This window comes from Ruegeria sp. YTSC106 (genome assembly GCF_059609765.1).
This window is the reverse complement of sequence record NZ_JBXWMI010000004.1, coordinates 226436-337853: the sequence shown is the minus strand read 5'-3', so window position 1 is coordinate 337853 and position 111418 is coordinate 226436. Positions and strand designations below refer to the sequence as shown.

110 protein-coding genes, 3 pseudogenes and 1 riboswitch (2 of these 114 cut by a window edge) are annotated in these 111418 nt (G+C 58.1%); of the genes and pseudogenes, 35 read left to right on the top strand and 78 right to left on the bottom strand.

Features of this window, described 5'->3' with window-relative positions:
- From AC2FEB_RS08240 to AC2FEB_RS08230, 3 genes are all read right to left on the bottom strand, one after another.
- Positions 1–340, bottom strand: partial view of an acyl-CoA dehydrogenase C-terminal domain-containing protein gene (locus AC2FEB_RS08240; RefSeq protein ID WP_496883987.1) — the start only. Its footprint begins 1442 nt before the window's first position; the window shows 340 of its 1782 coding nt (coding positions 1–340); its start codon is at positions 338–340; its stop codon lies beyond the left edge, outside the window.
- A gap of 42 nt (positions 341–382) precedes the next feature.
- Complete coding sequence (locus AC2FEB_RS08235) at positions 383–784, bottom strand: MerR family transcriptional regulator (protein WP_117869542.1); 402 nt, start codon at positions 782–784, stop codon at positions 383–385.
- Positions 785–1053: 269 nt separating this feature from the next.
- On the bottom strand, positions 1054–1422 hold the full coding sequence (locus AC2FEB_RS08230; protein ID WP_117869541.1) for a MerR family transcriptional regulator: 369 nt from the start codon (positions 1420–1422) through the stop codon (positions 1054–1056).
- A 115-nt stretch (positions 1423–1537) separates the two neighbouring features.
- Between AC2FEB_RS08230 and AC2FEB_RS08225 the strand changes: the two genes are divergently transcribed.
- From AC2FEB_RS08225 to AC2FEB_RS08215, 3 genes are read left to right on the top strand one after another with little or no spacing between them, the layout of a single operon-like run.
- Positions 1538–1957: a PaaI family thioesterase gene (locus AC2FEB_RS08225; protein WP_117869540.1), complete on the top strand. Its 420-nt coding sequence runs from the start codon at positions 1538–1540 to the stop codon at positions 1955–1957.
- 1 nt (position 1958) lies between these two features.
- On the top strand, positions 1959–2477 hold the full coding sequence (locus AC2FEB_RS08220) for a PaaI family thioesterase (protein WP_496674744.1): 519 nt from the start codon (positions 1959–1961) through the stop codon (positions 2475–2477).
- 2 nt (positions 2478–2479) lie between these two features.
- A complete protein-coding gene (locus AC2FEB_RS08215) occupies positions 2480–3796 on the top strand; it encodes an MATE family efflux transporter (protein WP_496674746.1) in 1317 nt (438 codons plus the stop codon).
- Here AC2FEB_RS08215 and arsC read toward each other — a convergent pair.
- The 4 genes from arsC to AC2FEB_RS08195 are packed head-to-tail and all read right to left on the bottom strand — an operon-like array spanning position 3793 to position 5952.
- Positions 3793–4134 (bottom strand): arsenate reductase (glutaredoxin), encoded by a 342-nt coding sequence (arsC, locus tag AC2FEB_RS08210; protein WP_117872803.1) that lies wholly within the window; start codon positions 4132–4134, stop codon positions 3793–3795. The genes AC2FEB_RS08215 and arsC overlap by 4 nt on opposite strands.
- Positions 4131–5189: a quinone-dependent dihydroorotate dehydrogenase gene (locus tag AC2FEB_RS08205; protein WP_496674748.1), complete on the bottom strand. Its 1059-nt coding sequence runs from the start codon at positions 5187–5189 to the stop codon at positions 4131–4133. The genes arsC and AC2FEB_RS08205 overlap by 4 nt, the downstream gene beginning before the upstream one ends.
- Positions 5186–5617, bottom strand: coding sequence for a DUF1330 domain-containing protein (locus tag AC2FEB_RS08200; protein ID WP_496674750.1), 432 nt, complete (start codon positions 5615–5617; stop codon positions 5186–5188). Before AC2FEB_RS08200 ends, AC2FEB_RS08205 begins: the two co-directional genes overlap by 4 nt.
- The gene (locus AC2FEB_RS08195) at positions 5614–5952 is read right to left on the bottom strand and encodes a DUF952 domain-containing protein (RefSeq protein WP_496674752.1); all 339 of its coding nucleotides are present in this window, start codon (positions 5950–5952) and stop codon (positions 5614–5616) included. The genes AC2FEB_RS08200 and AC2FEB_RS08195 overlap by 4 nt, the downstream gene beginning before the upstream one ends.
- Before the next feature lie 107 nt (positions 5953–6059).
- On the opposite strand from AC2FEB_RS08195, the gene AC2FEB_RS08190 reads away from it, so the two are divergent.
- The 3 genes from AC2FEB_RS08190 to mnmH all read left to right on the top strand — a co-directional run bounded on the left by AC2FEB_RS08190 (position 6060) and on the right by mnmH (position 10088).
- Positions 6060–7637, top strand: coding sequence for a bifunctional metallophosphatase/5'-nucleotidase (locus tag AC2FEB_RS08190; protein ID WP_299901587.1), 1578 nt, complete (start codon positions 6060–6062; stop codon positions 7635–7637).
- 685 nt (positions 7638–8322) lie between these two features.
- The gene (locus AC2FEB_RS08185) at positions 8323–8988 is read left to right on the top strand and encodes an SOS response-associated peptidase (RefSeq protein ID WP_496674754.1); all 666 of its coding nucleotides are present in this window, start codon (positions 8323–8325) and stop codon (positions 8986–8988) included.
- Positions 8989–9035: 47 nt separating this feature from the next.
- Positions 9036–10088 carry a tRNA 2-selenouridine(34) synthase MnmH gene (mnmH, locus tag AC2FEB_RS08180; protein ID WP_496674756.1) on the top strand — a complete coding sequence of 351 codons (1053 nt, stop codon included), beginning with the start codon at positions 9036–9038 and terminating at the stop codon, positions 10086–10088.
- Here mnmH and selD read toward each other — a convergent pair.
- From selD to AC2FEB_RS08145, 7 genes are read right to left on the bottom strand one after another with little or no spacing between them, the layout of a single operon-like run.
- Entirely contained in the window at positions 10079–12238 is a 2160-nt protein-coding gene (gene selD, locus AC2FEB_RS08175; RefSeq protein ID WP_496674757.1) for a selenide, water dikinase SelD, read from the bottom strand. The genes mnmH and selD overlap by 10 nt on opposite strands.
- A gap of 5 nt (positions 12239–12243) precedes the next feature.
- Positions 12244–12630, bottom strand: a complete 387-nt coding sequence (locus AC2FEB_RS08170; RefSeq protein WP_117869530.1) for a Na+/H+ antiporter subunit G — start codon at positions 12628–12630, stop codon at positions 12244–12246.
- A 7-nt stretch (positions 12631–12637) separates the two neighbouring features.
- Positions 12638–12907, bottom strand: coding sequence for a K+/H+ antiporter subunit F (locus AC2FEB_RS08165; protein ID WP_117869529.1), 270 nt, complete (start codon positions 12905–12907; stop codon positions 12638–12640).
- A complete protein-coding gene (locus AC2FEB_RS08160) occupies positions 12904–13401 on the bottom strand; it encodes a Na+/H+ antiporter subunit E (protein WP_117869528.1) in 498 nt (165 codons plus the stop codon). Before AC2FEB_RS08160 ends, AC2FEB_RS08165 begins: the two co-directional genes overlap by 4 nt.
- Entirely contained in the window at positions 13401–14945 is a 1545-nt protein-coding gene (locus AC2FEB_RS08155; protein ID WP_496674760.1) for a monovalent cation/H+ antiporter subunit D, read from the bottom strand. The genes AC2FEB_RS08160 and AC2FEB_RS08155 overlap by 1 nt, the downstream gene beginning before the upstream one ends.
- Positions 14942–15301 carry a Na+/H+ antiporter subunit C gene (locus AC2FEB_RS08150; protein ID WP_117869526.1) on the bottom strand — a complete coding sequence of 120 codons (360 nt, stop codon included), beginning with the start codon at positions 15299–15301 and terminating at the stop codon, positions 14942–14944. The genes AC2FEB_RS08155 and AC2FEB_RS08150 overlap by 4 nt, the downstream gene beginning before the upstream one ends.
- Positions 15301–18171, bottom strand: coding sequence for a monovalent cation/H+ antiporter subunit A (locus tag AC2FEB_RS08145; RefSeq protein WP_496674762.1), 2871 nt, complete (start codon positions 18169–18171; stop codon positions 15301–15303). The genes AC2FEB_RS08150 and AC2FEB_RS08145 overlap by 1 nt, the downstream gene beginning before the upstream one ends.
- A 257-nt stretch (positions 18172–18428) precedes the next feature.
- Between AC2FEB_RS08145 and AC2FEB_RS08140 the strand changes: the two genes are divergently transcribed.
- Positions 18429–18869 carry a rhodanese-like domain-containing protein gene (locus AC2FEB_RS08140; RefSeq protein ID WP_299901668.1) on the top strand — a complete coding sequence of 147 codons (441 nt, stop codon included), beginning with the start codon at positions 18429–18431 and terminating at the stop codon, positions 18867–18869.
- Positions 18866–19690, top strand: coding sequence for a CE1 family esterase (locus tag AC2FEB_RS08135; protein WP_496674764.1), 825 nt, complete (start codon positions 18866–18868; stop codon positions 19688–19690). Before AC2FEB_RS08140 ends, AC2FEB_RS08135 begins: the two co-directional genes overlap by 4 nt.
- Here the strand turns inward: AC2FEB_RS08135 and mdoH are convergent, their stop codons facing one another.
- From mdoH to cbiE, 13 genes are all read right to left on the bottom strand, one after another.
- Positions 19691–21562, bottom strand: a complete 1872-nt coding sequence (gene mdoH / locus AC2FEB_RS08130; RefSeq protein WP_496674766.1) for a glucans biosynthesis glucosyltransferase MdoH — start codon at positions 21560–21562, stop codon at positions 19691–19693.
- On the bottom strand, positions 21559–23058 hold the full coding sequence (locus AC2FEB_RS08125) for an OpgD/OpgG family glucan biosynthesis protein (RefSeq protein WP_496674768.1): 1500 nt from the start codon (positions 23056–23058) through the stop codon (positions 21559–21561). Before AC2FEB_RS08125 ends, mdoH begins: the two co-directional genes overlap by 4 nt.
- The gene (locus AC2FEB_RS08120) at positions 23055–24272 is read right to left on the bottom strand and encodes an OpgC family protein (RefSeq protein WP_496674770.1); all 1218 of its coding nucleotides are present in this window, start codon (positions 24270–24272) and stop codon (positions 23055–23057) included. The genes AC2FEB_RS08125 and AC2FEB_RS08120 overlap by 4 nt, the downstream gene beginning before the upstream one ends.
- Before the next feature lie 28 nt (positions 24273–24300).
- Complete coding sequence (locus AC2FEB_RS08115; RefSeq protein ID WP_496674772.1) at positions 24301–25671, bottom strand: tetratricopeptide repeat protein; 1371 nt, start codon at positions 25669–25671, stop codon at positions 24301–24303.
- 179 nt (positions 25672–25850) lie between these two features.
- The gene (locus AC2FEB_RS08110) at positions 25851–27035 is read right to left on the bottom strand and encodes a CaiB/BaiF CoA transferase family protein (RefSeq protein ID WP_496883986.1); all 1185 of its coding nucleotides are present in this window, start codon (positions 27033–27035) and stop codon (positions 25851–25853) included.
- Entirely contained in the window at positions 27022–28641 is a 1620-nt protein-coding gene (locus AC2FEB_RS08105; protein WP_496883985.1) for a thiamine pyrophosphate-binding protein, read from the bottom strand. Before AC2FEB_RS08105 ends, AC2FEB_RS08110 begins: the two co-directional genes overlap by 14 nt.
- Positions 28642–28719: 78 nt before the next feature.
- On the bottom strand, positions 28720–29178 hold the full coding sequence (locus AC2FEB_RS08100) for a DUF302 domain-containing protein (protein WP_496674778.1): 459 nt from the start codon (positions 29176–29178) through the stop codon (positions 28720–28722).
- A gap of 57 nt (positions 29179–29235) precedes the next feature.
- Positions 29236–30006 (bottom strand): precorrin-6A synthase (deacetylating), encoded by a 771-nt coding sequence (gene cobF / locus AC2FEB_RS08095; protein ID WP_496674780.1) that lies wholly within the window; start codon positions 30004–30006, stop codon positions 29236–29238.
- Positions 29999–30727: a uroporphyrinogen-III C-methyltransferase gene (gene cobA / locus AC2FEB_RS08090; protein ID WP_496674782.1), complete on the bottom strand. Its 729-nt coding sequence runs from the start codon at positions 30725–30727 to the stop codon at positions 29999–30001. Before cobA ends, cobF begins: the two co-directional genes overlap by 8 nt.
- A complete protein-coding gene (locus AC2FEB_RS08085; RefSeq protein WP_496883984.1) occupies positions 30724–32046 on the bottom strand; it encodes a cobyrinic acid a,c-diamide synthase CobB in 1323 nt (440 codons plus the stop codon). The genes cobA and AC2FEB_RS08085 overlap by 4 nt, the downstream gene beginning before the upstream one ends.
- The gene (gene cobM, locus AC2FEB_RS08080) at positions 32033–32827 is read right to left on the bottom strand and encodes a precorrin-4 C(11)-methyltransferase (protein ID WP_496674786.1); all 795 of its coding nucleotides are present in this window, start codon (positions 32825–32827) and stop codon (positions 32033–32035) included. The genes AC2FEB_RS08085 and cobM overlap by 14 nt, the downstream gene beginning before the upstream one ends.
- Entirely contained in the window at positions 32824–33204 is a 381-nt protein-coding gene (locus tag AC2FEB_RS08075) for a cobalamin biosynthesis protein (RefSeq protein ID WP_496674788.1), read from the bottom strand. The genes cobM and AC2FEB_RS08075 overlap by 4 nt, the downstream gene beginning before the upstream one ends.
- Positions 33201–34400, bottom strand: a complete 1200-nt coding sequence (cbiE, locus tag AC2FEB_RS08070) for a precorrin-6y C5,15-methyltransferase (decarboxylating) subunit CbiE (RefSeq protein ID WP_496883983.1) — start codon at positions 34398–34400, stop codon at positions 33201–33203. Before cbiE ends, AC2FEB_RS08075 begins: the two co-directional genes overlap by 4 nt.
- Between cbiE and AC2FEB_RS08065 the strand changes: the two genes are divergently transcribed.
- Complete coding sequence (locus AC2FEB_RS08065; RefSeq protein ID WP_496883982.1) at positions 34399–35130, top strand: cobalt-precorrin-6A reductase; 732 nt, start codon at positions 34399–34401, stop codon at positions 35128–35130. The genes cbiE and AC2FEB_RS08065 overlap by 2 nt on opposite strands.
- Here the strand turns inward: AC2FEB_RS08065 and cobJ are convergent.
- From cobJ to AC2FEB_RS08020, 9 genes are all read right to left on the bottom strand, one after another.
- On the bottom strand, positions 35121–35885 hold the full coding sequence (gene cobJ, locus AC2FEB_RS08060) for a precorrin-3B C(17)-methyltransferase (RefSeq protein ID WP_496674793.1): 765 nt from the start codon (positions 35883–35885) through the stop codon (positions 35121–35123). The genes AC2FEB_RS08065 and cobJ overlap by 10 nt on opposite strands.
- Positions 35882–36610 carry a precorrin-2 C(20)-methyltransferase gene (locus tag AC2FEB_RS08055; RefSeq protein ID WP_496674795.1) on the bottom strand — a complete coding sequence of 243 codons (729 nt, stop codon included), beginning with the start codon at positions 36608–36610 and terminating at the stop codon, positions 35882–35884. Before AC2FEB_RS08055 ends, cobJ begins: the two co-directional genes overlap by 4 nt.
- The gene (locus AC2FEB_RS08050; protein WP_117869510.1) at positions 36607–37236 is read right to left on the bottom strand and encodes a precorrin-8X methylmutase; all 630 of its coding nucleotides are present in this window, start codon (positions 37234–37236) and stop codon (positions 36607–36609) included. The genes AC2FEB_RS08055 and AC2FEB_RS08050 overlap by 4 nt, the downstream gene beginning before the upstream one ends.
- Complete coding sequence (locus tag AC2FEB_RS08045; protein WP_496674797.1) at positions 37236–38357, bottom strand: ferredoxin-like domain-containing protein; 1122 nt, start codon at positions 38355–38357, stop codon at positions 37236–37238. The genes AC2FEB_RS08050 and AC2FEB_RS08045 overlap by 1 nt, the downstream gene beginning before the upstream one ends.
- Positions 38354–41647, bottom strand: a complete 3294-nt coding sequence (cobN, locus tag AC2FEB_RS08040) for a cobaltochelatase subunit CobN (RefSeq protein ID WP_496674799.1) — start codon at positions 41645–41647, stop codon at positions 38354–38356. Before cobN ends, AC2FEB_RS08045 begins: the two co-directional genes overlap by 4 nt.
- 5 nt (positions 41648–41652) lie before the next feature.
- Positions 41653–42708, bottom strand: coding sequence for a cobalamin biosynthesis protein CobW (gene cobW, locus AC2FEB_RS08035; protein ID WP_117869507.1), 1056 nt, complete (start codon positions 42706–42708; stop codon positions 41653–41655).
- A gap of 1 nt (position 42709) precedes the next feature.
- On the bottom strand, positions 42710–43084 hold the full coding sequence (locus AC2FEB_RS08030) for a DUF1636 family protein (RefSeq protein ID WP_170347195.1): 375 nt from the start codon (positions 43082–43084) through the stop codon (positions 42710–42712).
- A gap of 92 nt (positions 43085–43176) precedes the next feature.
- Positions 43177–43383, bottom strand: a riboswitch (cobalamin riboswitch).
- Between the two features lie 226 nt (positions 43384–43609).
- Entirely contained in the window at positions 43610–45466 is a 1857-nt protein-coding gene (locus AC2FEB_RS08025) for an SLC13 family permease (RefSeq protein ID WP_496674882.1), read from the bottom strand.
- Between the two features lie 1341 nt (positions 45467–46807).
- On the bottom strand, positions 46808–47611 hold the full coding sequence (locus AC2FEB_RS08020) for a tyrosine-type recombinase/integrase (protein WP_496674802.1): 804 nt from the start codon (positions 47609–47611) through the stop codon (positions 46808–46810).
- Between the two features lie 278 nt (positions 47612–47889).
- Here AC2FEB_RS08020 and AC2FEB_RS08015 point away from each other — a divergent pair, with 278 nt between their 5' ends.
- The 4 genes and pseudogenes from AC2FEB_RS08015 to AC2FEB_RS08000 all read left to right on the top strand — a co-directional run.
- The gene (locus AC2FEB_RS08015; protein ID WP_496883981.1) at positions 47890–48753 is read left to right on the top strand and encodes a hypothetical protein; all 864 of its coding nucleotides are present in this window, start codon (positions 47890–47892) and stop codon (positions 48751–48753) included.
- Positions 48754–48850: 97 nt separating this feature from the next.
- Entirely contained in the window at positions 48851–49096 is a 246-nt protein-coding gene (locus AC2FEB_RS08010) for a helix-turn-helix domain-containing protein (RefSeq protein WP_036560649.1), read from the top strand.
- Positions 49096–49413 (top strand): annotated as a pseudogene (locus AC2FEB_RS08005) (HipA N-terminal domain-containing protein); the annotation flags it as partial. The gene AC2FEB_RS08010 and the pseudogene AC2FEB_RS08005, both read left to right, overlap by 1 nt.
- A gap of 255 nt (positions 49414–49668) precedes the next feature.
- Positions 49669–49926, top strand: a pseudogene (locus AC2FEB_RS08000) (integrase core domain-containing protein); the annotation flags it as partial.
- A 306-nt stretch (positions 49927–50232) separates the two neighbouring features.
- Here AC2FEB_RS08000 and AC2FEB_RS07995 read toward each other — a convergent pair.
- From AC2FEB_RS07995 to atpD, 11 genes are all read right to left on the bottom strand, one after another.
- On the bottom strand, positions 50233–50580 hold the full coding sequence (locus tag AC2FEB_RS07995; protein ID WP_496723822.1) for a hypothetical protein: 348 nt from the start codon (positions 50578–50580) through the stop codon (positions 50233–50235).
- A 63-nt stretch (positions 50581–50643) separates the two neighbouring features.
- The gene (locus AC2FEB_RS07990) at positions 50644–51165 is read right to left on the bottom strand and encodes a hypothetical protein (RefSeq protein WP_496883980.1); all 522 of its coding nucleotides are present in this window, start codon (positions 51163–51165) and stop codon (positions 50644–50646) included.
- A 64-nt stretch (positions 51166–51229) separates the two neighbouring features.
- Positions 51230–52084 carry a F0F1 ATP synthase subunit gamma gene (locus AC2FEB_RS07985; RefSeq protein ID WP_496883979.1) on the bottom strand — a complete coding sequence of 285 codons (855 nt, stop codon included), beginning with the start codon at positions 52082–52084 and terminating at the stop codon, positions 51230–51232.
- The gene (locus AC2FEB_RS07980; RefSeq protein WP_496883978.1) at positions 52081–53604 is read right to left on the bottom strand and encodes a F0F1 ATP synthase subunit alpha; all 1524 of its coding nucleotides are present in this window, start codon (positions 53602–53604) and stop codon (positions 52081–52083) included. Before AC2FEB_RS07980 ends, AC2FEB_RS07985 begins: the two co-directional genes overlap by 4 nt.
- Positions 53594–54331 (bottom strand): F0F1 ATP synthase subunit delta, encoded by a 738-nt coding sequence (locus tag AC2FEB_RS07975; protein WP_496883977.1) that lies wholly within the window; start codon positions 54329–54331, stop codon positions 53594–53596. Before AC2FEB_RS07975 ends, AC2FEB_RS07980 begins: the two co-directional genes overlap by 11 nt.
- A 4-nt stretch (positions 54332–54335) precedes the next feature.
- A complete protein-coding gene (locus tag AC2FEB_RS07970; protein WP_496883995.1) occupies positions 54336–54581 on the bottom strand; it encodes a F0F1 ATP synthase subunit C in 246 nt (81 codons plus the stop codon).
- Complete coding sequence (locus AC2FEB_RS07965; RefSeq protein ID WP_496883976.1) at positions 54581–55294, bottom strand: F0F1 ATP synthase subunit A; 714 nt, start codon at positions 55292–55294, stop codon at positions 54581–54583. Before AC2FEB_RS07965 ends, AC2FEB_RS07970 begins: the two co-directional genes overlap by 1 nt.
- Positions 55291–55581, bottom strand: coding sequence for an N-ATPase subunit AtpR (locus AC2FEB_RS07960; protein WP_316294571.1), 291 nt, complete (start codon positions 55579–55581; stop codon positions 55291–55293). Before AC2FEB_RS07960 ends, AC2FEB_RS07965 begins: the two co-directional genes overlap by 4 nt.
- Complete coding sequence (locus AC2FEB_RS07955) at positions 55578–55871, bottom strand: AtpZ/AtpI family protein (protein ID WP_496883975.1); 294 nt, start codon at positions 55869–55871, stop codon at positions 55578–55580. Before AC2FEB_RS07955 ends, AC2FEB_RS07960 begins: the two co-directional genes overlap by 4 nt.
- A complete protein-coding gene (locus AC2FEB_RS07950) occupies positions 55868–56278 on the bottom strand; it encodes a F0F1 ATP synthase subunit epsilon (protein WP_496883974.1) in 411 nt (136 codons plus the stop codon). The genes AC2FEB_RS07955 and AC2FEB_RS07950 overlap by 4 nt, the downstream gene beginning before the upstream one ends.
- Positions 56275–57705, bottom strand: coding sequence for a F0F1 ATP synthase subunit beta (gene atpD, locus AC2FEB_RS07945; protein WP_496883994.1), 1431 nt, complete (start codon positions 57703–57705; stop codon positions 56275–56277). Before atpD ends, AC2FEB_RS07950 begins: the two co-directional genes overlap by 4 nt.
- A 317-nt stretch (positions 57706–58022) precedes the next feature.
- Here atpD and AC2FEB_RS07940 point away from each other — a divergent pair, with 317 nt between their 5' ends.
- Entirely contained in the window at positions 58023–59843 is a 1821-nt protein-coding gene (locus tag AC2FEB_RS07940; protein WP_496883973.1) for a PHA/PHB synthase family protein, read from the top strand.
- 208 nt (positions 59844–60051) lie between these two features.
- Here AC2FEB_RS07940 and AC2FEB_RS07935 read toward each other — a convergent pair whose 3' ends face one another.
- The 4 genes and pseudogenes from AC2FEB_RS07935 to AC2FEB_RS07920 all read right to left on the bottom strand — a co-directional run bounded on the left by AC2FEB_RS07935 (position 60052) and on the right by AC2FEB_RS07920 (position 61619).
- Positions 60052–60234 carry a hypothetical protein gene (locus AC2FEB_RS07935; protein WP_496723800.1) on the bottom strand — a complete coding sequence of 61 codons (183 nt, stop codon included), beginning with the start codon at positions 60232–60234 and terminating at the stop codon, positions 60052–60054.
- Between the two features lie 86 nt (positions 60235–60320).
- A pseudogene (locus AC2FEB_RS07930) lies at positions 60321–60917 on the bottom strand (TCP-1/cpn60 chaperonin family protein); the annotation flags it as partial.
- Positions 60918–60961: 44 nt separating this feature from the next.
- Complete coding sequence (locus AC2FEB_RS07925) at positions 60962–61249, bottom strand: co-chaperone GroES (RefSeq protein ID WP_496883972.1); 288 nt, start codon at positions 61247–61249, stop codon at positions 60962–60964.
- 133 nt (positions 61250–61382) lie between these two features.
- Positions 61383–61619, bottom strand: coding sequence for a hypothetical protein (locus AC2FEB_RS07920; protein WP_496883971.1), 237 nt, complete (start codon positions 61617–61619; stop codon positions 61383–61385).
- Positions 61620–61769: 150 nt separating this feature from the next.
- On the opposite strand from AC2FEB_RS07920, the gene AC2FEB_RS07915 reads away from it, so the two are divergent.
- Positions 61770–62504, top strand: coding sequence for a Crp/Fnr family transcriptional regulator (locus AC2FEB_RS07915; RefSeq protein ID WP_496883970.1), 735 nt, complete (start codon positions 61770–61772; stop codon positions 62502–62504).
- A gap of 56 nt (positions 62505–62560) precedes the next feature.
- On the opposite strand, the gene AC2FEB_RS07910 is transcribed toward AC2FEB_RS07915, so the two are convergent.
- The 3 genes from AC2FEB_RS07910 to AC2FEB_RS07900 all read right to left on the bottom strand — a co-directional run bounded on the left by AC2FEB_RS07910 (position 62561) and on the right by AC2FEB_RS07900 (position 63799).
- The gene (locus AC2FEB_RS07910) at positions 62561–62749 is read right to left on the bottom strand and encodes a hypothetical protein (protein ID WP_099275886.1); all 189 of its coding nucleotides are present in this window, start codon (positions 62747–62749) and stop codon (positions 62561–62563) included.
- Between the two features lie 214 nt (positions 62750–62963).
- Positions 62964–63377, bottom strand: coding sequence for a hypothetical protein (locus AC2FEB_RS07905; protein ID WP_235857928.1), 414 nt, complete (start codon positions 63375–63377; stop codon positions 62964–62966).
- Positions 63374–63799, bottom strand: coding sequence for a hypothetical protein (locus AC2FEB_RS07900; RefSeq protein WP_496808651.1), 426 nt, complete (start codon positions 63797–63799; stop codon positions 63374–63376). The genes AC2FEB_RS07905 and AC2FEB_RS07900 overlap by 4 nt, the downstream gene beginning before the upstream one ends.
- Before the next feature lie 280 nt (positions 63800–64079).
- Between AC2FEB_RS07900 and AC2FEB_RS07895 the strand changes: the two genes are divergently transcribed.
- From AC2FEB_RS07895 to AC2FEB_RS07865, 7 genes are all read left to right on the top strand, one after another.
- Positions 64080–64388: a hypothetical protein gene (locus tag AC2FEB_RS07895; protein ID WP_157707887.1), complete on the top strand. Its 309-nt coding sequence runs from the start codon at positions 64080–64082 to the stop codon at positions 64386–64388.
- The gene (locus AC2FEB_RS07890; protein WP_073038017.1) at positions 64385–64729 is read left to right on the top strand and encodes a hypothetical protein; all 345 of its coding nucleotides are present in this window, start codon (positions 64385–64387) and stop codon (positions 64727–64729) included. Before AC2FEB_RS07895 ends, AC2FEB_RS07890 begins: the two co-directional genes overlap by 4 nt.
- 107 nt (positions 64730–64836) lie before the next feature.
- Positions 64837–65904 (top strand): FtsH protease activity modulator HflK, encoded by a 1068-nt coding sequence (gene hflK / locus AC2FEB_RS07885; RefSeq protein WP_496723784.1) that lies wholly within the window; start codon positions 64837–64839, stop codon positions 65902–65904.
- The gene (hflC, locus tag AC2FEB_RS07880; protein WP_496883969.1) at positions 65901–66989 is read left to right on the top strand and encodes a protease modulator HflC; all 1089 of its coding nucleotides are present in this window, start codon (positions 65901–65903) and stop codon (positions 66987–66989) included. Before hflK ends, hflC begins: the two co-directional genes overlap by 4 nt.
- A 270-nt stretch (positions 66990–67259) precedes the next feature.
- The gene (locus tag AC2FEB_RS07875) at positions 67260–67739 is read left to right on the top strand and encodes a hypothetical protein (RefSeq protein WP_496883968.1); all 480 of its coding nucleotides are present in this window, start codon (positions 67260–67262) and stop codon (positions 67737–67739) included.
- 183 nt (positions 67740–67922) lie between these two features.
- Positions 67923–68729, top strand: a complete 807-nt coding sequence (locus tag AC2FEB_RS07870; protein ID WP_496883993.1) for a transglutaminase-like domain-containing protein — start codon at positions 67923–67925, stop codon at positions 68727–68729.
- Between the two features lie 342 nt (positions 68730–69071).
- The gene (locus AC2FEB_RS07865; RefSeq protein ID WP_496883967.1) at positions 69072–69584 is read left to right on the top strand and encodes a hypothetical protein; all 513 of its coding nucleotides are present in this window, start codon (positions 69072–69074) and stop codon (positions 69582–69584) included.
- Here the strand turns inward: AC2FEB_RS07865 and AC2FEB_RS07860 are convergent.
- The 3 genes from AC2FEB_RS07860 to AC2FEB_RS07850 all read right to left on the bottom strand — a co-directional run bounded on the left by AC2FEB_RS07860 (position 69571) and on the right by AC2FEB_RS07850 (position 70447).
- Positions 69571–69675 carry a hypothetical protein gene (locus tag AC2FEB_RS07860; protein ID WP_496883966.1) on the bottom strand — a complete coding sequence of 35 codons (105 nt, stop codon included), beginning with the start codon at positions 69673–69675 and terminating at the stop codon, positions 69571–69573. The two genes, AC2FEB_RS07865 and AC2FEB_RS07860, sit on opposite strands and share 14 nt — an antisense overlap.
- A 24-nt stretch (positions 69676–69699) precedes the next feature.
- Entirely contained in the window at positions 69700–70047 is a 348-nt protein-coding gene (locus tag AC2FEB_RS07855) for a hypothetical protein (protein ID WP_157707882.1), read from the bottom strand.
- A gap of 82 nt (positions 70048–70129) precedes the next feature.
- Entirely contained in the window at positions 70130–70447 is a 318-nt protein-coding gene (locus AC2FEB_RS07850; RefSeq protein WP_496883965.1) for an HPF/RaiA family ribosome-associated protein, read from the bottom strand.
- A 673-nt stretch (positions 70448–71120) separates the two neighbouring features.
- On the opposite strand from AC2FEB_RS07850, the gene AC2FEB_RS07845 reads away from it, so the two are divergent.
- Complete coding sequence (locus tag AC2FEB_RS07845; protein WP_496883964.1) at positions 71121–71984, top strand: hypothetical protein; 864 nt, start codon at positions 71121–71123, stop codon at positions 71982–71984.
- 74 nt (positions 71985–72058) lie between these two features.
- On the opposite strand, the gene AC2FEB_RS07840 is transcribed toward AC2FEB_RS07845, so the two are convergent.
- Complete coding sequence (locus AC2FEB_RS07840) at positions 72059–72994, bottom strand: nucleotidyl transferase AbiEii/AbiGii toxin family protein (protein ID WP_496883963.1); 936 nt, start codon at positions 72992–72994, stop codon at positions 72059–72061.
- Between the two features lie 74 nt (positions 72995–73068).
- On the bottom strand, positions 73069–73665 hold the full coding sequence (locus tag AC2FEB_RS07835; protein ID WP_058243034.1) for a DUF6088 family protein: 597 nt from the start codon (positions 73663–73665) through the stop codon (positions 73069–73071).
- A 247-nt stretch (positions 73666–73912) separates the two neighbouring features.
- On the opposite strand from AC2FEB_RS07835, the gene AC2FEB_RS07830 reads away from it, so the two are divergent.
- Both AC2FEB_RS07830 and AC2FEB_RS07825 read left to right on the top strand, forming a co-directional pair.
- A complete protein-coding gene (locus tag AC2FEB_RS07830; protein WP_496883962.1) occupies positions 73913–74167 on the top strand; it encodes a helix-turn-helix domain-containing protein in 255 nt (84 codons plus the stop codon).
- 297 nt (positions 74168–74464) lie between these two features.
- On the top strand, positions 74465–74662 hold the full coding sequence (locus tag AC2FEB_RS07825) for a hypothetical protein (protein ID WP_340262993.1): 198 nt from the start codon (positions 74465–74467) through the stop codon (positions 74660–74662).
- Between the two features lie 62 nt (positions 74663–74724).
- On the opposite strand, the gene AC2FEB_RS07820 is transcribed toward AC2FEB_RS07825, so the two are convergent.
- The 8 genes from AC2FEB_RS07820 to AC2FEB_RS07785 are packed head-to-tail and all read right to left on the bottom strand — an operon-like array spanning position 74725 to position 89507.
- Positions 74725–75852, bottom strand: a complete 1128-nt coding sequence (locus AC2FEB_RS07820; RefSeq protein ID WP_496883961.1) for a DUF4268 domain-containing protein — start codon at positions 75850–75852, stop codon at positions 74725–74727.
- 39 nt (positions 75853–75891) lie between these two features.
- Complete coding sequence (brxL, locus tag AC2FEB_RS07815) at positions 75892–77967, bottom strand: BREX system Lon protease-like protein BrxL (protein WP_496883960.1); 2076 nt, start codon at positions 77965–77967, stop codon at positions 75892–75894.
- Positions 77968–77976: 9 nt separating this feature from the next.
- Positions 77977–80472 carry a BREX-1 system phosphatase PglZ type A gene (gene pglZ, locus AC2FEB_RS07810; RefSeq protein ID WP_496883959.1) on the bottom strand — a complete coding sequence of 832 codons (2496 nt, stop codon included), beginning with the start codon at positions 80470–80472 and terminating at the stop codon, positions 77977–77979.
- Positions 80469–83897, bottom strand: coding sequence for a BREX-1 system adenine-specific DNA-methyltransferase PglX (gene pglX / locus AC2FEB_RS07805; RefSeq protein WP_496883958.1), 3429 nt, complete (start codon positions 83895–83897; stop codon positions 80469–80471). Before pglX ends, pglZ begins: the two co-directional genes overlap by 4 nt.
- A complete protein-coding gene (gene brxC, locus AC2FEB_RS07800) occupies positions 83897–87415 on the bottom strand; it encodes a BREX system P-loop protein BrxC (RefSeq protein WP_496883957.1) in 3519 nt (1172 codons plus the stop codon). The genes pglX and brxC overlap by 1 nt, the downstream gene beginning before the upstream one ends.
- Before the next feature lie 4 nt (positions 87416–87419).
- The gene (locus AC2FEB_RS07795; protein ID WP_496883956.1) at positions 87420–88022 is read right to left on the bottom strand and encodes a DUF1788 domain-containing protein; all 603 of its coding nucleotides are present in this window, start codon (positions 88020–88022) and stop codon (positions 87420–87422) included.
- 1 nt (position 88023) lies between these two features.
- On the bottom strand, positions 88024–88638 hold the full coding sequence (locus AC2FEB_RS07790) for a DUF1819 family protein (protein WP_496883955.1): 615 nt from the start codon (positions 88636–88638) through the stop codon (positions 88024–88026).
- The gene (locus AC2FEB_RS07785) at positions 88635–89507 is read right to left on the bottom strand and encodes a BrxR family transcriptional regulator (RefSeq protein ID WP_231024104.1); all 873 of its coding nucleotides are present in this window, start codon (positions 89505–89507) and stop codon (positions 88635–88637) included. The genes AC2FEB_RS07790 and AC2FEB_RS07785 overlap by 4 nt, the downstream gene beginning before the upstream one ends.
- A 570-nt stretch (positions 89508–90077) precedes the next feature.
- Between AC2FEB_RS07785 and AC2FEB_RS07780 the strand changes: the two genes are divergently transcribed.
- The 9 genes from AC2FEB_RS07780 (at position 90078) to AC2FEB_RS07740 (ending at position 97024) form a co-directional block, all read left to right on the top strand.
- The gene (locus AC2FEB_RS07780) at positions 90078–90956 is read left to right on the top strand and encodes an ArdC family protein (protein ID WP_496883954.1); all 879 of its coding nucleotides are present in this window, start codon (positions 90078–90080) and stop codon (positions 90954–90956) included.
- Positions 90953–91132 carry a hypothetical protein gene (locus tag AC2FEB_RS07775; RefSeq protein WP_496883953.1) on the top strand — a complete coding sequence of 60 codons (180 nt, stop codon included), beginning with the start codon at positions 90953–90955 and terminating at the stop codon, positions 91130–91132. The genes AC2FEB_RS07780 and AC2FEB_RS07775 overlap by 4 nt, the downstream gene beginning before the upstream one ends.
- 449 nt (positions 91133–91581) lie before the next feature.
- Positions 91582–91890, top strand: a complete 309-nt coding sequence (locus AC2FEB_RS07770) for a hypothetical protein (protein ID WP_260063287.1) — start codon at positions 91582–91584, stop codon at positions 91888–91890.
- Complete coding sequence (locus AC2FEB_RS07765; RefSeq protein ID WP_496883952.1) at positions 91887–92090, top strand: hypothetical protein; 204 nt, start codon at positions 91887–91889, stop codon at positions 92088–92090. The genes AC2FEB_RS07770 and AC2FEB_RS07765 overlap by 4 nt, the downstream gene beginning before the upstream one ends.
- Complete coding sequence (locus AC2FEB_RS07760) at positions 92087–92311, top strand: hypothetical protein (RefSeq protein WP_058243048.1); 225 nt, start codon at positions 92087–92089, stop codon at positions 92309–92311. The genes AC2FEB_RS07765 and AC2FEB_RS07760 overlap by 4 nt, the downstream gene beginning before the upstream one ends.
- Positions 92298–92579: a hypothetical protein gene (locus tag AC2FEB_RS07755; RefSeq protein WP_496883951.1), complete on the top strand. Its 282-nt coding sequence runs from the start codon at positions 92298–92300 to the stop codon at positions 92577–92579. Before AC2FEB_RS07760 ends, AC2FEB_RS07755 begins: the two co-directional genes overlap by 14 nt.
- 174 nt (positions 92580–92753) lie before the next feature.
- Positions 92754–93344, top strand: a complete 591-nt coding sequence (locus AC2FEB_RS07750; RefSeq protein WP_496883950.1) for a hypothetical protein — start codon at positions 92754–92756, stop codon at positions 93342–93344.
- Complete coding sequence (locus AC2FEB_RS07745) at positions 93331–95139, top strand: relaxase/mobilization nuclease domain-containing protein (protein WP_496883949.1); 1809 nt, start codon at positions 93331–93333, stop codon at positions 95137–95139. Before AC2FEB_RS07750 ends, AC2FEB_RS07745 begins: the two co-directional genes overlap by 14 nt.
- The gene (locus AC2FEB_RS07740) at positions 95132–97024 is read left to right on the top strand and encodes a type IV secretory system conjugative DNA transfer family protein (RefSeq protein ID WP_496883948.1); all 1893 of its coding nucleotides are present in this window, start codon (positions 95132–95134) and stop codon (positions 97022–97024) included. Before AC2FEB_RS07745 ends, AC2FEB_RS07740 begins: the two co-directional genes overlap by 8 nt.
- A gap of 46 nt (positions 97025–97070) precedes the next feature.
- Here the strand turns inward: AC2FEB_RS07740 and AC2FEB_RS07735 are convergent, their stop codons facing one another.
- Both AC2FEB_RS07735 and AC2FEB_RS07730 read right to left on the bottom strand, forming a co-directional pair.
- Positions 97071–101249: an NACHT domain-containing protein gene (locus AC2FEB_RS07735; RefSeq protein ID WP_496883947.1), complete on the bottom strand. Its 4179-nt coding sequence runs from the start codon at positions 101247–101249 to the stop codon at positions 97071–97073.
- A 168-nt stretch (positions 101250–101417) separates the two neighbouring features.
- The gene (locus AC2FEB_RS07730) at positions 101418–102389 is read right to left on the bottom strand and encodes an HNH endonuclease signature motif containing protein (protein WP_496883946.1); all 972 of its coding nucleotides are present in this window, start codon (positions 102387–102389) and stop codon (positions 101418–101420) included.
- Positions 102390–102653: 264 nt separating this feature from the next.
- Between AC2FEB_RS07730 and AC2FEB_RS07725 the strand changes: the two genes are divergently transcribed.
- A complete protein-coding gene (locus AC2FEB_RS07725; protein WP_496883945.1) occupies positions 102654–103523 on the top strand; it encodes an OST-HTH/LOTUS domain-containing protein in 870 nt (289 codons plus the stop codon).
- A gap of 101 nt (positions 103524–103624) precedes the next feature.
- On the opposite strand, the gene AC2FEB_RS07720 is transcribed toward AC2FEB_RS07725, so the two are convergent.
- From AC2FEB_RS07720 to AC2FEB_RS07680, 9 genes are all read right to left on the bottom strand, one after another.
- Positions 103625–104623 (bottom strand): TrbL/VirB6 family protein, encoded by a 999-nt coding sequence (locus AC2FEB_RS07720; protein ID WP_234170508.1) that lies wholly within the window; start codon positions 104621–104623, stop codon positions 103625–103627.
- A 19-nt stretch (positions 104624–104642) separates the two neighbouring features.
- Entirely contained in the window at positions 104643–104819 is a 177-nt protein-coding gene (locus tag AC2FEB_RS07715) for a DUF4177 domain-containing protein (protein ID WP_171105361.1), read from the bottom strand.
- Entirely contained in the window at positions 104812–105807 is a 996-nt protein-coding gene (locus tag AC2FEB_RS07710; RefSeq protein WP_260063280.1) for an ATPase, T2SS/T4P/T4SS family, read from the bottom strand. The genes AC2FEB_RS07715 and AC2FEB_RS07710 overlap by 8 nt, the downstream gene beginning before the upstream one ends.
- Positions 105808–105809: 2 nt before the next feature.
- Positions 105810–107123: a TraB/TrbI/VirB10 family type IV secretion system protein gene (locus AC2FEB_RS07705; protein ID WP_234170510.1), complete on the bottom strand. Its 1314-nt coding sequence runs from the start codon at positions 107121–107123 to the stop codon at positions 105810–105812.
- Positions 107116–107808 carry a TrbG/VirB9 family P-type conjugative transfer protein gene (locus tag AC2FEB_RS07700; protein WP_496883944.1) on the bottom strand — a complete coding sequence of 231 codons (693 nt, stop codon included), beginning with the start codon at positions 107806–107808 and terminating at the stop codon, positions 107116–107118. The genes AC2FEB_RS07705 and AC2FEB_RS07700 overlap by 8 nt, the downstream gene beginning before the upstream one ends.
- Before the next feature lie 3 nt (positions 107809–107811).
- Entirely contained in the window at positions 107812–108462 is a 651-nt protein-coding gene (locus AC2FEB_RS07695) for a VirB8 family type IV secretion system protein (RefSeq protein ID WP_496883943.1), read from the bottom strand.
- A 4-nt stretch (positions 108463–108466) separates the two neighbouring features.
- Entirely contained in the window at positions 108467–109246 is a 780-nt protein-coding gene (locus tag AC2FEB_RS07690) for a type IV secretion system protein (RefSeq protein ID WP_496883942.1), read from the bottom strand.
- Positions 109243–110337, bottom strand: coding sequence for a lytic transglycosylase domain-containing protein (locus tag AC2FEB_RS07685; protein ID WP_496883992.1), 1095 nt, complete (start codon positions 110335–110337; stop codon positions 109243–109245). The genes AC2FEB_RS07690 and AC2FEB_RS07685 overlap by 4 nt, the downstream gene beginning before the upstream one ends.
- Before the next feature lie 197 nt (positions 110338–110534).
- Positions 110535–111418, bottom strand: partial view of a VirB4 family type IV secretion/conjugal transfer ATPase gene (locus tag AC2FEB_RS07680; RefSeq protein ID WP_496883941.1) — the end only. Its footprint extends 1483 nt past the window's final position; only the last 884 of its 2367 coding nucleotides appear in the window; its start codon lies beyond the right edge, outside the window; its stop codon occupies positions 110535–110537.

The following is a 111418-nucleotide window of genomic DNA, read 5'->3' as shown; positions in this document are numbered from 1 at the left end:
TCTCGCCCACGGCGGTCCCCAGCACATAGGGCATGTTCTGACCGCCATACTCTTCCGGCATGTCGAGGCCAGTCCAGCCACCTTCCTTCATCTGCTCGAAGGCGTTTTTGAACCCGGTCGGGGTGTACACAATGCCGTTTTCCAACCGGCATCCTTCGGTGTCGCCGACAACGTTCAGCGGATGCAGAACATTGGTGGCAACCTTGCCGGCTTCTTCCAGAACCGCGCCGGTAAACTCGGCTTCCAGTTCGTTGTAGCCGGGGATATCCGACTGCGAGACATTCAGTACGTTGTGCAGGATGAACTGCATGTCTTTGATTGGCGCGTTGTAAACGGGCATGTGAAGCTCCCTTAATTCATATGTCCGGATGACAGGTCGAGGTTACTCGGCTGCCTTCTTTTCCTGTTTCATCGAGGCGATGACTTTCTCGCCCCAGCGCAACTGCTCTTTCAGATCGTCGATGGCTTGTGTCAGCTCTTCGCGGCGCGATTCCATATCCTCCAGACGCTCGCACGCGATTTCATAGGTGCGGGTCATCTGAGTGACCTGCTGGTCGCCGACATGGTACAAATCCAGCAGTTGCCGAATTTCTTCGAGGCTGAATCCAAATCGTTTGCCGCGCAGGATCAGTTTGAGCCGCGCCCGATCACGCTTGGTGAACAGACGTTTCTGGCCTTCACGGATCGGGAACAGAAGTTCCTTGGCCTCATAGAACCGCAAGGTGCGTGGTGTGACATCATAGGTCTCGCACATCTCGCGGATGGTCATCACATCTTCGGTCATTCGTCATACTCTCGTCACTGGCGTCATGAGATATGAGTTGCGCAGTTGGTGTGCGCTTTACAACATGAGAGTGACGTTTACGTAATCCAGACGCTGCGTCATTTCCAAGTTGACGTAACATCCGGTCACGTAAGCAAGGTTTGACGCAATTTTCTTTCCGCAACGTCAAGCGGGTTTTCCCGCCAAAACCGTCGCAATGGCGGAACACTGCGCACATGCTTGCGCGGGTTCGGAGTGATCATTTTGGATATGCGGAATGGGAGCGGCGGCTATCCCAAAGATTTGGCTGTCTGGTCGCGCAGACGCTTGAGTTCGTCCATGGCTTCATCCAGTTGCTGGCGCTGCTGCTGAAGCTCGCTCATCTGGCGGTCCGCCATCTCGACGAAAGTAGCCATTTGAGCTTCATTGCCCTGATCCTCGTAGATCAAAAGCCATTGACGAATTTCTTCCAGAGGAAATCCGAACTTGCGCCCGCGCATGATCAGCTTCATCCGCGCGCATTCTCGCGGGCCGTAAAACCGCGACCGACCTTCACGGTCCGGTTGCAAGAGCTCGATGTATTCGTAATAGCGCAGAGTGCGCGGGGTTACGTCGAACTCGGCGCACATCTCTTTGAATGACAAACGGTTGTTGGACATTCCCGATCTCCTTGTCAGCAACCTAGGCGGTCCCGATCCCAAGCGCAACAGGTGGGCTTGCCCTTTGCGGAAACAGCGGCTCATAAAGGACGGGCAGAGAACAGGACGCAAACATATGGTCGACAAGACAGTTTTAGCCCGCCAGTTTATCGAGGCGATCCCCCACGCGCGGGCATTGAACCTCAAGCTCACGCAGATCGGCGATGGCGAGGCAGAAATCACGTTGCCCTACAATGAGGATCTGATCGGTGATCCGCGCACAGGGGTGATTCACGGCGGGGCGATTTCCACAATTCTGGACACATGCTGCGGTGCTGCTGTGATGAGCCACCCGTCGGCCCCCGGCGGGACAGCCACGATCGATCTGCGAATTGACTACATGCGCGCGGCGACACCGGGTCAAACGGTCACAGCGCACGCCGTCTGCTATCACATCACGCGGAACGTGGCTTTTGTACGAGCGACGGCTATGGACGACGACAAGGACCTGCCGGTGGCCACTGCCTCTGGATCCTTTACGGTTGAGGGGAAATAACATGGCAAGACCTCGTCCCGAACCAATGCAGGTGGTCAAGCAGCGACGCGATGCAGCGTTGCGTGCGCTGGTTGACGGTGTGCCTTACATCCGCTTTCTCAATATCAGCTTCGACCGGCGCGGGGATGAACTGACCGGTGTTCTGAACTTCGATGACAAGTTGATTGGCAACCCGTTCCTGCCTGCGATTCATGGCGGTGTAACCGCGGCATTCCTCGAAGTGACCGCTGTCATTACCCTTAGTTGGGAACATTTGTTCCCGCGCATCGAAAATGGCGAGATCGACGGAGAGGCCATTGTGACCGACCCGAATATCCGCTTTCCCAAGACCATCGACTTTACGGTCGACTATCTGCGCTCGGGCCTTCCACGGGACGCATATGCAAGGGCCTTCATCAGCAGATCCGGGCGGCGTTATGCCTCGGTCCGGGTTGAAGCCTGGCAGGACAATCATGCGAAACTGTTTGCGCAGGCTTCCGGGCATTTCCTGATGCCGCAACCCCCCAGAGATCAGAGCTGACCATGCAGGACGCCTCGGCGCCCATCACACATAGACGGGTGTTGAAGATCGCGGTGCCGATCGTCCTGTCGAATGCCACTGTTCCCATACTTGGTGCGGTGGATACGGGCGTAGTCGGTCAGATGGGCGAGGCGGCCCCAATCGGGGCGGTCGGCATCGGCGCTGTGATTCTGTCCACTGTCTATTGGATCTTCGGTTTCCTGCGGATGGGAACCACCGGGATGGCGGCGCAGGCACGCGGGGCAGGTGACATTGTTGAAACCCGGGCGTTGCTGATGCGCGGCCTGATGCTGGGTGGCGCGGCAGGGCTGTTCTTCATCCTTGCGCAAGTGGCTGTTTTTGCGGGTGCCTTCGCGCTTTCCCCGGCAAGCCCCGAAGTCGAAGCCCTGACCCGATCCTATCTGGAGATTCGCATCTGGGGGGCACCTGCCACCATTGCATTATATGCTGTTACCGGCTGGCTGATTGCCGTCGAGCGTACGCGCGGCGTGTTCGTCCTTCAGGTCTGGATGAATGGGTTGAATATCGTTCTCGACCTGTGGTTCGTTCTTGGACTTGGCTGGGGGGTCGAGGGAGTAGCCATTGCCACCCTGATTGCAGAATGGACAGGATTGGCATTGGGGTTATGGCTTTGCCGGGATGGGTTCGCGGACGGAATCTGGCGCGATTGGGCGCGGGTTTTCGATGCTGCCCGGCTGCGGCGCATGTTGCAGGTCAACGGTGATATCATGCTGCGTTCCGTTCTGTTGACCGGATCGTTCACCACATTCCTTTTTGTTGGCTCGGATCTGGGTGACGTGAATCTGGCCGCCAATCAGGTCTTGCTTCAATTTCTTGAAATCACGGCCTTTGCGCTTGATGGGTTTGCCTTTTCCGCGGAAGCGCTGGTCGGAGGCGCAGTCGGGGCCAGAGACAGGTATCAGGTGCGTCGCGCTTCTGTCATGGCCTCACAATGGGGTGTTGGGGGCGCGCTGTTGCTGGGAGCGTTTTTCTTCTTAGCCGGCCCGGCGCTGATCGACCTGATGTCAACCTCACAGCAGGTACGCGAGGCCGGGCGTGAGTTTCTCTTCTGGGCAGCGATTGCTCCGGTGATCGGAGTGGCAAGCTGGATGTTCGACGGTATCTACATCGGTGCCACCTGGACCCGCGCCATGCGCAATGCGATGATTCAGTCAGTGGCGATCTATGTGGTCGCACTTTTCATACTGGTGCCGAGTTTCGGCAATCACGGCCTGTGGGCCGCGTTGATGGTGCTCAATATTGCACGTGGGGTGACAATGGGCTGGCGCTATCCCAAGCTTGAGGCACAGGTGTCCTAGAGCAGCGTCAAAAGGTTCTCTGGTGGACGTCCGATGGCGGCTTTGTCTCCGGCAATTGCAAGAGGCCGCTCGATCAGGATCGGGTTTTCGGCCATGGCACGGATCAGGTCTTCGTCGGGCGAGGTTTTGCTCAGCCCCAATTCCTTGAACCGTTTTTCGCCTCTGCGTATCATTTCGATGGGTGACAGCCCTAGGGCGGATTGTGCGGCGCGAAGTTCGTCGATTGAAGGCGCGTCTTCCAGGTACTTTCGAACGGTAATCTGCGCACCGTTTTCTTCCAACAGTGCCAGTCCGGCGCGGGATTTGGAACAGCGGGGGTTGTGCCAGTATTCGATCACAGCCAATCCTCTCGTTTACTGCCGACAGCTTGCGATACGGCGTCAAAACCGTCACGAGCCAGCAAGTCATCCAGCCCTTCAGCGATGTCAGCCGCCAGGGAAATGCCGCCATACACCATCGCAGTATAGAACTGCACAGCCGATGCCCCGGCACAGATCTTGGCATAGGCCTGCTCGGCATTGCTGATGCCGCCAACGCCTATCAGGGGGATATCCCTGCCCGTCAATTTGCTCAGCCGAGCCAGTACGCGGGTGGATTTTTCAAACAGCGGGGCGCCCGACAAACCACCGGTTTCGTCTTTGTGGACGCTGCGCAAACCGTCGCGGGACAGGGTGGTGTTGGTGGCGATCACAGCGTCCACCCGGGTTTCGCGGGCGACCTCGGCGATGTCCTGCAATTCCGCCTCGGTGAGATCCGGTGCAATTTTCAGGAAGATCGGCAGCGGGCGCGGCAGCGCATCACGCGTCTCGATCACACCGCTCAACAATGCGGTGAGTGCGGCTTTGCCCTGCAAATCCCGCAGCTTTTCCGTATTCGGGGATGACACGTTGACGGTTGCAAAATCCAGATGTTTGGCACAATGGGCCAGCACTTTGACAAAATCGCCGGCACGGTCTTCGCTGTCCTTGTTGGCCCCAAGATTCAGGCCGATGACCGCGTCTTTGGGGCGGTTTGCCAGCCGTTTGGCCATCACCTTCATGCCTTCATTGTTGAAGCCAAAGCGGTTGATGGCTGCCCTGTCCTCGGTCAGTCGAAACAGGCGGGGTTTGGGGTTCCCCGGCTGCGGACGCGGCGTGACCGCCCCGACTTCGACAAAACCGAACCCGGCGCGGGACAGCGGGGTCAAAACCTCGCCATTTTTGTCGAACCCGGCGGCCAGCCCAACCGGGTTCGGCAGGGCCAGCCCGGCAACGACGGTTTTCAGGCGCGGTGTTGTCACTGGCCCTGGCGCGGGTGCGAGTCCGGACTTCAATGCCTTGATCGACATCCCGTGGGCGGTCTCGGGGTCCATGCGGTGCAGGGCGGCCAGCCCCAGTTTTTCTGTCAGTTTCATCCGAACGCCGTCCCGGCTTCACCTGAACCGCATCGGATCAGGCGCGACGTTTCCACCGCAGCCTGACGATGGATTACGGCCGCCCGATAGACCGGGTCCGTTACCATTTCAAGAAACGCATGTGTAGTCGGGTAGCGCGCAACAAAGACGGCATCCCATGTTTCATCCGATGGCCCGATGAGGGTTGATTCAAACACCCCACGCCAGAGGATGCTCGCCCCGATACGTTCAATGATCGGAGCGGTTTCAGCCCCGTAGTTCTGATAGGCTTGCGCTCCGGTCAGCCCGGCATTCGCCAGTTCATGGGCGGTTGGGTACTGCGCCTTGGCCCGAAACTTCACCAGATTGAGCATTTCGATCGGGCGGTCTCGATCCAATGCCTTGAAGGCCTCGAACTGGTCGCGGTCCGGGTCGATATAGGATGTCATGAAATGTCCTCTGGGAACTGGTGCGCGGTGCCGTCAAAAGGCAGAGGGCGTGACCAGACAACATCTCTCATCCGGATCTGGCGATAGAGATGCGGGAACAGGGCACCGCCGCGCGAGACCTCCCATTTCAGGTCGTCGCCCATCGCATCTGCGTCACAGGCCAATATAGTCAGCCCATCGACACCGGCAAAATGCTTGGCTGCGGTTTCAGCGGCTTGTTCAGCGGTGGAAAAGTGGACAAACCCGTCAGCGACATCAATCGGTGCGCCGTCTGAGGCACCCTGGTTTTGCAAGGCGGCCCACTCTTCGGCTCGGAAAATCTTGTAAATCAGCATACGGACCTGATGCCCCGCGCCGAAGATGGAATCAAGTCGGATTTCTTCTTTGACTCTCTGTCGTCATGCGCGCACGATCACCACAAATAACAACTGGGAGTACCATGATGCAGACCCGAATTTTGACTTCAGTTGCGGTTCTGGGCCTGACCGCTGGTGTTGCGGCAGCCGACTACAAGTTGACAATATTGCACACCAACGATTTTCATTCGCGTTTCGAGCCGATCAATAAATACGACAGCGGATGCGACGCAGAAGACAATGCCGAAGGAAAGTGCTTTGGTGGATCGGCGCGTCTGGTCACTGCCATAGACGAAGCACGTGAACGTGCCGACAATTCGATTCTGGTGGACGGTGGTGATCAGTTTCAGGGGTCTCTTTTCTACACGTACTACAAGGGAAAAGTCGCTGCCGAGTTCATGAACAAGCTGGGCTATGACGCCATGACCGTGGGCAATCACGAGTTTGACGATGGCCCGGAAGTGTTGCGTGGCTTTATTGACTCGGTCGATTTCCCGGTCTTGATGTCCAATGCCGATATTCGCGACGAAGAACTTCTGACCGACCACATCAAGAAATCTACTGTGATCGAGGTGGGTGGCGAACAGATTGGCCTGATCGGGCTTACGCCGATCGATACGCATGAACTTGCGTCGCCCGGTCCCAACGTGACCTTTTCAGACCCGGTACCGGCGGTGCAGGCCGAGGTCGACAGGCTGACGGGCGAAGGTGTCAACAAGATCATCGTGCTCAGCCATTCAGGCTATGGCGTCGACCAGCGTGTCGCGGCAGAGACAAGCGGGGTCGATGTAATCGTCGGCGGCCATTCGAATACCTATCTTTCGAATGCGTCAGACAAGGCTGTTGGTCCGTATCCTACGGTGGTCAACGGTGTGCAGATCGTTCAGGCATATGCCTACGGCAAATTTCTGGGCGAATTGAACGTCACGTTTGATGATGACGGCAATGTGGTCGAAGCTGTTGGTGAACCTTTGATCATGGACAACACTGTGACCGAGGATCAGGCCGCATTGGACCGGATCGCGGAACTGGCGGTGCCTCTGGATGAAATCCGAAACAAGGTTGTTGCAAGCACAGCTGAAGCCATCGAAGGCGATCGCGCTGTGTGTCGTGTGCAGGAATGCCAGATGGGCAATCTTGTTGCTGATGCGATGCTGGCGCGGGTTGCCGATCAGGGTGTACAGATTGCCATTGCAAACTCGGGTGGTTTGAGGGCGTCTATCGATCCCGGAGATGTGACCATGGGCGAAGTGCTGACCGTGTTGCCGTTCCAGAACACCCTGTCAACTTTTGAGATTACCGGACAGACCGTGATCGACGCGCTTGAAAATGGTGTCAGTCAGGTGGAAGACGTGAAGGGGCGTTTTCCTCAGGTCGCCGGCCTGCGCTTTACCTGGGACCCCAGTGTTGCGCCGAACGAAGGGCGTATCATTGATGTGATGGTCGCCGAGGGCGACGGTTTTGTTCCGATTGACCCGAATAAAACCTACCTGGTCGTAACCAATAACTACGTCCGCAACGGTGGTGATGGGTACGCGATGTTCGAGGGTGACGACAAGAACGCCTATGACTTCGGTCCGGACCTTGCGGATGTAACTGCCGAATATCTGGCGGCAAATGCTCCGTATCAGTCTTATGTTGATGGGCGCATCAAGCAGAAGTGACTCTGCTTTCAGGATTAACAAAAGCCGCATCGCTATGGTGCGGCTTTTTTTGTTTCCTAACGGATCAGCTGAAGTCGTATTCCGGCCAGAGTTCCGGGCCCAAGCCGTCAAGCATCGGTTTGATCTGATCCGCGACCTCGCGCCAGCCCCTAATTGACTTGGGCGAACCCCTAGAGACAGTAAGCCTTTGCACGTTTTGCAGGCATTTTCGGGTTGTTGGGGTTTGAGGCCAGTTTGTGGGCGGTGAACCGGGCAATTGACTCCAGTTTTCTCCTCAGGCCTACTCTCGACTATGACCCGTACAAGGTGCCGGTGGACTGGGAATTGTTATTTACTTTTCGGGTATTAGCCAAATCACGCGTTACCTGACCCGTGTGTATCAGCGCGCTCGCCAATTTCTGGGCAAGCAGCGGATCATCGGGCTTTGTCCACGAAGCTTCAACGAAATGTGGACAAGGCTTTCCTTACTGCCTCACCTCGGTCAAAACGAAGCCGGAAAAGGTTTGATAATCCGAGGCCTTCGGGAAATTTTTGAGTTCCCGCGGGGTCTTTTCAGTGCCTGTGGACGCTTGCCAGCCTCCCCAAAGGCCACCGCTTTGCTCTTGTGGGATCGCGTTTTCTGGTTTTCCATGCGACCCAGTAAGATCCTGTGTCAGAACCAGGATTGTAACGGTGGTCCATTTCCATGTGCGGACGGTTTGCAATAACTCTTCCCAATGACGCGATGGCGCAGCTGTTTTCCGCGCGCCCGGCTAATGCGTTGCCAACCGTCCCGAACTTCAACGTGTGTCCGACAAATCAGGTGCATGTGGTGCGGCGCGGTGAATCAGGCCGTCATCTGGATGCGCTGCGCTGGGGGTTTCTGCCACATTGGTACAAGACGGAAACTGCCGGGCCGTTGCTGATCAACGCACGTGCCGAGACTTTGGCGGAAAAGCCCGCCTTTCGCGATGCCTGCCGATCACGCCGCTGTCTGATTGTCGCAACAGGGTTTTACGAATGGACCAAGACGGACGAGGGAACGCGCTTGCCTTGGTATATCCATCGCAGGGATGGCACCCCGATTGCCTTTGCAGGGATCTGGCAGGACTGGGGGGTGGATGAAAACCGTCAGGGCACCTGTGCCATCGTGACAACGGCGGCTAACGAAAACCTCAGCACGATCCACCATCGGATGCCCCTGATCCTTGAGCCCCCACACTGGCCATTATGGCTGGGTGAAGCTGGAAAGGGGGCCGCACGTCTGATGCAGCCGGGGGAAAGGGATGTGCTGGCTTTTCATCGCGTCGGTCCGGCCGTCAACTCAAACCGGGCCAGCGGGCCTGATCTTATTGAGCCTTTCGACGCGTGAGGGCGCATGACCTTTCCTTTGGAAACGCGGCAAGCTAGACCTTCGGCATGGCTCTGAACTTTCCTGATCTGACACAGCTTTACGCGCATGACTATGACACAGTCATTGATGTGCGCAGCCCTGCCGAGTTCGCTGAAGATCATCTGCCAGGTGCGATCAATCTGCCAGTTCTGAATAACGAGGAACGCGCCCGTGTCGGAACCATGTATGTACAAGAGAGCCCGTTTCTGGCGCGTAAACTTGGGGCTGCTTTGGTGTTCCGCAACGCGGCCAACCACATTGAGCGGCATCTAAGCCATCACGAAGGCAGCTGGCGCCCCTTGGTCTATTGCTGGCGTGGCGGACAGCGTTCCGGGTCGTTCACCTGGATGCTGCAACAAATCGGCTGGCGGGCGGAAGTGATTGAGGGCGGCTATCGCACCTACCGCAGGTTGGTGAATGCGTATTTGTATGATGATCCGTTGCCGCATCGGCTGGTGGCGCTGGATGGCTATACCGGAACGGCCAAGACAGAATTGTTGGCCCTGTTGCGCGCACGTGGAGTGCAGGTTCTGGACCTCGAAGCACTGGCCAATCATCGAGGATCATTATTGGGGGAAAGACCGGGCGGGCAGCCCAGCCAGAAAGCCTTTGAATCAGCTTTGTCGGGAGCGCTTTGTTCGATGGACTCGGCGCACCCGGTTGTGGTCGAAGCGGAATCTTCCAGGATTGGGAGCCTGATATTGCCACCCAGCCTGTGGAACGCTTTATGTGCAGCCCCGAGGGTGAACATCACGGCGCCACTCGAAGCGCGTGCCGCCTATCTGGTTCAAGCCTATGATGACATCCTGTCAGACAGCGACCGGTTGCGAGAACGGCTGTCGCCGCTGCGGTCTCATCGTGGGCACGAGGTTGTTGATGGTTGGATGCAGCTGATCAATGCAGGTCAAAAACAGATGCTTACTCAGGCCCTGATGGAGCAGCATTATGACCCGGCATACGCAAAGTCGCGGCGGTCCCGTTCTGTTGCGGAACTGGCCGATATTGAGATCGCTGTTCTGAACGACGCCGGCCTGAGCGAGGCAGCGACCCGGATCGAAAGCCTGCTGGATCAGCTTTGAAGACGCAGCCCCGGCGCTTCGGTGAGTTCGCCGATTGCCATGGCTGGATACCCATCGTTCTTGAGGTCTTCCAGGACGGTATCGGCATCCTTCGCCGCGACCGCGGCCAGCAGGCCGCCTGCTGTCTGCGGGTCGAACATCAAGGCGGCTTTGCCCTCGGTGGGCAGGTCAGGTGCTATTGCCCGGTTGTCTGCAAATAGGGTTGACCGAACACCCTGGTCCGTCAGCTCCTGCGCGCCTTCCATCACGTCCACAGCACCCAGATCCATCATGGCCCCGCATCCGGAAGCGTCGCAGATGCCTTGCAGGTGTCCGGCCAGACCAAACCCGGTCACGTCGGTCATCGCATGGGCCCCGGCCAATATGCGGGCCGCCTTGCCCTGCGGCTGCACCATGTGCTGGTAGGCTGCGGCGACCCAGGCACCGTTGGCCTGGCCGGCCATCTCGGCCGCCATAAGAACACCGCTTCCTATGGGTTTGGTCAGGATCAGACAATCGCCCGGTTGCCCGCCCGCCAGTGTGATCGGGGCGGTTTCGCACAACCCGGTCAGTGTGAAGCCAATCGTCATCTCGTCACCCATGGAGCTGTGCCCGCCCACAATCTCGGCACCGGCGTCCCGCATGACGGCTCCTGCGATTGACATGATTTCCGACATGGTACGGCTTTGCAGGGCAGAAGACATGCGTGGCAAGATGATGGTTGCCGTGGCTGCCTGAGGCGTGGCCCCCATGGCCCAAATATCGCCTAAGGCGTGAACAGCCGCGATACGGGTCATAAGCGCAGGATCTTTGGTGAAAGCCCGCAGGTGATCGGACGTCATGACCTGCTGAACTCCGCCCGTCTGAAGCAGAGCCGCGTCATCGCCGGGCAAGGGGGTGATGTCCGGGCGAATGGGAGCGGGTTGCGATTTCAGCGCAATGTGCAATGCACCCCGCCCGACCTTGGCACCGCATCCGCCACACATCGGTTTTTCACCCAGCCCCTCAACAAGTCCGGCCGCAGTTTCGCGAGGCAGCGCAGGGGGCCTCATCTGCGGCAGGTCCCGGAACTTGTTCATGAAGGTCTGGTCGATGTGGTTCTTCCATGTCCACATCATCGTTCCGCTGAAGGATGCTCCCAACCGCTCACCCAACGCCGATTTGTCGCCTAGTGAAATCAGTTTCAGGTAGTCCTTCTGCGGGACATATTTGCGCATCCGTCCAGCCCCCAGCGCCGCGCGCAGATTGTCGAACAGAATCGGTGCTTCGCGCACTGCATAAACCCCGGCCTTGGGTCTGGGATTGTCCACCAGATGGGCGCAATCACCGGCGGCAAAAACCACTGGATCGCTGGATTGGAGGTAGCTGTTCACCCGGATGAAGCCATCCTCAAGGTCCAGCCTGGTCTTTTCGATCCAGTCATACGGGCGGGCTCCGGCCGCACCTGTCACGAAATTGGCGGGAATTGTGCGCCCATCTTGCAATGCGACGTGATCCGAAGCGATCCGGCTGATTGCTGCGTTTTCGATCACTTCCACACCAAGATCCTGCATGGCTTGCCGGATCGTCGCTGCCGCTTTGGGTTTGGTGGCCGTCAGGGCAAAGGCATTGTCGATCAGTGTAACCTGTGCTGTCCGACTTTTTGCCTTTAGCGCGTGAGCCATCGCCATGACCAGTTCAACCCCGGCGACTCCACCGCCGATTACGGCGACCGAGGCAGCGCCGCTGCCTTCCAGATAAGCAGCCCACTTTGCCGCGAATGGCCCCAGTGGTTTGGCCGGTACCGCATGTTCCGAAAAGCCGGGCATTGCGGGCATGTCCGACGAAATGCCAACATTGACCGAAGCCACGTCGAAACCAACCGGAGGATGCCCGGGAACATGTATTTCCTGACGATCGGTATCGAGTCCGTCGACCGAGCCCAGAATGACCCGCGCGCCTGCAAAACGCGCCAGTTTGACCAGATCGATGTCCAGCTTCCACCGGTCATAGTGTCCGGCGATATATCCTGGCAACATTCCGGAATAAGGGGCCGTTGGGCCGGGGTTGATCACTGTCACCCGCGCCCCGGGCAATGGGTTCATCCCCCATTTGCGCAGCAGCAGCGCGTGGGTGTGACCTCCGCCAACAAGAACCAGATCGCGGGTCAGGGGCAGAGGAGGAATGTGCATAGGTTTCAATTCGCGCTATGGTCCGGGACGTCCTCGACCTGCTCGACGGCGTGGGTGGCCCAAAGCTCATCCTCGCCGGCATCCGGCAGGTCTTCTGGGTTTTCATGACGGTGTATGTGCCATTTTGCAATGAACAGGGCCGTGATCGGAGCGGTCAGGAACAAGAACAGAGTGATCAGCAGTTCGTGCAGGGACAGCTTTCCTTCCAGAAGAACAGAATGCACGATCGAGGCCAGAAGCACGCCGCCCACCCCCAAGGTCGTTGCCTTGGTCGGCGCGTGCAGGCGGGACATCGGGTCTTTCAGCTTGATCATGCCAAAAGACCCGACAAAGCCGAAGATACCCGAGACGATCAGGAAAAAGGCGATCAGCAGTTCCACGATGAATGTCATCCCGCCCTCATTCGATAATGTTGCCGCGCAACATGAAGCGCGCATAGGCCACGGTGGAAACAAAACCGAGCATGGCAATGATCATGGCGGCTTCGAAGAAGATCTCTGTCCCCTGATCCAGCCCATATAGGATCATCAGGGCGATGGTGTTGATCACCATAGTGTCCAAGGCCAGAACCCGAGTACCGACCCCGTCAGCGGAGATGATACGCCACAGACACATCATGATCGCCGCACCGAAACAGGCAAATGCAAAATAAATCGCGTAGTCGATCATTCGAAAATCTCCTTCAGGCGACGTTCATAGCGCTGTTTGATCTGGTCCCGCACGGCCTCGGGGTCGGGGGCATCAAGACAGTGCACCAGCAGATTATGCCCCTGAGCTGACAAATCACAACTGACGGTGCCCGGAGTCATCGTGATGGTGCCCGCAAGAACCGTGATCGCTTCGGGTGTGCGCAGTTCAAGCGGGACGCAGATCCAGTTGGGCTGGCGGTTATCATTGCGTTTGAACAGGATGATCCGGGCCACTGTCACGTTCGCAACCACGATATCCCAAAGCACCACCAGCATGTATTCCACAATCATTGGCCAGTTGCGAAGTTTGGGACGATCCGGCCAGTAGGGTTGAGTGACGAATGGAATGATGATCCCGAGAATTAGGCCAAAGACCAGAGAGTTCAACGAAGGCTTGTTCGCCAGCAGTACCCAGACCAGCGTCAGCAAAATAGTCAGGTGGGGGTGCGGGAAAATCCGGCGCAGTAGTTTCATCACTCTTCCCTTCCCAAGACGGCAGAGATGTAGTTTTCAGGCGCAAACAACTGCTCTGCGGTTTTGCTCGTGTACTCCAGAGCCGGACCTGCGAACAGGGTCAGCAGGATCAGACCTGCCACGGCCCCGAACACGGCCGAAAGGGCAAGGCCGGGTTGCGGTTCGGGGGCGGTGGGGGCAGACGCCTCTTCGCCTTCGACGGTTTCTTCGGTTGCGACAACTTCAGCGTCGTGGCTTTTCCAGAAGATCAGCGACCCGGCGCGGGCCAGCCCGACGATGGTGACAAATGATCCGATCAGGATCACTGCCCACACTGCGGTGGCATCGGATGCATCACGCGAAGCGTCCAGAACCAAAAGTTTGCCTACAAAGCCGGACAGTGGCGGCATACCGGCCATGGCGATGGCGCCAACAAAGAACAACGCGGCTATCAACCCGCTTTGTGGCATTGGCGGTTTGGGGGCGATGGTCCCTCCCTGTCGTTCCATGATCAGGTCCGCAACGAGGAACAGCAACGCCGTCGCAAGGGTCGAATGGAAGACGTAATAAAGGGCGGCTGCCGTTGCGTCGGGCGTGAATTGCGCGATCGCGATCAGCAAAGTGCCCATGGATGCAATGGCACAGAAGGCAACCATGCGGGCAATATGCTGCGACCCCAGAATGCCGACAACGCCGACCGCAAGCGTTAGCAGCGCCGCAGGTTGCAGCCACTCGCCAACCAGACCCTGCGTGGCTTCTACTTCGGGACCGAAGGCCAGCGTGTACATCCGCAGGATCGAATAGGCACCGACCTTGGTCATGATTGCAAACAGGGCCGCAACGGGTAGGGGGGCGTTGGCATAGCTGGCCGGTAGCCAGAAGTGCAGGGGCAGAACGGCAGCCTTGATACAGAAGACCAACAGCAACAGCACCGCGCCAACACGCAGCAATGCGGTATCTTCGGCCGGAATTTCCGCAACGCGCACGGCGATGTCCGCCATGTTCAGCGTACCGGTCACGCCATAGATCGTACCGAGGGCAAACAGAAACAGGGTCGACCCCAAAAGGTTGTAAGCCACATACTGCACACCCGCTTTCAACCGCACCGCGCCACCGCCATGTGTCATCAGGCCGTAAGAGGCGATCAGCAGAACCTCGAAGAAAACGAAAAGGTTGAAGGCGTCGCCAGTCAGGAAGGCGCCACAAACGCCCATGAGTTGGAAATGGAACAGCGCATGAAAATGCTTGCCCCGGTCATCCCAGCCCGAGGCAATGGCATATAACACAATCGGCAGGGCCAGCAGGGCAGTCAGCAGAACCATCATTGCGGACATGCGATCCAGCACCATGACAATGCCAAACGGGGCGGGCCAGTCGCCAAGCTCGTACACCTGAATGTCCCCGCCCGAGGCCTGAGCCGTGATCGTCAGCGCAATCCCAAGCAAAGCCACAACACCGGCGACCGAGAAGATGCGCTGCAGGTCCAGATGGTATCGCAGGACCATGATGATGAACGGGGCCAGAATCGCGGGCAGAACGATCGGCGCAACGATCCAGTGGTTCATGCGTCATCTCCCGGTGCGTCAACACTGTCCTGGGCGGTCATGTCGATATGGTCGTCTTTGGCGGACAGGTATGCGCTGAGTGAGATCATCACGATCACGGCAGTCATCCCGAAAGAAATCACGATAGCGGTCAGAACCAGCGCCTGCGGAAGTGGGTCGGTATAGGGGACGTCCTTGTATTTGTTCAGGACTGCCGGTGCGTTCAAAGCAAGTCGCCCGGTCGCGAATAGAAACACGTTCACCGCGTATGTGATCAGAGACAGGCCCAGAATGACAGGGAACGTCCGACGGCGCAGGATCAGGAATATCCCGGCGGCAGTCATGATGCCGACGGCAGAGGCTACGAGCGCTTCCATCAGGCCTGCTCCTTCTCTTGTTCTTCTTCCAGAAGATCATCCCGCAGTGGGTTGATATCCATCGGGAATTCCTGTGCCATTCCCGGCTGCCACGCAAGTCGCGACAAGCTGTCCAGCGCCAGCATCACCGCGCCCAGAACTGCCAGGAAAACACCCGTATCGAACAGCATGGCGGTGGCCCATTCGAACTCCTCCAGCGGTGGCCAGTGAAGATAGCCGAAATCACTGGTCAGGAAAGGACGATCGTTGAACCATGCACCCAGTCCGGTTGCTGCGGCGATCAAAACGCCCCAGCCGATGGTGCCGTGGTAATAGAATCTCTGCCGCTCGATGGCCCAGGTATAGCCGCTGGCCATGTACTGCATCAGGTAAGCGATGGCGACGATAAGCCCGGCGATAAAACCGCCACCGGGCTGGTTGTGCCCGCGGAAGAAGATGTACGCCCCGACCATAAGTGCGATCGGCATCATCACGCGGGTAACCACAACCATCATCAGCGGATGCGAGTCCCCGGATTGCGGCCAATGCGGTTTGCGGTTCAGCAGATAGCTGCGGACATTTGTACCGAGAACGGATTCCGTCAGCGCAAAGATGATCAGTGCGGCAATGCCCAGAACGATGATCTCGCCAAAGGTATCAAAACCCCGGAAGTCAACAAGGATCACATTGACCACATTGGTGCCGCCGCCGCCTTTGTAGGAATTGGCCAGATGGAACTCTGAAATCGTCGGGAAAGCGAAATCGCGCATCATCATCGCGTAGATCAGCGCACCGGTGCCAAGGCCCGCGACGACGGATATCGCGGCGTCCCGCCAGCGTCGGGCCGCTGAACTGTCCCAGGGCGTTTCGGTCGGCAGGAAGTTCAGCGACAGCAACAAAAGGATCATTGTCACCACTTCGACCGAGATTTGCGTCAAGGCGAGATCCGGGGCCGAGAGATAGTTGAAGGCAATCGAAACGATCAGGCCAACGACTCCGATCAATACCAGCGACAACAGGCGGTTGCGGTGGAACCACATGATGCCCAGCGTCGCGCCAACCAGACAGATCCACCCGATGATCGGAATGATCTGTGCCGGCAGTGGAACGCGGGTCTCAATACCAATTGTCCCGGTCGAATACGCGTAATAGCCGAGGCCAACGGTAAAGGCGACAAAGATGATTGCATAGCGGCTGAGAATGCCGTTGTGCATCTCATCGGTGATCCAGCGGCTCAGTCTTGTCAGCCCGTCTATGATTGCTTCGAAGATCTGCTTGGCCTCAGGGCGGGGCAGTGCGTTCCAGATCTGCTCACCCCGTTTGTGCAGCGCCAGCAGTAACAGGCCGCCCAGCGTGGCCACAACCGACATGTATAGGGCCGGTGTGAAGCCATGCCAGAGTTTCAGTGAATAGTAGGGCAGCTTTTCACCGCCAATCACCGCGCTTGACACCACTGCAACCAGAGGTCCGACAATGGCAGCGGAATAAAGACCAATCAGGATGACAAGCATGACCAGGAATGCCGGTGCGATCCACAACCCAACGGGCGGGTCATGCGGATGGGCCGGATAATCTTCCCGCTCTGGACCAAGGAAAACATGACTCACAAAGCGGAAGGAATAGGCGGCAGAGAACAACGCAGCCAGCAACGCCAGGCCCGGAACCAGGTAGTGAGAGTGCAGCCATGTGGTGTGCACGGTCTCCTCAAGCATCATCTCTTTGGACAGGAACCCGTTCAAGGGCGGCAGCCCGGCCATTGAGAGGGCGGCAATCGTGCCAATGGTGAAGGTGATCGGCATCAGGTGGCGCAAGCCGCCCAGCCTTTTGATATCGCGCGTGCCGGTCTCGTGATCCACGATCCCGGCGGTCATGAACAAGGCGGCTTTGAACGTCGCGTGGTTGATGATGTGGAACACGGCAGCGACGGCGGCAATTTTTGTGCCGAAACCCAGAAGCATGGTGATCAAACCCAGATGCGAAACGGTCGAAAAAGCCAAAAGCGCTTTGAGATCGTCCTTGAACAACGCGATTGACGCGCCGATCAGCATGGTGACCAGACCCGTGGTGGCCACGATATAGAACCAAGCATCCGTGCCAGCCAGAACCGGCCACATCCGTGCCATCAGAAACAAGCCGGCTTTCACCATGGTGGCAGAGTGCAGATATGCCGAAACCGGTGTCGGTGCTGCCATGGCGTGCGGCAGCCAGAAATGAAACGGAAACTGTGCCGATTTGGTGAAACAGCCCAGCAGGATCAGGACAAGCGCAGGCATATAGAAGGGTGAGGCCTGAATAAGCTCTTTGTTCTGTAAAATGACGCTGAGGTCATAAGATCCCACGATGTTGCCAAGGATCAGCATCCCGGCAATCATCGCCAGGCCGCCAGAGCCAGTGACCGCCAGTGCCATACGCGCACCTTGGCGGCCTTCGGGCAGGTGTTTCCAATAACCGATCAGCAGGAATGAGCTGAGCGATGTAAGTTCCCAGAAAATAAGCAGAAGTAGGACGTTGTCTGAAAGGACGATCCCGACCATCGCGCCCTGAAACAGCAGAAGATAGGTATAGAACTGCCCCATCGGATCTTCGCGCGACAGATAGAACCTTGCATAGAGGATGATCAGCAATCCTATGCCCAGGATCAGCAACGCGAACAAAAATCCCAAGCCGTCCAGCATGAAATTCGCGTTCAGACCCAGCCCCGGTATCCAGTCGAACCGGGCGGTTACGACTTCTCCGCGCATCACTGCGGGGATATGGATCAGCAAGCCCATCAGGGCCAGGAACGTGGTCAAACCGGCGGAGGAAGCGGCTGCGTTCCGGCCTGCACGGATCAGCAGGGCGGGAAAAACAGCGCCAAGGAAGGGAAGGGCCGCGATAAGGAATAGGGACAAGTGCGATACTCCGATCTGGGCGGTCAGTGTGAAGCCAATTTTGTAAAGATATTTTGCCGACTGTCCAGATATTGTAACTTTTTTACAGAGTCCTAATGGTTCGGTCAGGTATTCTGCCACGTTGCGAAAAAATGACACGATCTTGATGTGGGTCGGGGTTTTTCAACGCCCCCGTTTCACCCCACCTGTGATAGAACAAATCTCAGCGAACAGGAGGCTGAATCTTGGCCGAGAAAGTGAACCGAATCCGAAGATGGATGTTGATCGGCGTTTGTGCTGCGATCGCAGGTGGGTTTGCGATCAGGGAATACCGTTTGATCCCCGAAGACCACGGTGGCGGCCGGATCAGCGTAGCCGTTGCCCATGAACAGGCAGTAGACGGGCGCATTCTGCTGGTAGATATCCGCACTCCGCGCGAATGGCGGGCATCCGGAATTGGCGAGGGTGCTGTGCCGCTGGATATGCGGCGCGAAGATTTCGTCAATGCACTGACGGAATTGACCGGTGGCAATCAGGCAGCGCCAGTGGCGCTGATCTGCGCGCGCGGTGTGCGTTCAGCACGCCTGAGCAACCGCCTGATCGAGGCTGGATTTACCAATATCATCGACGTGCCCGAGGGCATGCTGGGTTCGGCCGCAGGGCCGGGATGGGTTCGGGCCGGATTACCGGTTCAAAAAATTGATGAGGATGCAGGATGATCCGGGAATTCAGCCTGGCTTTAACCGTTACAGTGACCGGGCAAGCCGCTTTGGCGGGGTGTGCCGGGCAAGAGGATACATGTGAGACGCCCATGGGTGCCTATCACATCGAACTGCCCGATGCCGACAATGCGCCCATGGTGGTTTTCCTGCATGGGTATGGCGGCAGCGGGTCGGGTACGATGCGCAATCGCGGGATGGTCGAACCGCTGTTGAAACGCGGTTACGCGGTGATGGCCCCTGAGGGGCTGGAACGGCCCGACCGGGGCGGAACCAAAAGCTGGAATTTCTATCCAGGCTTTGGGGATCGGGACGAAACCGCTTTTCTGACCGAATTGGTGCAAGACGCGGCAAAGCGGTTTGGTATCGACGCCGACCGTGTCTTGCTGGGCGGGTTTTCCGCTGGTGCTTTCATGGTCAACTATCTGGCTTGCGAGGCCCCCGATACGTTCTCGGCCTATGTTCCGGTTTCCGGTGGTTTCTGGCGTCCGCATCCTGAAACCTGCAATGGACCGATCCGCATGTTCCATACGCATGGCTGGACAGACAATGTGGTGCCGCTGGAAGGGCGCCTGCTGGGCGGAGGGCGCTATCAGCAGGGGGATATCTACGCGGGCCTGGAAATCTGGCGTGATGCCAACAGATGTATAGATCACAAACCAACCGGGTTCAGTACTACAGGTGATTTCATGCGCCGACGCTGGACCACCTGTGCCGAAGGCAGCGCGCTGGAATTTGCTTTGTTTCCCGGAGGGCATACCGTTCCCGCGGGCTGGGCCGACATGATGGTCGATTGGTATGAAGGGCTTCCCGGCAGTTAATCACTCGGCCGGGGTCATGTTGCCTTTGCCTTCGACCAGTCGCTTCAGTTCATCGCGATAGCGGCGCGCTGACCGGGTGATGGCGGGTTCGCTGAAGTCCTCCCGCATTCCGACCATTTTGCGCGCGGCACCTGCCGAGACACCGCTGAGCGCAGATAATGGGATAGCCAGAGCCAGGCTGATGGCAATCGGGGCCAGCCAGATCGACACCAGACCGGACAGGATACCGACGCTCAGCGCCACTCCACTGACGGTTTCAAGTGCATGGCACAGGATCAGCGTTCGCAGACCATAGGTGCCACCGTCGCGGGCCTGAGGCGACCAACCGCGCTGAATGCCGAAAGCCGTACGGAAAACAGCGATCATCTGTTGCACCATCAGGATCGGAGCGTAAAGGATCGACAATAGAACCTCTGCCAGGAAAGAGCCAAGGAATTTCCGCCCGCCACCGAAATCCGCGTAGCGTACACCGCTTAGCGGCAGGGCCAGAACGCCCAGAACCTTGGGGGCCAACAGCATCGCGTACATGACCAGAATGATCAGCGCGTGACGGGTTTCCGACATCTCGGGCCATTGCGGGAACAGAGGATTGTCGGGGCTGAAATAATGCAGGACAGAGGCATCCTGACCCTGACCGATAAGCGCCCACATCAACAACAGGGCGAACCACAATGGGGACATCAGATAGCCGACTGCGCCATGGAACATGTGGAACCGCGACACGGCACGGAATCCGGATGAACCCAACAGTTTCAGGTGTTGCAGGTTGCCCTGACACCAGCGGCGGTCCCGCATGGCGTGATCGATGAGGGTGGGCGGTGTTTCTTCATATGATCCGCGAATGCGCGGCAGAAATCGCACGGCCCATCCGGCGCGGCGCAACAGGCCAGCCTCGACGAAATCGTGGCTCATGATCAGTTTGTCCTGACCGCTGAACGAACGCAGCTTGGGCAATCCGGCGCTTGCGGCAAAAGCCTTGGTGCGGATAATCGCGTTGTGGCCCCAATAGTTGCCTTCCTGCCCGCACCAGCGGGCCAGACCTTCGGCAAAGGCAATGCCGTAGACGCCGTTCGCAAATTGCTGCATCCGGGCAAAGACAGACTGCGCGCCGATCAGTTGCGGATAGCTTTGAATCAAGCCCGCACCCGGATCGCATGCCAGTGCATCGGTCAGGCGATGGATCGCGCGCCCGGTCATCAGGCTGTCGGCATCCAGCACCAGCATGGCATCCCAATCCGCGCCCCAGCGGCTGACCCAGTCGGCAATGTTGCCCACTTTGCGATCGGTATTCTGTTCGCGGCGGCGATAGTACAGCTCAAGCCCGGGTGCCAGCGTGGTGCGCAGTGCCTCGACGCTGGCCTGTTCCTGTGCCGCAATTTCCGGGTCGCGCGTGTCCGACAGGATGAACATGGCATAGTGGTGCTGCCCGCCGCGCGCCTGAAGATCTTCCAACATGGTGCGGGCATTGCCCAGTACGTTCCAGGGGACCTCGTTGTAGACCGGGGTCAGCAGCGCCACCCGCAGGGGTTGCCCTGCGGTCCGGCGCTTGGGACGTTCCTGTTTTGCCAGCGACACCATGCCCAGCAAAACGGTGCAGACGGTGAAGGAAATCCAGAAGAAGTTGAACGAGATCAAGGTCAAAAGGATGCCTTCAATCACGTTGATGCCCGCCGCACCGAACCAATCGCTCATGACCCATAGCAAGGCCAGAGTGGCGGCCATTGCAGGCGAAAAGGCAAGCGCGCGCCAGAATCCGGTAGATGACCTGTTCTGACCGGAAGGTGCGTCCGCATCCCGGAAACGTGCGCCAAAGTTCTGCGCAGGCATCGCCAGAGGGGCTTCGGGCGGCATGATATGCAGATCGCGGTTCATGTGGTCCATCGGTATAGCCAGACCTCTGAGGCAGGCTGTTTGTCTTTCAGCAACTGCGCCCGCAGTTCCACATGGTTACGATCGCCGGGCAGGAATGAGAACGCCAGACGCAGGCCACCGGTATCCGGGTTGCGTTGCAATACCCCGTCCGAGGTTTCCGCATGGGGGGAATCCACGAAAACCGTGATCGCGCCGATATCCGCGAACAATTCGCTGTCTTCAAAGTCGATGACGGCCAGCCGGCCTTCGCCAAAGGTGTTCTCGCCCATCGCGGTGTTGATTACGCGTGGCATCGGTGTGCGTTGGGGTTCTTCCCCCCAGATCAAGCGATAGGACAGGTCGACCTGACTGCCGGCCGCAAAGGGCTCAGCCGGACGCCAATAGGCGACGATGTTGTCATAGATTTCCTGATCTGCCGGGATCTCAACCAGCGTCACCGAGCCTTTGCCCCAATCTTCCTGGGGCTCGACCCACAGGCCCGGGCGCTTGTGGTAATTTGCCTCGAGATCGGCGTAGTCCGAAAACTCTCGTTTGCGCTGTATCAGACCAAACCCGCGTGGGTTTGTATCGACGAAGGATGAAACCTGCAGACGGGTCGGGTTGGCCAACGGACGCCACAAAACCTCGCCCGCGCCATTGCGGATCAGCAGGCCGTCACTGTCGTGTACAGCAGGGCGGAAATCGTCGAACCGGCTGTGGTTGGTCTGGTCGAACAGGAACATCGAAGTTCCCGGAGCGATGCCCACATGGGGCAGTTCTTCGCGCGGGAACAGCGTTGCCTCAACATCCATGATGCAATCAGCGCCCGCCGTGACGTTGAAACGATAGGCACCGGTCACGCTGGGGCTGTCCAACAATGCATGCACGACCATGTTGCGTTGGCCCGGTTCGGGACGTTCCAGCCAGAAACGGATGAATTCGGGGAATTCCTCGCCATCCGGATCGCCGGTTTTCAACGCCAGACCCCGCGCGGACAGTCCGTAGACCTCGTGCAGACCGATGGCGCGGAAATAGCTGGCCCCCTGCCAGACGCAGAATTCATCTGTCTTGCCGGGGCGGTGCATTTCAGTGCGCAGGCGCAGGCCGGAGAAGCCCAACGTGTCATCGATTGGCAGTTGCGGCACGTCTTCGGACTTGTCGAACATTTCCAGATCGAAGGCGACCGGCTTGGTCATGCCGTTCTCGACCGTCTCCACCTTTACGGTGCGGGGGAAATACAGGCCGGGGGTGAAGAAATCGACATTGAATGGCGTCTCGGTTTCGTACCACAGCGCCCGGTCAAGCCGGAACCGGATGGAGCGGTATTGCTGATAGGTCAGGTCCTGCCATTCCTGTGGTACCATCTCGCGTTCCACATAGGGGCGGCTGGCCAGATCGCGGGCCATTTCAATTACGTAATCACGGTCAAAAGGCGTCTCACCGCCCGTCGCGTACGCGGTCGGGGCAAAGGCCAAAGCAGTCGTCGAGACGAGGAATTCGCGGCGTGTGAATTTCATTTCTTCGACTTCCAGGGTTGTGACTTGAACCAAGCTGCCAGATAGGCAACGCCGATGATCATCGCAAACCCAATCATGTTGGCGACAAAGACAGTGGCGACATCCCGCCCAGCCTGATCCAGCGCGACGCCGATCAGCCGGGCCGCGGCCATGGAAAACACAAAGACGGCAAGGGATTGCTGGCCGACCTTGGTGATAACGGCGAGCAGAAATTGCCAGATACGTGCGCCCACACCATGACCTGTTGCGATCAGACGGTGGCCGCGCTCGCCCGCTGCAACCCATCCCAGATAGGCCAGCGACAGAAAGTGGACATATCGCAGAAGGCCGAACTCGGTTTTACCGCGCAGCTCTTCGGTCAGGGGCCAGCCCTTGCGGATCACTGCGCCTAGCTCGGGCGCAGCCGTATTGATCCAGGTGAAGACTTTCCAAGACCCGAACGGAGCCGACAGGACGACAAAGGCAATTGCCACCCAGATCAAAGACTTTGACACGGGCGGGGCCGGGATCCAACCGCGCATGAACGCAAAGCCGGTGAAGAACAGCAATTGCCAGCCAAAAGGGTTGAAGAACCACTGGCGCGCGGACCAGGGTTCAGCGGGAAGGGCCAGCGCGCCGGTTTGTGCGATGAACCAGATGGCCACGCAAACTGCCGCCATCAGCCAGAAACTGACGCGGTAGAGCGCCATGTAGAGCGGCATCAGCGCCAGTACGACCAGATACATCGGCAGGATATCGAAGTAGTTCGGAACATAGGTCAGAGTAAAAATCCCGACCATCTGCGGCGCGGGGTCATTGAAAAAATGCTGTAGGTTCAGCGACGAGACATAGGTTTTCTCGAACGTGCCAGTCTGATCCAGCGCGGCCATCGTCATGGCAACAAAGAAGAACAAGGCAATATGCGCCCAATAAACCTGCCAAATGCGGTACGCGACACGTGCGGTTCCCATCCACCAGCCTTTGCGCAGAAATGCACCTCCAAAGGCGATGGCCGAGGCCATACCCGAACAGAACACAAAGATCTCGGTTGCATCGGAATAGCCAAACCGCGCGGGAATCCATTTGGCCCAGGGATCATTGGGGATATGTGCAATCAGGATGATAAACATCGCAATGCCACGGTAGAAATCCAGCCGCGGATCGCGCGTGCTGGCAGAGGCTGCGGCGGGGGCCGCAGCGGGTGCAAAATCAGAAGCGGGCGATATGGTCGCCATACGTTTTCTGTCCTTCTTGGTCTTCTTGTTATTCGGCGGGGACGCTTTGCGCGTCGCCATTGTCACGGGCTGCGTCGATCAGGGCGCGGCGCGCGATGGCATAATTGTCTTCACCTCCGGCGCGCTTGGCCCGGCGATCATCCAGAATGCGCTCGACTGCATCGAGGCGCCCGGCCCGAACACCGGAATCGATGGTAATGCGTTCAAATACATCGCGTTGAGCGTGGCTGCCACCGGCCAGTTGCATGGAACCGCGTGCCGTCAAAAGGTGATCAAAGGCCGTGGCGTAATGACCGTCACCAAAGGCCTCGAGGCCCATGGCAGCGGCAACACCGGGATCCGCCATTCGGCGGGTCATGTCGTCATTGGCGCGCGCTGCATCCTTGTTCATGCGGCTCAGCATCTTGGCCGTGGCGTCGGCGCGGTTATCACCGGTCAGCGCCAGCAAATAGTGTAGATCCGCGAAGATCAGGCAGCCGTCTTCAGTCCGCGCTGCACTCAGATCAGCCAGTTCTTCCCAGCGGTTCCCAACATCTACGCCTTCGAGCTCAAGCCGAGTCAGAAGTGAAGTTGCGTTCGAGATGTCCCGGTAATCGTCGGTTTTGTCCTTGCGAATATGGGCGTCATACAGCTCCATCACATGATCGACCTGACCCAGATCCAGATGCATCAGTGCCTTGTGCCACCAGACGTGGTAACGGAAATTGTTGCAGTGGGACCAGGCGGCCTCACGCCCGGCCAGCCAGTCAAGGCCAAGCTGCGCGTTGCCTGTCATCTCATGAACGTGGGCCACCGCGTGAAGGCCCCAGGCGTCGTCGGACACCATCCACAGCGCCTGCCGGCCTGAGATCTCGGCCTTCTCGTAAGCGCCGGTTTCCTCCAGTGCGAAGGAATGACAGCCCAGCAGATAACCGCGCCCCGGATGATCCGGTTCATAAGCGGGCATCACCCGCTCGATCGAGCGGCGCATTCCGCCCGGATCACCCAGAACGAAGCGGGTTGCGTGGCTTAGTTTCATCGCCAGAGTGTCCTGCGGATGGTCACGCAGGAGTCTTTCGAATGTCTGAACCGCCTGCGCCTGTTGGCCGGCCAGATACAGGGCCAGCGACTCCACATACAGACGTTCGCGCTCAGTTACGGGCTGACGTTCCGTCGCCGCATTGGCGGCAGCCAGCGCTTCGACGGCAACCGCCATCATCTCTCGCCGTCCAAGCAGCGCCATGAACAGACCTTTGATCGCATGACCCAGCGCGAAGTCGGGCTCAAGCTCGAGCACTTTGCCCAGATGCTGAGGAGTGACCGCGGCATGAGCCATGAACCCAAGCAGAACACCATTCCAGGCTTCGACGGCTGCCGGCTGGGTCAGGGTGTTCATCTGTCCGAAAACGTCTTGTTTCATGCTTGGGTCCAATCTGATTGCGATATTTGACACTGTTCGATGTAACAGAGTGTGCGAGAGGGGCGTAACAGTATCGACCCTGCTCTCGAATTGGTGAAATGACGTGTGCGTAAAAGACGAAAAAAACCGCCGATTCAAGGGCATGTTTCAGCAACTTGCCGCCTAAATGTGCAAGTATTTCAATCCTCGAACGGGTTTTCAGCGCTCAGAACGGCCTCGGTATCGGCTCCACAGACCGGTGGAGCATTTCGATATGTTACAGGCGTGCGAGACAGGTTCAGAGGATTCCCTATCAGGTTGACCTGACCCGGATGGGCCTGCATGGCAATCTGCATTTGTCTTGCAGCCACTTGTTCCGTGTTGAAAACCTGATCCAGCGTCTGCACCGGGCCGACGGGCACTTTGACAGCTTCCAGGCCGGAAATAACGGTCTGGGTGTCCAGCGCCTGCACCGCAGGACGAAGGATGGAATTCAGTGCGTCACGATGCTCCAATCGGGCCGGGTTGGTCGCGAATCTCGGATCGTCTGCCAGTTCAGGAGCATTGATGAAGCCGCAGAGCTTTCTGAACTGGCCGTCATTTCCAACCGCGAGAATCACGTGCCCATCGGCGGTTTCGTAAACGTCATAAGGGACGATATTCGGGTGCCCGTTGCCGCGTCTTTGCGGAACATTGCCTGACGTCAGATAGTTGACGCCTTCATTGATCAGCCAGGCAATCTGAGAATCTACCAGCGCCAGATCGATCTGTTGGCCCTCGCCGGTCAAGTCGCGGTGGCGCAGTGCGGCCAGGATACCAACAGTCGCATACATCCCGCACATCACGTCGGCGATGCCAACGCCCACTTTCATGGGGGCGCCCTCGGGGTCGCCGGTCAGCGACATGATCCCGCCATAGCCCTGCGCCATCAGGTCGTAGCCGGGCTTGCTGGCATTCGGCCCAGTTTGACCGTAGCCCGAGATTGAACAGTACACGAGGCTTGGAAACTCTTGCGACAGGGTGGCGTAGTCCAGCCCATACCTGGCCAAGCCGCCCGGTTTGAAGTTCTCGATCAGGATGTCCGCGTGTGACGCCAACCGTCTGATTTCCGCCTGACCCTCGGTCGAGGAGATATCCAGCGCGACGGATTTCTTGTTGCGGTTGGCCGACATGAAATAGGCGCTCAGATCCGAGCGGTTGCCCTCGGCATCGCTCACGTATGGCGGGGCCCATTGCCGCGTGTCATCGCCCCCGGTTGCCGGGTTTTCGATCTTGATGACGCTTGCACCCAGATCGCCCAGCAGTTGCGTGCAGGTGGGGCCTGCCAGGATCCGGCTAAGGTCCAGAACCTTGACACCCTTCAATGGGCCTTCAGATGCGGCCATCATAGCCTCCACGCTCAACTTCAGCGGCAATCACTGTAAATGTCTCAGCCTTTACAGCAGCTTCCAGTGCGGCGCGCAACTCTGTCCTGTTATGAACCGTATGGCCATTGCCGCCAAAGGCCCGGCCCATGGCGGCAAAGTCATGATGGCCGAAATCGACGCCCGTGCTACGCATCTGTCGCTGGCGTTGTTTCAACTCGATCAGGGCAAGGCTGGCATCGACGAAAACCAGAAAAATCGGGTTGCCGCCCATTTCAGCAGCAGTCGACAATTCTCCTGCAACCATTAGGAACCCGGCATCGCCCGAGAAGCTGATCACCGGGCGGTCGGGCTCTGCCAGTTTCAGGCCAATGGCCATCGGAACAGCGCAGCCCATAGTGCAGAGCGCCGAGGATTGGATCAACCCGCGTTCTTCGTTGCACGCCCACATCTGGCTCAGCAGAATGCGGTGAGCGCCACTGTCGGCGGTGGCCAATGTTTCAGGCGGCAGGACAGCGCGGGTTTCGGCAATGACGGCAGCGGGCCCCCAGCTTTCATCGGTGGGGAAGGCCTTTGCCAGCGCGGCTTTAACCTGCGCTGGCTCGTTGCCCGGCCATGTTTCACGGGCCGGGTTGCCTTTGGCAATTGCCTCCAATGTCTCGCCCGTGTCGGCGACAAGGTTCAATCCAGCCTGATGCATGTAGTGGTCGTTGACCACGGCAGAGATATCGATGACGCGTTTTTCTTCCGGATCCCAGATCTCACGCCAACCGGTGCGCATTTCGATCGGGTCATATCCCAAACACAATACCAAGTCCGATTGTTCGACCAGAGGCACGAGATGCTTGTCAGCCAGCGGCGACAGCCCCGCGCCGCCGAGACACAGCGGGTGATCCTCGGGCACGACACCTTTGACCTTGTAGGTCGTCACGAAAGGAATATCAAAATTTTCCAGGAACGCCTGTACCACACTGCGCGAGTCGTCATAGAGGACATCCAGGCCGATAATGGCAATGGGGCGTTCAGCCTCGGCCACCCAGCGGCGGGCCTTCTCAAGGCATTCACCGCCGGGGCTGACCGGCGCGACCTTGGCCAGCCGGCGGCGTTTCACGCCGGTTGCAGGCGTGTCGGCCACTGAAATCGGAACGTCGATATGAACCGGGCCCGGTCGTGGTTGCATGGCCAGTGACACCGCCTTGCCAGCAATGACATCCGCGCCTTTGGCTGTCAGTGTATAAGTGCCCTTGGTGATCGAGCGATAAACCCGGCTGTGATCCATGACCTGATGGGTATAGGTCAACGCTTCGTCCGCGTCGACGCATCCGGTCAGAACGACCATCGGCACACGATCCTGCAAAGCGTTCGCCACCACATTGATCCCGTTCATTGCACCCGGACCCAGCGTGGCCACCAGAATCGCAGGTGCACCGTCGCGATGATGCACGGCTTCTGCCATGAACCCGGCAGAGTTTTCGTGCTTGGTCAGATGAAAGGTGATCCCTGCCTTTTCCAGTGCGTCGACCAGCGTCAGGACCTCGCCCCCCGGCATCCCAAAGGCGTGACGACAGCCCGCTTCATAAAGACGTTGGGCCAGAAGATCCGCAGCGCGGGGCGAGGAGTCCTGCATCAGTCATGCTCCGAGAAACTGTTTCGAAGCAGATTGCGGAGGACGCCTCTGGACGCAAGGCGGTTCACGGCAGTGTGACTATTTGACTGCGCTTTCAGCGATCGATTGAAACTTTGTGTCAAGTTCTGTGGCAATATTCACCAGGTCTTGCCCACCTTCCGATGCGTAAGGCGTAAAGACAAAGCTGGGGGTCTTGTAAGACAGGGTCGCCGTCCCGTCTTCGTTCTCGGTTACGTAAAACCGGATCGGAGCCTCGATCATCGCGTGGACCGAGGTCTCCAGAACCTGCACGGCGTAGTCATTGTTGAAGGCCCCGATCACGCGGTTTCCCGGAAGGGTAATCCCACGTGCTGCCGCCGCTTTGGTCGGGCCCGCCTGAGTCACGACGATCAGTCCGTTTTCCTTGATCGCGGCTTTGGTTGCGTCAACCAGCTCGGCGTACGGCTTTTGGGATGGGTATACGGCCCAGCCCTCGGGCGTGTCTTGAGCCCAAAGGGGTAAAGCGATCAGGCAGAGCAGGGGAATGAAGGCTTTCATCACGCGTCTCCGGTATCTTGCTTTGACCTGTGTGCCAGACTTGAGAGCTCTGCGCAGTCACGAATCCGTGTTCGCCGAGCAGCGCTGCACCTCGCGTTTCTTCAGCACGTAGATATCCATGATCCAGCCATGATCGGCTCGGGCGCGGGCGCGCGTATCAAGGATCCGCTGCGCGACCTGATCCAACGGGCCACTTATCAACAGCTCTTCTTTCATACCCACATAGGCACCCCACCAGATGTCATACTCTGCCCTTTCAAGGGATTGGAACGAGCATTCCCCATCCAGCATGACGGCGACTTTTGAAGCGGTTTCAGGCCAGCCTTCATCCCTGATACGGCGCCCGGTGGTCACGACATAGGGTGCGCCCAGATCATTGATCGGGATCGCATGAGCCGCGGTTAATGCCTGCAAGGCTGTGATACCCGGAATCACCTTGGTGTTGGGCTTGGGGTCCAGCCGCGCCGCAATGCGCAGCGAACTGTCATACAGGGACGGATCGCCCCAAATCAGCAGCGCAATGTGCTGCGCCTCCGGGTGGGCCTCTATCGCGTCTTGCCAGCGCAGTGCAATGGCGTCGTGCCATTCGTCTACGCCATGCAGATAGCCGTCATCCGCGCGGCGCTTGGGGATGTCAAAATAGGCAATCTCCGGCGGTGTCTCGGTTACCCGATCAATGATTTCCTCACGCAGCCCGGCCAGATCGGCCTTGTTCTCACCTTTGCGGGGGATCAGGATCAGATCGGCCGACCGGATCGCCTGCGCACCCTGAAAGGTCACATGATCCGGGTTGCCGGTGCCGATGCCAATCAGGCTCAGGTCAATCATCTTCGCACTCCGCCAGCGGCCCATAAAGGATCAGGGCCGGAGCTGTGCCGATCTCGGATTTCAGCTGTTCGGCCAAGGCGCCGATGGTGGCGCTCGTCAGCTTCTGATCCGGGGTCGAAACCGATTCAGCCATTAGGGCAGGCGTATCCAAAGGCAGGCCGCGGGAATGCAAAGCTTCTGCCAGAAGCGGGAAAGTACGTTTGCCCATGAATACGACGGTGGTGGCCTGAGAATCTGCCAGTGCTGTCAGGTTCAGATCGTCCGGCAACGCGCCACTGACATCATGTCCTGTCACGAACTGCACCCGCCGTGCGGTCAGACGACGCGTCAGCGGAATGCCAGCGGCAGCTGCGGCAGCGACGGCAGACGGGATGCCGGGAATGATCTCGAATTCAATGCCTGCATTACGCAGGGCAACAAGCTCTTCTTCCAGGCGCCCGAACATGCCGCCATCGCCGGACTTCAGCCGCACGACATGTTGGCCGGTCTGGGCGTAGTCCACAAGCAACCGGCTGACATGGTCCTGCTTGGGGGACGGTCGACCGGCCCGTTTGCCCACGCCCACAAGATCCGCGTCTTCGCGCGCATGGCTCAATATAGGCCCGCTGCTGAGGTCATCGAACAAAACCGCATCGGCCTTTTGCAGGCGATCTACGGCCTTCAGTGTCAGCAATTCCGGATCACCAGGGCCGGATCCGACGAAAGAGACAAATCCGCTCATTCAGATGCCTCCGCAATCAGGTGAAAGAACGTACCGGTGACATTGCCGCGAACAGAGCCGGTCTGAGGCCCTTCTGCGCCTTCGGCATCAAACACACGGGCGAGTGGCGCGTCAGGCTGATCCACGATCGAGGAATAGTGGAACTCATGCCCGCGCAGCGCCGCATTCTGTGCAAATCCCGGCATCGGGGCCAAAAGTTCGGCTTTGCGATAGCCCAGGTTGAATTTGCGTTTTTGGTACGACGTCACCAGCCCCAGCAGGCCAGCCATTTCATGCCGCACGCCATCCTTGTCGATCAGCGCATGACCCAGCGCCATATATCCACCGCACTCCCCATGCACAGGCCTTGTTTCCGCGTGCTTGCGCAGACCAGCGAGGAACGTTCCGGCAGCAGCCAACGTCCCGGCATGCAGTTCCGGATATCCGCCGGGTAGCCAGACCAGATCGGCATCCGTCGCCGGAGCTTCATCGGCCAGAGGTGAGAAGGGCAGTATCTCGGCCCCTGCTGCGCTCCAGCCTTCCAGCAAATGCGGATAAGTAAAGGAAAATGCCGCATCGCGAGCCAGTGCAATCCGCTGGGCCGGAGGGCGCGGCAGCGCGTCTGACGATGGCCCAATGGGGCCTGAGGAAGCCGCCCGTTTGATCGTTTCCAGTTCCACATGTTCGCGCAGAAATGTAGCATATCCCACAATGGCGCTTTCCAGATCCGGGTGTTCGACGGCTTGAATCAAACCCAGGTGACGCTCGGGGAGGGTAAGGTCGCCTCGGCGCGGCAGAACACCGAGTACCGGCAAGCCTGCACGTTCCATCCCCAACCGTGTCAGGCGCTCGTGCCGTGGGCTGGCGCAGCGGTTCAGGATCACTCCCGCAAAGGGCAGATCGGGGTTGTACATCTTGAACCCCAGCGCTGTGGCCGCCGCAGATTGCGCCTGACCGCCAACATCCAGAACCAGTACGACCGGCCAACCCATCCGTGCGGCAGTCTCGGCGCTTGACCCATGACCCAACTCGCCCGGCTTGGCCACGCCATCGAACAGGCCCATCGAGCCTTCGGCCACCACGATGTCAGCGCCTTCGGCCTGAGCTGAAATTGCGTTCAACAGCGGGTCACCCATCGCCCAACTGTCAAGATTAAACGAAGCCCGCCCAGCCGCTGCTCGGTGGAAGGCGGGGTCAATATAATCCGGTCCGCTCTTGAACGGTTGAACGGTCAGGCCATCCTCGGCCAGCGCTCGCAACAGGCCCAGCATGACCGTTGTCTTGCCTGTGCCGGAGGACGGTGCGGAGATCAGAAGGCCCGGAGGGTTAATCATCACCATGGCTCCAGCTCGACCAGGGGCTCTCGGCACTTTGTGGACGATAGCGGCGGTCGTAATCTTTCGAATAAAGGCAGCTTTCGTCAAAGCCTTCGCCCGCCAGTGCCGGACCAACCATGATCAACGCAGTGCGCAAGATGCCGTCGTCCAGGGCTTCCTTGAGCGTTTCTAGCGTCGCGCGGATGATCCGTTCATCCGGCCAGCTTGCGCGATAGACCACGGCAACTGGGCAGTCAGTGCCATAGGCTGGGATCAGGTCAGCAATGACCTTGTCCAGATTGCCGATCGACAGATGAATGGCAAGTGTCGCCCCTGTGCGTGCGAAATTCTTCAACGTCTCGCCTTCGGGCATGGAAGATGCGCGGCCCGGCGTCCGGGTCAGAACCACGGATTGCGCCAGGCCGGGCAAAGTAAGTTCGGTTCCCAAAGCCGCCGCAGCCGCGGCAAAGGACGGAACGCCCGGGGTTACGCTGACCGGGATGCCCATTTTTTTCAGGCGGCGGATCTGTTCCCCCATCGCCGACCAGACCGACAGGTCGCCGGAATGCAGACGGGCCACATCCTGGCCGGCCTGATGTGCGGCCTCGATCTCGGCCATGATCTGATCCAGGTCCATTGGTGCGGTGTTCACGATCTTTGCACCTTCGGGGCAGTGGTCGAGGATTTCTTCCGGAACCAGGGAGCCTGCATAGAGGCAAACGGGGCAGGATGCGATGATGTCGCGTCCACGTAGTGTCAACAGGTCGGCAGCGCCCGGTCCGGCGCCGATGAAATGAACGGTCATATCTGTCCTCCGATGGCTATGGCACAGGTCGCCAGCCGGTCGTCTGAAATCTGTCTGGGTGAAAGCAGCCGCGCGCCCAAGCCAAATAGCTTTCCGGCGGCGGCCAATGCGGATGCTTCGGCCACGCTTCCGGTGCCATAGGTGGCGCGGCTGCGGGTCGAGCAGGTAAGCGTGCGTTGACCGGCCAGATCGGAGGCGGCAACGAAATGCAGTGGAAGGGACAGTTCTTCGGCAAAAACTGTCAGGGCGGAATGACCTTCCTTGTCGGCAACAGTTGCCAGGGCGGTCACATCCCTGCTCGCTGCCGCCGCATCATACGCGGCGCGCAGGCTGTCGACTGTGGCGGCAGACGAGAATCCCAAACCGGCAACGATCATAGCGTTACGCTCCACTGCACTACCGGGTAGGCGGATTTCCAGCCGCGGCGTGGTCCAAGCGGCGCAGATTGTGCGAGTTCGATCCGCAGGAGTTCACCGCCCAGCTTCTCATGCCAATGGGCAAGTGTGGCCTCGCTTTCCAAAGTCACCGCATTGGCGATCAGACGCGTGCCAGAGGGTAGATTCGTGTGCACCCAGTTCAGCAGGTCTGCACTGAGCCCCCCCCCGATGAAAACCACATCAGGCAATTCTAACCCGTTCAGCGCAGCGGGCGCGGTGCCATGGATGACGTTCAACCGATCCTGTCCCAATGCAATTGCATTCCGACGAATGCGATCTGCTCTTTCAGCGCGGGGTTCTATGCTGGTTGCGGTCAGGTTTGGGTCACACATCAGCCACTCGATGCTGATCGAACCAGTGCCCCCTCCGATATCCCACAGATGCTCGCCCCGTTGCGGGGCAAGCGCCGAGAGTGTCAGCGCGCGGATCGGGCGTTTGGTGATCTGCCCGTCCGTCTCAAAGATGGCGTCCGGTTTACCAGACGCTTTGGACAGGGCGGGTCCTGCACCGGAAACTTCCAGCCCGACGCAGACCGGATGGTCGAACGTACCCAACAGCGCTTCGGTTAAGGTGACTGTTCGGGTGTTTTCGCGCGGGCCACCTAGGGCCTGCATCACATGCAGGGCCGAGTCGGCAAAGCCTGTCTCGGTCAGATACGTAGCCAGTTCCGCCACGGCTTTTCCGTCGCGCAGCAACAGGATCGCGTGCAGTCCCGGGGCCAGATGCGGTCGCAAACGGGTCAGTGGGGCGGCATGCAAGCCGAAAGTCAGAGTGTTTTCCAAAGGCCAGCCGAGCCGGGCAGCGGCGAGAGAAAAGGTGGATTGGCCGGGCAGGGCGGTCCATTCACCGGCATCGAAATTGCGCGCAATGACGGAACCTGCGCCAAACCAAAACGGATCGCCCGAGGCCAGAACAACGGTCTGCCGGCCACGCAATCCTTTCAGGATAGGCAGCCCATCCGAGAACGGCGCTGGCCATTCGACACGTTCCGCCCCTGTTTCAGGCAGCAACGACATGTGACGGGGCGGCCCCATGATCACTTCGGCCCGGTCCAGCACTTGACGGCTGGCAGTCGACAGGCCATCAAACCCGTCTTCGCCCAATCCAAGAACGGTCAGCCACGGAGATTCAGACATGACAAACCTCCTGATCCTTGGCGGAACGACCGAGGCCAATGCGCTGGCCAAAGCTGTTTCGGAACAAGGGATTGCGGCTGTGTATTCCTACGCTGGACGGGTCGAAAACCCGCGTCCGCAGCCTTTGCCGGTAAGGGTTGGCGGTTTCGGCGGTCCGGAAGGTCTGGCCGCCTATGTCAGTGACAATGCCATCACCCATGTCGTGGACGCGACCCATCCATTTGCGGCCCGGATGAGCCGGAACGGGATTGAGGCGTGCGCCGCGACGCGGACGCCATTGGCCGCGTTGACCCGCGCGGCCTGGATGTCGCAGCCCGGCGATATCTGGCATCACGTGCCCGATATCGCTGCCGCCGTCGACGCATTGTCCGGCGATGCTCAGCGTGTCTTCCTTGCAGTTGGCCGAATGCATCTTGAAGATTTTTCGACCCAGCCTCAACACAGTTACCTGCTGCGCCTTGTGGATGAGCCCGACACTTTGCCCTTGCCGAACGCAGAGGTGGTCGTCGCCAGAGGGCCGTTTGCCGAAGCAGACGACCGAGCGCTGATGCAGCACCATGGGACGCAGTTGGTCGTGTCCAAGAACGCAGGCGGCTCGGGGGCGCGCGCCAAGCTGGATGCGGCGCGGGCGCTGGGCCTGCCCGTGCTGATGATCGATCGCCCGGTTCTGCCGAAGCGGACCGAGTTTTCGCAGGTCGGACAGGTTCTGGACTGGCTGTTTCATCCCTGATCCTCATCAGGGGTGAAGCGAGGAGTGTAAATGATGGGTGCTCCATCGCGCTCGATGACACGCGTGCGGGATGAACCCACGATCACCACGGTCTGCATATCAGCCATGTCGGGCGTGGCTTCGGCCAGTGTCGAAATACGCATCTCTTCATCTGTCCGCGATACGGCGCGGGCGAACAGGATCACACGCTCGGGCTCACACTCGTCGCGCAGGACTTCCAGCGTCTTTACAAAGCCTTCCGGGCGGGACTTCGAGCGTGGATTGTAAAAGGCCATCGAGAAATCCGCCTGTGCAGCAAGACGCAGGCGTTTTTCGATCAATGACCATGGTTTGAGATTGTCGCTGAGGTTGATGGCGCAGAAATCATGCCCCATTGGGGCGCCCGCGCGCGCGGATGCAGCCAACATCGCCGTGATCCCCGGCAGCACATCGATCTGAAAGTCGCGCCATTCTGCGGGGCCGTTTTCCAGCGCTTCGAAAACGGCCGCCGCCATGGCAAACACGCCGGGATCACCCGAGGATACAACGACCACGCGTTTGCCTTCTGCGGCCATTTGCAGCGCGTGTCGCGAACGGTCTATTTCGACCCGGTTGTCACTGGCATGCAGTGTCAGGCCGGGGCGCTCGGAAATACGCGCCACATAAGGAATATAGCCCACAACATCGGTGGCTTCGGCCAGTGCGGCCGTTACTTCTGGCGTAACAAGCGCCTCGTCACCCGGCCCAAGACCGGCAATCTTGACCCAGCCGCTCATGGTCGCCGCCCCTGACCGTGCACGACGATGATCGAAAAATACGGGGTGATCTTCTCGCAGGCTTCAGACAGCTTAGTCACCGTCTGGTTTGGCATCTGCGCATATTCCACGATCCATGCCCGGTCATACAGGCCAGCTGTCTTCAGAGCGCGTTTCACCTTGTCGATGTTGCGCCCGATTTTCATCACGACCAATGCATCGGTTTTAGCCATGCGTTCAGCCAGCGTGTCTTCGGGCAGGGTGCCAACCAGCACGGTCAGAACATCATCACCCCAGGTGATCGGGTCTCCTGTCGCGGTCCAGGCTCCGGACATGCCCGTAATGGCGGGTACAACTTCAACCGGCGCGTCTTCGCGTAGACGACTGTAAAGATGCATGAACGAGCCATAGAAGAACGGATCACCCTCGCACAGAACAACCACGTCCTCACCCTGTTCGGACAGGGCCTTGAGATGCTTGGTGCAGTCTTCGTAGAACGCAGCCAGCAATTCGTTATAGCGCGGATCTGTCACCGGGATCTCGGTGGTCACGGGATACTCCATAGGGAACTCGATAGCACCTTCGGGGATCATCCCGTTGACGATCTTGCGTGCCTGGCCGCTGCGACCGGGTTTGCGGAAGAACGCCACATGTTTTGCATTGCGCAGCAGGCGATCCGCCCGGACGCTCATCAAATCCGGGTCGCCGGGGCCAAGGCCCACACCGTATATGGTGCCCATCTTCATTCTGCCCGGCTTGCGATGGCGTTGACGGCCGCCACTGTGATGGCGCTGCCGCCCAGACGGCCTTTGACAATGCAGGACGGCACCGGTTGGGCTTCCCAAAGCGCATCCTTGGATTCCACCGCACCGACAAAGCCTACCGGGCAGCCGATGATCGCGGCAGGGCGCGGGCAATCCGGGTCTTCCAGCATGTTCAGCAAATGAAAAAGCGCGGTGGGCGCATTGCCGATGGCGACCAGCGCGCCCTCCAGATGCGGCCGCCACAGCTCCAGCGCAGCGGCGGAACGGGTGTTGCTCATCTCGGCGGCCAGCGGGCGTACGCGTTCATCGTGCAGGGTGCAGATCACCCCGTTATCGGCGGGCAGGCGGAAGCGGGTGACGCCTTCGCTGACCATGCGCGCATCACACAGGATCGGTGCACCGTTTTCCAATGCAGTACGGGCCGTTTGCACGAAGCCGGGCGAGAAATGCACGAACTCTTCCAGTCCGACCATACCCGCGGCGTGAATCATCCGAACGGCAACCTGCTCTTCATCGGCATCAAACCGGTCCAGATCAGCCTCGGACCGGATGGTGGCAAAGCTTTCCTTGTAGATCGCTGCGCCATCGGTTTCGTATGTATAGGGCATCAGGTGAAGTCCATGGTCATGAGTGTTTGGGGGTCAAGCCCGCGCTGGCAGGGCTCATCCCCCGCGCGGCCCTGTTTGACAAGATCAAATCGTCCGTTATCGCCTACCAATGTGATGTCAGCGGGGCCCATGCGGGCGCATCCCTTGCTACAGCCTGAAACATGGAGACGTCCGGAAACACGCGAAGCCAATGCGCGGGCGATGTCGCGCGTCTCTGCCTGTGCCTGCGGGCAGAACGGTGCGCCGGGGCAGGCGTCGGTGGTCATCAACGGATCGGTTCCATCTTCGACAAACGCCGAGGCAGGTATCGCCGCCCCGCCTTCCAGCAGGATCAGCCGCCACGGTGTGACGCGCAGGGCGCAAGCACCGCTGTCCTCGATCAGATCATACAGCTTGCGCGCAGGCAGCGACCCAAAAGCCGCTCCGTACAGAGCACCCAGTTCACAGGGGCCGGGTTGAAGCTTTGCGCCAACAGAACCGGGCGCACACCCTTGCCATTCCTGCGGCAGGGCGTCGATGACACGCGCCATGCGGCGTGTCTCGGGTGTGTAGGTTTTGGAAAACCACATTGCCAGCGCAATCACGTGGTCAATGGCGTCGGTCTCGGTCACGCTCCGCCCGGTTTCGCACCCGTCGGCGCGCAGGATCAGGCCGTCTGCAACGGTTTCCAGACGAATATCCGCCGAATCCGACGCCAGCAGACGTTCGGGGCCTGTGTCGATTGCAAAGCCGAATTTTGCAGGCAGGGCCGGCAGGTCCGCAAGCCGGCCAATCAGTTCATGGGTCAACCGAGCGGTCAAATCGCCCGCCTGATAGAGCGGTGTAACCAGAATATTGCGGCGTATTTCGATGCCGGGTTCCGCATCCAGCAGGTTCAGCGCGGCAAGCTCTTTGAGCAGAGGCTGGTGGTCTTCCTCGTCCACGCCCCGCATTTGCAGATTGGCGCGATTGGTCAAATCGATCGAGCCGTTGCCAAAGCGGTCCGCCAGATCGCACAGTCCCAGAGCCTGATCGGCGTCCAGACGCGCCAGCCGGGGCCTGACCCTGACGACCAGACCGTCACCGGACATCATCGGACGATGGGCGCCGGGGCACCAGCCCTGAACAATTGGTGCACTCATCTCAATTTCTCCAAATCGGCCCGGATGGAATTCCGGCGCGTGTTCCAAAGCCCGGCCTCCAGCAGCGCGCGGAACCGGTCCTGCATGGCCTGACGAGCTTTGGGATTGGCCTCTTGCAGGAACGCGTCCACCTCTGCGTTGCCCAGCGTGGCATCGTGGTAGAGGTCAAATAGATGTGCTGCGACCGTGCCGGACAAATGCGCGAATGAGGCCATATGATCCAGCGTCGCTGCGATTTCAGCGGCTCCGCGGAAACCATGGCGTTGCATCCCGGCGATCCAGCCGGGATTGGTGGCGCGGGCATGGACGACACGGCTGATTTCTTCAGGCAAGGTGCGGGCACGAGGATTTTCCGGATTTGTGTTGTCCAGATGGTACAGCTGCGCGGTTCCGCCGGCGATCTTCTTGGCGGCGGCAAAACCCGCTTCGTGTGTGGCATAATCGTTGGCCAGAAGAAGATCGGTTTCGGTCAGGTCCTGCAAGTGGACAAAGCTGTCCGCATTTGCAACGCGTTGGGTGATACCGTCCTTGTCCTGTGATATGTGTTCGCCTTCCAATGCAAAAGAGCTGGCCTCAAGCCACGCTTCACCTGCCTGTGCACGGGCCTCGTCGGTATACACCTCGGAGAGTTCGGTCATGTTGACGCCATAGCTTCCGGGCGCAGGTCCATAGACCCGCGCCACCGGCTCCTGCCCGGCATAGGGGTTCCAGTCCGCCGCCTCATCACGCGCGGCCAATGCGCGAACCGCTTGGCCAAACAAAGCGGACAGCGTCGGGAAAACATCCCGAAACAGGCCCGACACCCGCAAGGTCACGTCCAGGCGCGGGCGGCTCAGGTCAGTGATCGGCAGAACCTCGATGCCGGAAACCCGCTCGGACCCTTTGTCCCATACAGGTTTGACGCCCAGCAGGTGCAAGGCCATGGCAAATTCCTCGCCCGCCGTGCGCATGGTGGCTGACCCCCACAGATCGACGATCAGCCCTTTTGGGTAATCGCCTTCTTCCTGAAGATGGCGTCGCACCAGTTCCTCGGCCAGTTTCACACCCTGCGCATAGGCCGCACGGGTCGGAACCGACCGCGGGTCAGTGGTGTAAAGGTTCCGCCCGGTGGGCAGAACATCTGACCGACCACGATAGGGTGAACCCGAAGGCCCGGCATCGATCCGTTTGCCCCCGAGCGCTTTGATCAGCGCGTCGCGTTCAGCGTGGGCCGACGGGGCCGGATCGAAATTGCCCGTCACCTCGGGCACGCGCCCGAAGATGTGCAGCCCGTCGCCAAACTGGCTTTCCTTGATGTCACAGACAAAGCGGTCGATACGTGTGATCGCTTCGGCGGTGCAGGTTGCCTGATCAAGGCCGAGATCGCTTTCCAAGCCAATGGCCTGCGCTTCATCACGGATATCTTCCTGCAAGCGGTCACGGCGTTTGGGGTCAAGCCCGTCGGCGTTCGAAAACTCATCCAGCAGCGATTCAAGCCGGACCATCCGATCCGGCGTGCCACTTTCCTTCATCGGGGGCGGGATGTGGCCCAGCGTGACCGCTCCAATCCGGCGCTTGGCTTGCGCGGCTTCACCGGGATCATTGACGATAAAGGGATAAATCACCGGCAGATCGCGGATCAGCGCCTCGGGCCAGCAATGAGCAGACAAAGCGACCGATTTTCCGGGCAACCATTCCAGCGTTCCATGTGCCCCGATGTGGATCAGCGCGTTCACGCCCAACCCTTTGCGCAGCCACAAATAGAAGGCGACATAGCTGTGGCGCGGGGTGCGCGAGAGGTCATGATAGTCGTCATCACGCAGCTCGGGCGTGCCGCGTTCGGGTTGCAGCGCGACCAGCGCCTTGCCGCGTCGCAGTGCGGTGAAATAAAAGACCCCATCGGCACAGGCCGGATCATCTTCGGGCGCGCCCCATGCGGTGTGCAGATCGGTGCGCAGGGTCTCGGGCAAATCCGCAAGCGCATCCAGATAATCCTCGAGCGCCCACGAAATCCGTGCGTCCAGAAGAGTGTCGGCAATCGGCTCGCCAGTCGCGATGTCATAGCCTTCTTCGCGAAGATCGGACAGCATCGCTTGGGCCGAGGCCAGCGCGTCAAGGCCAACCGCATGGGCCATCTGCCAGTCTTTGCCGGGATAAGTGGACAGGACCAGCGCGGGAATCTGATCTGCCTTGGGTTTATCGTTCAGTGCAAGCCAGCCCGAGACACGGTCGATGATCGCTTCGATCCGGTCCGGTTCGGGCCGATGTGCAAAGCGCGCGTATTCCAGATGAGGATCGCGTTTGCCGGGTTCCTTGAAAGACGCGACTCCCGCCGAGATCCGCCCATCCACCTCGGGCAGTACCACATGCATGGCCAGATCGGCGGGGGACAGCCCGCGTTCTGCTTCGGCCCACGCTTTGCGGCGCGAGGTGGCGAGAGCGACCTGAAACACAGGCACATCTGCTGCGTCCAGAGGCGATGTTCCCGACGCACCTTTGCCCGAGAAGGCAGTGGCATTGACAATTGCCGATGGTTTCAGCGCAACAACCTGTTCCCGCAACCAGTCGGCGGCCACAGGCGCCTTGAGCGACGGGGCAAACAGGCCCATCGCCTCGAATCCACGGGCCCGCAGGCTGCGGATCAGGGTGGCGATCGGGGCGGTGTCTGCCGAGGTCAGGTAAGCGCGGTAGAAGGTGACGAGGATGCGTTTAGCGTTATCTTCGAACGCGGTTTCCACCGGGATTACGCCGCGACCCGGACACCACGCGCCACATTCGGGCAAGGTCTTGGCGCCCATCACCGGACCGGCATAAAGCCCTGCCGCCAGAGCCATCTGTGCCAGTGCGGCCTGTGCCGCGACCTCGCCGCCGGTATCGCACAGATGCGCCAGCCGCCGCAGGGTCGAGACGGGCAAGGTGGAATAGTCATCCAACCGCGTATCCTCGCGCCCGTCCGCTGGGAGGACGGCCAGAGCGATGCCTTTGGCCTGCGCCAGTGCCAGAACCTGCTGCAGGCCGTAGGACCAGTAGGGCACGCCACCGATCAGACGGATCAGAATGCCCTTGGCGCCCTCGAGCGTCTGCTCGACATAGGTGTCAACGGACAGCGGGTGTTTCAAAGCTGTCAGATTGGCCAGCCGCAGGGTCGGCATTCGCCCATCCGGTCCGCCACCACGATGCCAGCCCGCCGCGAAAGCACCCAGGTCGCTGTCCGAGAAAGACAGCACCACCAGTTCTGCTGGGCTCTGGCCCAGATCGGTCGGGGTCTCGGTTTCCTCGAGCCCGTGGCTTTCGCGGAAGACGACGTGCATGGGTCTTACTCGGCAGCCTCACGCACACCCACGAGGATTTCGCGGATTTCCGCCTCTTTGATGTCGTCATGCTCGGCGATGACGACCAGACGCGAACGGCGCTCTTCGCCGGGTTCCCACGGACGGTCATACTGGTGACGTACCCGCGCACCCACGGCTTGTACCAACAGACGCATGGGCTTTCCCTGAACGGCGGCATACCCTTTGACCCGCAGGATGTTCAGCTCATTGGCGAGGCGTTCGATTTTGGCCACCAGTTGGGTCGGATCGGCTTGCTCGGGCAACTCGACGATGATGCTTTCGAAATCGTCATGCTCGTGATCATGGTGGCCGTCGTGATGCGAAGGGCGGGCGTCCATGTCATCCTCGGCGGCGGCTTCCAAACCCAACACAACGCGAACGTCCACCGCACCTTCGGCCACTTCGACCACGGGCAGGGGACGCGGCGCCTCGGCGGCGATGATCTCGCGTGCTTTTACCACGCCTTCAGGGCCGGCGAGGTCGGGCTTGGTCAGCAGGATGATGTCGGCGCAGGAGATCTGATCCTCGAACACCTCGGACAGGGGCGTTTCGTGGTCGATCGAGTCATCGGCCATGCGCTGGGCATCCACCGCTTCGACATTGGGCGCGAAGCGACCGGCGGCTACAGCCTCGGCATCGGCTAGGGCGATCACGCCATCCACGGTGATTTTCGAGCGGATGTCGGGCCAGTCAAACGCCTTCAGCAATGGTTTGGGAAGCGCCAGTCCCGAGGTTTCGATCAGGATGTGATCCGGGCGCGGTTCCAGAGCCATCAGGGCCTCGATGGTGGGAATGAAATCATCTGCCACGGTGCAGCAGATGCAGCCATTGGCCAGTTCCATGATGTTTTCCGCCGGGCAATCGGGAATGGCGCAGGATTTCAGGATGTCGCCATCGACGCCTACATCGCCGAACTCGTTGACCACGACAGCAAGGCGCTTGCCCTGCGGGTTCTGCATCAGATGACGCACCAAAGTGGTCTTGCCCGAGCCCAGAAAGCCGGTGATCACTGTGACGGGGAGTTTTTCGAGGTTCGACATGTCAGGCTCCAATCGGGGGAATGCGCGAGGCACAGTTTTTTCGGAAATGTTCGGGGCGTTCGCGCCATTTCACCAAACCATCTTCAGTGGCCAGATACTTGGTCGCACCGTCGACAATGACGTCGACATGATCTGTTTCGCTCAGGTTTTCATAGACGAATGTCCAGCGGCCCGGCCCGCCGCGCAATACGATCGAACAACCTTGATCGCAGTTTGACAGGCATTCTACGGCTTTCAGGGTGACACCGTCGGGCAGGTCAGCCTGTTCCAGGGCCTTGTGCAACAAAGCGCCCGGGCGTTGCGCGTCATCTTCGACAGGCAGGCCGCGACGGCAGGTGGTACAGACCAGCAACTCGACTGGTGTGGTCTCGGTCATGTCTCTCATCCCCCCAAATCCTCTTCGCGGGGGACGGGGTTTCATGCGGGCCACGATTGGTCACGGACCCGACACCGGAACACCCCGCCCGGTTTCAACTTCGGTTGTTGGCAGGTCTCCCGGCTTGCGGATGCCAGAGGAGGGCCTCTGTCGGATGTCCCGCCTTCCCGGCCTTTGGGCCAGTGGCATTGGGCATCCTCTCCGTTCACGGTCGCGGGGGCGGCTGCGTTTGGCGGCATGACCGTTGACGCATTCCCTTTTCATCGGCTGTCACCGACACCAACGAAAGGGACATGCGGCACCGCTGGCCTGCTTGTCAAGCGAGTCGCGCGTAACAATGATGCGGAGGAGTAGAAAGCGACCTGTGGGCGTCGATGGGCGGCATGTCGTGCGGGGTACAGCCTGAGATGAGCCCGGCGACGAACGGTATCTCTGCCAGGGTCGTACACTGTGGTGAGCGGGTGCCTGGACAGAACCTGTCACGATGGTGGGAAAAGACCGCCGAACACCCCGGATCCTCTCGCGCTAGTAAATGACGTTGATCATGAGCAGAGAGACGACCAGAAACAGCACAGTCATGATCCCGCCGGAACGCACGAAATCCATCACCTTGTATCCTGCCGGACCCATAATCAATGCGTTTACCTGATGGGTTGGGATGATGAAGCTGTTCGATGTGGAAATGGCGACGGTCAGTGCAAAAACCGATGGATTCCCACCAGCCGCTATCGCAATCGATACCGCCAAAGGCACCAGCAGGACAGTGGCCCCGACATTTGACATGACCAGAGAAAAAGCAGTCGCCAGAACAGCGATTCCGGTTTGCAGCGACCAGAGCGGCCAGCCGTCCAGAATTATCATGATCTGCTGGGCGATCCACGCAGCCGTGCCTGTGTTCTGTACAGCTTGTCCCAAAGGTATGAGGCAGGCGAGCAGGAATACGGTGTTCCACCCGACCGCGCGGTATGCCTCATCCACGCTGAGCACACGGGTCAACATCATGCCTACCGCTCCGGTAAGAAGGCAGAGCGAAAGCCGGACGTCCGTGAACAGGATCAATGACAGCGAAATGGCGAAAAATGCCAGGGCCCAGCCGACTTTTTGCGGCCTCAGTTCGTCCTGGGGGAAGTCCGTTGTCACAACGACGAAGTCCGGGTCGCGCTTGATCCGCATCAGGTTGTCCCATCTGGTATGCGCCACGAGCATGTCACCGGCCTGAAACTTTTCGAGCCCGATCTGAGTGGATTCGTGATCCTCGGTCTCGACATGGCTCAGCGTCTCTTCGCCGCGGTGAATGGCCAGCAGCGACATGCCATAGGTCTTGCGGAACAAAAGCTCGCGGGGGCATTTGCCGATCAGCTTGCTGTCTGGCGTGACGACCACCTCGGCCACGCCTGCATTGGTGGGGGCGAACTCTTCGACAAAAATGTCCAAATCCGGAAGAACGGTAAGCCCGTATTTCTTGGCGAACGTCTCGACCTCCCAACGGCGGCCGACGATGGCCAGCCGACACGGGGCCGCAATTTCGGCTGTCAAAACCTGAACCATCGAGGTTTTGCCGCGATAGAAGGTGGAAATGATGTACAGGTGGTTTTCGTGGTTGATGTCGGCCAGAATCTCTCCGACCAAGGGGCTGTCCTCGGGCACTACGACTTCGAACACGTCGGCTTTGAGGCCATAGACCCTTTGCAGGTATTCCTGTGTCCCTTGTCCGGTGCCCGTATTGTCAGGCCCTTCAGCCACGGGCAAAACCCAGCGTCCCAACAGCAAAAAGTAACCAATTCCCGTCAGGATCAGAACTGCACCGATCGGTGTGACCGAGAACAGGCTGAAGGGCTCCATTTTCTGAGAGGCCGGCAAACTGTCATTTGCCGTCAGGATCAGATCGTTCAGCAGGATAAGTGGAGACGACCCGACCATCGTCATTGTGCCACCCAAAATGGCGCAGAATCCCATCGGCATCAGCAGGCGTGACAGCGGTATACCTGACCGCGAAGAAATACGGCTGACAACGGGAAGAAACAGAGCAGCGGCGCCGACATTCTGCATGAACGAAGAAATGACGCCAACGGTTCCTGAGATGATTGGAACAACCCTGCCTTCCGATTTGCCACCATATTTGAGGATAACGGCAGCAACCTTGTTCATGATCCCCGTCTTGTCCAGACCAGCACCGACGATCATTACCGCAATGATCGAGATGACGGCATTGGATGCGAAGCCGTCGAACAGAAGGGTTACATCCGCCAGATTTCCCAGCCCGGGCGCGTAGCTGAGCAAGCCTATGAGAACCAGAACCAATATGGCGGAAAGGTCGATCCTGATGATCTCGGAGACGAACAAAAAAACGGTGAAAGCCAGAAGGGTACAAACGACCCCCATCTCAAAGGTAAAGGCAATGTGTTCCACAATACGTCCAGAACTTTTTCTTTGTTAGATTCCTAGTTCATCCTTCTCGCCTTGTCATGAAGTTTCGTTTTTCACTCACTTCGAGACATAATATTTCTCCAAGAATGGCGGTTTGAGTAATGGTAAAAACCTCGTTTGACGAACACCAAACCCTGTGGTCGTGGTGTCCCGCACGCGGTTCAGCGCGTCGAACGTTTAAGCGGGCGGTATGCATGGGTCCGACGGTTCAACACAAACGGAATGCTGGCAAAAGTTCTGTTGGAAAACTAAGAACTGGCTGGTTGAACAGCGCCCTCAAATGCAGGTGAACGCAAATTGCAACAGTTTGATCCAACCAGCGACACGACCCGTAACACACTTGCCCCATTTAGTCTGGGCAGTCCCATGACCAGACTAAGTCCCCGCGTTGCCTATCATCCCAGATTAGGGCGGCGCGGGGAATTTTGATCCAAAGTGCAATTAACGCCGTACACAATTTACCCCTAACTGTCTGCCCGCGTTGTTCACTTGGTTTCCCTCCGAACAACGCGGGTTTTTTGGGGGATGAGGGGGTAACGAGTGACCGCCCCGCCATAGTGCGGGGCTTTTTCTTGGTTAGACATGACACGAAATTCTATCATATTGTGACTAAACGACATTGCGGCACGGGTTTCGTCATGGACAACACTGTACTCTATTTTTTGGTTGGCATCTTTGTCGTCGGGCTACTGACGATGGGTTACTACTCAAGGGGCAGCGGTGCTTTAATCTCAATTGTGATTGTGGTCGGCGTTATAGGTGCAATAATAGCTTACCTGAGCGGCTATTTCGGTGAACTGCCACAGTAGGTGCATGCATCCGGTTGAGAGGCAATGGATGATGTGACTGATTGAATTTGGTCCAAGACGACGATTATGTTGGCAAGAAAAGAACCAGCTTCGCAGTTCCTGTGAGTGAGTTTTGCGAAGCTGGCTAATCCCAACGGCACTGGGATGGTGGCCGCAGGAGGGGTTCGCATAGGACTATGCAACTTGTATCTACCACGAAATGACCGACACCGATAAGCGGGCATAAGAATAGGGGACTATCCAAAAGTATAGCTAATTGTGACCGACTGGCCCGCGTAGTTCCGGTTCGGTCGGCAAAGCGTGGTCTGGTGGTTCAATGCCGTGCTGAATCAGCCACTCAAAGACAGCGACCTAATCGTCTTGTAGCGACGGTTTGCTGCGATACTCGCGCAAACATTCCAGTTTGCATTTCAGGTCATAAGGAGTCGTCCGCGGCCATTTTTTCATGCTGCATGTTCTAATTTTGTTCTGCGTCGGGTCAATGCCGCTATGCACCCTTAAACAACAACCCTTCCCACAGGTTCATGATTTCCCGGCGCTGTCTCAGGCGTCGGGATCGGTTGTAGGTTCGTGCAACCCCGCGTGATGTTGCTGCGGCCTGATGGTTCAATATCCGGTCTACTTCGTTTTCATCTGCGCCGTGTTCGCACAGATGCGTGGTGAACGATCTGCGTATGTCCCTGATCTGGAACTTCCTGACGGGGATATATGTGTCAACGAACCAGCGTCGTTTGACGTGTGCGGTTGTCTTGAAATCCTGAAACTGGTTCGGCTGCATCGCGGCCAGAACGAAAGCTCGACCGACCAACGGTATGACGTGGCTGGTGCCGTTCTTAGAAGACGGGATCACCATGCACTGATCGCGCACCAGAGCCGGGTTGAACTGCATCAGATCGCTGGGTCTCTGGCCCGTCAGGATGAGCAATTGCAGGAACTGGCGCCACGGCTTGCCCTGATACGGTGCGGCCTCATACAAGGCGCGTAGCTGGTCCAGCGTCAATGTCTGTTCGCGTGGTGTTTCTCGGGCTGGCAGGATCGTCGGTGCCAGCGTCGTCCAATCATTGGCTCGCCCGTACCGCCAGAAATGCGTCACCGCTGCCCTGTACCGGATTCGGGTGCTGGTTTTCCACCGGCTGAGTGCATCCGACAGGTCGGAATTGGTGATCGTGTGCATGTGAGAACATGAGTTTGATTCAAGTACCCGCTCCAACTGCGTCAGGCGTTCACCGGCATGTTTGAGTTGGTCCAGATGGTCGATCTTATATCGTGCGAGTGCATCGCGTATCAGCATGGGTGTTCCCGTAAAATCCGTGAACATGCCCTGCTGACAATCGTCAGGGTTTTTGGGGTCGTTACATTCCAACGGGTTAGCGTCAGAATACAAGTTGGAGGCGAGTACCGGAATCGAACCGGTGTACACGGATTTGCAATCCAGAAAGAACGGACGCGAAAACAAAGGTTTAGGGGTGCAAAACACCCCCTGACAAAAAGTGAACAAAAAGCGAAAGTTTCAACGCTGTTTGCGAGCCAGAATGCTCACAAAATCGTTTCTAACCTTGGGATAATTCGATGAGCTGGCGGATCGCAAACGAATGCGCCGAGCGCCGCTTTGGCAGCGCCGCGCGCAAGCAGATCATCATGTTCCTAGCCGATAAGGCGAGTGATGACGGCTCGGGTATCTGGTGCTCCAAGGGCACGATCCAGCGCCACACAGAGCTCAGCGAGAGCACCGTCAAACGCACCATCATCGACTTCCTGCGCGAAGGCATTCTGATCGAGACGGGGCGGCGGCACTGCAAGAACGGCTACACCGTCATTTACCGCATCGTTTTGGAGCGCGTGGCCGCGCTCGAGCCCACGGCAGAGCCCGATATTGAGACGGGGGTCACTGTGAACCCCGTCCAGCCTGAACCCGGTACGGGGTCCACTGTGAACGGGGTAGGGGGTTCACGGTGGACCCCAAACCATCCTAAAACCATCCATAAACCACCTACGCGCAGGCGCGAGGCGGCGGCGGAGGTTGAAGATCTTGAAGCTGAGAAGATCCTGGCGGCCTATCCCGAAGACAGGATCCGAGACCGACGAACTACGTTGCGCCTGATTTTAGCGGCCGTGAAAGCCGGGGTAAAGCCCGATGACCTGAAGCAGGCGGTCAAAGCCTATGCCAAGGAAAGCGAGGGCTACACGCGCAGCAAGGTCTGCTTCTCGGACAATTGGTTCAAGATGCGCCGATGGGAGAAGGGGCTTGCCCAGGTGCAGGCGGACCGTGAGAAGGCGCGAGAGGCCGAAGCCAAAGGCCGCGCCAGCCTGGCCGAGTGGATCCACGAGTGCCATCCCCTGTGCCGCCACATCACAAACCGACAGATCGAGGACCTGATCGCGTCAAAGTTGGTGACGCCTGAACAGGTGCGCGCTGCGGGGCTGCAGGCATAAGTGCGGCTCGATTGTTACGCCATAGCGTAAAATTTAATTATTTACGTTGCGGCGTAATTTGTTTTGATTTACGCTGCGCCGTAAAAGGAGCCGCATCATGGACCTCACAGCAAGAACGGCCGAGCAGATCGGCGAGGCACTTCGCCGGACGCGCAAAGCGCGCGGCTGGACCCAAAGCGACATTAGCGCGCGTACGAATTTGCGCGTCGCGACAATCTCGTCGCTGGAGAATGGCGATGCGGGAACCAAGCTCGCCACAGTGCTCGCTGTCATGGCGGCACTTGGGCTTGAGTTCCGATTGGTGGAGCGCGGTGGCTCGCTTGAAATCGAGGATATCTTCTGATGGCCAAACGCGGGCGTAGCGGCACTATGCAGGTGCTTCTGAATGGAAAGTTGGTGGGGGCTTTGCGTCTCGCAAGCTCGGGCGCAATCAACTTCACCTATGATCCGGACTGGCTGTCGTGGGAACACGCCATGCCCATCTCTCTATCCCTGCCTTTGCGCGAAGAGGCGCACCAAGGTGGCCCTGTCATTGCCTACCTGGAAAACCTGTTGCCCGACAATCAGGCGATACGCGAACGCGTAGCCGCTCGGGTGCGTGCAGGCGGTACGGACGCCTGGCACATGCTGGAGAAAATCGGGCGCGATTGCGTAGGGGCCTTGCAGTTCGTTTCGGGCGAGATCCCCGAGTTTGGCGCACTCGAGGGAGAGCCCGTTTCAGAGGCACAGGTTGCGGATATGTTACGCAACCTCGCAAACGCTCCGCTAGGCTTAGATGAGGAAGACGACTTCCGCATTTCTATCGCAGGGGCGCAGGAAAAAACGGCGCTGCTACGCCACGAGGGCGCGTGGATCCGTCCATCGGGGCTCACCCCAACGACCCATATCCTCAAGACCCAGCTGGGTGTTTTGCCCGCAGGGATCGACTTGTCCGACAGCGTCGGTGACAGCTATGACAACGCCCTGGCAGAGACGATTATCGGGTTGTTCAAGGCCGAGGTCATCCACCGGCTGGATCCCTGGAAAACCGCCGATGCCGTCGAATGGGAAACCCTGAAATGGGTCGACTGGTTCAACAACCGACGGCTACTTCAGCCAATCGGAAACATCCCGCCAGCAGAGGCCGAGGAGAAGTTCTATGAACAATGCAACGAGTTCGATAAAGTCGCGTGAAACGGAGTAATCAGCCTCCGGGAAACCGGGGCGGTTCACCAGGGCTTTTGCGTGTTCCAGTTGTCTGTCTCATCTTCCACTCCTCAGTGGTTACGATGAGCCAAGAACACTCTCTTAGCAATTTGCCCTATTTGGACCCATAAGCGCTGACGCCAGACAATCATGATCCAGGATCGCAGATGGCGGACTGACCGAGGTTAGGCTGCGCGCATCACAGAGGCTTGTGGATCAGAACGTGAACCGTGCCCGCGATGCTTCGCCTGAACATTGCCGCCCGTAAGAACCCGCGCCTGGTAACTCTCGCGATCAATTCAGCGGCGTCTGCTGGTGCGAAAGGCGCAGCCACTTGCCGTCGTCGTTCAGGTAGGTCGAGGTGCAGAGCGCCTCGTAGATCGGTTCGTCGCTCCGTTCGGCAGAGACACGATAGGCCAATACGGCAATGTCGTTTTGGTGTGAGAGGTAACGCTCGCTCATCTCGACCGAACGCCACCGCTGGGCGACGTCTTTTTCTCTCCAGAGCGCATCGCCCTGAAGAATGCCGGCAGGATAGGGCAAGACGAAAACGGCGCCTTTTGCTGTGGCGTGACGCGCACTGTCGGCGCCTTGTGTCCAGAAGCGTTCTTCCAGATCCCAGAGGGTGTCATCTGCAGTCATTCAAGGCTCCTTTCAAGATTGGTGGTTGTGCTGGGTGATGGCTGTTTCGCGCAGGGGCGCATCTCACTGGCCTTGTGCCAGCATGGCGACCCAGCCAACGAACAGGGCTGCCGCGATGATCCAGTAGAATGCGGATCCCTGAGGCGGCAGCGCAAGTTTGGCCGAAGTGCCGTCCTGGGGTGAACTTGCCGTCGTCGCCCGCCTCGGCAGCAGGGCAAGAAGACCCGAGACGATCCTGCTCCGATCCGGAACAGGGGTCGGTACATCATGGAAACGTGTCATCAGCGCCTCCAATCTTTGCCGTGCCGCCGCTACGGGCAACTTGGAAAGCTCTGATGCTTCGCTCCAGGGGTCGAGGCCGAGCCGGGCGAACATCGATAGAACGGTGACGCTGCTTCCACGTCGATCTTCACCCAAGGGCGCGTACAGAAACGGCTCAAATTGCGGGTCTTGTCCAAGTTGCGTCGGGGCGTATGCCATTGCGGGATCCTTGCTGGCGCCGTTTGCATGAGCCGAACTGGTCGATGTCATGGCGCCGGTCGAACCAAAACGGGCGGGTGCCACACCTTTGGTAACGACCAACATGACCCAAACCGCGCCACCTTGTGCTGACGCAGATCAATAGAAGGCTACGATAGCCCCGTAGCGCTCACCTTGCGTCGCGCGCGGACGCCGTGCCGGTCCCTAATTCGATGATTTCGGCTGTGATCGCTTCCTGTCGTACCTGGCGCAGCGTCGCCTCGAATTCGCCCAGCTCGCGCGTGATCTGGCTGCCCGCGGCGGACATGGCCTCCATTCTTGCCTCGTTCTCTGCGGCAAAGGCATGAAGCGCCGCCTTGCACACCCGGGCATGGAGATAGTCACCGCTGAGACTATTGATCAGGGCGTCGGTGGGTAGCTGGGTCAGCGGACGTGTCGTTCCAGGCGGCGGCAGGGCCGACAGATCGACCGGCAACAGAACCTGCCGGAGGACTTGAGGTCGCCCGGACGCCCATCCGGCGTGGATCATATCCATACGCTCAAAACGACCCTCGCCCAGGGCGCGGTAGATCGCCTTGGTAATCTGATCGGCCAGTTTCGGAATGCCGGGCGTATGCGAGGGCATTGGCGCAGACCAGACTGGATGGAGACCGCGCGCGGCAGCGATGGACAGGCCGCGGGTGCCGATCAGAAACAAGCTGGTAGCAGACAGATCTTCGTCGATACAGTCCAGAACGCGTTCACTGAAGGCCCCGGCAAAGCCCTGTTCTGCGCTGAACACTAAAAGACCGGTGATGCCGTTGGCTTGACCTCCGGAGGTATTGGCCGATGATGCGGGACTCGCGGGGCCAAGTGCATCGGATATGGCGGCGGCAATTGTCGCGGCGTAGCTGTCGACGGCTTTGATCTCGGCGCGGGCGGTGCTGGCGCGCGCGGCGGCGATGCCCTTCATCGCGTTCACCACGGCCCCCAACTGGCGAATGCCGTCGATCCGGGCGCTGACATCGGCCAGTCGTTCGGTCATGTCGCTGGCTCCGTATCGCCAAGCTTCGACGCAAGGCGGGTCGTCGCGGCGATCAGGGTAGCCTGTGCCTCTTCGTACAGTTCCCCGGTCTCGGAAAGGACGCGCAAGGCATCGGCGGCATCCCGGTCAAGGATATCCGGCAGTTCATCCCGAAAGGCGGCAACAGCATCGAGCGATAGGGGGTCCAGTAGCCCTGACTGCACGGCGAGCAGGAGCGCCACCTCATCTGCCAGGCGAAGGGGTGCATTCTGCGGCTGACGCAGGATTGCGCGGATCCTTTTCCCGCGCCTGAGTTGATCGCGCACGCGACCTTCGGGCATGCCGCCGAACCGGGTGAAGACCTCGAGTTCCAGAAACTGCGCATAGTCGAGCCGTAGCGTGCTGGCCGCCTCGCGCAGCACAGGCGCCTGGGTCTTGCCGCCCACACGGCTGACGCTCAGCCCCACGTCCACAGCCGGTTTCTGCCCCTGATGGAACAGAGCAGCATCCAGCACGATCTGTCCGTCCGTGATCGAGATCAGGTTGGTCGGGATATAGGCCGACAGGTTCCCCGCATCGGTTTCCGCAATCGGCAAGGCGGTCAGAGACCCCCCACCACGCGCCTTTGACAGCTTGGCAGCCCGTTCCAGTAGGCGGGCATGTATGTAGAACACGTCCCCCGGATAGGCCTCGCGCCCCGGAGATTGCCGGGTCAGAAGGGCGATCTCGCGGTGGGTGGCGGCGTGTTTGGAAAGATCGTCGATCACCACGAGGGCGTGACCGCCTTGGTCGCGGAAATATTCCGCCATCGTGACGCCTGCATAAGGCGCTATCCATTGCAGCCCTGGCGCCGAGGCGGAGCCCGCGACAATCACGATGCAGCGCGCGAAATTCCCATGCGCCTGCAGCGCGTCGATGGCGCGGCGTACGCTGGATGTCTTTTGCCCCACGGCGACATAGATGCAGATCATGTCGCTGTGCGCTTGGGCGATCATTGTGTCGGTGGCCAGCGTCGTCTTTCCGGTCGAATGATCCCCGACGATCAACTCGCGCTGGCCCCTGCCAAGCGCGAACAACGTGTCCATCACGAGTATCCCGGTCTGTACCGGCTCGGTCACGAGGTCGCGTTCGATGATCGACGGCGCCGGGCGCTCGATCGGCCACAGCTCCTCGGCCTCAATTGTCCCATTTCCGTCCAGCGGGCGGCCAAGTGGGTCCACGATGCGCCCAAGCAGCGCCTCTCCGACAGGCACCCTCACCACTTCGCCAGTGCCGAAGACGGCGTCGCCCGCCTCGACCTTGGTCGCCGCGTCGATGAACACGCAGCCAATCAGATCGGGGTCCAGAACCCGTGCGAACCCGAATTGACCGCCCTCTAACCGCAGAACCTCGTCCAACCGCACGTCGCGCAAGCCCGAGATCATCGCCACACCGTCCCCGATCTCCTCGACACGGCCCCTGTGTTCGGGTCTCGGACCCAGTGCCGCGCGACGCACTGCGCCTTGCGCCGAGGTGAACCAGTCTGGCGCGTCAGGCGGCATTCTCGACCTCCTTCAGGATATTCTCCAGATCGGCCCGCCAGCTGTTGTGAAGCACGAAATGCCCGCTGCGGAGTTCCAGTCCGGCGATCAGGTCGGGATCGGCGACAAGACGAACGCTGGGCGTGCCGTCCAACGCATCCTTTACCGCTTGTTCGATCTTGGCCCTTTCCGCGTCCTCCGGGTTTGTCGTGGTGATGATCTCGATGTCGTCTGCCGAGGCTATCAGCGCCGTTCGGTCGGAAGCGGACATGCCCGCGATCGCCTCGACAAGTTGCGCAAGGAACGTCGCCTGAACCGCAGGCGTGTTGAACCGGCCCAGAAGCCGGGCTGCAACCTCGACCGACAATTCGGCAGCTCTCGTTGCGTTCTCTTTCCGCGCTGTGTTTCTGTTGCGGTCAATGGCGGTGCGCGCGGCAGCGATCATGGCGTCCGCCTTGGTTTGAGTATCCTTCAGCGCGGCTTTCGCTACTGTGTCTGCTGCCGCTTTGGCATCAGCAAGTATGGCCTCGCGTTCGGCCGCGATGCCTGCGCGAGTCTCAGCGACCTCGGCCAGCGCAGCGTCGGCTTTCGCTTGTGCTGTCTTGCCTTCATCCAGCATGGCCTGCGCCGCTTCCTGGCGCCGGGTGATCGCCCCGGCTATCGGCCGCCAGAACACGCGGCTGAGCAGCCAGACGAGGATCAGGACGTTGATGGCCTGAAGACCCAGTCCCCACCAATCGAGGGTCATGCGCTCATGCCAGTAGCGGGTTGGCGAAGAGCAGCAGGAGCGCAATAACCAGACAATAGATTGCCGTCGTCTCGATCATCGCGAGCCCGACGAACAGCGTGCGCGAGATCGTATTTGCGGCATCGGGCTGTCGGGCAATTGCCTCCATCGCGGCGGCAACGGCGCGCCCCTCTGCAAGGGCGGGGCCGATAGCGCCAAAGGCAACCGCAAAGGCCGCACAGAAGATACTGGCAAGCGGAGCATAGTCCATCATGAATCCTTTTTCGTTGGGGAAGGGGCAAGGTCGATATTCGGTTGGGTTCGCGCGCCGTCCTCGACCGCAGAGGTAATGAACACCATCGCCAACACCGCGAAGATGTAGGCCTGCACCAGCCCGGTCAGCAGATCGAGCGCCATCAATGGGATCGGTACCAGCAGGCCAGCCAATGAGGCGACGATGCCGATGACGAACACACCGCTCATCACGTTGCCGAACAGTCGGACGAACATGGAAAAGACCCGCGTCAGGCTTTGCAGGATGTTCAGCGGGATCATCACTGGATTAGGCGCGGCGAAAGTTTTCAGCCAGCCGCCAACGCCGCCCGCGCGTATGCCGAACCAGATCACGGACAGGAACACCAGAACGGCGAGGGCGGCGTCGGTTTCAAGCTGTGCGGTCGGAGGGTCGACCCCCGGGACAAGCGAGGACCAATTCGCCACGAGGATGAACAGAAAGAGCGTGCCGATGAACCCGCGATAGGGGGCGGGTGCCGCGCCCGTTGTCTCGGTGATCTGGGTATCGAGCGTAGCGACCATCAGTTCCAGCGCTGCCTGACGCCGGGTTGGTCTGAGGTCAAGCCGCCGGGTCAAGAGGAACGCCCCGATCACTAGTATCGCCATGATCGCCCATGTCGTGACAATGGCTTGCGTGATCTGAACCGGTCCGATCTGGAACAGGACGGTGGAGTCGAGGGGAGAGTTCATGTTTGGATATCCCCCATCCTGCGGAGCATGATCCACTTTGCGCAGAGGACCCCCGCAAGGGCCGCCAAAAGGGCAAGGCCGCCTGCCAGCACGGCGATGAAGAACCCGGTGGCCAGAAGCGAGATGCGCGCGAGGGTCAGGACGATCGCCCTGAGCGGTTTGCCTCCGCCCACGATCAGGTTGGCAGTCTCGCGAAGCGCACGGAAATAGCCCCATCCGATGAAGAGCCCACCCAGAAAGCAGATCGGAAGAAGGACGATTAGCGGGAGAGTGGAGGGATCGGTCATCGTGCGTTCATCCATTTCCAAGCGGTCCAGCCGCCTATGCAAAGCCCGAGCAGCATCATCGGGGCGCTCCAGAAGATGCCCGTCTCAAATAGCGTATCGAGCCAGCGTCCGAAGAACAGGCCCGCCAAGGTCGGCACCACAAAGATCCAGCCCAGCACGCCGACCTGCGCCAAACGTCGACCGACGGACATGTCACCTTCGCGCAACCACTGCTCGCGCCGGCTGCGATGCTTGCGGATTTCCTCGACCAGAGGATCGGTCTCCGGGGGCTCAGATGGGTCTTCGGTCATCGGAACTGTCCCGTGTCTGCGCCCCGGCGCAACCCGCTGATCATCTGGCGGATGGCGTTCATTTGCATTCGCATCGTCTCGACATGTTCGACCCGTTCTTCGTCGGCGTCGGTCTGAAACCGGGTCAGAACCTCCGCGTCCAGCGTGGCCAGATCGTCGCCCGCCACGGCCTCGCGGGTGGCGATCGCGACGCTGCTACCGCCGGTCACGGTCAGCACCCCGCCGCGCAAGGCGCAGAACCGCTCAAGCCCGGAGGTTTTCCAACTGAGGATGGAAACCGCGAGCGCGGTCAGGAACGGGGCGTGGCCGGGCCGAATGCCGAAGCTGCCGCTTGCGTCCTGCCCCCGCAAGCTTTCGGCATCCTCGTCCACAACGACGGACAGGGGGGTCACGATCCGCAATCTCATGCCGCTTCCTCGGCGTTGGTGGTGTCCGAGGCATTTGCAGCGGCCTCTTTCTGTCTTGCGTCCTCCAGCGTTCCGATCATGTAGAGCGAGCTTTCGGACCACTCGTCGGCTTCGCCGTCCAGAATGGCGCGGCACCCCGAGAGGGTCTCGGTGAGGGGCACGCTGGCGCCCGGTGTGCCGGTAAAGGCCTCGGTCACCATGAAGGGCTGGGTCAGGAACCGTTGCAACCGGCGTGCGCGTTTGACGATCAAGCGGTCGGCGGTGCCCAGTTCCTCGACTCCCAGTAGCGAAATGATGTCGGTCAATTCGCGAAACCTTGCCAATGCCTGACGGACAGCTTCGGCGGTCTGGTAATGCCCGTCACCGACAACCAGCGGATCGAGCAGCATCGATGACGAGCCCAGCGGGTCAATCGCCGGATAGAACCCTTCAGCGGCCTGAGCCCGCGACAGCATGATGACGCAATCCATGTGCCCGGAAATCGTGGTCACCGCGGGGTCGGTAAAATCGTCGGCTGGCACATAGACCGCCTGAATGGCGGTCACGGCAGAGCCTGCCACAGAGGCAATACGTTCCTGCAAGCCCGCCACTTCGGTCGCGAGCGTCGGCTGGTAACCCACGCGCGAGGGAAGGCGGCCCAGCAAGCTGGACACCTCGGCCCCGGCCTGAACAAAACGGAACACGTTATCCATCAGAAGAAGGACATTCTTGTGCTTCTGGTCGCGGAAATATTCCGAAATCGTCAAGGCTGTGAGCGGAGCCCGCCAGCGCGCGCCGGGTGGCTCGTTCATCTGACCGTAGACCAGCACGGTGCGCTCCAGAACGCCCGAGTCCTGCATTTCAGTCAGCAGCTCATGCCCCTCGCGTGATCTCTCACCGACGCCCGCGAAGACGGAGATACCTTCATATTTCTCGACCATGGCGCGGATCAATTCCATCACCAGAACGGTCTTGCCCACGCCGGCGCCGCCGAACATCGCGGCCTTGCCGCCCTGAGCCATCGGCGTCAGGAGGTCGATCACCTTGATCCCCGTCTCAAATACGTCGGTGGCGCCAGTCTGGGATTTCAGAAGCGGCGGCAGGGCATGGATCGAGCGACGTGGTGTATCCTCAGGCAAGGCAGGCCCGTCGTCCTGCACGTTACCCACGACATCCAGAAGCCGCCCAAGAACGGCTTCGCCCACGGGCACGGTGACCGGCCCGCCGCTGGGGTGAACCGAAACGCCACGGGCAAGGCCTGCGGTGGACTGAAACGCCACCGCGCGTATTGTATTCTGATCGAGGTGGCTGTGGACTTCGAGAGTAAGGACGGTCGGGCGGTCCCATTTCACGACCAGGGCAGAATTGATTGGTGGCAGCTCGGCCCCGGCAAAGACAACATCTACAACCGCCCCTCTGACGGCATGCACAACACCGTCGAGAGGCAAGCCGCAATCATCCACCTGTGCGCCTGTCCCGACGCGGGTAGCGTCCCTGATCGGTGTCGGATCTGAGCTCTTGGGTGTCAAACGGGGCCTCTTTGCTTTCCTGTCGCGGGCAGCCAGCCAGAAAACGGTAGCCTGCTAGGAACAATTGAAAGAAGCATAAAACGCTGAGCGATGGTGGGCACTGATCTGTATCAATGCGACCACCACGGTCGTTTGCTACACAGGGCACATGCGCCGCTCCGGCTTTGGTCAGCACGAACAGATCAATCCGGAAGAGGGCATTGAGACACAAGATACACCAGCATAGGACAGCACGGATGACCAAGCGCACGCCGCAGCCAAAGGCACCTGCACCAGACGCGCAGCAGGTCCAGCTTCCCGCCAAGATCGCCGCTGCGTCAGAGCCCAAAGTTCCTTCAAAAGCGGCACATCCACATGAAAACCTCGATCGCGCATCGCGGGCAGCGGTCGCCTACATGTCGGCCGGCGTATCGCCGCATGCGTTCATCGAAGCCTGGAGCGATTGGGCACAGCATCTGGCCCAGGCTCCGGGTCGCCAACTTGAATTGGCCGAGCGCGCGCAGGAAAACATGACAAGGCTGTTGGGGCAGTCGCTTCTGCCAAACAGCGACGCGGAACCGGCCTTTGTGCCAAAGGCCTACGATCATCGTTTCCGGCATCCCGGATGGGAAAAGCCACCGTTCAGAAACATGCAGCAGGGGTTTCTCGCGGTGCAGGACTGGTGGGATTATGCAACCGACCATCTGCGCGGATTGCGTCCTGAGGATGCAGACAGGACCCGCTTCATGGCGCGCCAGATGTTAGACCTGTTGTCTCCGTCCAATTTCCCCGCCCTTAATCCCGAGATCATCGAGGAAACGCGCAAGAGCAGCGGCAAGAATTTGGCGGAGGGTGCGCGCAACTTCATGCATGATTTTTTAAACACCGTTGCTCAGGTCCATGAACCCGCACCAGAGGGCTTTCAGATCGGCAAGGATCTGGCCTGTACACCCGGCGAGGTGGTGTTCCGCAATGATCTTTTCGAGTTGATCCAGTATGCGCCACAGACCGATAAAGTGCAGGCCGAGCCGATCCTGATCGTTCCGGCCTGGATCATGAAGTACTATATTCTTGATCTCTCGCCGCATAATTCAATGGTCAAACACCTTGTGGATCAGGGATTTACCGTCTTCATGATTTCGTGGTGCAACCCGACCGCTGATCAAGCAGACCTGTCGCTGGAGGACTACCGCGAACGCGGCGTGATCGCGGCTCTCGATGCGGTGAATGCCATCGTGCCGGAGCGCAAGGTTCATGCGGTCGGCTATTGCTTGGGTGGCACAATCCTCGCGATCGCGGCGGCCACGATGGCGCGAGAAAGCGACGAACGGCTTGCGTCGATCTCGCTCATGGCAGCACAGGTCGACTTTGCCGAGGCGGGCGAGTTGCTGTTGTTTCTGGATGAAAGCCAGATCGCATTCCTCGAGGACATGATGTGGGAGAAAGGCTATCTTGACCGGCCCCAAATGGCGCGCGCCTTTTCTGCTATCAGGTCGGAAGACCTTATCTATTCTCGTGCCGTGCGGCGCTATTACCTTGGGAAAGAGGACCTGCCGACCGACATGGGAGTCTGGGTTTCGGACACGACCCGGATGCCAGCCCGAATGCATTCAGAGTATCTGCGCGGCCTGTTCCTTGAAAACCGGCTGACGGCAGGCCGGTTTGCCGTTAACGGGCGAGTGATCGCGCTCAAGGACATCTCGGCTCCGATATTCGCCGTGGGCACAGAAACCGACCACATCGCGCCGTGGAAGTCCGTCTACAAAACCCAATTGTTTACTGACAGCGATATGACCTTTGTCCTGACAAGCGGCGGCCACAACAGCGGTATCATCAACGAACCGAGGCTCGGGCGCGGTCACCATCGGATCTCGCGTCGTGCTGCCGAGGCGCTTTATGTCGGCCCCGAAGCCTGGGTTGCGCAAAATACGCCGCAACCGGGCTCTTGGTGGCCCGCGTGGACGACCTGGCTGAAAGAGAATAGCAGCGGTGTCGCGCCGGCACCCTCCATCGGTGCGCCAGATAAGGGCTTGGTTCCACTCGTGTCGGCACCTGGCACCTACGTTCACCAAACCTGATACCACGCCCACTTTTGACGGTGGTATGCCGCAGTGAGTGCACGCGTCATCGGGCCATGAAACGAAGCGGCGCGATTCATGAACCCCGTCCTGAGAGCTTTCAACCAAAGGCGGATTCTGGCCGACCGCACCGCACAGCAGCGAAGTGAAATGCATCATGCTGCTAACGCCGATCAGTGCGGCCAAGATTTACCTGCGGCACACAGAGTCATGTCGTCCAGCCTGGCGATGAAATGAGCGGAGAGGCACCATGATCGGATATGTCGCGAACATCGAAGAACTGACAGAAGAGAAGATCCGGATCGTTCTCTTCAGCAGAATACTGTTTGCGTGTTGCCCACTTGATGTCTTTGACGATCTTCTCGCCGGGGCTCTTACTTGTCTTTCTCATCGTCCACTCCTCAGTGGTTACGATGAGCCAAGAACACACTCTTATCAAATACCGCTATTTGGACCCATAGGCGCTGACGTCAGACAATAGCCGCGGTCGAACTGCATGCCCTCGACCACTTTAGTCTCGGTCTCCAGTCCCTTGTTCTCCTCGACGGTGATCACGCCTTCATTTCCGACCTTGGCCATCGCATCGGCGATCTGGCGGCCGATCGCGACCTCTCCGTTTGCCGAAATGGAGCCGACCTTCGCGATCTCGTCGCTGTCGCCGACCGGTCGGGACATTGTCTTGATCTCGGCGACAACCGCGGCAACGGCCTTGTCGATCCCGCGCTTGAGATCCATCGGGTTCATGCCGGCCGCGACCGACTTCATGGCCTCCCGGACAATCGCATGGGCCAACACGGTGGCGGTCGAGGTACCGTCGCCAGCCTCGTCATTGGTGCGCTGCGCGACTTCCTTGACCATCTGCGCTCCCATATTCTCGAAATGATCCGACAGCTCGATTTCCTTGGCAACGGTCACACCATCCTTGGTGATGCGTGGCGCACCCCAGGATTCATCGAGAATGACGTTCCGGCCCTTGGGTCCAAGGGTGATCTTCACGGCGTTGGCCAGAGTGTTGATGCCTTTCAGCATGCGGTCGCGGGCGTCGGTACTAAACCGAACTTCTTTTGCGGACATTTCTTGGGTTCCTTGGACTGAGGGTGCAATGAGGGATTATGGACTCATGCGATCACGCCGAGAATGTCGCTCTTCTTCATGATCATAAGGTCTTCGCCATCGAGTTTGATCTCTGATCCGGACCATTTTCCAAACAGGATCCGGTCGCCGGATTTCTCGTCCATCGGGATGCGCTCGCCGTCCTCGCGTCTTCCGCCCGCGCCAACGGAGACGACTTCGCCTTCTTGAGGTTTCTCCTTAGCGGTATCGGGAATGATGAGACCTCCCTTAGTCGTCTCATCGCCTTCAATGCGACGAACAAGAACCCGGTCGTGGAGGGGAGTGAATGACATCGAAGTGCTCCTTGTTGAGATTTCGTTGGCGAAACGGGCCGGGTCAAATGCTTAGCTGCGTTGTGCGCAAGTCCGCGGTATCCTATTCGGTCTCCACTCCGAGAATTCGGATCGACGCCGCCGCCCGAGCGGTTCACGGGCGTCGAACAGAGTTCCCGCCAGCGATGATCGTGTTGATCATTTCGGCGACGGCCCGGTGCCTTTCCATTTCGAGTTCGGTGCCAAGGGCGTTCACATGGGTCGCCGCGGCGTCACGAAGAACCCCCACGATCTCGTGTTCCGGCAGCAACCCGCGATCGTTCATGGCAAGCAGGAGCGCCTCGCAGATCGATAGGGCGGCCTGGCCTGCATGTTCGCCAGCGGTGGACATCAGAGTTTCCTTCCTTGGCATCGTGAACCTGAGAGAAGGTGAGATTCAGATGCATCCGTACATCTCGCAGGAATTGCTCTATGCTGGACTGATCCAGAGCAGTGTCCGAGCCGATTTCTGCTCTTGGGTCACGACACGCCGGGAGGCCACATGACATCAGTTGAACACAGCCCCCTGACCCGCAAACTTTCGGCCTTTGTCGCTTTGTCAAAGGCGGAGTTGGATGTGCTCGAGCGCCTGCACCAACGTCGCCGCTCCTTCGTTGCAGGGCGTGATATGGTGCATCAGGGCCAGTCGGCTCAGGCCGCGTATATTCTGTCCGCAGGTTGGGTCTGTTCCTACAAGCTCCAGCCTGACGGGACACGCCAGATTGTCGATTTTCAGGTGCCCGGAGATTTCCTCGGCTTGCGCAGCTTGCTGTTGCGCACCTCGGATCACAGTTTCGAACCTATCGTGGAAATTGAGGCCGCTGAAGTGTTGAAGAGCGACCTTCTTAATGCGTTCGCGCAGACCCCTCGCTTGGCGACCGCCATACTCTGGGCGGCGTCAAGGGATGAGGCGATGGTGGTGGAACATCTCGTCGGGATCGGCAGACGTGATGCTGACGCCCGCATGGCGCATTTTCTGCTGGAGTTGGGATCGCGGCTTGCGCTGGTGGGCATGGGGACTGAGGATGGGTATGATTGCCCGCTGACCCAGTATCACCTGGCAGATGCCTTGGGGCTTAGTGCGATTCACGTGAACCGCGTCCTGCGGCAGCTTCGCGAGAACGGACTGGTGACCTTTCGGGACGGCCGCGTGACGTTTCACGACTATGAGGGGCTGGTGGAACTTGCCGAGTTCGATCCGGCGTATCTGGATCAGAGCGGCCCGCTCCTGAAATGAGAGGGCCGCCCTCCGCAAAGCGAGGGGCGGCCAAGGTTTGCATCAGGTGTCGGATGTCACGAGAGCTTCTCGCTCGCCGCATCGAGTTCCTTGTTGGTCTCGGCCTCGTTCTTCGCCGTGTTCGCCTTCTCGGCTGCCTCGTAGTGCCTGAGCGCCGCGTCCTTCTTCGGACCAGCGGGCGCCTTGTCCCACGCGGCTTTCACGGAGGTCATCTTCTCGGCAGTCTTGTTCTGTTCGGGAGTCATTGGAATTGTCCTTTCCTGGACGTTCCGAGAATAAGAAGCGCGCCGACATGCCGACCCTTTGGGGATCGGCACGCCCACACGCTTCTCGGGTACTCGGAAAAAGATGCGCCACCAAATATTCGGCGAGCACGTCTCATCTAACCGTGCCAGGGCCTCGCCGCACTGACGCAGGTTAGTCCCGGCGCCCGCGGCAGGTCGATTGCCTCTGCGGTTCTTAAATCACCACAGTTTGCTGGTGGGAAATCCTCAGCCAGGTGTCCTCATCGTTGAGGTACGTTGAGGCGCAAAGCGCTTTGTAGATCGGCACGTCGGTTTTTTCAGCCGAGACCCGGTAAGTGAGGATCGCGATGTCACCGCATCGCGTCACGCGCCGTTCGGCCATGACGACGGAACGCCAGCCGGTCCTTTCGCGAAGATGGGGCCAGATCTGGTCGCCCTGGAGGATGCCGGGCGGATAGGGGAAGACCATAACGGCGTTGGTTGCTGTGGTCGCCTGCGCACTGTCGGCGCCGCTGGTCCAGAACTGTTCCTCCATGTCCCAGAGTTTGCCCTGTTCGTGTGGAGAAAGCGTACCGGACTTGTGTGCCGCATGGGCCGGTCTCCTCGCGGTCGCGGTTGATACGGTCATTCGCCTGACCCCGACCCGCCAACCATGAACATCTGAAATAGAAGGAAGATAATCGCGAGCACCGCCCAGATCGCTCCGCTTGTCCCCGGGCGGTCGCCGGTCACCGTCGAGGTAGCTCGCTTCAGGCTACCTGACGCCCGGCCTTCGGGAAGCAGCTGGCTCAAGTCTCGTGCGACCCTGCCATGATCGCTTGCGAGCGAGGGAACATCCTGAAACCGGGCAAGCAGCGTTCCCAACCGCGCGCGCGCGCCGTCGTGTCCTAGCGTGACCAGTTCAGCGGTTTCGTTCCATGGATCGAGACCGAGCCGCGCGAGCGTGGAGAGCACAGTCACGGCATAGCCGTTCCGGTCCTCGCCGACGGTAGCATGGAGAAACCGATCAAACTCGGGCGGGTGCGGGTTGAGAACATTGAGGTCGGCCATCGCCAATCCTTTCAAGGGTTGCAGGAACGCAGATCGCCCCTGTTTCCCAAAGGATACGCGCAGGTCGGTCTCGCCGCCCTTACACAGGTCAGTGTGGGCGACTGCCCAAAGGACGGGGTCGCAGCCGGTTCGGTGCCCGGGACTAACATGCGTCAGCACCAGTCGGACGATCCCGAGGTACAAGATACTAAATCGTTCGACTGGTCAGGTCCGGAATCCAAGGGGCCGTCAACAGTGGTGAGCGACGGATCTGCCAACATCGCGGAGACCAGAGATGAACATGCGGTCGACCAGATCGACGGTGACGTTTTCAAACCCGTTCACCTTGCCGGGATACCCGGGCGATTTGCCCGCGGGCGACTACGAGGTTCTCGTCGAAGAAGAGCTTCTCCAGGGGCTAAGCTTCGAGGCCTATAGACGGACGGCGACCTACCTGACGGTGCGCGGAAGGGGCGGTCATGCGGGACGTACCGAGTTACGGGCGATTTCCGACAGCGACGTGAAAGAGGCGCTGAGCCGGGATCGGGCCGCGACTGAGAAGAACAATCACGGCGAGGCGGCGCCTTCTCCGCAGGAGGACTTGAAATGAATACTCCCGAATGGCTCAAACCCGGCATCTATGGTGCCGTGATCGGTGCTGTCTTTGTCGGCGTCGTCGGATTTACATGGGGTGGCTGGGTGACCGGCGGCACTTCGAATGACCGGGCGGTGGCGATGTCCCGTAATGATGTCGTCGCCTCAATGGTACCGGTCTGCCTCGACATGGCGCGGTCAGACCCGGCTCGGGTGGACAAGCTTGCAACGATCCGGGCAGCCTCAACCTACCAGAGGCGCGACGCTCTCATGACAGCCGGCTGGGCGACGATGCCAGGAACCGATGCCCCAGACCGAGACATTGCGCAAGCCTGCCTGAAAGAACTGGAACTCTGAGGTCATGCTGTTCAGAGCCGACGATGTGATGGCGCAAAACGGTTCGCACCGTCAAACGCGCGAGCCAGGCATCGCACCGAGTGCCAAAACCGAAATAGGAGCTTGCGATGCCTTCTGATAACAATGGACCGGAAGATCGCGGACCTTGGAAAAACAAGCAGACCCGCGTTCCCCCTGAGGTTGACGCAATTCTCAGGCGGGGTCGGGATCGGCTGCACGGCATCCTGCCGGACGGTCTGCCACCGGTGAAGCGTCTTGCAATCGGGGCCGCCATTGCGCTTGCGGCATTTGGGGCGTGGTCCTCATATTACACGGTGCCGAGCGACTCCGTTGCGATTGTCCAACGGTTCGGGAAGTACGCGGCCGAGGTCCCTCCGGGGCTGCACTTCAAGATCCCGTTCGGGATCGACGTGACCACGTTGGTCCCGGTCAAGCGCCAGCTGAAACAAGAGTTCGGGTTCACGACTCCGGGTGCCTCCGATCCCTATCAGAGCCCGACGGACGGTCGCCGCGAGACCGAGATGGTGACTGGCGATCTCAACGCCGCGCTCGTGGAGTGGGTGGTGCAGTACCGGATTTCCGAACCTCGGAAATTTCTGTTCGAGGTGCGTGAGCCGAGCGCGACCCTGCGTTACGTCTCGGAGTCCGTCATGCGCGAAGTTGTGGGAGACCGCACAGTCGACGAGGTGATCACCGTCGGGCGCCAGGAAATCGAAAGCGAAGCCCTGATGAAGATGCAGGCGCTCGCGACCAAATACGCGATGGGCATCAGCATCGATCAGGTACAGCTGAAGAACATCAATCCTCCCCAGCCGGTTCAGGCCTCGTTCAACGAGGTCAACCAGGCACAACAAGAGAAGGAGCGGATCATCAACGAGGCCCGCCGCGAATACAACCGCGTCATACCTCTGGCCGAAGGCGAAAAGGACCAGCGCATCCGCGAAGCCGATGGTTATCGCCTGAGAAGGATCAATGAAGCCGAGGGCGATGCGGCCCGATTCACGGCGCTCCTGACGGAATACCGTCTGGCGCCCGAAGTTACCCGGCGCCGGATCTACATCGAAACCCTTCAGGATGTTCTGCCGGGAATTGGTTCCAAGATCATTGTCGACGGGTCCACAGCAAGCATCCTCCCGCTTTTGAATCTGGATCGACAGACAGGAGATCAACCATGAAGACCCTTTCGCTTATTGCCTCGGGAATCGCGGTTGCCGGGGTCGTCGCTGTGTCATCCGCCGTCTACACGGTCGGCGAGGTCGAACAGGCCATCATCACCCAGTTCGGCAAGCCGGTCGGCGCGCCGATCACCGAGGCTGGTCTCAAGTTGAAAATCCCCTTCGTTCAGGAGGTTAACCGGATCGACAGCCGGGTTCTGGAGTGGGACGGCTCGCCATCGGACATGCCCACCAAAGACAAGCTCTATATCTCGGTCGATCTCTTCGCGCGCTGGAAGATCACCGATCCTCTGCAGTACTTTCTGCGCCTGCGCGACGAGCGCAGCGCCCAGTCGCGCCTCGATGATATCCTCGGTAGCGAGACGCGGAACGCCGTCGCCAAGCACGAACTCATCGAGATTGTGCGCACGACCAGGGGCCGGACGCCGCTTCGGGACACGCTTCTGACTGATCAGGAGCTTGCGCAGGACATTGGCGCACTGGTTCCCATCACGAAGGGGCGGGCGCTGGTCGAGCAGCAGATCTTCGAGGCGGCGGCGGAGAAGGTGCGCGTCTTCGGGATTGAGCTTCTCGACATTCGTTTCAAGCGCATAAACTACAATGAGAGCGTGCGACCCAAGATCTATGACCGCATGATCTCGGAGCGCCGGCAGATCGCCGAACGCTTCCTGTCTGAAGGCAACGGTGAAGCGGCCCGTATTCAAGGCAACCGGGTGAGGGACCTGAACAAGATTCAGTCCGAAGCCTATCGCGCTGTCGAGGAAATCCGCGGTGCCGCCGATGCCGCAGCAGCAGCAATCTATGCGGGCGCCTACAATGTCGATGCCGTTTCGGTGGAATTCTACGATTTTACCCGAACCATGCAGGCCTACGGCGACATGATCTCCGACGACACGACGCTTGTCCTGACGACGGACAGCGATCTGTTCCAGTTCCTGCGCGGCATGCAGGGCGAGGCAGACCCACTCCGCGATCCGGGTAGCGACCCGGGCGACGGTGGCGTGGCGTCAATCGGCAGGCCCCGACCAGCGCAAGACCCCGCGACGCCAATCGTGACACAGACGGAGGTCGAAGTAGGCCGCTAGGTTCATGGTGGAAGGTTTCAAGCATGAATTGAGGGTATCAATCGGGAAGCACGTCAATGACATCTGGACCACCGAGGTCGGTTTCTTTCCGCTTCTGAGCAAGACACACCCACTTAATTTCCGTGCCCCTAACCTGCGTCAGCGCACGATTTACGCTTGGCTGGTAGGTAGATGGCAAGAGCTGGATCGCGATGAGGCGAGGGCCTGCCTGCACACGCTCGAGCACACGAGATCCAGCGTCACACTACGCAGCGTGAAGGATGACAAGCCATGACATCAGTGAAAAATCTCACCAGGACGGCCGCAGAGACAACCGATCTTGAACGGCGCGTGTTGGCCCATGAACGGATCCTGCAAGCTTTGATCGCTTACATGTCCCGGACGGAGCCGCGGTTCATCGATCACTTGAGAGCACGGTTCGTCGAGCCGATGAGTATGGCCCGGCACGAACATGACCACCGCGAAACGGATGATTACGCGGAAGAATTCATTCGCGCCGTGATGCTCCTCGGAGAGGAGCGCGCGCCCATCGCGAAGGAGTCGAAATTGACCGACAAGAAACCCGTGTCGGCGAAAGGCAGAGGAGAAAAGGGGGCTTCCATGAACTGGCCACCGCACCGCGGTGGAGTTCAGGTGCGCGAAAGAAACGGCATCTGGGAGGTTAAGGTCGATGGCAAGTTCCGCGGCGACTACCACCAGAAGGAACATGCTCTTGCCGCTGCGGCTTTGCACAAGTTGTCGCCCCGATGACCGGTAGCACCCACCCGACAGTTACGCAGGACTTCGCGATCCAGGTGGCCGAGAACGAAGGCATGCCAACGAGATCGAATTTCAGAGGCTCCCCGCCGCCGCCCGCGCCCACGCGACGGCTGACCGGAACGCTCATCCTTGCAAGATGATCATGACATGACCAGGCGCGGCCGTGTGTCTGGCATGCGGGTCAGCATCGGGTGCCGTCTGCGCTACAGCTTCCCGCAGCCGACGCCACTGATTGCGATGCTGAACGTCCACTACTCGCGCTTTGGCGATCTGGAGCGTGCCGATTACCTCGTGACGTCGCCAAGCGTGCCGCTCGAAAGCTACCGCGACGGCTTCGGCAACTGGTGTACGCGCCTCCTGGCTCCGGCGGGCGACTTCGCGCTGTCAACGGATGGCATCTTCCGCGACTATGGCCGACCCGATCCCGCGTCCCCTGGCGCGCAGCAGCACGCGGTCCAGGATCTGCGTTTCGAGACCCTCGTGTTTCTTCGGGGCAGCCGGTATTGCGATACCGATCTTCTTTCGGAGGAGGCGTGGCGTCTTTTCGAGACCACGGACCCGGGATGGTCACGCGTTCAGGCGATCTGCGATTTCGTGCATGGGCATGTCCGCTTCGACTACATGCAGGCGAAAGCGACGCGCACCGCATCGCAGACCATGGCCGAGCGACAGGGCGTCTGCCGTGATTTTGCTCACCTCGCCATCGCCTTGTGCCGCTGCATGAATATTCCGGCACGCTACTGCACCGGATATCTGAGCGACATCGGTGAATCTCTGCCTCATCCGCCCGGGGACTTTGCGGCGTGGATGGAGGTCTTTCTCGCTGGTGAATGGCACATGTTCGACCCGCGGAACAACAAGCCTAAGTTTGCGAGAATTCTGATCGCGCGGGGCCGCGATGCCGCTGACGTCCCTCTGACCCAGACATTTGGTCAGAACACGCTGACGGAGTTCAAGGTTTGGACTGACGGTCTGGTGTGATCTTTGTCTTCTTGGCGGCGCGCCATCGTAAATCGGGTCGCCAGCCCCCATATAGGTAGTACCGATGCCAGGCATCCCGGTCCGACATGGACGAGGAGTTGGCGCCGGCCAATCAAAGGATCGATGATATGTCCTTCAAGGACCTGACCGCCAGGGCTGCGGCTGCGTTAAAGCCGAAGCCTGCTAAAACAGCAACGACCCCTGCCAAGGAGACCGAGCCCAAGGCCGCTGGCAAGGAAGCCCCCGCGAAGTCCAAGACATCTTGAGACCCACACAGGTTATGCGCCTCATTCCTGTGAGCGGCGCGGACCATTCACAGCAACAAGGGAGAGGATCACGCCAATGGAAGAACTGACGAGCAAGACCGTTGCGGTTTTTTCCCGACCGTTCACCGTTCCAGGCTTTGACGAGACGCTCCCGGCGGGAGAGTACGAGATCGAAACGGAATTGGTTTCACCTCCGGATCAACGAGATCCCGCAGCCTGGAAAGCCTCAGTCCTGGTGAAACTTCATCCCCGGACATCGCATCCGGGGCTTGCGCGGACTCTGACCGTTTCCCTTGCAGACCTGGACCAAGCACGCGCCAGGGACAAGCTGACGGGTAGTGCGTTGACCGATTTCTTCCTTGAGGAAATGCTGGCTGATCCGATGATACGTCTCGTGATGAAGGCCGACGGGGTCTCCGAGGCGCATCTGAGACATCTCTATTCGGCGCACCGAACGCCCCAGTCTGACAGGGATGTCCTGGACCGGAACCCGGCGCGTCTAGGTGCACGTGACATGGCGTCAATCCATGCTGCTGAAAACGAGGGCATGCCTCCACGACCGACAGGGACGTCGGCTATGGGAGAGTGAAGACCACGTGGAAGTACTCAACCGGCAGCAAGTCTTCGTCCTGTGCCCTAATCGGACGTTGACCGTTCGGAACGTCGCAGTCGCACTGCAAGCCTGTACAGCGGCCGTGGAACAGTTATGCTATGGGGCTTTGTTGGTGCAAAACTCGAAGCCATTTGCCTTCATCCCGCAGGTAGGTGGAAGTGCAAAGGGCTTCGTAGATCGGTGTGTCCCCGCGTTCTGCTGAGACACGGTAGGCCAAAACGGTAACATTCTTTTCTTGTTTATAGTAGCGCTCCGAAAATACGACGGACCGCCACCTCTGCGCGACTAAGCTCTCGCGCCACACAGTGTCGCCTTGAAGTATTCCCGGCGGATAAGGGAGAACAAATACGGCGCCCTTTGTCGTCATCTTCCGCGCATTGTCAGCGCCTTCCGTCCAAAACCGCTCTTCAAGTGCCCAAAGCTTGTCTTCGTCTGTCATAATCTAACTCCATCATTGTCAGATGCCTTATTGCCCGAGGGTGTAGATCGATCGGTGAAATGAAAGATTGATGCCGAATATGTTAGCGACGGTCCGTTAGTTTCCCGAGAGTGCTTTCTAGTGCGCTTTTCATCTTGCCGGCTGCGCCCCTCGTTGCCTGTTCTAAACTCGAGGCCGAATCCGTGACGGCCATAGGCTGCTGGCCTTTGAGCCGTGCTTCCAGAACACATTTTATATCATCTGGGCCGGACTTGTCGGCGTTGGCATCACTGAGATGGACCTCGATTCTGGTTATATGTTCTGCAAGGTAGGCCAGGTCGTTCTGTACCAATCCCGTAATTTGGGCCGTGATGGCTTCACTCCCCTTGATGCTGTTATCTGTATTGACTTCGATATGCATTTTGGCGTCCTTCGAAAAATCCCAAAAAAAGAAAGGGATAACGTTGTGGAGCTTACAACTCTATCACGACAGGCAGCGCCGTGCGTTGCTTTGAATCAAATGTCGGGCCAATGGAGCTTCCCTGATGGCAGGTTTGTCCTGCACCGGACATTCGTTTGTTTCTCGATCAACGGCAGGGATGCTGAGATATTGCTTAAGAAGTCTGTGTGTTGGTCCTTTGTTTGCCCGTCAAGAGAAGGCAATAGCCTCGATTTTTCACACATGCGCTTTCGTTGCGAGTTAGAGCGGCAGGGGCGGCTCGGCGCTATAATTTCAAATATCCGTGTTTGAAATTCACGTATAGCTACAAGAATTCGGCTAAGTGATTGTTTTTAAATGGAGGCGAGTACCGGAATCGAACCGGTGTACACGGATTTGCAATCCAGAAATACAGGAAGCAAAAACAACGACTTAAGGGTACAAAACACCCCCTGACAAAAAGTGAACAAAAAGCGAAAGTTTCAAAGCCAAATTCGCCAGTTCAAAACGAAAAAGGCCCCGTCACAGCGGCAACTGTGAACCGGGGCCAAATAGAAAAAGCCTGTCAGCTTTCGGAGCACATTAGCACAGGCCAGCGCCACACCGCAAACGCTCAGTCGGCTTATTCGTGGCCTCTGACCTGCGAGGTGGTCCAATGAGCTGGCGTATCGCAAACGAATGCGCCGAGCGCCGCTTTGGCAGCGCCGCGCGCAAGCAGATCATTATGTTCCTGGCCGACAAGGCGAGCGATGATGGCTCGGGCATCTGGTGCTCCAAGGGGACGATCCAGCGCCACACAGAGCTCAGCGAGAGCACGGTCAAGCGCACCATCATCGACTTCCTGCGAGAAGGCATTCTGATCGAGACAGGGCGGCGGCAATGCAAGAACGGCTACACCGTCATTTACCGCATCGTTCTGGAACGTGTGGCGGCGCTCGACCCCACGGCCGAGCCCGATATTGAGACGGGGGTCACTGTGAACCCCGTCCAGCCTGAACCCGGTACGGGGTCCACGGTGAACGGGGTACGGGGTTCACGGTGGACCCCAAACCATCCTAAAACCATCCATAAACCACCTACGCGCAGGCGCGAGGCGGCGGAGGAGGTTGAGGATATTGAAGCTGAGAGGATCTTGGCGGCCTATCCCGAAGACAGGATCCGAGACCGGCGGACTACTCTGCGCCTGATTGCAGCGGCTGTGAAAGCCGGTGTGGAGCCCGATGACCTGAAGCAAGCGATCAAAGCCTATGCCAAGGAAAGCGAAGGCTACACGCGCAGCAAGGTCTGCTTCTCCGACAACTGGTTCAAGATGCGCCGGTGGGAGAAGGGGCTTGCCCAGGTGCAGGCCGACCGCGAGAAGGCGCGAGAGGCCGAAGCCAAAGGCCGTGCGAGCCTCGCCGAGTGGATCCACGAGCGCCATCCCCTGTGCCGCCACATCACCAACCGGCAGATCGAGGACTTGATCGCGTCAAAGCTGGTGACGCCCGAACAGGTTCGTGCTGCGGGGCTGCAGGCGTGAAAAGGATCGGCGTAAACTGCGTTTTTGGTGCGCTTGAACTCAGGGCAACGCCGTCGAGGGTTTGCACGCCCTGGTCAACTGTTGATCTCGGTCTCGAAGGTCTCGATCGTAGCGATGATTTCATCGAAGGTTGGTGCGTCACCGATGATCATTTCCCGCATCCCGGCATAGTCATTTCGAAGAGCGGCAGCGAGTTCGGCGTTTGGGGTCAAGCGCAAGGAGCCGGGCTTCGCCTCTTCATAGTTTGCTCGGGCGGACTTGAAAAATACCGACTTGTGATGCGCGACTTGGTTCAGCAACTCGACCCTTTCGAGAGCACGTTTTTTGGCTTCGTGTCCAATCAGCTGCGCCATATCGTAGTAATGGCGGGACATGCGATCTGCGAGGGGTTTGGTTGCATCTTGATGAAAGAGCATATGCAAAATGGTGGCTTTTTCCCAGAACGTGCGCTCGACCCCCAACACTTTCACGCCGACCAGACCGTCTTTCAGAAGATCGGGAAAAGCCTGATGCAGGTAAGGCGCAATGTCGATCTGCTCAGCGGGCAGCTGGACGCCACGGGCACCGAATTCAAAGCGTACAACCGGTTTGACATAGCCCGCATCGCTTTCTGCCAACGCAGGGTACGCAAAGAGAATGGTTTGCGGATCACTGGGGTCGACCGATAGCGTGAAGCTTTGTTCTAGACTGGAGCCAAATGCTGTTTGAATCTCGGCCAGAAGTTGGCCTCCGACGGCTTCTTTTGCCGCTTCCTCCAGTTCCTGAAGCAACCTTTTCTGCTTCTTGCCCGATAGGTCCGGGCCTTCTGGGTCACGGTCGCCTACAAACCCAAGTTGTTTTCGGTCTAACGAGAGGTCCACATCCTCGGAGAAACGGTGGATCACGTCGTAGGCTTTGGACAGGGAAGTTCCGCCCTTGAAGATCATTTGCTCGCCAAAAGATGGCAGTGCAAAGAGTTGCTTTAGGGACCAGCAAACCCAGAAGTCTTTTTCGATGATTGCCTTCGACATTCCAAGCTGCGCTGCAGTTTCTTGAAAGGCTTCATCTCTGAGTTCAGGCGCGTCGTTGGCGAAATTTTCCATGCTTAAGCGTGTGCAACAATCTGTTGCACGACGGGGTGCATCCATGCAGGGACGTGCCTGCTTTGCTTTGCCAAGAGCTTCCGATCATTGTCGTCCAGTGCGCGTGCAAGGCGGTCGACGATTTGACTGTCCACACGGTCCTTGCCGACATAACGCAACGCCTGGAAGACAACCCCAGTCTTATGTCCTGCGCCGACCAATGTTTTGGGGGATGCTTTGCGGAACTGGATGACTTGCTGTCCAACTTTCTTAGTGCGGGTTGGGCCGTCGGTCATATAGGTCGGCTTGGATGGTACCTGAGTGGAAAGGCCCAACTGATTGGCCGCCATCGAAGGAGAGGGTTGCAAAATTTGCCCATCCTTTCGAGCAACAGCCTTTGCGATGTCATCGGCGGAAGGCGACAGAAACCCGAAGCGCGGGCTCTTCTTCGGGTAGTCATACAGCCCCCGCGTCAGTCGCCGGATCACCCCCTGATCAGCAAGGCGTGACAGGGCCTGATCTACGCTTGCGCGGGATCCGATGTCGAGAAAATCGGTCGGCGCAAAGATTGCGCCGCGACCTTTTCCGATGATGCGTTGCTTGATGTTTGATGTAATCATGTTCGAACTCCTTGTCAGAAAATATGGTATGTTTTTCTGAAAGTCAACGAACCATGGAACAACCCCTCGGTAGGTGCAACTGGCATAGGGCAAAGAGGAGAACTGGTGCGAAATTTACGCTACAGCGCAAAATTCGAAAAATTACGCTGCGGCGTAAGTTGTCGTGGGCTAGACTGCTGCGTCTATGATCTATAGATCATGCAGAGGATTTATGATCTAGGCATCATAGGCGGCGCTGGAGGCTGACTTGCAGAACTTCGTTCGAATTCCTCGAGATCTTGGACATGCGATCCGTAAGGCTCGTCGAGAGAAAAACTTGACGCAGGCCGATCTCGCCGCGCGCAGCGGTGTTTGGCAGGAAACGATATCGAAAGTTGAGGCCGGGCGGGGCGGTACAAAGCTCGACACGATCCTGGCGCTGCTGGCGGCCCTCGACTTAGAGCTTTTGGTCAGAACACGCAGCAAGGGCACTGCATCTGATTTTGACAACATATTCGACTGAAGCCCCGCAGTGACGGAGTGACCGCCATTAAGCCGCAGCGGTTTTTCTTGGTCCTCAGCTCGTGTGACGCAGCATGACGACCTCGTTCAGTTTGTGAGTGCCGAACTCAGATCCTCAGCGCCGTGTTTCTGATTGCTGAACATAAGCGGGCAGCCGTGCCGGACGCGGTGCAGGCCCCGCTTCAACAAGAAAATTCCCCTGCGCCAGCGCATTCCTCGCGAGGCAAGTTTCTTGCTGACAGTCCCTTGGTGCCAGCTTTGGTCATGTTCATCGAAACACTCCAAGTGAGGATCAAAAATGGCTACTCAAACTCTGAAACTGAACGTCAAATCCGGCGAAAAAGACGGTAAGAACTTCTGGGACCGCTGCGGCGTCCTCTTCGTCAACACCGACGACAGCGGCAACATCACGTCGATCAATGTCAAGCACAGCATGTTTCCCGAAGTTGAAATGGTCGCCTTCCCACGCCGCGATGAAGAACCGGTCACTGAGTGACCTTAGCGCCAGGGCGGGTCTCCCGCTCTGGCAATCTTGTCATGATGCGCGGTTCACGACCGCTATTCGTCATGAGACCGCGCTATGCCGATGGCTTCGTTGAGGTGTTTTTCCATAGCGGCGGCCATTTTCGTTGATGTCTCGCGGATCCAATCATGGACGTCTGGCCAGCTGTCAGGGTTAAAACCATCGCAGGGCAGTGATGCTTCAATCCGGCTTACCTTGTTCTGTGGAAGCCTGCGCCAATCAAGCGGAGCTCCAAAATCCGCTTCAATTTCTTCTCGATGCGAGTGAATGTGATCGAAAATCGCCTTATTTTCTGCAGCAGCAGGCCTTTCGATACTTAGTTTCACAAAGGCAGCTTTCTGGGTCAGCACGATATCGTAGTGTGTGCCTGCAACAACTGGAGATATGTTCCAGTTGTCCTTGGTTACCGTTATCGTTGGGAACACTGGGCAAGGTGTTTGCGCGAATGCTTCCTTGAGGCTGGTCCAGAATTCGCGCCTAACCTGATGGCTGCGCCTTTGGGCAGTTTTTTCCGAGTTTTCCTGAATGTCTTTCGCGGCCATTCCGATCATGAAGTCAGCTGCCTCAGGCGTGGGTATGATCTGCTGAATGTCGACCATCAGTTCGTCGCCAAACGAGTACGGGGTAACCTTAAAGCATTGGGCGCGAATTCCGCGGCTGAGGAGCCATAGGACCGTTGCCGTGACCTCACGTCGGAAATTTGCGGCGATGAAGATCATTCGCTGGTCATTGCCAGGGTTCAGGACGGTCTCTTCTAGCTCTTCAACTTCCATGAACTCGCAGATCCGCACGGCCGCATTTCCGCCGCCTGCATAGCGGTCGAGGTATTGCTGATAGATATCGACGATCTGCGTCTTGGTCAGGCCCGAGACGTAGGCGGTGTACTTCAAAGCCTGCCACGTCACATCCCTCCCGCTGTCATCTAGCTTGTTCTCGATCACAACGAGGTTGCCCTCCTTGTCGAGCGCCAATAGATCCAGGCGTTCGCGGGTTTCATCAAACCCGTCGAACTCCTTCTGGATGATCAGCAATTCTTCACCGAGGGCGTCAGGCTGGTTGGCCAGCCACTCCTGCAGATGGTCGCGCTCGCGCAGGTTCAACTCAGAAAAGCGCTTTTGGGACAGGCGGGACAAACGGTTTTGGTTCAAATCAACGCGGAACATGGCTTTGCTCTTTTCTGAAATATCTACTCAGTTCAACCGTTAGTCTTGCCGCACATAGGTCACATAGAAGTTCTTTAGCATGCGGTGCTCCTGCAGGCGGTCGCCTAGGCTGAACCCGTCACGTCGCATGGGCGCTTGGAAAATATCTAGACCGCGATCGAGAACGATTTTCCAGCCGGTGTCAGTGACGATATCTCTGGAATGAGCAGTCCCGGAACCATCAAATGCCCAGGTGAAATCAACCCCCGAACCAATGCATGCTTCTGTGATGCTCTCGAGCAATTCGCGTTGCTTTTGGACGTTTCCGTCATCCGGCCCCGTGACAAGATGGATGGCCACTTGATCTTCCAACGCCTTGCGCTGGATGACCATCTCGACGAATTCCATCATGTTCTTGATCTGGTAAAAATAGCGAATGTAGGGGTCTGTCACTACGATCCGCGATGCACCGTCCAGATAAGGCCCAAACAGTTTATCATAGCTGATGCCCTTGCGGTTTTCGGCGAATACGTGGTGACCCTCTTCGGCGCGGGGCTTGGCGGGCGCTGAGGTCTCCGATGTGTCGCGAGGCTCATGTTCGACTTCGATGACGTCATCGTCGACAGCATCAGTGGATTGATCCTGCTGCTTCGGGTCTAAGGCAGGTTTCAGATAGTAGAATTGGGGGAACTCTTGCTCTTCGACGGTTTGGACGCGCCGCTTTTCCCCGTCAGAGCCAGTGTAGAAGAAGTCGACATCTGGATAGGTCGCATCGATCCGAAACAGTTGGTCCTTTACGCGCTTTCGACTTTCAAGTGCGAGCTGCAAGAGCTCTTCAACGTCATCGGCTGTTTCATCTCCGGCAGGGAAAATCACCTTCAGGAAGCCCGACATGGTTTTGTAGACGGCGTCCCGATCACGGGTTGAAATCTTCTCGCTGACTTTGAAATGCAGGTCCGGCCGGTTGGAGAAGTCCTCTTGTCGCAAATGGCGAAGGATCTCGGCGAGGTAGTCGACAATGAACCCGTAGCCAGTGGTGAACATCTCACCTCGGATTACGTCGATCTCCCAGCCAGGCAGATAAGCGTGGAGACGGTCAATGAATGCAGAGTCATGGAACTGGGGCGGCAGGGCTTCGAACAAGTCGCTGTTCTTGAGCATGAACGGGACGTTATGGTCTGTGTTGCCTACAAATGCGAAGCTCGCTTCTGCCCCCATGGGGTTAACCCCGCGCGAGAAGGTCTTGTTTGCCATGTAGTTTTTCATGATGTCGACCAGGGCCTTGTTCGCAGTTTTCTCGCGCCCTGCAAATTCATCGAAGGCCACGACATCCCAATATCCGACCAGTCCGATCCTCCCATTCGAGTTGTTTACAAACAGCTTCGGGATGGTCACTTCGCCGCCAGAGATCAGCTGGCCGTGTGGCGAAAACTCAGAGTAGATATGCGATTTACCCGTTCCCTTTGGGCCCAGTTCGATGATGTTGTAGTTTCGTTCGACGAAGGGGATCAGGCGCATCAGTTGCAGCAGCTTGCTTCGACGGCCGAAGGCTTCAGGATTGAAGCCAATCGACTGCATAAGGAGATCAATCCACTCGTCTTTGGAAAATTGCGCGCGCGCCTCCTTGTACCCCTCGTAATCGACCTTTGCGATCTGAATGGGTTTGATGGTCTCGAGCACCCACGGAGATGTTCTTGCGTCTTCTGAAAACTCGTATTGGACATCGGCAATACACCATACGCCGGTCACAAGCAGCTTTGGGTGCGCTTTGACCGTTCCGCTATCCACCGCAACCTTTTTGATGCCGAGGTTGTCGAACGTGGCTTCGTAACTGTCTGTTTTTTCGTTCAGTGAGACGCTGATCTGATCGATGACCTTGTAGCGACCCTTTTCCTTGATCGTGGATTGGATCAGTCCCGCTTCGCTTCTGTGAACGTAGTGCTTTCTAAGGATTTCTTTGACGGTTTCGATGCCGCTCTCGATCGATGCTTCGTCGTCAGTCGCACAGTACTGCCCAAGCAGGTATTCGAGGACATATGTTGGAACGATTGCGTTGCCTTTGACCGCTTTAACAAGGTCTTTGCGGACCACGTAGCCCGCGAAATGCTCGTTAATTTTTTCGTCGAGTGCGCTCATGATAGGTCCTTAAAAGTCGAAATCTGTCGATATGCCACGACGCAGTTGGAAACGGTGGCTTGTGTAATCTTCGAAGTGGCTCGTTTTGCCGATCCGTTCGCGAAGCTTGAGGAAGACGTCCTGGTTGTTGAACCGATCAGCATCGCGAGAAAGCAGGAACTTGATGGGTAGCTCCCGTTCGCGCGCATTTTGCGAGGTGTAGTCAAAGGTCAGCGGGTGCTCATCTGAAATGAGCGTGCCGTCCGAAGCGTAAATCCCAGCAAGAACATCACGTTGTTGCTGTTTCTCTGAAACCGGCTGTGTTTGATAGAGAGTGACCGCCGTTTGGCCGGAAGAGATCAGGCTTTTTCCAGTTACGATGATCTGCACTTCAACTTTTTCGACATCGGCTTCGCGTCGTTTGCCAACGCGGAGTACGGGAACAATGACCTCTTGAAGCGTGGCCCCGCCATGCACAAACCGGCTACCCGCTCCCTTTACTCGCATACGATTGATCGAATTAGGCAGTAGAACATCCAAGTTACCTGATAGACCCAGATTTGCGGATGAGAACTTCTTCATACCAGAAGTCGCATCAAGGTCTCGCCCGATGATAAATCGACGATTTTTAACAAGGATTTCCGCACCAGCAGGCACCGCTACCGAAAAATCTGTCTCGTCCAACGCGCGGTGCTGATAGATGAAGCCGTGATCGGCCGTCACAAGAATGTTGGAAAAGTTGGCGGTTGTGAGCTTGCGGACCAGCTTGGTCAGATCTTCGACAGCGACCTCTGCAGCCTCTGTCACGCGTTCCTCGGTGGCGAGCTTGTCGCCAACGATGTCGATCCTGTTGTGATAGAGGTAGAGAATGTCATGATCGCGGAACACCTCTTTTCCGTCGTCCGCCTTCAAGCTCATGAATTCATCGGCCTTCATGGCTTTGACACGGTCTCCGGCACGCCCCATGCCCAGAACCTTTTCGCGGTTTGCGGTTCCCTGAGTAGGCAAGCCAAACGAAGACACATTGCCGTCCTCCGACAGCTCCAGATCCTTGTTCGGTAAGAGCGCAGCCATGCCGAGTTGTGTGTAGCTGGGCAGCGCAGAAATCATCGGCTTTAGGTCGGCGTCGAACCGGTTCAGCTTGCGGATCTCGCGCAGCGCTTCTTCTGCAACCTCATAGCGCAATGCGTCTGATATAATCACCACCACCTTCTGATCGCGGCGGCGGAATTCGGCGGCCTGGTCCATATAGAAATCGGTCTGATGCGCAAAGCCCGAGATCTTCCAATCGCTCAGTCCAGCGATCTGATCCTGCCAGGTATCATTGACGACCTGAAGGAAGTTGGTCGTGTAGCGGTTTTCTACGCTCTCGAACAACGCGCTAAGCAGCGAGGCCTGACCGCTCTTTTGCATATGATAGATGAATTTGCGGTAGAGCTGGTCGATCTTGTACCAGTGCGAAACATAGCGCTTAACCCCCTCGGCGGGGGAGGTCATGGTCAGGTTCGCCTCGGCTAACGCCTGCTGGAATTCTGTGGCGTAGCCTATGGCTTGATAAATATCCTCATAGGTCGGATACCAATGGCTTTGCCGCCGCTCTCGCACGGTCTTCAGCACCTCGGCCGACGATACCGTCTGGCTGGCCATTTCACGCACCAAAGAGCGAATGATCTGCCGGTCGATCTCTTCAAAATGGTCGATTGCTCGCAAGGCCTTGATGTCGCGCTCCTGCACGTCTTCTGGGATCCGCAGGATGTCCTGGTACTTCCCGCTCAGCGTTTCAAACGCCTTCGCTCCCAGCCGGTTGTTCTTCCAGCGGCGGAAGACAAGAAGCGCTTCGCCGTTCAGTTTGCCATCTTCGCCCAAGGCGCGGGCATAGCAGGACTGGAACAGCGTGATCGCGAAATCCTCAAAGTCGGGCGCATCGCTCACATAGCCATAGGCATTCTCAACCTGCTTCCAGAAGAACTCTGTCAGACCACACCGCTCCATCAGGCGCATGGCGTCGTCGCGCTCGTCCGCCAGCTCGGCCAGCAGCTCCTCAATCACCGTGTCCAATGCACCTTCGGCTCCTGCGCAGACGGCCAGCATACGGCGCAGCACATCGGTCTTGGTATCTGACGGGGTGATCATCTGCTTCAGCGCCTCAACCCGGCCCTTGGCGCGGTAAAATTCCATGTGGTCGCGTACAACGTCTTCGAATTGCAGCGGCAGGCCCAGTTCGGCTAGCCAGATCGCCGCTTGATCGGCCTTGAAGACACCGCAGGCGAAATAGAGGTCCAGCAGCCAATTGTCGGCCATCTCGGGTGCGGGGCCGTCGTGGAACACCAGAAACTTCTGTTTCGGCTCTTGCCGCAGCATGCGGTACTTCAGACCGAACTCGTTATTGGCGATCTCGACCTTTTCCACATCCGGCAGATCCACGGCGTCATATTCGGCCCGCATGTCGCGCGCGGCGTCGTACCAGAAGACAATCCGGTGATCGATGAACAGCCGCTCTAGGCCTGCCTTGATCCGGTCCGTCATGACAGCCCCGCGATCTTCTTCAGGGCCGAGCCGAACTTCGGATAGTTCGCCTTCACCCCGTCATCCAAGTCGATCTCGATCTTCTGCTGCGCCAGCGGGAAGATCACGTCGCGTTCCCATTCGTTCAGCTCGTCGATCTGTTTGGCCACCGCCGCCACATCCTTCAACGCCTTGGTCTTCTGGCCCTGCGTCGCCGTCGGATCATCGGCCAGCTTTTCAAGCCTCGCACGCTCGCCCTCCAGCTTGGTGATGAACTCGCGCAGGTAGTCGTTGAGCAGCACCGACACCGTGTCGGGCCGGTAGCGGTGCATGTAGATCAGTGCGTTGAACGTGCCCTTGGGGCTGGAGACCATCCAGTAGATCGGGCGCTTTTTGTAGCGCTTCACGTGACCCTCGTAGAAATCCTTGGTGAAATACTTGCGGATGTCCTTGCCCAGAGAGTCCTCGATGAACTTCAGGTTCTCGCGGAAATGCGCCTCGCCGAAGGTCACGCGCAGGAACAGGCGGAAGCGTTCGGTGATGTCATCGGGGAACCAGGCCTCATTCAGCACGGGGATGACGTTGTCTTCGTCCGGCATGAAGCTGGGCTCGGGGATGCGGGCGAGGTAATCCTCCAGCCGCTCGCCCTGGTTGGCGAGGATCAGGCCCGGCGCGTCGAGGCTGTAGCGGCCGAACATGCAGCCGACGGCGTAGCTGAGGAACTCGGCCATGGTGTCGGCGCGGAGGCGGGTTTCGCGGTCGGCCTCACTGCCCTTCACGCCATAGCGATAGGCGGGGTTGCAGGTGAGGGTGATCTCCTCGATCGGCACCTCGGGCGTCAGCTCGTCCTGCAAGCCGTAGGCGTCGATGAAGATGCGGTTGTTCTCTTCCTCGAGTGCCTTCATCTCGTCCGTCATGGACTGCCAGTGGGCGCGCAGGGTGGCATAGCTGTCCTCCAGCGTCTCGCCACGATGACCCACTGAGAGCAGCGGGAGCGTGGTGAAATCCCAGGAGGTTTCGTAGGCGTCCCAGTCGGATTTCGCGAGGCCAATAGCGGTCTTGCCAATATCTTCAGCGCTTTTTGAGACCTCTTCGCTAGCCATCCAAGGGAGTTTGGAGATATGTCCGCTTTGGAAATCCAGCATTGGGGCGAGTACTTTCAAGAACTCAAAGGTCACTTTGCTGTTGAGAAATGCTGTGACAGCTTTGGTCGAAGCATCTTTAGGGAACAGGCATGGTCCCGTGGATTCGAAGAGCTGGCCTTCTGGGAAGTAACGGAATGCGGTTGAACCGCTTGAAACACGGGTCCAACTTGCACCGCGTTTGAAGTAGTTGTGAGCGTTGCGTAGGTTCGATTTAGGAAAGTCTTTCAGATCTTGACCGTCTCGGTTCCAGTCCGCAGCGAAGTCATTGTTACCATACCACTTGCGGTAAGGTCCGCCTTTCTGACACGGTTTCCAACGGTCGCCCAAATTGCTGACCTCGTGCCAAAGGCGCAAAAACCGCTCGTTGTCACCTGTATCAAATCCTTTTCCGATATCTGCGATCTCATCGAGGCTCTTCCCCAGCTGAAACGCGGCGCGTGCTGCCGCAGTGGGCCAGTAGGCGAAAGGACTTCCGGGTATTTTTTTGAACTCCAACTGCGAGACAGCAAAACGGTTGTAGCTATGATCCAGGAACAGTTGTCGAATCTTCTCAGGTGCTCGAACATCGACGTGTGCGTCGAAAAGCCTGCGATAAACGCCTACGCTGTCAGGCGCGGGTGAACGATTAAAGGCGGTGTAGGCAACGGTGCCAAAGTCCGATCCAAAGATGCCGCGACCCAAATGCAAAAGTGAACTAATTGTGGATTTAGCCAGGAGTTGGATGCGAAGCTTTTCGAAAGAACTGAGGAACATCCATGAGGGGATGTTTATCATTCCAGTGAAGCCACCCTTTCGACAAACCTCCAACGTTCGTTCCATAAACGCGGTCATCAGATCGTTTTTGCTGCTTGGAAAGTGTTGCTCAAGGTGAGCACGCAAACTTTGGTTCATCCCTCCCCAGCCCATATACGGCGGGTTGGCCACCACCACGTGATACTTTGGCGACAGCGCCTCGGCCATGCGCAGCACGGCGATGACACGCTCCTGCACCTCCTTCAGCAGCAGGTCGCCGCCGAAGTCCCGCGCCTCGACCACCCGCAGCGTCTCGGCGGGGTCGCGCAGTTTCGGCACGATCAGTGAGCCGAAGTTCTTGGCCTGCTCGAACTGGCCAAGCGTCTCGCGCAGCTCATCAGTGAACAGATCCTTGCCCACCACGGCGGCCACGTCCTGCATCTCGGCCTCGGTAAAGGCCACATCGGACAACACGCAAATGTCGGGTTTCGCCTCCATCCGCAAAAACCGCCGCCGCCCCAGCCGCGCCGCCGCCTTCATCGCCAGCGCAAAGGCCGCCAGTGCCCCCGCGCGGTCGTCAATCTCCACCCCCGTCAGGTTATGCGTCAGGATCAGCGCGGGGATCTCTGTCGCGTCATAGCCCTCTTCCTCGTAGATGGCGTAGAGCAGGTCGAAGGCATAGGTCAGCATGTGCCCCGAGCCTGCGGCGGGATCGCAGATGCGGATCTCTTCGGGTTTGGTGATGCGCAGGAAGTCAGTCTCAGGCTCTTCCGGCGCGATGTAATAGTCCATCTTGGCCGCAAGCCCGCTGTGCGGATTGTTCAGCAGCCAGAGCCGCCCCAGCGAGTTCTCCACCAGATAGCGGACGATCCAGTGCGGGGTGAAGAGCTGCGTGGCGGCGGGGATGTTCTCTGCCGTGATCTTCTGGTTCTTCTTGAGGCCCGCGAAGACCTGATCCTTTTTCTCCGAGATGTAGAACTGGTAGAGCCAGCCGATGATTTCGACGTCCTGACAGGCGGCCTCGGTCATGACCTTGCGGAGTTCGGCAAGGATGGACGTCTGCGACAGCAGATCCTCGGGCATCAGCAGCTCGGTGTAGTCGTCGATCTGTTCGAAGAGGAACGGCATGGGGCCGTGCCACTGATTGCAGGTGTGGACGAGCAGGAGGCGGTATGCTTCGGCCTGTGGGTCATGGGACGGCGTGCGCCCGTCGAGGAGGGATTGGATAACGGCGGGGGCTTTGTCGGGGATGTTGCCCGCCATCGCCTCTGACAGCAGTTCCGGCCGCGTGGCCCCGTCAGCGGGGGAGACTGTGCGGACCTGCGTGTAGCCGTTCGCATCCATGAAACGCAGGGCGGTAAAGCGGTTGAACCAAGTATAGGCGACCTGTTCGATGACCTGCTGTTTGTCGGCCTTGTTGATGGCGTTTTCGAGGTCTTTGACGGCTTTGGGGGCCTCACGTCGCGCGGCGCTGCCCTCGGCCAGCACGACGTCGAGCTTGGAGGTGACCTGATCGATCAACAGGTTGCGGGCGGCCTGGGCAAATTTCTTGAGCGCGTTGGTATCCATTACACAATTACTTTCTTACCCGCGCGGATTTCGGCCAGCAGGGTCTTTTTCATTTCTTCAAGGTACTGGTCGACGTCGGCCTCATCGGTCAGCAGCGTTTTGGGGGCTGTGACTTTGAGCTGCGAGGCGAGAACCGTTGTGGGGGGCTGCGGCGCGGGCGCAGGCCGGTCCGACATGCCGGGCTGTGGTTCGGGCGCAGGTGCCGGTCGCGCAAGGCGGTCTAGTTCGGTGACAACGTCCGACAGCAGGTTGGTGCGCGCGCCATTGGCACGGTCGCGCAGCACGGGGATCAGCGTGACCGTGTCGAGACCTGCCTTGTGGCTTTCAATGCGGGCGGTGATGCGGGCCTGTTTGTCCGGATCAAGTGTCTGGAAGTCCGGCATTTGTGCGATTTTGGCAGAGACGTCTTCGACCTCAGAGATGACGGCTTTGCGTTCCTCAAGCACCTTGAGTTCGACCTTGTTTTTCAGATCAAACAGGTCGGATTTGAGGTTCTGGATCGATGACCCCTTAAAGCAACTCGGATCCTCTAATGCAGCGCGCAGCTTCGCCCCAGCATCAGGATCGACATAGTCGATGTTGGCAGATTGGTTGGCGAGCATATCGCGGGCATCATCGTAGATACCTTTTTGTGCCCCCCCCATGAAGGATTTCACCTTGTCCAGGATATCCTCCTTCGCGTTCAGAAGGTCATCCTCGCGCTTGGGCGCGTCGGAAATATACCAGTTCGCTGGTTTGCCCTTCATGCCCCGCAGCAGTTCATGGAACGGCTCGAGCGCGGTCAGGAAAGGGTAGCGGTGTGACAAGCGAACAAGACCGTCTACCTCGGCTTCGAGTGTATCAATGCTTGTAGCCCATTCCGCACCCAAACCGCGCGCATCTGTTCCCGATGAGGGGTGCGCAAAGAGCTCCTGATAAAGTTCCTTCGCTCGACGAATTTCTGCAGCGGAGAATTCCGTCTGAGGGGTCAATAGTATGTTCGGAAGCGCGTGACTGTTGTTCAACGCTTTGGCAAGGTCCAAGCCTTCCTTGATGGCGCTGTCGACGCGCGCTTCGATTTTGCCTTTGGCGACCAAGCTGCCCGCAAGGCAAAGGACTGCGGTAATTGGCCAGCCGTAGGGTTTGGATGTGAACCGATCAGCCAGATATTTGACGGAGACCTTCACCCCGTTGCGTGCCTGCGCGTTGATGAAGCTGAGGACGTCTTGTTCGGCTTCGTTGATACCTGTGCCGTCAGAACCGAAGAGCCCGCTTTCCGATTGTACCGCTTTGTTGATATCGGCCTCGGTATAGCTGACGCCGCGCAGCATCGGGAGATTGGTGTAGACTTTGTCGACCAGGGACTGGAACGCCTTGCTGATGCGCTCTTGAGCATCCTCTCCACCGATCTCCAATTCGTCACCCCTGACGAAAAGTCGGGCGCTTCCCATCAACTTGCGAAGCCGCATTTCAAGGTCTTTTGCGCGGCGACCGTTTTGTTCGCCTTTTTCTGCGACGATACGGTCGCGGCCGGGCTGCGGAGAACCGCTGCGGGACTGACGGATAAACTTGTCCGTTTGCTTAAACAGGATCAGGTCGCGGACAAAGTTGGCATCTGGTTTCATGGTAACCGCGAGCTCTTCCCGAGACATGGTTTTCATTCGAATGCCATCGGGGCTTTCAACCTCGTCGCTGAGGGGCGAAACGAGATTGATTGCCAGTTCGTACTCGCGACCAACCGCGTGATCATCGAGTTTCCGGGTAAAGGCATATTCGCTATTCGTTGCGAGATGCTTGATCTTGCGATGACGCAGAATGGTATCGAATGCGAGGGTTTCGAGTTCTTTCGAGAGCTCAGAAGGGTCTATGTCGAGGGCTTTGATTTCCGCTTCGACATCCTTTTCCTCATTGGTGAGGAATTCATAGACCTCACCGTTCCGCTGGATGTAGGTTTCCCTTTCCAGACGGCTCAATGCTTCCTCGATCTTGCGACGTTGGCTTGTCTGGTCCGCCTCAAAGTCTGACAGGAGCAGAATTCCGATGTTTCGAACCGACGGTTTGAAGCCTTTGACGTATTTGACGAGGAACAAGGATTTCAAAACCCGAACGGCAAAAGGATCGTCCAGGTTTTTTTCGGCAATCTGAATACTCTGTTGAACCGAAGATTTCAGCGCGGTGCGTATCCCTTCGAACATCAGATCGAAAGTGGCCAGGCCACCGACCTCTGTGTCTTTCAGCTTCTTCGAGACCTCTTGGAAAACGCCCAGCATCGACCGCTCGCCAACCGAGCTGTGTTTGCCTTCAAATGCGTTGTGCTCAGACAAAGACGTGATTGCCATTTGAAAGAGGTCATACTGATAGGGAGGGAAAGGATAGCTTGAGATGAAGTGGTCGCGATCCCGGTAGTTTTTGAGCTTCATCGACCCGTCAGCAAAATCGAACAGGGTCTTGAGGTTGTTTTCTTCGCGGTCATGAAGGTTGCCAAGCGTTACTTGCCCTTCCGACGTTTTGGCGAGGAGGCGGCGCTGGATCACTTCGGCGACGTCGGCCGAGTTCAGCGGCATGCGGTTGCTGAAGCGGGCCTGGATTTTGGAGAAGTCATTCTCTTGCTGTTGCGTCATGTCGCCGATAACCGACGCCATATCTTGCTGCGCAGTTACTATGATCCAAGCCTGCCCTTTGCATTTGGTGTTAAGGCTCTCTGCGATGGTTTGCAGGTTGGTCATGAGCTTCACATTGTCCGCAATATACTGGCCGACTTCGTCAACGAAGAAGTTTAGCCGGAAGCCCTTGGGCTGGTCATCGATCCAAGCTTTGACTGTTCCAGCGAAGTCCTCAATTGAGACGCGTGTGTCCTTCCGGTATTGGCTCAGGATGTCTTTTGCATCTGAAGGATCACCACCGGTTGCTTCTGCAAACGCTGTCGCAATGTTCTTGGCTTCGAGTAGCGCCTGTTCCCGACCGCGCTCCCAGTCTTTCCCGGCAGCGCTTCGAAAAGCTTCTTTGAATGCTTCGAATTGCCCACGCCCCTGCAAATCGCGTTCGAATTGCGCGATATGAGGCTGTTTGCCATAGAACCCGCAGGCTTCGTCAAAGACCTTTTGGAAGACAGATAGAAGCGCATCTACATCCGTTTTCGAGATCACATCTGCCTTCTGGTCTATATTGAACAAGATCGATTTCGACGGGATGGAAACGGCCTTGTTGAGTGCGCCTGCCAGCATTGGCTCGCCTTTGAGCTTCTCAGCGAAGATCTCGTGAGCGGTTTTGCCGTCGACTTCACGATTTTCAAGCAGTAGAGCCAGCATCTTCAGCAAGTGCGACTTACCAGAGCCAAAGAAGCCAGAGATCCAGACGCCATTTGAAGTGTCATAATTGTTGTAGGCCTCGAGGAACTGTTCCAGCCGTTGGCCGATCTCCCCTGTGATGACGTACTCGTCGAGTTCGACCCGAAGGCTTGCCTTGTCATCGGCCTTAATGACGCCGTCAATGGCGCGATCAACGGGTTTCTCAAAAATGTCTTTTAGCAGCTGGGCCATGGGCTTAGACCTCGTAATTCAGAATGTTGAAGGCGCGGTAATACTTGTCGTCATGAAGCTGGCCAAAGAGATCCAATGACGCGCCAGTCGCCAAAGCATGGGTGTAGCTTCCTGGGAAGAAGAGAACGGTTGGTGCTTCTTTCGCCGTGCTTTGTAGGTTGTTCAGCACGTTGTGAGATCGGATGTAAGGATAAACTTCACCGACGCCTGACAAGAAAATGACGTCATGCGGGGTCGCTCGGATCGCCTGGCCAATATGCGGGATCAGATGAGCCTGTGGGTCCAAGACGCCCTGTAGAAGTTCCTTGATCTCACCCTTGCTACTGTCGGCCTCAATTTCAAGAACCTGCTCTAAGATCCCGCGCTCTGAAAGTATTTCGAGCGCGAGATCGTAGAGGTTCAGGTCCAACACTCGAGTGCCGGAGTGCTGAATTCGGGTCACTAGATCTTCACGATCCTCAACCATGGTGAGCCCTTCCTCGGCGGGAAAGGGATAGATGAAAAATGGCACTTCATTCCCTAGGCCTTGTTTGGTCAGGAAGCGTTCACTGGTGATCACGCTGTAGAGGTGCTCGGCCCGCTCTTTCCGGTTTAGTTCTCGTTTCAATTTAAGCTCCCTCAACCGGAACGCTGGGGAAAAAGGCCAGCTCGCCGGGGTTGTGGTCTTCAATCATGTGTTTCAAACGTGTGGAAATAATCGCGGTTTGAATGCGATCATCTTCTGAAATGATCCCGGCTTCACGCATCATGCGAAACATGATTTGACGAAGTTTAAGGCGGGTCGACCGACTTAATCCGGCCAGTCCTTCATCCCATTCAGCTTTTGCCTCAAAAAGAATGTCAAAGCTTTCGAGCGGTAAATCGAGTTGGTAAGACAGGTATCGCTCTCTCACCACTTCCACCGCAAATTCACGAACGAACCGGTATGCGCGGCATGTGGCGATCCACAACAGCGCCTGCTGTTCGGAGCGGTCCGCCTCTTCCACAAGGTAAGCGCGTTCCTCATCCGTAAGAGTAAGCAGTCGGTTAGAAATTTCGCGCAACGATCGGCGGTTCGATGCTGATTTCGGTAGGCTGGTTGTGCCTTCCTCCATGGCTCTGAGAATTGTGTCTTCCCACGCTTCACCGTCTTCATGCAAGCGCGCGACTTCCAGGCTTTCGTTCAGGAAGAGCCCGCCGGTGCTAAATGACATCTTGTAGTCTTGTCTCGCGAAAGCACTCATCGCCGTCCCCTCTCGAGAGCAGCGCGGACTTCTCCGTCATTGATCAAAACTATATGCTGATCCTGTGGGGCGCGGATACTAGGATCAACGTCAAGGCCAAGCCGCTTTAGATTGTAGAACAACAGGCACTTTCGCACTGAAAGTTCTGCCGCCCCGTCATTCATTGCATAGTCGAGCTCGACAATCCTGCGTTGGTTTTCAGACAGGCCAGGGTGCGGTGCGATTTTGAGCGTTATTGTTTGGTGCCAGTCTTCATCTGTACCGGCGTCGACATCTGATTGTTCCCCCAATGCGCTTTTCAGTATGCGTCCGAGAACAAAGTCTTTGAAGACCTGGTCTTTTGAGCATAGCGCTCTCGCATGCCAACGAAATCCGTCATGTGCGAGGGCATGAGGAATGATAACGCGATCTTCTGGATCGGGGGACGACATCGACTGATAGCTTATTTGCAGCTCTTTGCCCTGTTCACAGGCTAATAAGACGTTGCGAAGTGTTAGCGCGCTTAGTCCGCGCCCAGGCACAGTGGTTGCCAGAATGTCCGGCTGATAGACAATCCAGTCTGCAGCGGGGACTGAACCGCCCCGTGAGATCGACAGGAGATCATCAAGATACTCTGACGGATCAAGCGCAGTGTAATGTTCTTCGAATTTCGGGCCCAGAACGTAGGTCTTGGCCGTTTTATCGTAGATGATGTGTTCGGGATGATCATTGATGTAGCTATTGAGGTCTTTCGAAGCTTGAGCCCGACTGAGGCCCATAACATCCATCAGATCCGCAAGGCCGACACGTCCACGCCAAAAGACCCTGTGCTCAATGAATGCACGGCGATCCTGCTGCCATCTTGAAAGACTATTCGATTCGCTTGTCATAGCTTAAGTCTAGTTCAACCCAGAGGATGGGTCTACATTTAAGAACCATATACTCAGCGGACTGACTGCAATATCTTGTAATTCTGTCAGCGGGTTGAGGGATTGCTTTGGTCTTGTATCGCGCGCGGCCTGGGAAGTAACGCATGGTCTCAGAAGAACCCACGCCTAATCGCGCGGGCAACATCTCCCAATAGACTACACCGGGGCTCAACGGGCCGATGGCCCGCTCACCCCGATCCAGACATCATTCCTTTTGTTTGGTCCGCCCAACATCCCTGACCGTGGCGGTCAACCTTAGTCCATCCCCAAAATCAGCCACCAATTTCCCCTGTCTCGCGGGCGAGCCATTCCTCGCGGGGCAAATTGGCGTCTGATTTTGGCGCAGACATTTTCTTCGCAAATGTGGCCGATTGACAGCCCCGTTCAGGGCCGTGGGTCGGGCTTTGCCCTCTCCCACTCTGTTCCGCCGAATACATGCGTATTCGGTCAGATCAGGTGGCCGAGGCGCAGCCCATCGGCGGAAGGGGGCGCGAAGCCTCACCCGCGTTACTTTGATTGAGGAGGCCACAAATGGCACCGAAGTTTGATGTTTATGCCCATGTCACCGACACCATTATTGCGGAAATCGAGGCAGGCACGCCGCCTTGGCGCAAACCGTGGACAGGGAGCGCGTCGGGCATTGCCCTGCCAACCCGACACAACGGCGAGGAGTATCGCGGGATTAATGTCCTGATGCTCTGGGTCATGGCGGCCAAGCATGGCTATGTATCCAGCCGCTGGATGACCTACAAACAGGCGCAGGAACTGAGCGGCCAAGTCCGCAAAGGCGAAACGTCGTCGACCGTGGTCAAATATGGGACGTTCACCCGAGAGAACGAATTGGGCATCGAGGAAGAGCTTCCCTATGCGCGCGCCTATCGTGTGTTCAATGCGGATCAGATCGATGGCTTGCCGGAGGATTACTACATCCGGCCCGAGGCCCCGCGCGATCTTGGGACGTCCGAAGATTCTGAGCTTAAGGCGTTTTTCAGCCGAACAGGGGCGGAGATCCTCACCAGTGATGATCCGCGCGCCTACTACAGCCCCGCCAAGGACCACATCCATATGCCGCCGATTGCCACTTTTCACAATGCGGCAGGCTACTATGGGACGTTGGCCCATGAGATGATCCATTGGACCGGCAGCGAAAAGCGGCTTGAGCGGATCAAGAAATTTGCGAACCGCGAAGCCTATGCCTTTGAGGAGTTGGTGGCGGAAATCGGTGCTTGTTTCCTTGGTGCTCAGATTGGCGTCGCGCCGGAATTCGACCAGAGCGCCGCTTATGTTGAAGGGTGGTTGAAAGCGCTCAAAGAGGACAAGCGGGCGATTTTTCGTGCGGCGTCCGAGGCCCAGAAGGCAGCCGATTTTGTCCTAGCAGCCGCAGGTCAATCGAAAGCGGCCGCAGCATGAGCGGCCCCGCAATCCTGCCCCCGATGACGTGCCGCAAATGCGGCGCGTCAAACCCAGTGATCTTTCTAGCGCCGATCATCGTGAAAGGCAGTTGCACCTGTATTTGCTTGGATTGCGCCGAGGCCCGTTCCTGGCTGGATCCGGACGGAAACATGAAAGCCGGTGTTGAGCTTTGAGCACCAGCGCCCCGCCTGAAGTGGCGGGGCGCTGGCCTTGGGGGATGAGATGAGAAATTGAGGCCCGTGCTACTGCGCACGGGCCGCTCTGAGAAACGGGCTGTGCGGAGGATCGACCGGCTTTCAGCCCGCTCACCTCCTTCAGACTCTTTTCAGTTTGATTGGTCCGCCCAACATCCCTGTCGCGTCCCGTCAATGGGCAAGCGCCGCGCGGTCGCGTCGTCAAAGCCTGCAACCCGTGTCCTCGCGCGAAGGCGCGCTGCGGGCCGCACCAGTTGCTGGCTTTGACCCATTGACTGGCCGCGTCAGGGGCGTGGGTCGGGCTGTGCCCCCACCCACTCTGTTCCGCCGAATACATGCGTATTCGGTCAGATCAGATTGGCCGGTGTGCAGCCCATTGGCGGAAGGGGAGCCAAGCCCCAACCGCAGCACCCAAAAGGAGGCCACAAATGGCTCACAAATATCAGCCCCCGAAATTCTGGACCTGCGACTGTGATCGCACGACCGGCGGTCATATCATCGACGGACTCTATAGCACCTGCGTCTATTGCAGGAAGCATCGACACGAGCTGAAAGAGATCGTTGTTCCGTCAGGTTTGGGCGGTGTGTTCTGCGTCGAGATCCTCAGCGTCGAGGATGACTGCGCCAAGGTGAAGGTTGCCAAGAGCTCGAACGGCTTTGACGCGCTGCCGCCCTTCACGGTGCCGTTCAAAGACGTCGCCCCGCGTTGGAAGCACAAGGCGGGAGAAATCCGATGACCCCTGACCATCACAGCGATGATTTTGCGACGGCGCGTCTGGAAGATACCGTGAGTTTGCGAAGCGCAGCCCGCGAGGCGCGCGCCACGCTTTACGCGGTATTGAACCGGCTGGAGCTGAACGATCTCGAGGGTGAGGAGCAGCCATATGTTGACGATTGTCTTGGGGCTCTCGCAATCCTTGAGGAGGCGTTGCGATGACCGTGGAAGACATCAAAGCAGCAGTGGATGCGGGCAACCGCGTTCATTGGATCAACAGCGGATATTTGGTGACGCGTGATGACCTCGGGCAATACCTCATCACATTCACGCGGAACGCGTCGGCTATCGGTTTGACCAGTCGGGATGGCACCCGCCTGAACGGCAAGCCCGACGAATTTTTCATCAGTGAAAACGCAGAGGTTTGCCATGAGGTATTCTGACATCAGGCAGGCGGCCCGAGAGGGCCGCGCCAGTGTGCATCTGCATGGGTTCTGCAATTTGCCCGATGGCGGGCAGGAGTATTGTGATGATCCAGAACTGATTGATGGCTGGGCGATCTATGTCCGAGTTGAGACCCCGGACGACCCGCAACAACCCTTTGATCTGCACGAGCTGCCCGATCATCAAACCTATGCCAGCGCCGAAGGCGCGGCCCGCACAATAGCGCTGCAATTGCTTGGCGATGCTGAGGCGTGGAACCACGACTAGTGGTGCCATGCCTTGCGCATGAGGCCGGGCTTTGCCCGGCGGTCGCAGCCTATGGCTGCTCCAAACGGAATACAGGCAGTTGATTCAATATTATAATATTGAATCAATCATGGCGAAGTGCCATAACTGGGCTGCCTGTATGATGCTGGCAAGAAATAGGGGTGATTACTTCACATGGGCCGACCGCGCGTACCACGGCACAAGCGACTGACACAAAACCAGCGTTTTTCGATCGTGCGCAAGCGTGCCGAGGGGGTGCCAATCGAGGATTTGGCTCGTGAATTTGGCGTCACGACCCGCAGTATCTTCTACACATTGAAGGCCGATCAAAGCCGCAAGCTTGATGCGCGGGTGCGCTCTGAACTGGTGAATGTCCGGCTGACGCCTAAGGAGCTGGCGGGCTTCGATGCAGTGCTGACGCGGCATGATATCGCCAGCCGGGCGGAGGGGCTGAGGCGGTTGATCCATGCGTCAAACGATCTCTTTGTTCCCGACGATGAACTGGCCAACCAGATGCAGGGGTTATCGGCCTCGCTCAATCGCACCGGCAACAACATCAACCAAATTGCGCAGCGCCTGAACGAGGCGAAGCGCCAGGGTAAACCGCCACCCTACGGCAATTCTGCCCATGGTCAGGTTCGTGCCTTAGCGGGGCTGATATTCGATATCGCGGATCAGGTTCAGGACATGGCGCAACGCAGACGAAGCGCTCTGTCCGGCGAGGTTGCACGCGTTCTGGGAGGCTTTGCCGATGGCTCGGAATAGCGCCGTTGCTGCCGCGCAGGAGGCGTTCTTCGATCGTGATTGGAGCCGCATTCGCGGCAGCGTCCCGCGCGCCCGTGCCAAACAGATGGCGCGCGCTGCCATGGGGCATTCTCCCGCGATCTTCAAAGCCATTCGCGATGGCGGCACGCACAACAAAACTCAGCTGCGCAACCAGCTGGAATACCTGACCACCAAGTCGAGCTTTATCATCGACAGCCGTGGCACCTATGACGGCCAAAGCGTTCTGTCAGCCAAAGAGATCGAACAGGTCACGCGTCGGTTTTCAGCGCAATGGAATGAGGGATTTCATCCAAAGCTCGGACATACCTCGCACCTCTTGATGGCCTTCCCAATTGGCACGCGCGGCGAGCATGTTGCCGAGATCACGCGCGAGATCTGCGAGCGGTTCTTTCAGGGCGAAGGCAGCCACTTTGACTACATCGCGGCAGTGCATGAGGACCGGGACCACCCGCATGCGCACATCGTTCTGAACCGGCGCAGCAAGGACGGTGAATTCTTCTTTCTGAAGGAAGGGCACCATTTCAACTACGACAGTTTTCGCGAGGCAATGGTGGCGGTGTCAGACCGCTATGGGCTGCGCCTTGAAGCGACCCGAAAGCTCGAACGTGGGGTGACGACAAAGACGCCAATCGATGCAGACCAGCGCCGCGCAGAAGCCACTGGCCAGAAGCTGACCGAGCGTGAGCGCGTCGGGCCAGAGCTTGACCGTGCCTTGGCTGAAGTCGCCCAGAACGCGCGGCTTTATCGCGGCCTGGCTGCCGAGGCCTCGCGCGAGAACCAGCATGACATTGCAGCAGCCTTGGACAAGGCCGCGACGCTTTTAGCGCAGGGCAAACCGATAGAAGCAGATGGAAAGGTATATGGCATGGCCGAAGAACAGCATTCCTTTGACGAGGTCGTGGATGCCTTTCACGACAAGATCAACCAAGCTGAACGCATTGTGGCGGACGCGCCTGTAGAGCGGCGAGCGGCCCTCGAACATGAGCTGAACGACATCTATCGCTCACTGTCGCATCTGAGCCCAATGGGATCGCAGTCCCACACCTTGCTCGAAGATGCGTCCAAAAGTGGGATCTATTCGGTAGCGAATATACGGGCCGAGGCCCAAGGAGCTTTGCAGGCTCCAGCTTTGGCAGAGCTTCTTCAGCAGGCTTTGAAAGGCACCGGCATTGCCGCGCAAGAGGTGACGCGTCGTGTCGAAATAGGCGCGGGCAACGCCGCGCTCGAGCGGCAATGGCTTGGGCAGGATTTGAAGGCGATTGCCGACAAAGAGGGCTTTGACCTGTCACGCGCCGATGAGCTCGAGAAAGCGATCGACCGCCTTGACCAGGTGCACAGCGATCTGGGCAGTGTGTTAGCCGATGCTGAAGTTCTCAAAGACAGTGGGGCGGTGGAAGCCGACTGGCAGGAAGCCATCACCGACCGGCTTCCGCCGATCACTGCTGAAATCCTGAGCCGTATGAGGGAAGACCCGACCGCAGATCCATTCCACAGCGATCTGGAGCGCGAGACCTTGAGGGCCGAACTGGAGGATCTGGCCGGTGAAGAAAACACCCCTGACTTGGCGATTGGTGATGAAACCACGCTTGAAGAACACATCGAAGACCGCCTGGAAAGGCTCTATGCGGCCAAGGCCTACCTGCAGAGCGATGCTGCTCTGGCGAACAGTGTAGCGATGGAGCATGTCCTCGACGAAATCGCCAATGAGGAAATTGATGTTCAACGCGAGCGGCATGTCGATGCCGACGCCGAAAAGGGCCTGACGCATGGGTAAGATGCGGATCGCACTCGGCGTCATGAGCTTTGCTTTTCTTGGCGCGGTGCTCGGGTATGTTCTGGCATCGGCCTTTCTGACATTCCGCTGGTTTGGGGTCGGGGCGGATATCAATTTCCTGATGTTGGCGCGCAGCTATGGGGTTCTCCGAATGACCCATCCGACCGATATGCAGATAGTTCACTTGATCGTTGGGATCAGCACTGGTGCCGGTGTTTTGCTCAGTGCGGTCTTGATGAACGATGCGCTGACCAAATTTGGGGAAACCCACTGGCAGCACATCTCCGAGATGAAGCGGAACGGCTTTTTCGGCAAGCCCGGCCACGGCTTTGTCCTCGGCAAAATGGGCAAGCCCAAGAGTCGCAAACCCTTCGTGATGTCCAAGGTGTTCCCCCATGCCCTGATCGTCGCCCCGACCGGACGCGGAAAAACGACGGGGTTCGTGATCCCGAACCTTTTGACCTATCAGGGCAGCGCGGTGGTGTTGGACGTGAAGGGAGAAAATTTCGAGGCGACGGCGCGCCATAGGGTCGCGCAGGGCGACAAGGTGTTCCGCTTTGCGCCCACTGATTGGAAGGATGGCCGCTCGCACCTCTACAATCCCTTGCTGCGAATATCGGCGCTGGAAAACGTCGACCGCCAGCAGATGGAGCTGCAACTCCTGGCCTCCCTGTTTCTGCAAGCAGATAACGACCGCGTCCAAGGGCTGCTCGACGGTGGCATCGACTTATTTGTGGCGGCAGGGCTTTTGGCATTCGAGCGAAAGCGGCCAACCTTGGGCGAGATCTACCGCATCACAGCGTCAGGCGGTGACAAACAGAAAGAGTATCGCCGCCGAGCCGACGAAGTCGTCAATCCGGCCGCCAAGCTAATCTTCATGCGCATGGCCTCGACCAACAACGACACGCTGACGTCCTACCTGTCGCTCTTGATGACATCTGGCCTCAAACAATGGTCGAACCCTGCCATCGATCGCGCAACTGCGACCTCTGACTTCGATTTCCGCGATATCCGAAAGACGCCGTTTTCGGTCTATCTTGTGGTCGAACCGCTGATGGTGAAACCCCTCGCGCCACTGATCCGCCTTTTCTTCGCAGATTTGCTGGCATCGTTGCAGGACCATGAACCCGGCAAGGACGAGCCTTGGCCTGTGATGATCATGCTCGATGAGTTCAACCGCTTGGGCAAAATGCCCATCGTTTTGGACAGTATTGAAACACTGCGATCCTACCGTGCGAACCTCGCGATCGTCACACAGACAATCCCGGCGCTGGACGAAATCTACGGCGAAAATGCCCGGCGTGCCTTGCAGGGCAACGCGGGCATCAAGCTCTATCTGACCCCCTCAGATGAAAAGACCATCGAAGAGCTCAGCAAAGCCGTTGGCAAAACTACCAAGCGCGTTGTGACCCGCTCACGGTCGGTCGGCCGCAACCCATTTGCGGGGCGCAGTATGTCTGAACGGACGGAAGAGACGCCTTTGTTACCTGAGGATGAGGCCCGTCGCATGGATCTTGATGACATCGTTCTGGTGGTCGACGCGCAAATGCCCGTGCGCGCCAAGCGGATCAAATACTATGAGGATCGGTTCTTTAAGCAGATCTTCGACAAGCAAACCGGCGATCTGCCATATCCGTCAGCTGGTGACCAGATGCGCGGGCTGCAAGGGCAGATCAAGGCGCTGGAGGCTAAGATTGGAGCGCTTGAGATGCCGAAAGCGGTTTCAGGTGACGGCTCTGGAGGTGGTGAGAAACGGCGCGATGAGATTGAAGAATTGGCGTCCGGTAGTCAAAATGCTCAGTCAGATGAACAGGCCAGTTTGGGTGATTATCAGGCCGGCACTGAAAGGGTGGAACGGTTCATGGAAGAGGCTGCTCGGAGATAACGGGCCGATTCCAGACTTTCGCTGCAGGTGCAAATTCACTTCTAGGCTAAGAATTCTTAGTTGGTTCGACGTCAAGAACGATGACGTCAAATCGCTCCCGTTGTTCCTGCGACAGCATTTCCTTCAAGGTTCGTTCCAAATCTTTTGCGTTGGAAGGTTTAGCGATTCCTGCTGGTGCCTTTGGTAGCGCTCCGGCGCTCAATCCAAACCAAAAAACCAGATAGATACCGAAGCCGTCCGCACCTGGATCATCGGCATAGTCTTGAAGTTGCTCCGTAACTGCCGTCCACAATTCAGTGTTGTAATGGCGCTTTGCTTCTATTGGCAGGTTTCTTCCAGCCCCGGTTGCAAGGAGAATGTCTGCCCTTCGCCCACCAGCTCGCTGCGCTTCTGACAAAGCCAAATCAACGGAAAAGCTTTCCAACTTTGGCCGAATGACGGTCAAGGCCTGGTCTCGGCAGACATTTTCGATTTTTGGATTTACAGCCTTCCCGTTTTTGTCGGTATTCCAATAGCCACTCCAAGCAGGAAGATCTCCTCGGCTAATCTCTTCCTGATAGCCCCTGAGGACCTCAACCATAACGGCGCGGAGGTCTGATGCGTTGATAGGGGGACCTCCGGCCAATGTCTCTTGGACCTGCTTTGTTGATGGATGATTGAAAGTGTCATCCCTTATTTGCTTCAAGTTGTTGGAAATCGCGTGGCGGAGTTCACTTTCCCAGGCTTTCAGAACAGGCAAATCACGCAGCTGAGTGAGCGTTTTTCTTGCTTCTCGATCGGCGATTTCAGCCAAGCTGTTGATTGAGTGCTGAATGGTATCTCTAGGGCCGAACATGTCGCCAGCAGGCGAGAATTCTGGTCCAAGAATTTCAACCACGGCTCCGTGATAAGAGAGTCTGTCATGTGTTCCAGCGAGTGGGAACGACTTAGTGACGGTTTCATTGACGTTTGAAAGCTCTGCCAGAGCCTTGCCGGCCTTTGCGAAGGTACTCAGAAATTGTTTTCTCCACTCGCAAGGGGAGATTGCAAATGCAACCATTGACCAGACTTGCTTATTTTCCTTTGAGACGGCGTTATCTGACATTTTCGCTTTACAGACTTTCAGAATTTCCTCGGCAGGCCACTGATGTACAGTTGCTTTGACCAATGATCTCAGAACTTTGGGAGGGAAATCATGGCGCTTGTCAAACAACTTAGACAACGCCAGGGACGCAGTTTTTGATCGTGTTTTGCCGCAGGAGAAGTCATGAACCAAATCGATGTCGATTGTATCGTCACCTTGTTTTAGCGCGATACGGGCGTCCAGCTCTCCCAGCCAAAAACTGACCAGCAAGTCGCTTGCAAGCTCGCCCTCATGATCCAGCTTGCGAAGTGCCCAGCCTTTCAACTGGCTCCGATGCTCTTCGTCTTCGCAAAAGAACCTATTCAGGAGGACCAATAAGGCGGCTTCAAGGGGTAACTTATCCAGCGCCTGAACGTTCTCTTCCTTCATGTGAATGCTTACCGCTGCTACGACGGCGGTTTCCATGCAGTTACGGCTTTGTTTCGCCCGTAAGCGCCCAAGCTCGGACACAGAGATACCGAGCCCTATTTCAGCTCGACGCATGAAACCGGCTATGATCGAGTCGGAAATTTCAGCTGTGAAATGGTTTTGGAGGTTGTCTGTCGACCACTCGCGCTTCAAGCTATCCACAAAACCGAAATAGACCATCGCTGCATGGTCGAGGTTACCTTCTCCGGACCTTAGAAGCGAGTGGCCCTTGTCCCAGTTTTCGATTCTCTTTGCTCGATCACTCTCGGCCTCCAACGCTCGCTCAGCTTTGTTTGCCGCTTGCCTACCCATGTGTTCAGGAATTTTGCAGCTCACCAAACTGGAAAGAATTACTCCCTCACCAAGATTCTCTTTGATTACGTAATAGGCGTCCCAGTAGACGGGCGCTGGACCATCCAATCTTCTGCAAACATCTGCAACGGCTGCGAGCAGTCTCTTATCGGCATCTTCGATGGGTTTCGCATCCACCAACGCAATGAAATCACTACCAAATAGCTTCGAGTAGAAGCCTCGGGCCAACGCCCGTAGACTTGCCATTGAACTCTGCTTTTCTTTCGGTTTGACCCAAGGAGAAATCAGCCCTCGAATGCACTTTTCAGATGGAGCCCGACCGGTCGCTTCCGTGAAGTTGAAATATGGCATCCATGGCCCGTCGTCCGGAGTTACCGAGTTCAAGACTTCTTTGAATAGCATAGTTTCATTGTCAGGGGCCTTGTCCAGCCATTCGGCGACCGCTTTCTTCGTCTCCCTTGAATCATTGTTCCAACGATTATGGCCAGCATTCTTCAGCCACTTCCAAAGAGTATTCGCAGTCAGTAGCTCCTGAGATCGGATCGTTGCTGATAAGATCCGGTCCAGATCATGAGAGATCCCATAGCTTTTTCTACGTTTATCGGATTTGGGTCTCCAACTTTCGACGGGCACGTCGAAGAATTCCACAATTGGATCAGCCTCCAAGCGGCGCACCAGGCGCGAAAGACGTCCAATTGTGTTGTCTTCTTCCGATATTTCGTAGTCAGTGAATATGGAAACTACGTCTGAAAAACCTAGATCCCCCGCGTCAAAGCGTGCTGCGATGTAAGCGCGTAGATTTTCTCGTCCGTTTGAGGGAGGCTCTGTGTCTAAGTCGTCAAACAGGGATCGCATTGCTGCCTGGGGCCGCGCTTCTCCGTTCATCCATGCGTCAAAAGCTCTCCAGCGCTGCCACTCGGCGCGCTTGGGGTCCAATGCTATGCTTCGCAATAGCGGCCGCAAGCTTTCCACAGGTTTGCCTGTCGTGAGGATATCGTAAACAGTAGCAAGTGAGTGACCTGGTCCGGCATTGCCGTTCAATATAGCCTTCAGGGTGGGTGCCAAGTCTTCGCCTGCCAGGGTATTTAGCGCGGTATCGCCCTCACTATGCGAACGAAAGAACGGATCATCCCTATCGAGTGAGAGGAGTAACTGTTTACGTGTTTTGGCAGAAAAGGCACCGGCGTCCCCATAGGCCACGACCGTCAAAGGGTCCTTGGCACATAGAACTGCGGCGAGATCTTGCTTGCCCAGCTTTTCCAAATGAGCAGCCAGCCAAGCATATATCCCCCGCAGTTCGGTGGGGGATTTTTGATCTGTGGAGCAGATAAGAGCCAGTACGCGAGATAAAGGAACACGCGAAATGTGCGAAGTACCTACGGCCCTCTTCGCCAGAAATCGTGCTGCAAGAAACTCGGCTACACTTCGGTGGATGGGCTCAAACTCTTCACCCTCTCCGGTAAACAAAGGCGTGTCGAGCGTCTCGTCGACAAGAGCCTTTTCTAAACCTATCTCATCGGTTCGTTGGAGTTCAGTTGCATCGATGGTGCTTGGAAGCATGGCATTTGACGACCAAAATGCACGGGCGCCCGTAACAAGTAGCAGAGCGCTAAGCTCTTCTGCTGTGCTCAGTATTTCAGAAGCAGGTTTTGCAGGTTGAAACCGACGTTCTTCATTGTTTTCGTGGCACAATTGGCTGGTTGCAGCTTCGAAGACATCATACCTAGTTTCGGGCCAATCGCCCTTTGCGGACACTACCTTTTCCAGTAGAATAAGGCTAAGTGGGTTTTCAAGGAACGCACCGGCACCCTTCTTTAATCCTTCGTCGTAGAATTGTTCAGGGCTTTCTATCCCAGTGGATGCGAGTATCGTAATCGCCTCTTCCCTCTCAAGGGGTAGCAACCTTGCAACGACGATGTCATCAGTATGCCCATACTGCTCATTGATTGCGTTTAAATCTGCGTCCTTACGCCAATCCTGTGATCGGCAGGATAAAAGCCAACCGTTTGGGCATTTTTTTTGCAGCGATATCGCAAGAAAATTGGCTTTATCTGCGGCGGAACCGTCAGAGCGATATTCGTCAAGAGCATCAAGATAAGCTCTCTCAGAGAAACAGTTTTCAGTCGGCGAATTTACCAGAGTTCTAACGTTGATCTTTTGAGAATGCGTGTCTTGAGCTTCTTGTCTCAAGACAGCAGATTTTCCCATACCAGGTTCGCCGATCAAGACCACGCGTTTGAAGCGTCGAAGGTCGCGAACAGAACGAATCAAGTGGGCGTCTTTGCTGATACCCTCAACAACGCTTACTCGGCGATCCAATGCGACTTGAGATGTTTTGGTATTCAAAAGTCGATCCACTCGAATTGTTCCATTGTCGGCCATAGCTCTACCGTTGCATGAAACCCCGTTGCAACAACCTTGTAGCGACGTTGTTCAGGCGCGATACTGGAGTGGGGAAGGACTAACGTCGTGTCCAGCACCTTCCGACGCTGCGGCGCAGCAATAGGGCGACTATCAAATGGCCGCTAAGGGCTCACTGCGTGAGGCCAACTAGCAGTAGTCATCGAATGTTTCGCCACGTTCCCAAGGCAAGCCTTGAGCTTCAGTCAGGGCCTTTTCCGCTCCGTCGCGCATAAAAAACGTGCCCTGGCTCTCATGAACAAACATTCCTTTTTCAAAGGTGATTTTTGAGATTGACCATGGTTTGATGGCGTCCTCGCCGTGTTCGCCGAGCAAGTAGATGGCATTATCTCCGCCAATCATCGCCACGTCTCCGACCTTTGTTTCTCCCCAAGGGGAAATTACTGCAACCGCCCCCTTCACCAAGCGGGATAGGTATTCTTTGAGTGGCTGTTCGGCTGCAGTGCCGGGACAAAGAGGAAATTCAGCTGGCACGCGCCAGTTGCGTTGAAGGGCTCCAACCGTCTTGGATGCGACCAGTTCTTCAACTGGTTCTTCAACCGTCGCTTGGCCCCGGCCAAAAACCCAGTCCCCAAGCCGGCCTCCTGTTGAGGCTTTTTCGGACGCTGACCAGCTAAGCATTCGCTGCCGACTGTATTCGGCTTCTGATCGCGAGACATTCCTCATCCACTCGAAATCTGCGGTGAGTGTCCCATTCTTCGGATTTCGCGGGTCAGCGAGAAATTCCTCGATGCTGCCATACAAATTCTGGATCCGCTTCGCAGTGATCGGGTTGAGGAGAATATTCTCCAGGCGCGTGACCCATCGTAGGTTTTCAGGACGGTTGTTTCGGCGGTTTGTATCGATGTGATCTACCACATGACTCTTACTCGGTTGTTCTCCATGAAATGCCGTCGCAACAATCCGATGAAGTTTATGATCCGAGATGGTCATATAGCCATCGCTTTTGCTTGGATTTCCAAACGTCCAAGTCTCATCAAGCGGTCGCTTCCTCTGATCTTGCCGTGCACGGCGAAGGACCGAACCATTATCGCGAACGCAGTAGCTTTCCCCACGATAAATACACTCAACTTCCGTGTTGAAAATTGCCAGTCCTTCCACGATCGGGCTCCTTCTATAATCTTTCAGCATATCACGCGGGACATCTTCCACCCTGAAATCGAAATGGTGTGTTGAGATCACGGCATCAAGGTTGAAAGGCGAGTTTGGCTGCTTGGCAACGCAGCATCAAGCTCGGACTCAATGTCCGTAGGGGCCGGTAGAATTGGGCTTGGGAATGATTTCGGGTGGGAGATAGGATGCTAAGGCATCGCGTATAAGTTTGAAATATGGTTGATATTAGCGGGGCAGAGATCGGATTGAACTATGAAGATGTTAGACGACGAAGACCTGCAAACACTTCAGCATGAAGTGCAGCGGTTGCTGGGTCGGTGCATGTTACGGCTACAACAGTATGAGCGGCTGATTAAAGCCATGGTGGCGCATCAAAAGGTCTCAGGACCGTTTCATGACTTGGAGCGGGCAAAGGCAACGCAGATTGACGAAGCGGCCCGCAAGACGCTCGGCACCTTGGTTGGTGATCTTCTTGGATCGTATATTGTTGCCGATGAGATCGACCCTCCCGAAATGACGACAACCAGTTCTCCAGAGAACGTCAATTGGTTCGCCATGCAGATGTCACTTGGCTTGCCGGATGCAGAGTTCGTCCGCGTTGAGAGTGATCTGAGAGAAATGGTAGTTCTAAGGAACAATTTGGTTCATCACTTTCTCGACCAGCACGACCTCTGGAGCCCGGATGGATGTCGTGCCGCGCAAGATGCATTGATCATGGCATACGATCGTATCGACCATCACTTCGGACAACTTCGTGAATGGGCCGAAGACATGGACAAAATACGGCATACGATGTCAGAATTCTTGCAGTCGAAGGAATTCGAAGAGCTATTTGTCAATGGAATTGCCCCCGACGGAAAAGTAAATTGGGAGGCCTCGGGCATTGTGAGCGCGTTGCGAGAAGCATTCGGTGCGTTAGCTGTCGGTGGGTGGGTACCTGTGGCTGCAGCTGGCAAATGGGTTGCCAAGCGTTACCCCGATCAACTGCCCGCCAAGTATGGATGCCTCAGTTGGCGACAGGTTGTGCATAACGCACCCATCTTAGAGCTTCGGTATCTTGAAATGGATGGACAGCGCACCGCTTGTTATCGTGAGAAGGATAGTTCCGCGACGCAGCAATAATTTCGCTAACGTTGCATGATAACTATGTTTTATCCCACAGTCGCTTTGAAGTCTGCATGGCTACAAGTTCGATCTTGTGATTGCAGGGTAAGTGCGGAAACCTATTCTAGACGCTTCGCTCGATCTGCCACCCTCTGAACCATCGAAACGGTCGCACCACCTGCCTGACGTATCCCAGCCCCAGCGATTTCAGCATTTGACCTTGTCCCAAACCGTGCTCGCGCCCGGGACCCCTTGGTGCCGACCAATCCCTTGGCGAAGCCGCCGGGCCCCGGAATGCTTGGCGGTCCGGCCATCATGAAATTGCCCGAGATTGAACGGACGATCAGGGGGGTGGCGATGATCATGCCGCCAGCGAGGAACATCATCATGAAGAAGGGCACCAGCGCGCCGATGTTGCTTGCGCCGGAGGGATCTCCGAGTTCAGTCATGAGCGAGCGGGACATGCCGACGACGGTGGAAAACACGCCTGCGATTACGAGGGGGTAGAGCGCGTAGGACACCGTGCTGGACAGCCAGCGGTGGAAATAGTCTTTGCTGACGTCGAACAGCGAAAGCGCGATCATGATGGGAGCGATGCCGATCATGAAGGCCAGCATGATTTTCGCGAAGATCAGGACAAGGCCGCAAAGCGCGCCGATGACGCCGAGGAGGAAAGCGCCGATCGCGCCGATCATGGCTCCGGCCATCCAATGCATGTTGTCACCGGCCGCGTTCAGATAGTCGCCAAATTCTTCGATGAGATCGTCGAAGGCTTCGGCAAAGTAGGATGCGCCTGCACCGCCGCCGCCAAGCCCGGCCACCATGCCGCCCGCGAGCTGGTCGAGCCCGCTGATGAGGGCGCTGGCTACTGCGTTGAATTGGACCCAGTTCATCGCAAAGAGGGAGATCAGCATGAGCTTGAGGGCGAACCAGAAGGCGGTCCGCCCATCCATGGATTTGTACTGAAACACCATGTTGAGGAAGACGCCGATCACCGCGAGCGTCGAGGCCACAGCAATGACGCCGCCAAGCTGCCCGGCGACGTTGCCAAACGTGGTCTGGGCCGCGTCTTCCAGAAAGTTGTCGGTTGTCTCTACCATCCAGGTGACGACGCCCATCGGATCTTCCTCGGTCTGTTTAGGCGCTCGCGCCGGTGCGACGTTTCAGGAAGGCCTTCAGGATGTGTTCGCCGTCAAAATCCGGCACGACCGAGACCAGCTCCCAGCCATCCTGACCAAGGGCCGTCAGCTGCGCTTCGATTTTCGGTGGCTTGGTTTTGGCGGTATTGATCAGTTCAATTTTGTATTCAAACATGGGCTGTTTCCTTTAAATGGGCCGGATCGACCGGCAGGTAGAATTCGGTTATGCCGCGCGCGCCTTCATGGCGACCGGCCTGGATGATCACGTCGATCGAGCGAGTAATGTAGTCGTTCATGTCCTGGTAGGTCATAGGCACGTCAGTTTTCAGGGCGGCGATGGCGAGACGCTGAACCGCCAGCTGAGGTGTTTCAGCGTGCAGCGTGGTCAGTGAGCCACCATGGCCGGTGTTGATGGCCTCGAGAAATGTCATGGCCTCCTTGCCGCGTACTTCGCCTAAAACAATCCGGTCCGGCCGCATCCGCAGGGTAGAGGTCAGCAGGACATCGGCGCTGCGCGTGGCTTCGTCGCGGTCAGACATCAGCGTGACGATATTTGGCTGCGTCGGTCGCAGTTCTGCGGCTTCTTCGATCGTGATGATGCGTTCGTCTGTGGGCACAAAAGAGAGGATTTTGCGTGCTGTGACGGTCTTGCCGGTCGAAGTTCCGCCGGACACGATCATATTGAGCTTGTGGGTGACGCAGAACTTGATCGCGGCGTCGATGTCACCGGTGGCCACGACATCGCGCAGCTCAGCATTGCGCTTGCGTCTTGCACCCTCGTTGCCGCGTTCTTTGCCAAAGAGATAGGCCAGCTTGATCTGTCCCAATGGAAGGTCAGCGAAGAACCGCAGAGAAATCGCGTAACCGCCATCAACGGCCGGAGGCTGGATGACTTGCGCGCGGATCGGGCGGTCACGGTAGGTGATGCTGACCGAGACGATGGGTTTCGTTCGGCTGAGCGTGGTGTTCGCGGCCGAAGCAATCTGATTGCCCAAGTCTTTGATCTCGTTCGGCGAGAGCCGTCGATTGACGGACCGCATAAAGTGATCTCCCTGAAACTCGGCCCACAGCGTGCCGTCAGGATTGATGCAAAGCTCGATCAGCTTTGGATCGCGCGCCTCGGGGATCTTGTCCATCGAGCTTTGAAGGTAACTGGCCGCCATGATCAGAAAATCTCCAGATCACGATCGACCATCACGGTGACGCGGGCACCTTGATCGACATAGATCACGGGTGAGACGGAAAGGTATTCGCCAATCACGCTTTGCGTGCTGTCTTGCAGGTCTTCGCCAATGCCCTCGAGCACATCTGAGGTGATCTCATCTTCGGTGTTTTGGGCTGCCACAGCGGGCAGGGCTCCGATCAGCGATATCAGGGCGGCTGACCCAAACCGGGTGCCAAAACGGCTGTCGACGAAGCCGGTCGTGCCGGACCGCCCCAGTTCATCACCACCGAAGGCGCTGATTTCAACGGTCTGGTTGCTGGGCAGAATGATCCGGTCCCATGCGATGGTTACGCGTTGCTGCGCGATGTCGAGGCCGGATTGATACCTCCCGATCAGACGCGCGCCGCGCGGGATCAGGATCCGCGAGCCGTCATAGGCGTGGATATCTTCAGACACCATCGCGCGGACCTGACCGGCGAGCGAGCTGTCGATCGCTGTCTCGAGCACCGCCTGGATCATCGTGCCTTGAACGACCGTGTTTGACGGGTTCACGATCAACTGGGCTTGCGTCACCTCAGCGGGTTCAGCGCCATTGCGGACAAAGTCTGTGTCGCCATCAAGCCGCCGTTGCTGCGCGGCGGTTTCACTGTTGCCGCCTCCGGTGCCACCAAAGGCGATGATCGGGCTGGCAATGCGGGCTTGGAGTTCCTCAAGTTCGGCTTGTCGCCGCCGTTCCAGCTCCTGAAGGCGCAGTTCTTCGGCCGTGGGGCCGGTTGGTGCGGGCGTGCGAGGGGTTTCCAGGCGTGCAAGCTCTAGATCGTTCTGCAGTCGCTGGATTTGTCGCGCACGTTCTTCCAACTCTTCGCGCAAGGCGGCTTGCGTTGCTTCTGCCTCGCTGCGCAGGGCATCGATCTCTGCGCCCAAGGTATCCAGTGCCTCGAGGTCGACAGTTGGGGCTTCAGGTGCAGGTGCGTTGCGCATGGCTTCGAGCTCGCGCCGCATGGCGTCCATTTGCGCGCGCAGCTCTTCTGTTTCGCTGTCTGGTTCTGGCTCCGGTGGTGGGGAAGTGTCGATCGGTGCAGGCGTGGGCTCGAGCGCACCAAAGCCCGGTCCCGCTGCTTGGAATTCATCCGGGGAGGCGGTTTCCAGGCTGTCGGGTTCAGAACCGCCAGAGAACAACAGCAAGAGGCCGCCCAGAGCGGCGATTGCCCCAATGCCTAGGGCAATAGTGACAACGGACGGTCGCGATTTTCGGTTTTGTGGTTTACCTTCAAGCGCTTCGAGGCGCTTCTTAAGCTCAGCTGTTTCACTCATCGTGGTTTGCCTCGCTCATCTCTTGGACGCAGATCTCGTCCTCCCCAAGCCTGAGAACCCATCGATCGCTGACACCTGAAACACGGATCACGCCGTCTGGCCGCGCGAACGCATTCACGCTGCGCTCATTACCGCCGGACCAACGAAAGATCGCAGGCAGCGGCGCGTTCGCGGCAAAACGGAAGTAGGTGAAGGTGCCGTCGTCCCAAATCTCACGCGGGGTGATCTCGGACCGCGCGCTGACGCCATAGGCATGGTTTGCTGGCGCAGTGGCAGCCACACGCGGTTGTCGTGGTGCCGAATCTGGATAGGTGAAGCGAATGACGTAGAAGGTCGGTGAACTCGCCTCGGTCACGTTGAAATAATAGCTGCGTCGGTTGGTGTAGACGGTGATGTTGGTATGCGCGCCTCGCGTGACTGGCTTGATCGCAAAGGCCTGACCGCCGGGCACGCCGTCCAGAAGGAAGCCCTCGGTATCACCCGCAATGATCGAGCGGATGGTCTCGCCCTGGCCAAACTCAATGCTGGTCACATGGGTCAGGCTGGTGCGGATGCGGTAGACCTGCCCATCCTGATAGGTGGCCAGTCGGACGCGGGCATCATAGGGGCCTTGGCGCGGCTGTGTCTCTGCATGGGCGATGCCAGCAAGCTGTACGAGGAAAGCGAGGATCAGGAATAGGCGCATTGGTTACTCCAGACGATCTGAGCGGATCGCATATTCGGTGACAGTGAAGCCGAAAGGGTTCTGCCAGACATCATCGATCGACCGGCTATTCTCGGGCCGAAACTCAAACATCAGGGTTGCGGTGAAGAGCCCGTTTTGAGTGCCGCGCGGCGAGTTCAAGCGCTTGCGCAGACGCACCTGGGCACGGTTGGCGCTGATATGGGTGATCGACAAAACCTCGACCCCTAGCCGGGCATCTGTGCCATAGCTGTCCGGCGGATAGGCCTCATGACCGCTGGTCCATAAAGCACGCAACCCTGCGGCGGCCGCACCGTCCGATTGGTCCAGGACCCGCCGCACTCGCACATCATTGTCGAGCTGATTGTACGTCTCTCGATCAATCACATAGCGGTAGACCTGTGCCTCGATGATAGCGGGGCGTTCCGTGAGTGAGACCGCTTCAACCACGGCATTGGGGAGGGCCATGCCGGTTTCGCTATCAAAGGGCACGATCATGGGCGGCGGGTCCTCGTCGAACAGGGCAACAAGGGCAGCGGCGAGGCAGCCTGCCATGCCAAACGCCATGCCTGTCAGCCCCAGTTTCTGCCACATGAGCTCGCGTCGTCGTGCGCCGTAGACGAGCTCTTCTTCGATGATTTCTGCCTCGCTGCTCATGGGGTCAGTCCGTACGCAGGTCTGGCAGGGTGAAGTCCATGTAGCGGCGTTCTTCGGCTAGCGTTGCGGCATCCACCACGCCGGACTGGCCCGCGCCAACGGTCTGAATAGCTTCGAGCTCCCACATGCGCGTCATGGCAATGGCCAACTCTGCCGTGACGCGGGTGTTGTGATCGACGGCTTCTTTGAGCGTTTCCATGTTGGGGATTAGCGAAACCAACTGCTCGACCCGTTCAAGGGATTGCGCGGCCTCTTCATAGCTGTTCTCGGCGGCAGCCGACATCACCGCTCCGGTGCCCGCTTGGCTAGCGATGCGTTCCGCGCCAGGATTGCCGCTGCTGGCCATGTCGGACAGGCTGTCTTGGTCAAAACCTGCGTCCTCCAAGGCTTGCGTCATGCGTCCTTCCATCTGAGGGGCCGCATTGCCGATGAGGCCGCTGAAATCACCGCTTTGGATTTGCCGGATGGTGCCAAGGAGATCACCGAATTCCTGATCGAGCAGGCCGTCAAGGTCGCCGCCCATGGCCATTTCGATGATATCCGTCGCGCCGGTCAGGGCTGCGTAGGTCTCATTGAGTGTGTCGAGTTGCTGCTGAACCAGGTCGAGTTGTTCGAGAAGCGTGTCGAGCTGGTCAGTTTGGATTCCGAAATCCTCCAGCATCTGCTGCAGTTGGCGAATTTCCTGCGCGATGTTGCGTGTGTCGACTGTCGGAACGCCTTGGGCTGATGCAGGGGACGCAACCAACAATGCGCAGGTGGCGACGGCAGAAAGAAAGCGGATCATCGGAGTGCCTCCAGATCGAATTGCATGAAGTCCTGTTCACGCGCCTTAGCGGCCGCCATCGCCAGCTCTGCCGCGCTAAGCGGTCGGGTATGGGCGGCCTTGAGGCGCGTGCGGATTGCGATCAGCCGGGCGAGTTCGGCCCGCGCATAGGTGTTGAGCGACATGGCCGCGTGAATGTCATCTGTCTCGCCAATACGGGTGATGATGTCCTGCACCCGAAGCGCGGCCGCTTGCACGGAGACCATGGAGTAATCGCCATAGACCCCTGCACTGAGCGAGGCGAGGCTCATGGTGGAGTTGGCGAGGAGAACCGGATCGATGGTGCCGAGCGCATCAACGCCGCCGACGCGGGCAAGGTAGAGATTGTAGCGCTCGGGGATGACCTGAACGTAGTTCTGGGTCTCGGCAAATGGCGGCACGCCGCCGTAGCGCTGCACGTTGCCGGGACCGGCATTGTAGGCCGCGAGCCCGTGAATGACGTTGCCGTCAAACATGGCCAGCATCTGCGCCAGATAACGCGCGCCGCCGGTGACCTGGATGTAGGGGTTTTCGTAATAGGCCGGGTAGATCCCGAGATCCTGAGCGGTGCCGGGCATGATCTGGGTCAGGCCGAATGCTCCAACAGGGGATCGCGCGCCTATGGTGAAGCGGCTTTCTTGCCAGATCAACGCCTGCAACAGACAGCGCCATTGCTTGGGCGATAGGCCCGCCGCGCGCACGCCGGACATGTGGTGCGTTTCTTGAGCGGCGCTAATGATCAACTGTTCGATTGAGCCCGAGGCATCGCCGAACATCTGTGCCGCGCCAGGGTTTGGGTCGACCGGACTGTAGAGCGTCTCTGCGGCGCTATCAGGTGATGACCCAGTTTCTAGGCTTGCAACCAGTGCGCCTGAGTTGCCGCTGGCAAGCGTTGCGGCATCGAGTATGTCTTCCAGCGCCTTTAGTTGCTCTTGCTCGAGTTCTTCAAGCTCTTCCTCTTTGGACAGCCGATCCTGTTGCAGCGCCAGATCCTGTTCGCCCTGTTGCAGCACGCGCTCGCGCTGCAAGAACATGCCCGCATCGAATGTGGGCACGCCTTGGGCATAGGCCATTGGCGTGGCGAAGCAGACCAAGCCCGCAATGATATGCAGGCAGTGCTTACTCACTGAGACCACCGATCGGTCCGAGCAGCTCGAAATTACAGTTGCTGCGGCTGACCTCGGCAAAGGAGTTGAAGCAGTCAGCTTCCGACGGCCGGTATTCCGCGCAGGCTGTCAGGGTCAAGAGGGTGAGGGTCAGAATGCAAAGTCTACGCATCAATCTGTCTCCAAAAATCGGGGTTCTGGCGATAATCCGCGCCGACCAGTGCTTCGCCTTTTTCCATGCCGCCAAGGATCGTGAGGTAGGGCCCAAGGGCGCTAAGATCAGCGTCAATCACCACCGAGCCTTGATCATCGCGCACCAGCGCCAGACGGGAATTGCTGCCGGTGCCGAGCAATACGCTCAGCTCTTTCTCAGAAAGACCCAGCATCGTGTAGTCACTGGCCGAGGCGCGGATGTTGGGCAGCAGGAGCTGCGTAGGCACAGCCTCAACAATCGTTTTGCCGGTGCGTGTTTTCTCGAGCTGGCTTGCGTATTGGGTCATCATCACGACGACAGCGTTCTGTTTGCGTGCGGTCACAAGCCAGTTGCTGAGCCGGTCTGCGAAATATGGGTTGTCGAGCGCCTTCCAGGCCTCATCGATGATGATCAATGTCGGTTTGCGATCCTCGATCACGCGCTCCACCCGTCGAAACAGGTAGGACAGGACCGCCATGCGCTCTTTCTCGCTTTCACTGTCGAGAATGCCGGTAAGGTCGAACCCGACGACATCACCATCGAGCGAAAAAGTATCCTCAGAGCTTTGCCCGAAAATCCAACCGTAGCGGCCGTCTGCGGTCCATTCCTGGATCCGCTCGAACAGATCCCCTTCATCCGCCCCGGCCACAAAGAGGGAGGCCAAATCCTGCCAGTTGCGCAGCGCGGCATCGCTGGCTCCGGCGTTCTGGCGCACCACCTCTTGGATGCGATTAATTTGAACTGGGCTCAGCGGCTTGTCGGAGCGATGCAACAGCGTGGCCAGCCAATCCGAAAGCCAGGCTTGCCCGCGCCCATCGATTTCTGTGCGCAGAGGGTTCAGGCCGGTTGCTTCAC

Bases quoted from the DNA above. Each gene is read 5' to 3' on its own strand.
- AC2FEB_RS07775 (WP_496883953.1), top strand. From the start codon at position 90,953: ATGAGCGGCCCCGCAATCCTGCCCCCGATGACGTGCCGCAAATGCGGC.
- AC2FEB_RS07790 (WP_496883955.1), bottom strand. From the start codon at position 88,638: ATGAGTGCTTTCGCGAGACAAGACTACAAGATGTCATTTAGCACCGGC.
- AC2FEB_RS07690 (WP_496883942.1), bottom strand. From the start codon at position 109,246: ATGATCCGCTTTCTTTCTGCCGTCGCCACCTGCGCATTGTTGGTTGCG.
- AC2FEB_RS08220 (WP_496674744.1), top strand. From the start codon at position 1,959: ATGGCAAGACCTCGTCCCGAACCAATGCAGGTGGTCAAGCAGCGACGC.
- AC2FEB_RS07780 (WP_496883954.1), top strand. From the start codon at position 90,078: ATGGCACCGAAGTTTGATGTTTATGCCCATGTCACCGACACCATTATT.
- AC2FEB_RS07925 (WP_496883972.1), bottom strand. From the start codon at position 61,249: ATGTCATTCACTCCCCTCCACGACCGGGTTCTTGTTCGTCGCATTGAA.
- AC2FEB_RS08120 (WP_496674770.1), bottom strand. From the start codon at position 24,272: ATGGCGACCATATCGCCCGCTTCTGATTTTGCACCCGCTGCGGCCCCC.
- cobF (WP_496674780.1), bottom strand. From the start codon at position 30,006: ATGATTGACCTGAGCCTGATTGGCATCGGCACCGGCAACCCGGATCAT.
- AC2FEB_RS07960 (WP_316294571.1), bottom strand. From the start codon at position 55,581: ATGACCGATCCCTCCACTCTCCCGCTAATCGTCCTTCTTCCGATCTGC.
- AC2FEB_RS07685 (WP_496883992.1), bottom strand. From the start codon at position 110,337: ATGGCCTATGCCCAAGGCGTGCCCACATTCGATGCGGGCATGTTCTTG.
- cobW (WP_117869507.1), bottom strand. From the start codon at position 42,708: ATGTCGAACCTCGAAAAACTCCCCGTCACAGTGATCACCGGCTTTCTG.
- AC2FEB_RS07850 (WP_496883965.1), bottom strand. From the start codon at position 70,447: ATGCATATCGAAGTCAATACAGATAACAGCATCAAGGGGAGTGAAGCC.
- AC2FEB_RS08065 (WP_496883982.1), top strand. From the start codon at position 34,399: ATGACAAACCTCCTGATCCTTGGCGGAACGACCGAGGCCAATGCGCTG.
- mnmH (WP_496674756.1), top strand. From the start codon at position 9,036: ATGGCTCTGAACTTTCCTGATCTGACACAGCTTTACGCGCATGACTAT.
- cobJ (WP_496674793.1), bottom strand. From the start codon at position 35,885: ATGAGCGGCTGGGTCAAGATTGCCGGTCTTGGGCCGGGTGACGAGGCG.
- AC2FEB_RS08150 (WP_117869526.1), bottom strand. From the start codon at position 15,301: ATGGAAGCGCTCGTAGCCTCTGCCGTCGGCATCATGACTGCCGCCGGG.
- AC2FEB_RS07970 (WP_496883995.1), bottom strand. From the start codon at position 54,581: ATGGACTATGCTCCGCTTGCCAGTATCTTCTGTGCGGCCTTTGCGGTT.
- AC2FEB_RS08125 (WP_496674768.1), bottom strand. From the start codon at position 23,058: ATGAAATTCACACGCCGCGAATTCCTCGTCTCGACGACTGCTTTGGCC.
- AC2FEB_RS07870 (WP_496883993.1), top strand. From the start codon at position 67,923: ATGCGGGTCAGCATCGGGTGCCGTCTGCGCTACAGCTTCCCGCAGCCG.
- AC2FEB_RS07705 (WP_234170510.1), bottom strand. From the start codon at position 107,123: ATGAGTGAAACAGCTGAGCTTAAGAAGCGCCTCGAAGCGCTTGAAGGT.
- AC2FEB_RS08085 (WP_496883984.1), bottom strand. From the start codon at position 32,046: ATGGTGATGATTAACCCTCCGGGCCTTCTGATCTCCGCACCGTCCTCC.
- AC2FEB_RS08200 (WP_496674750.1), bottom strand. From the start codon at position 5,617: ATGACATCCTATATCGACCCGGACCGCGACCAGTTCGAGGCCTTCAAG.
- AC2FEB_RS07720 (WP_234170508.1), bottom strand. From the start codon at position 104,623: ATGGGCGTCGTCACCTGGATGGTAGAGACAACCGACAACTTTCTGGAA.
- AC2FEB_RS07890 (WP_073038017.1), top strand. From the start codon at position 64,385: ATGAATACTCCCGAATGGCTCAAACCCGGCATCTATGGTGCCGTGATC.
- AC2FEB_RS07980 (WP_496883978.1), bottom strand. From the start codon at position 53,604: ATGCCGCCTGACGCGCCAGACTGGTTCACCTCGGCGCAAGGCGCAGTG.
- AC2FEB_RS07955 (WP_496883975.1), bottom strand. From the start codon at position 55,871: ATGACCGAAGACCCATCTGAGCCCCCGGAGACCGATCCTCTGGTCGAG.
- cobA (WP_496674782.1), bottom strand. From the start codon at position 30,727: ATGAGCGGATTTGTCTCTTTCGTCGGATCCGGCCCTGGTGATCCGGAA.
- AC2FEB_RS07905 (WP_235857928.1), bottom strand. From the start codon at position 63,377: ATGACCGTATCAACCGCGACCGCGAGGAGACCGGCCCATGCGGCACAC.
- AC2FEB_RS08155 (WP_496674760.1), bottom strand. From the start codon at position 14,945: ATGAACCACTGGATCGTTGCGCCGATCGTTCTGCCCGCGATTCTGGCC.
- AC2FEB_RS08020 (WP_496674802.1), bottom strand. From the start codon at position 47,611: ATGCTGATACGCGATGCACTCGCACGATATAAGATCGACCATCTGGAC.
- AC2FEB_RS07785 (WP_231024104.1), bottom strand. From the start codon at position 89,507: ATGACAAGCGAATCGAATAGTCTTTCAAGATGGCAGCAGGATCGCCGT.
- AC2FEB_RS07700 (WP_496883944.1), bottom strand. From the start codon at position 107,808: ATGCGCCTATTCCTGATCCTCGCTTTCCTCGTACAGCTTGCTGGCATC.
- AC2FEB_RS08165 (WP_117869529.1), bottom strand. From the start codon at position 12,907: ATGATCGACTACGCGATTTATTTTGCATTTGCCTGTTTCGGTGCGGCG.
- AC2FEB_RS08195 (WP_496674752.1), bottom strand. From the start codon at position 5,952: ATGCTGATTTACAAGATTTTCCGAGCCGAAGAGTGGGCCGCCTTGCAA.
- AC2FEB_RS07940 (WP_496883973.1), top strand. From the start codon at position 58,023: ATGACCAAGCGCACGCCGCAGCCAAAGGCACCTGCACCAGACGCGCAG.
- AC2FEB_RS08140 (WP_299901668.1), top strand. From the start codon at position 18,429: ATGTTGATCGGCGTTTGTGCTGCGATCGCAGGTGGGTTTGCGATCAGG.
- AC2FEB_RS07965 (WP_496883976.1), bottom strand. From the start codon at position 55,294: ATGAACTCTCCCCTCGACTCCACCGTCCTGTTCCAGATCGGACCGGTT.
- AC2FEB_RS07875 (WP_496883968.1), top strand. From the start codon at position 67,260: ATGACATCAGTGAAAAATCTCACCAGGACGGCCGCAGAGACAACCGAT.
- AC2FEB_RS07900 (WP_496808651.1), bottom strand. From the start codon at position 63,799: ATGGCCGACCTCAATGTTCTCAACCCGCACCCGCCCGAGTTTGATCGG.
- AC2FEB_RS07840 (WP_496883963.1), bottom strand. From the start codon at position 72,994: ATGTCGAAGGCAATCATCGAAAAAGACTTCTGGGTTTGCTGGTCCCTA.
- AC2FEB_RS08160 (WP_117869528.1), bottom strand. From the start codon at position 13,401: ATGAAACTACTGCGCCGGATTTTCCCGCACCCCCACCTGACTATTTTG.
- AC2FEB_RS07895 (WP_157707887.1), top strand. From the start codon at position 64,080: ATGCGGTCGACCAGATCGACGGTGACGTTTTCAAACCCGTTCACCTTG.
- cbiE (WP_496883983.1), bottom strand. From the start codon at position 34,400: ATGTCTGAATCTCCGTGGCTGACCGTTCTTGGATTGGGCGAAGACGGG.
- AC2FEB_RS08225 (WP_117869540.1), top strand. From the start codon at position 1,538: ATGGTCGACAAGACAGTTTTAGCCCGCCAGTTTATCGAGGCGATCCCC.
- AC2FEB_RS07910 (WP_099275886.1), bottom strand. From the start codon at position 62,749: ATGACTCCCGAACAGAACAAGACTGCCGAGAAGATGACCTCCGTGAAA.
- AC2FEB_RS07915 (WP_496883970.1), top strand. From the start codon at position 61,770: ATGACATCAGTTGAACACAGCCCCCTGACCCGCAAACTTTCGGCCTTT.
- AC2FEB_RS07845 (WP_496883964.1), top strand. From the start codon at position 71,121: ATGAGCTGGCGTATCGCAAACGAATGCGCCGAGCGCCGCTTTGGCAGC.
- brxC (WP_496883957.1), bottom strand. From the start codon at position 87,415: ATGGCCCAGCTGCTAAAAGACATTTTTGAGAAACCCGTTGATCGCGCC.
- AC2FEB_RS08205 (WP_496674748.1), bottom strand. From the start codon at position 5,189: ATGAAACTGACAGAAAAACTGGGGCTGGCCGCCCTGCACCGCATGGAC.
- AC2FEB_RS07935 (WP_496723800.1), bottom strand. From the start codon at position 60,234: ATGAGAAAGACAAGTAAGAGCCCCGGCGAGAAGATCGTCAAAGACATC.
- AC2FEB_RS08105 (WP_496883985.1), bottom strand. From the start codon at position 28,641: ATGCAGGACTCCTCGCCCCGCGCTGCGGATCTTCTGGCCCAACGTCTT.
- AC2FEB_RS07855 (WP_157707882.1), bottom strand. From the start codon at position 70,047: ATGACAGACGAAGACAAGCTTTGGGCACTTGAAGAGCGGTTTTGGACG.
- AC2FEB_RS07735 (WP_496883947.1), bottom strand. From the start codon at position 101,249: ATGGCCGACAATGGAACAATTCGAGTGGATCGACTTTTGAATACCAAA.
- AC2FEB_RS07975 (WP_496883977.1), bottom strand. From the start codon at position 54,331: ATGACCCTCGATTGGTGGGGACTGGGTCTTCAGGCCATCAACGTCCTG.
- AC2FEB_RS07745 (WP_496883949.1), top strand. From the start codon at position 93,331: ATGGCTCGGAATAGCGCCGTTGCTGCCGCGCAGGAGGCGTTCTTCGAT.
- selD (WP_496674757.1), bottom strand. From the start codon at position 12,238: ATGCACATTCCTCCTCTGCCCCTGACCCGCGATCTGGTTCTTGTTGGC.
- hflK (WP_496723784.1), top strand. From the start codon at position 64,837: ATGCCTTCTGATAACAATGGACCGGAAGATCGCGGACCTTGGAAAAAC.
- cobM (WP_496674786.1), bottom strand. From the start codon at position 32,827: ATGACCGTTCATTTCATCGGCGCCGGACCGGGCGCTGCCGACCTGTTG.
- pglX (WP_496883958.1), bottom strand. From the start codon at position 83,897: ATGGATACCAACGCGCTCAAGAAATTTGCCCAGGCCGCCCGCAACCTG.
- AC2FEB_RS08170 (WP_117869530.1), bottom strand. From the start codon at position 12,630: ATGACATTCATCGTGGAACTGCTGATCGCCTTTTTCCTGATCGTCTCG.
- AC2FEB_RS07985 (WP_496883979.1), bottom strand. From the start codon at position 52,084: ATGACCGAACGACTGGCCGATGTCAGCGCCCGGATCGACGGCATTCGC.
- AC2FEB_RS07755 (WP_496883951.1), top strand. From the start codon at position 92,298: ATGAGGTATTCTGACATCAGGCAGGCGGCCCGAGAGGGCCGCGCCAGT.
- AC2FEB_RS07835 (WP_058243034.1), bottom strand. From the start codon at position 73,665: ATGATTACATCAAACATCAAGCAACGCATCATCGGAAAAGGTCGCGGC.
- pglZ (WP_496883959.1), bottom strand. From the start codon at position 80,472: ATGACGGACCGGATCAAGGCAGGCCTAGAGCGGCTGTTCATCGATCAC.
- AC2FEB_RS07820 (WP_496883961.1), bottom strand. From the start codon at position 75,852: ATGTTCCGCGTTGATTTGAACCAAAACCGTTTGTCCCGCCTGTCCCAA.
- AC2FEB_RS07920 (WP_496883971.1), bottom strand. From the start codon at position 61,619: ATGTCCACCGCTGGCGAACATGCAGGCCAGGCCGCCCTATCGATCTGC.
- AC2FEB_RS07695 (WP_496883943.1), bottom strand. From the start codon at position 108,462: ATGAGCAGCGAGGCAGAAATCATCGAAGAAGAGCTCGTCTACGGCGCA.
- AC2FEB_RS08045 (WP_496674797.1), bottom strand. From the start codon at position 38,357: ATGAGTGCACCAATTGTTCAGGGCTGGTGCCCCGGCGCCCATCGTCCG.
- AC2FEB_RS07725 (WP_496883945.1), top strand. From the start codon at position 102,654: ATGAAGATGTTAGACGACGAAGACCTGCAAACACTTCAGCATGAAGTG.
- mdoH (WP_496674766.1), bottom strand. From the start codon at position 21,562: ATGAACCGCGATCTGCATATCATGCCGCCCGAAGCCCCTCTGGCGATG.
- AC2FEB_RS07740 (WP_496883948.1), top strand. From the start codon at position 95,132: ATGGGTAAGATGCGGATCGCACTCGGCGTCATGAGCTTTGCTTTTCTT.
- AC2FEB_RS08025 (WP_496674882.1), bottom strand. From the start codon at position 45,466: ATGGGGGTCGTTTGTACCCTTCTGGCTTTCACCGTTTTTTTGTTCGTC.
- AC2FEB_RS08010 (WP_036560649.1), top strand. From the start codon at position 48,851: ATGGACCTCACAGCAAGAACGGCCGAGCAGATCGGCGAGGCACTTCGC.
- AC2FEB_RS07770 (WP_260063287.1), top strand. From the start codon at position 91,582: ATGGCTCACAAATATCAGCCCCCGAAATTCTGGACCTGCGACTGTGAT.
- AC2FEB_RS08015 (WP_496883981.1), top strand. From the start codon at position 47,890: ATGAGCTGGCGGATCGCAAACGAATGCGCCGAGCGCCGCTTTGGCAGC.
- AC2FEB_RS07990 (WP_496883980.1), bottom strand. From the start codon at position 51,165: ATGTTGGTCGTTACCAAAGGTGTGGCACCCGCCCGTTTTGGTTCGACC.
- AC2FEB_RS07865 (WP_496883967.1), top strand. From the start codon at position 69,072: ATGGAAGAACTGACGAGCAAGACCGTTGCGGTTTTTTCCCGACCGTTC.
- AC2FEB_RS08100 (WP_496674778.1), bottom strand. From the start codon at position 29,178: ATGAAAGCCTTCATTCCCCTGCTCTGCCTGATCGCTTTACCCCTTTGG.
- cobN (WP_496674799.1), bottom strand. From the start codon at position 41,647: ATGCACGTCGTCTTCCGCGAAAGCCACGGGCTCGAGGAAACCGAGACC.
- AC2FEB_RS08185 (WP_496674754.1), top strand. From the start codon at position 8,323: ATGTGCGGACGGTTTGCAATAACTCTTCCCAATGACGCGATGGCGCAG.
- AC2FEB_RS08075 (WP_496674788.1), bottom strand. From the start codon at position 33,204: ATGATCGTTGCCGGTTTGGGATTCTCGTCTGCCGCCACAGTCGACAGC.
- AC2FEB_RS08115 (WP_496674772.1), bottom strand. From the start codon at position 25,671: ATGAAACAAGACGTTTTCGGACAGATGAACACCCTGACCCAGCCGGCA.
- AC2FEB_RS08215 (WP_496674746.1), top strand. From the start codon at position 2,480: ATGCAGGACGCCTCGGCGCCCATCACACATAGACGGGTGTTGAAGATC.
- AC2FEB_RS08030 (WP_170347195.1), bottom strand. From the start codon at position 43,084: ATGACCGAGACCACACCAGTCGAGTTGCTGGTCTGTACCACCTGCCGT.
- AC2FEB_RS08235 (WP_117869542.1), bottom strand. From the start codon at position 784: ATGACCGAAGATGTGATGACCATCCGCGAGATGTGCGAGACCTATGAT.
- AC2FEB_RS08050 (WP_117869510.1), bottom strand. From the start codon at position 37,236: ATGCCCTATACATACGAAACCGATGGCGCAGCGATCTACAAGGAAAGC.
- AC2FEB_RS08110 (WP_496883986.1), bottom strand. From the start codon at position 27,035: ATGGCCGCATCTGAAGGCCCATTGAAGGGTGTCAAGGTTCTGGACCTT.
- AC2FEB_RS07995 (WP_496723822.1), bottom strand. From the start codon at position 50,580: ATGACTGCAGATGACACCCTCTGGGATCTGGAAGAACGCTTCTGGACA.
- AC2FEB_RS07825 (WP_340262993.1), top strand. From the start codon at position 74,465: ATGGCTACTCAAACTCTGAAACTGAACGTCAAATCCGGCGAAAAAGAC.
- AC2FEB_RS07750 (WP_496883950.1), top strand. From the start codon at position 92,754: ATGGGCCGACCGCGCGTACCACGGCACAAGCGACTGACACAAAACCAG.
- AC2FEB_RS08055 (WP_496674795.1), bottom strand. From the start codon at position 36,610: ATGAAGATGGGCACCATATACGGTGTGGGCCTTGGCCCCGGCGACCCG.
- AC2FEB_RS07715 (WP_171105361.1), bottom strand. From the start codon at position 104,819: ATGTTTGAATACAAAATTGAACTGATCAATACCGCCAAAACCAAGCCA.
- AC2FEB_RS07710 (WP_260063280.1), bottom strand. From the start codon at position 105,807: ATGGCGGCCAGTTACCTTCAAAGCTCGATGGACAAGATCCCCGAGGCG.
- AC2FEB_RS08190 (WP_299901587.1), top strand. From the start codon at position 6,060: ATGCAGACCCGAATTTTGACTTCAGTTGCGGTTCTGGGCCTGACCGCT.
- hflC (WP_496883969.1), top strand. From the start codon at position 65,901: ATGAAGACCCTTTCGCTTATTGCCTCGGGAATCGCGGTTGCCGGGGTC.
- AC2FEB_RS07760 (WP_058243048.1), top strand. From the start codon at position 92,087: ATGACCGTGGAAGACATCAAAGCAGCAGTGGATGCGGGCAACCGCGTT.
- AC2FEB_RS08135 (WP_496674764.1), top strand. From the start codon at position 18,866: ATGATCCGGGAATTCAGCCTGGCTTTAACCGTTACAGTGACCGGGCAA.
- AC2FEB_RS08230 (WP_117869541.1), bottom strand. From the start codon at position 1,422: ATGTCCAACAACCGTTTGTCATTCAAAGAGATGTGCGCCGAGTTCGAC.
- AC2FEB_RS07765 (WP_496883952.1), top strand. From the start codon at position 91,887: ATGACCCCTGACCATCACAGCGATGATTTTGCGACGGCGCGTCTGGAA.
- AC2FEB_RS07950 (WP_496883974.1), bottom strand. From the start codon at position 56,278: ATGAGATTGCGGATCGTGACCCCCCTGTCCGTCGTTGTGGACGAGGAT.
- brxL (WP_496883960.1), bottom strand. From the start codon at position 77,967: ATGAGCGCACTCGACGAAAAAATTAACGAGCATTTCGCGGGCTACGTG.